Raw genomic sequence first — 115,343 nt, 5'->3', positions numbered from 1 at the left:
GCTTTTTCAAATTTAGATAAAATTGGTGAGTTCAAAGGTGCTGGATTTTCGGCAAAGATGGTAGAGCAAGTTGAAGCTATCGTTGAGAAGGAAACAGAAGAGCAGGTTGTGACTACGCGTAACAAAAAGGTTGAGGAAGAGCTCGATTTCCTTGAGTTCTCTCGTACGCCTGTTGTTTCGCATTACCCAGCGCAAGCTATCGTATCCTCTTCCTTATCTAATGAGACTTCTATAATTCAGGCTTTACTAAATTCTAAATACACATGGAGAACTGTTTCTGGGCTTGCTAATGGAGCAAATATAGGTTCAAAAGAGGTAGTTCATGCGATTGATAGATTGGTGGGTCGTGGCTTGGTTAGAAGCTCTGAGGGGAGGGGTGGACCTATTTATGTGTTAACAGCAAATGGACGTACTCTAGCCAAGTCACAGAAGCAAAAATTCCCATTATAGTTTCAAACTCACAATGGAATGCTTATTCAGCCTTGTTGGAATCATCAGTTTTTCCCTTTCTTTTATAATTGATAGGTGCGCTCAATAGTCCGCTGTAAGTGTAGCAGTCACTCTTTAGAGTGTTGGGCATAAATCCTTGCGACCGCTGGGGGAAAGGAAATCTGTCTAGCGTGGTGTAAGCTTGGCCTGGTAAACCTCCCGCAGGGTTAACCTTACCGAGTTTCAGATACCTAAGTTAGGAGGATGCGATACTTACATGACGCGCTACTACTTTGATGTACTGCTTCGGGAAAAGATGGAGATTTTCCTGCCACCATTCCTGCACCCCAGGTGCTCCCACCAGCTGCTCCAACTGCTTCGAGGCGTAACCCCAAAACGATTCTTCCAAGAAGCCGGTTTCGGTTCGATCATACATATGAAATAACACCCAGAATCTCTGGTTCACTAGTGAATCAAATCTGAGCTTTTCGATTTTACATAACATTCTTCTATTAGCTGACCCTTTAAGCCAGATATCAGCCAGTTCGGAGTTTTCGGCAAGTGCCATTCTCACCAATCCGGATTGTTCCATTGCGAAATCCAGTTCAGACCTTCGAGATTGAATCGTATTTTGACGAATTTGAATCGCTAGATAGAAAAGGGTTATGACTACAGCAACTTGGCTAACAGTTTCTACGATTGTTACAACGGTTTCAATATTCATTAGCTTCTCTAATCTCCTAAGGTCTTAATTAACACCCCTAATCTTATCAATCGAATAACTATAGTCCGAGAGCTGTTGTGCCACTTTTCAAGGTTTACCACCTGTGCGCGCGCATTGAGTGGCTGTTTCTTTAGTATCTGCTTTTTGAATGGATGCGCCTCCCACTGAGTCATGACAACCCTACGAGAGCTTGTTCCCAATGTGAAGGCCCAGCGTATCAATGGGTTTTTTGGGACTTCATGGGCTGTAGGGGAATCGGCTTGAATTTGGGCGTAAAAATTTGCAACACACTCTGGCAGGATACTCGATGGGTATCGAGCCTAGGAAATCACTAGCCAAGCTTGTCAATCGGGTGATGAAGAAAATACTCAAGTGCGATGGCGTCTTTGTGTTGGGTGCGTCAGAGAGGCATCAGTGGATGCAGTGCCGCATCGCTGTTAGTGATGTCTAGGGTATAGGTCGGCGCCGCCGTATCAAAGTAAATATAGAGTAGTCGATTGGGGATCTAAGCGGGACTTTCTGTAGCGGCCAGGAGGAAGAATCCCCAACCAAGAAATCTATTGTACGCGCTACTTTGGTTTAAAGTTCACCGATCTAGCTGCGCTATGGTGCGCCGCCACCTCTATGCCAGCAGGGCCGCGGAGAAGCCTATGGTAAAGTCGATTCATGTTTTCCTGTACATATTACCCCATAAGTCATACTTCTTCAGTCGTAGTACCATTGTGTAGACTCAGTGCGTCACTGATGAAGCGAGGATATTTATGCTATAGGTGAGAGGAACCATTGTTAATTTATACAAGCAAGCTTATAGCTTTGTGAAATCAAATGATGGGCTTATCGTGATTATTTCTCGCGCACGGAAGCAGGCTGATTGGTGAGAACTGCTGGAGCCATGCAACGATAAATCTGATTAATTGAAAGTTCGGGAAGGGGATTCGACTTGGCGGCCACATTGTTGGAGCTAAGAAGCAAGCCTGGGCTTGGCATTATGGGAAGGTTGTTACATTAGTTCCAATTTCTATTTCCCACAATATTTCTCAAAATTATCCGAAGTATTAGGAAATTCGACCTTTTCTGCCAATTCCCATGGGCGTTCGCATGCTTTCGTTTTGGCGCACCAACGGTAGCCAGCCGAAGCTATGCATCCATGTTCATCCTTGTTGGAGCCTACGGAGTCGTCAGGGCTTGTGTCCTCTGAATTTTCTGTGGAGCATCCCGACAGAGACACCATCAAGGTAAGGGTGGCTAGCCTCAAACATTTCATCATAGCAATCTCCATAAGGTTATGCTTGACGCCTCTACTAAGGGCATATTGAAACGTAGCGTAACGAATTGTTTACATTCTCACATTATAGCTTTGTGCTATTTCATCCCGTGCCTGCACAAGAGCATTCCGAGATAGTTGAGTGCGTGATTAAGACTAATCCACTTTTACTGGCGGAGGAACTCATCGTATGGCTTACTGCACGGCAGTAATTTCATGCGCCAAAGGTACACACTTAATCCACTGATTTATATAGTGCAAAAATAAAGAAAAAGTGGGCGATTTTTTAGGCGGATATTACTCTGAATGCTGGCAATTATGAGGCTTAGGGGGGCTATAGAGACACTGCTGTAATATATAGATGTCCTTGAAGATTTCCTGTTGCAGGGCTGAAGCTGCATAAATTGGCCGGTCATCATAAGTAGCTTTCGCTTTTCAAAGAGATCCTTACGTTAATGGTCAGCTTTTCCGGCCGAGTTATGAAAAATTGATTGGAGCTCGTAAACAGTTAGGACTTCTTGCCTCATTCAATTAATAATCCAGTGTTCGCGATAGCTTCTCCGTTGTGCATGAATGGCAGTCGGGGAGGTTTTTAGTGTTTTTATAAAGTTAATTGCTAATTCCTGCGTTAGTCAGACCAGTTGATAAGGCGGAATGTTGATTGGTAAGGTCGTTTAAGAGTCATAATTGCAGTTCCAAATTTCCTGGCTTGATGTTGCTTTAGGTCAAGTTGTGTATAAAAAATTTTTAACTTATGAGGTAGGGAGATTAAATGAAAATTCTGAATAGAACCGCTGGCCTTTCAGCAATATGTATGGCGTTATTGTATTTTATCGCCTTTATTTTCTTTGGTGCTTTTTGGTCATATCCTTCTGATGGTAGCCCCGCTGAAAAAATGGTTTTCCTGGCTGAAAATCAGTTTTCCTTTAATGTTATTTACATCTTGATATATCTGGTTTTTGGCGCTTTTCTCAGTTTTCTGGTTGTTGGTTTGTATCAGAGGTTAAAAGAAGGCAGTGAGGGGATAATCGCCGTAGGCTCTTTGTTTGGGGCAATCTGGGTTGGGCTTGTTATTGCCAGCGGCATGATCGCAAATATTGGTCTTGCCTATGCCATTGGCCTAATGGAGGTCAATCTGGAGAAGGCCTTTGATGCCTGGGGAATTATTTATCTTATGGTTGAAAGCCTGGGAGGGGGCAATGAATTGGTCGGTGGGCTTTGGGTGCTGCTGGTTAGTATTGGGGCCTTGCAGGCGGGAGTCTTTTCAAAATATCTGAACTTGTTTGGCATGCTCGTTGGAATTGCAGGCGTTGCTACTATTTATCCTAATGAAATCTTTAAAGAAATATTTGGGATTAGTCAGATAGGCTGGTTTATCTGGATCGGTATCTCTTTGTTTGGGTGTGAAAATGAGAACAAGGATTGGGGGATGGCAGAGGTAGCCAAGAGATAGGAGATAGAAGAAAGGAGATGGTTAGTTAGACTGGAATATTAGTATTTTGAAAAACACGCCAAAAATGAAAAATACGTCTATTCTTTCATTGGGTCAGGTAGTCTTTTGACGGGACTCTGACTAGTGTCTCCGCTGTCATGGAGCTGAGTGAAGGCCGGTTTGTGTATTGGCTGGTAGCTTGATTCGTCTAGCAATGTCGCACCTAGCCATAAGTTCTTTTGAGTGACCAGCTGGTCTTGTTTCGCTAGCTCCTGGGAAGCGAGCGGATTGCATATTACCTGCAGTCAATTCACGGGGTAATGCCCCTGGAAACCTTGGAGATCTTATTGTGAAAAGCACGCATTACATCCTTCCTTTGGTAATTGCCAGTCTTGCTGCTTCTGCTGCCTTGGCGGATAAACATCCCAAGAAGCCGGCAAAAGACTGGACCTGTGCAGATTTTTTGGCCATTGATGATGAGTTCAAGCCAAAAGCTGTTTACTGGGCTGCGGCTTATTCAAAGCGTGGTCAAGAAGAGGGCGATATGTTGGATATCGATGGCACTGAAAAGGTGACACCGATGATCATTACCGCTTGTACCAAAGCGCCTAAGGAGTCCTTTTGGGCGAAGTTTAAGGATGAGTGGCACAAAATAGGGCGTCATCACGGCAAGGACAAGTCCGACAAAATGATGAATATGCAGGGTGGTAGTGGTACGAATAATGCCGGTGATACTACTAATGGCTCCAATGGCTCCAATGGCTCCAATGGCTCCAATGGCTCCAATGGCTCCAATGGCTCCAATGGCTCCAATGGCTCCAATGGCTCCAATGGCTCCAATGGCTCCAATGGCTCCAATAGTACTAATGACGGAAATGGTACTAATAATATGCAACAGCAAAAACAGAAGCACTAGCCGCCTTGGATTAAACAGAATAGACAGAGCCCGGCTTAGCTCGGGCTTTGTTTGTTTTGGGGCTCAGGTAAATCTCTTTGCGTTGTGTTGATTTTTTATACTGCTGGGAGTGAAACTGCTATTGTTGCCCGATAGCGCGAATTAAAGGGAGTTGAGTTATGGCGAAATTGGCGAGGGATCATGCGAAGCGGGGCAGGAATATTAACCGCTCGGCCAGAATGGTTTGGGGTGGGCTTCTTTTGGCGGGACTTTTTCTAGCGCTATTTATGCACTCGGCAAAAGCGCTTATTTTATGAGCCGGTAGAAACACCTAAGGGCATAGTAGTGGAAGGGGAGTTATCAATGGCGCCCCCGGGTGGACTCGAACCACCAGTCCGGACTTAGGAGGTCCGTGGTTTATCCTGTTAACCGACGGGGGCAGGTTGCAGATAGCTGCGAAGGGCGGCCATTCTATCCGTTACAGCAACAAATGTCATGTCGTGTTTTAGCTTCTGGCAATCTCTAGGGCTTCCCTCTTTTTTTTATAGGTTTCCATAAGCATTGTCTCTTGTCACCTGAAGTAACATGGCACTTACAGAGTTACTGCTTTTCCCGCTATTTCTCTATTCATTCCTTTTCGGCAACTCTTCCTGATTTTTTCCTTGAATACGGTTAGATATATAACTCTGAGCTGGGTAATTCTGGGATGTTTTTGCTTGGCAAAATTTTCTAACAGGCTGCAGTAAATCTGTCACAGTTCCCTTGTAAATTTCTGCTTGACCAGGATTGTTTGGCATCGCTAATCTGCCACTGCACCGTAAAGTGCGATAAGGATATTTCTGCTTTCACGGATCAAGATTATGGAGTTTCGTATGGGCGTTAACGTAAACGAAAAGCACATGGTTTTTGATAATGTGGATATTCCACAAATTGCAACAGAAGTGCTAAAGCAAGCCACCTCCCAGCCACCTCGCGATGCGCGTCGTATGGTAGAGGATAAGTTGGAGGAAAGACGCTTAAGTCGCGAATTAATGGATTACGACTTTGATGCCTAGTTCCAAAATAAATAACCAATAGTCTTAGGATAGTGCGGTGCCCGCCGGGTTGATGCAGATAATTTAAAGGTGTCAGCTGGGGTACACCGCACAGCCAAATCTATAGCTTCTTTTTCCAAATATTCGCAGCGCTCGATATATTTATGTTGGAGTGGGATGAATAGAGCAAAGCCAGTTTTGTCAGTATTTCTTTGACTCTCATACCGTAAATCTGCCAATTACTTATTTGAATGATGGCAGTACCTCAGATGGCATTCTCTATAGAAATTTTAAAAGCTCTGGGTTCCCCAAATTCTCTTATGTATTAACTTTTTGAGAAACCTAAGAATAATAAGTGGTCGATGGGGCAGGAGGAGCTGCACCAGCCAATGGCCGGTGCAATATATGATTTACAAGCGACCTGAATTTTTAGGCCAATATTCAAAGACTAGCAAAATTCACATTTGCGTGATGGTATCTTCCTTATCTTCTTTCTTTTTACCGCCAATCCAGCTCATCAATTGCTTTAGCTTGTAAGAAAACTTTCCTCGTTTAGCCTTGCGTTCCTTGTCGGCAGTGCTTACTAGCCAGGCAACCTGGATAACCAGGCGCTGGCCTTCAAAGGGTAGGTGCCCATGGAAGGAGTTATCCGCACGCTTAAAGGCGGCGAGTGTTCCATAGGAAGGGGGAATTTCTGGAGCGACGGTATCTTCAAAGTCATCAATGCGCTTTAGAAAACGCAGGCAGCCATTGCCATCAAGCGTCCACTCTGGATTGAGGTAGAGCAGGGCAGTGGCTATTTTCGATTTTCCGTCGGTATGAATTCTGCCGTGACGTTTTTTCAAGGAGCGGCTGATGGAGACATAAGTTGGGTATTGGGAGAGTTTTTCTATACCCAGGTTCTTCCCAATGGCATCGGCGAATTCTGGATGGGTAAACTCTTCAATCAGGGTATTGATGGAATCGCCACACTCGTGCTTTTCATAGGGTAGGTAGCCGGCTCCTTTAAGCTGGGGAAAGTCCTTCAGAAATGAGGGCATCATCTCTGTGGTTAAAACGTCGCGGGCAACAAAAAATGGGAAGGGTTGGCGATTGATCAGGGTATCTTCACGGCTCATGGCGCTGGTATCGAGCCAGCGACGGGCGTCCACAGCAAGGCTAGTCATTATTGTGCGTCCTTACAGGCAGGTAAGGTGTTTGCATTCAACACCGAGTTACATCAAAGGTTTCTGTTGATGTCGACTACAGAGTTTCCCCGAATCCATACGGGGTTAGGAACTGGGTACCAACTCACGACCCTCAGGAAAATATCAGAGCTTGGGCATGGGGCCAATACTGGCGTACAAAAACCCGCTGAATTCCCGAAAATTCTTGTTTGAGATCAATTTAGAAGAGATCGGGGGTGTTGAATATCATGCAATTAGCACAAGTGCCGGTATAATGCCGTTCAGATTTTCGTCAGAGTGGTTTTATCCAAGCAATGTCTGTGACTACCAAGTCCCCAGTTGTATTGCAAGTGCGCGACCTCGCCTGTGAGCGAGATGGCCGGCGCTTGTTTGAGGGCCTTGATTTCTCACTGAATGCCGGCGGGGCAATTCAGATAAAAGGAAGCAATGGTGCGGGCAAGACCACACTGCTGCGCACTTTGATTGGCAGTACCAGTGACTTCAGTGGAGAGATCCTCTGGCGCGATAAACCCTTCCCTAGAGGTTTGCGTTCTATGCGCGAATCTCTGTTGTACGTCGGTCATCGCGGCGGGGTACGGGGAGGCCTTACTCCTCTGGAGAACCTTACTTGGTATGGGGCTACAGAGGCCTCTGCGATGGAGGCTCTGGATAGGCTAGATCTTTTCGGATTTGAGGGATCCCTGTGCAACAGCTTATCGGCGGGCCAGAACCGTCGTGTGGCGCTGGCGCGACTATTTCTTCCCCAGTCGCCCTGTTTGTGGATTCTCGATGAGCCCCTGACCGCTTTGGATGTCGCCGGTGTTGCGGCATTGGAAAAACAAATGGCTAACCACCTTGAGAACGGTGGATCCCTCCTTTTGACCTCCCACCAACCTTTGAATCTGCCAGGGCTGAATTTCGTCGACCTGTCTGACTTTCTGGTCGAGGAATCTTTTAGCGATATGGGGGGAGAGCATGTCTTTAACTGATGTCCAAGTACAAGCTGTTGGAGCTCGCGAAACTCCTGGTTTCGCGGCGCTTTTTAAGATTGAAATGCTCCTCGCATTGCGCAAGCGAGCAGATATTGCCAACCCACTATTATTTTTTGTAACGGTCCTCGCTCTTTTGCCTTTAGGTGTGGGACCAGAGCCCGAACTGTTGGCGAAAATGGCGCCAGGTATGATCTGGGTAATGGCGCTACTTGCCACCATGCTATCCCAAGAAAGCTTGTTCCGCGGGGATTTTGAAGATGGCACTTTGGAGCAGTTGGCCCTGTTGCCCCAGCCCCTGTATTTCGCCGTATTGGCAAAATCTCTGGTGCACTGGATTGCAACAGGCTTACCGCTGGCTCTTTTATCTCCGCTACTGGCGTTGATGTTGAATTTGCCCACTGAGGGGTATTTGTGCCTATTTGTGTCGCTGTTTCTGGGGACTGCGAGCCTCAGCCTGATTGGCGCCATAGGCGCGGCGCTCACAGTGGCCCTGCGTCGCCCGGGACTGTTGCTGGCGCTAATTGTTATGCCACTGTATGTGCCCGTGCTAATCTTCGGCACCGGCGCGGTGCAGGCGGCAATTGATGGCTATGCCTATAGCGCGCAGCTGGCGATTCTGGCCGCTCTGTTGGCCGCTGCCGCAGCACTGGCACCACTGGCTGCTGCGGGGGCAATACGTATCAGCCTGGATAATTGATTCGGAGGTCTTCTTGGCTTGGCAATGGTTTCACCGTTTGGGTTCACCGCGTTGGTTCTATCAAAAAACCAGTGGGTGGTTGCCCTGGCTGGCACTGGCCAGTGTTATTTTGCTGGTGACGGGGTCGGTGTGGGGCCTGGGGTTTGCGCCCGAGGATGCCAAGCAAGGCAATAGTTACCGCATTATCTTTATCCATGTACCGGCGGCCTTTTTGGCACTGGCTGGCTACTACATTATGGCGATCAGCGGCGCCATAGGCCTTATCTGGAAGATGAAACTCTCCTTCGCGGTGATGCGTGCTGCGGCTCCAATCGGCGCGGTGCTCACCTTTATATCCCTCTTTACTGGCGCGGTCTGGGGTAAGCCGACCTGGGGTACATACTGGGTTTGGGATGCCAGGATTACCTCAATGCTGATCCTGCTGTTCCTATATATCGGTGTGATGGCCTTGTCCCACGCGGTCAGCCGCGAGCAGGTGGCAGATAAGGCCAGTGCACTCTTAGCCCTGGTGGGCACGGTGAATATTCCGATTATCTACAAGTCGGTAGATTGGTGGTTTACCTTGCATCAGCCGGCCACAATCCGCCTGACAGAGTCCAGTAGTATCGACCCCAGCATGTTTTACCCGCTGCTGGTAATGATTTCCGGTTTCTATTGTACCTATGCCTGGACCCTGCTTACGCATACTCGCGCCCTGATACTACGCCGCGAGATGAAAACGCAATGGGTGCAACAGGAATTGGCTGGGGAGAAGTAAAGTGCAGTTTCAATTTGCCAACTTTGCAGAGTTTTTGGCGATGGATGGCCACGGTATTTATGTGTGGGTTTGCTTCGCTGCCACTTTCGCAGCCCTCGCCGCACTGGCTCTCTACCCGAGTTTGGCACGACGCCGCCTGCAACGGGAACTTCATAACCAGCAGCGTATCGCGCAGCGCCGCCGCAGGGCCAAAACACAACAAACGGATATGGAAGAGCCTGCATAGATTTGGGCCTTGCAGTAAACGATAGGATTTTTCGTCCGGTGGCTATTGCGGCCGGGCAGATAAGATCAAAATTTATGGAGTTCACTAAACAATGCATCCCGTACGCAAGCAACGTCTGATCCTGGTACTTGTTCTGGTCGCCCTGTCCAGTGCCGCAGTGGGTTTTGTCACCTATGCGATGCGAGAAAATATGGATTATTTTTACGCTCCCAGCGCCTTTGCCGCTGGTGAAGTACCGTTTGAGAAACGCATTCGTGCCGGTGGTTGTGTAGTGCCAGGCAGTGTGCAGCGCTCGGAAGACAGTCTCGATGTGCAGTTTGTTATCACCGATGGCGAGGCGGAACTGGCGGTGGTGTTCGATAAGATCCTGCCGGACTTGTTTGCTGAAGGGGAGGCTGCGGTTATTACTGGGCAGTTGATGCACAGTGGCGTTCTGCGTGCCGATCAGGTATTGGCCAAACACGATGAAAGCTATACACCGCCGGAAGTTGCGGACAGTATGGTGTCTCATAAGAGCTGTGCCGATGGAGCAAAAATATGATCCCTGAGTTGGGCTATTTTGCGCTGATTGTCGGCCTGCTGTTGTCCTTTGCGCTTTCGATATTGCCGATGGCGGGCAGTTACAGTGCGCGCTCCTTATGGATGGAAGCTGCCAGGCCTCTCGCCCTGGGGATCTTTGCCTTTGTTTTGATCGCCTTTGCCTGCCTGACGATTGCTTTTGTGCAGAGCGATTTCACCGTTAATTACGTTGCACAAAACTCCAACAGTATCCTGCCGGTTTACTACAAAGTCACTGCGGTATGGGGTGGCCATGAGGGTTCCATCCTATTGTGGCTGCTGATTCAGGCTGGCTGGGCCGCGACAGTGGCGCTGTTTGGTCGCCAGTTGCCCCCGGAATTGTTGGCTCGAGTACTCTCCGTTCTGGGTATGGTGTTGATTGGCTTCTTTCTGTTTATTTTGCTGACTTCCAACCCTTTCGATCGAACTTTGCCATTCCCGCCAATGGAGGGTTCTGATCTGAACCCGCTGCTGCAGGATCCGGGGATGATTTTTCACCCACCGCTGCTGTATATGGGTTATGTGGGGTTTTCTGTCGCCTTTGCCTTTGCCATAGCCGCATTGTTGGGTGGCCAATTGGATGCAGTTTGGGCGCGCTGGGCCAGACCCTGGACCGCCGTCGCTTGGGCATTTCTCACCCTCGGTATCGCCTTGGGTAGCTGGTGGGCGTATTACGAGCTGGGCTGGGGCGGCTGGTGGTTTTGGGACCCGGTGGAAAATGCCTCGCTGATGCCCTGGCTGGTGGGTACTGCGCTGATGCACTCACTGGCGGTTACGGAAAAGCGCGGCTTGTTTAAGAGCTGGACTATTTTGCTGGCGATTTTCGCCTTTAGCCTGAGCCTATTGGGTACTTTCCTGGTGCGCTCTGGAGTGATTACTTCGGTGCATGCCTTTGCTACTGACCCACTGCGCGGCAGTTTTATCTTGGTATTCTTGGCATTGGTAATTGGTTGTTCCTTACTATTGTTCGCCCTGCGTGCGCCAACGGTTAGCGCCCGCAGTGTGTTCTCTTTCCGCTCATTGGAGACCTTCCTGCTTGGCAACAACATCCTGCTGATCCTGATTATGGCGGTGGTGTTGACTGGTACCCTCTACCCGCTGGTAGCGGATGCCTTACACCTTGGTAAAATCAGCGTTGGCGCCCCCTTCTTTAATCTGTTTTTCGTGCCATTCATGGTGCTGCTTTGCCTGTTACTGGGTATGGGGGTGCAGGCTAATTGGAAAGACAGTCGCTGGGACAAGCTCCTCGGGGCTTGGCGTTTGCCATTCTTGGCTGCCTTGGTGGTGGCACTGGTCTGGCCACTGGCATTTGATCACTATCACTGGGGTGCGGTGCTCGGTATCTTTATCGGCGCCTGGGTCTTTTGTGCGAGTCTCGCGGATATTGCCGCAAAGACCCGCAATGCCAATTCCTTTTTCGCCGGTCTTAAACGCCAACGTGCCAGTTATTACGGTATGCACCTCGCCCACATAGGCTTGGCGGTGACGGTGTTGGGAGTGGTATTAACTACCGTGTATAGCGTAGAAAAAGACCTGCGTATGGGCACCGGCGATAGCGTTCAGGTGGCTGGCTATGACTTTGACTTCGGTGGGGTACGCCTGGCACAGGGGCCGAACTATCGTGCTTTCGAGGGGATTCTGCACGTTAGTAAGGATGGTGAGCCGGTCGCCGAGTTACATCCGCAGAAACGCAACTATTTCTCTGGCGGAAATACCATGACCGAGGCGGCTATTGAAACCGGCCTGTTCCGTGATATCTACGTGGCTCTGGGTGAACCTTTAGACCGCAGCAATCCCAGTGGTGATTGGGCAGTGCGCCTGCAGTACAAGGCCTTTGTAGTGTGGATCTGGCTGGGTGCCCTGTTGATGGCCATTGGTGGTGGCATTGCCGTAGCGGATAAACGTTACCGTAAAGCCAAGGCGACGCGCCAGGTGCCACTCAGCGGCAATTTGGCTGCAGCCTAGATTTCGGGAAGAAAAAATGTCGAGATTAAAACTCTTTTTACCCCTGATTATTTTTGTCGCCCTGGCACTGTTGTTCTGGCGCGGCCTATTTCTGAATCCTCAGGAAATGCCCTCGGCCCTGCTAAATAAACCGGTGCCGGAGTTCTCACTGGAGAAGGTTGCCGATAACAAGCAGGTAATACAAAAGGGCGACCTGCCCAAGGGACCTTATTTACTCAATGTTTGGGCCACATGGTGTGTGGCCTGCCGGGTTGAGCATCCCTATCTAAATGCTCTGTCAGAGCAGGGCGTGCCAATTGTTGGCGTGAATCTCAAAGACGATGATTCGGCGGCATTAAAATGGTTGGATAAATTTCACAACCCCTATCTCTTTAGTGTTGCCGACAGGGATGGGCGCTTGGCACTGGATTTGGGTGTATTTGGTGCCCCGGAAACCTTCCTGGTTGATGCTGACGGCACCATACGCTGTAAACATGTCGGTGTGGTGGATGACAAAGTGTGGCAGACCAAGTTGCAGCCCCTGTTTGAAAAATTGAAAAACCAGCATTGGGACGCATTTGCCGGTGACCTATCAGATTCCCTCGTCTCCCGTTGTCAGTGAGACCGAAGAGAAGAAAAGCCGTTTTATTTGTTGGCTTGGGCCGGTAACAGATAAGGCGGCTTTTCAACATCAGCTCGGCCAGATTCGCAAACAATACCCGGATGCCAGCCATTATTGCACTGCGCTGGTCATCGGCAATCCGGCCAACCCCGATATGATGCAAGCCGATGATGATGGCGAACCCGGAGGTAGTGCTGGGCGTCCGATGTTGGAATTACTCCTTAAGCAGGGGGTTGGTAATGTAGGCGCTATAGTGACTCGCTATTTTGGAGGAACAAAATTGGGCGTCGGTGGCCTGATGCGTGCTTACCGGGGCTCCGTGGGTGCCGCTTTACAGGCAGTGAGCCTGGAGACTTTTGTTCCATTGCAGGAAGTGTCCGTACGCTGTGATTTTGCTCAGGAATCGCGTCTTCGCTTTTTAGTGGCTCGTCACCAGGGTAATTGTGGGCAGGCGGATTATGCCAATAAGGTCACGATGTCTATCTCTCTGCCACAGGATCAATGGCAATCCTTAAGTGAGTTGCTATTGGCAGAGGGGTTTGAGCTACAAGGGTAGTTTGCGTATTTTTTCTGTGGGTCTCTGTAATCTCGCAGATAACGAAACCTTTGCTCTTAGAAAACTTCCCGTTGGGTTAGTTGTTCTATTTACGTTGCACAGTAATCCAATTCTTACTGGGTAATCTAATCGTCCGCGCCCTGAAGCGGGCCCGCCTGATTTTTGCCATCTCCTCACTGCAGTATTCTCGGTGCCAAGATTTTGATCCCGCGCCCGCGTTCTCTGGGCATAGAGCGAATCCGCCTGGTATCAGTGGCAAAAGGATTGGTTAAGGCTTGCTCAACAGTAAAATTAGCGCGCTGCAGGCAGTCTCCCGACAATGATCAAGAGTCAATTTTTAGTGATTTTTGAAGAGGTTAATCCAATAGAGTGGGTAAGCACCGAGGTTTTTTATGCAAGCTTTGCAGTCTACAAATTTATGATTTATTCATCGGTTGACATCACTCCCAATAGAAATATCTATCACTTTAATAATTTCTGCACCTGGATTGGTCAGTTGAACTGTGCAAGATGGGCCTGCACGATATGGTTCTACAGTAACTACCCATACATTTACCCTTACATTCTTTAAGCGGTATAAAGTGACGTTTCTATTTTTTTCACCAGTGATAGGTAAAGCTTAAGCTGAATAAATGCAATGTCATTCGAATAAGTGCACTTTAGTTGAGTGCACATTAACCTTTGAAATTTTTTAATGCCTTTGGGGCACTAATAACATCACCAATCCAACACTCTGTTTCATTTAAAGTTGTATCTGGCTGCTACTATGCATGGATACTGGAGTAGTAGGGAAGAAAAGTCCCGTTACGTGAAAATTACTGCCATGCACTTAAAGAAAAGCTTCCTTTGTCGCAGTATTTTATTTGTGCCTGCAACTCGTCCTGATAGGTTCCAAAAAGCTATTGCTAGTGGCGCCGATATGGCTTGTATGGATTTGGAGGATGCCGTAGCACCAGAGCTAAAAGAAACGGCGCGACAGAATATCGTGAATTTTTTTCCACCTTCTGGCGCTCTTTCGGTGTTGCGAGCATTGCGAATTAACCAGCTGACCTCGGAGTTGGGGCTCAGGGATATGTTGTTATTACTGGAACAGGTCTCTAAGCCCGATATTGTTTTGCTTCCCAAGGTGGAATCTGCTGAGGAAATAGCCTGGTTTAACAACTTGACTGCATCAGTTGAACAGTCAATTGGTATATTACCCCTAATTGAAACGGCTAAAGGTCTGCAAAATAGTATGGAAATAGCCAGTTCTAAGAATGTTCTGGCTGTTGCTTTTGGTTCCGCAGACTTCAGTGCTGAAATGGGGGCTGATATGGGTTGGGAATCCTTGCTCTATGCCAGAGGTCGTATTCTACAAGCCGCGGCTAACGCGAATATAGATGCGATTGATGGTCCGCATCTGGATATAGAGGATACTGCGGGATTATTACATGAGGTTCAACGTGTTGCCGCTTTGGGTTTTAGTGGGAAAATTGCTTTACACCCAAGTCAGATTGCCCCGATTCATCGAGGATTTACCCCTACAGAAGAAGCCCTACAGAGAGCTCGAAAAATAGTTCAGGCCTTTAAAGAAAATCCCAGTGGGGTAGTGGTGGTGGACGGACGTATGGTGGATTTGCCAGTGGTGGAGCGAGCCCAAAAGTTAGTCTCCCTGGCTGAAAGGCAGTAGTTTTTGTGTGCCTGATTGTATAAATACCTCAAGAGGATTCTATGGATCGGTTTCGTTTTCCCGCTTACATTCAGCTTGGCAATAATCGCTACCGGGAGCGTTATGGATTGGATTTCGAGGATTTTAAGGTGGGGCAGATTTTTCGTCATCGACCAGGTGTAACAATTAGTCAACAGGATAATGTCGAAGAGTGTATTAATACCTTTAATCAGGCGATGATCCATTTTGATGCTCATTACGCCGAGCAGACAGAATTTAAACGCCCTCTTGTTGATACCACCTTGATTATTCAACGTTTAATGGGATTGACCTGGAAAACGTATTATCGCCGTAAGCGTATAGTGGAGTGGAGCTGTATAGACATGTTGGCGCCGGTGTTTGGCGGAGATACCCTGTATGTTGAGACTGAAGTGCTGTTTGTTGGTGCAAATCTGAAGGATTCAGAATCTGGTTTGATTGAAGTTTCACTTCGCAGCTTCAATCAAAACCAGAAAAAAACCTGTGAGATGCGATGTAGTATGCTGATTTACAAGCGGGATCATCTGCCCTTTTCGGCAAAAAACTATTAACTTCTGTTGCAAGAAGGAGTGGTCTGTGAAGGATTCCTTACATTTCTTAAGGGAAGTTGAGCCAAATACTTATATCGAAACCTGTGGTGTCGATTTTGAAGACTTTGAAGTGGGTCAAGTATTTGAGCACCGTCCGGGCCATACTTTTTCTGAAGCTAGTTGTTTAAACTATGCGCGCCACTCTTTCGATTTGAGCCCAGGATATTCAGACCAGCGTTATGCACGAAGAGTTTATGGTGACCGGGTAAGAGTGCCGGAGACTTTTGTATTGAGCGCAATGGCATTGACAACCCGTACCTTTGGTAAAGTAGTTGCCAATCTGAGTATGACAGATTGTAAAGTTAAAACTGTTTACGCCGGAGATACTCTTTATTTAGAATCAGAAATTCTAGGTAAGCGAAAATCCAAGTCACGCCCGGATCAGGGGCTTTTACATATTAGTTCTCACGCTCTTAATCAAGATGGAGCTTGTGTCTGTTCCTTTGAGAGAAAGCTATTGGTCTATAGAAGAAACCTCGGACCTTATGAGAGAGCTGGATATTGATTTTTTCAGTCAGGAATATTTTCATAATCCTCTAACATTCAAGCAGTGTAATGAACCCTTCTCTGTGAGAGTTGTAGGTTCCAAAAAACTGCTGCCCTTTCCTGGCTTCAGGGCACAGATCACGATTCAGTGTTAATGTCATTATCTGATTTTTACAGTCGATGTTTTGGATTTCTGCATCGAGAAAATCGAAGTGCTGCTTGACTGTGGGATAGAGGGCCTTAAATAAGCTCTCTTTTATGGAGAAAGCAATAGTCAACCATAGCTCAAATGGTAAGTCTGTTTGTATGAGAGACGTTTCCTCTGCTTGATTGATGATAAGGCCTTTTATTTCTCTCGCAGTTTCTGTGGATATTATGGGCTCGTAATCAATACCAATAGCTTTGGGCTTATTATTGAGTGCACAAATAGCAAGATTATGGGTGTGAGTAATAGAGCCTGGTGTATCTGTTGGCCATTGAGGGCTTCGATTGGGGCCTATGGGCACATGTGTCTCAATATGCCCAAATTGCTGGAGAGCTAGCTGTGCACAGTATCTGCCGGCTAGAAACTCGGCCTTACGCTTTTTGTGAGCCTTGGCAATTTCATCTGGTAAATGGATAGCGAGTGTGGTGAACAGACTGTCTTGATATTTATCTTGGCTGAATTCGCATTCTAGTATTAGACCTGAAAAAGTTAAGGCGTTAATAGGTAAGGTGCCAGTAATAAATCCAAGTGTATTGTTTGAAGGTGTTTTTTGCTTGGTTTGCAACTTTCTTGCCTTGGGTGTTCGTAGATGCTGTCTCAGTTTATTTGAGCGGAAATTTTGAAGCGCTATTTTTACTGGAGCTATTCTGCCATAGAGTATTTGCCGGTGCAGCTATACTTTGCTGCACCGGGGTTGTCTCAACGGCGATTGAATTGAGAAGCTAAATGCTGGTGACTTTGTATTAAAACAGAAGGTTTTTAGTGTAGTGGGTGGGTGTAATTTACTATTGGCGTAAATCTGTTAATATCGTACCAAAGTTCCGCGCCTCCTCCTCATGAGCTGCCTCTCTCCATGGTTCTTCGATGGCATCGGCCATCCATTTTTGCATTGAGGGTAGGCTGTGTATCAATTTAATATATTGCTTTGCGCCTTTGCTGAGAGGTAGGTGGTAGTTTTCTGCCCTTATTGTAACTGGAGCAAAAAAGGCGTCGACTGCGGTGAATTCTTTCCCCGCAAGAAAAGGCCCTCCAAATTTCTGAAGTCCTTCAGTCCATAACTCATCAATCCGATTAATATCTTTTTGCAGGGGAGCTGAGATTTCATTCAATTCGACTTTTAGGCCACAATTCATGGAGCAGATATTCCTAAGGGCGGAAAATCCAGAGTGCATCTCTGCCGATGCACTACGAGACCAGGCGCGGGTTATTCGGTCGGTAGCCCAGACTTGCGGGAAATCTTCAGCGATATATTCGGTAATCGCCAAGGAGTCCCAAATCGTGGTTTCTTCCGTTTTCAGGCAGGGTACCTGTCCGCTTGGAGAGAAGCTGTGAAATTTTTCCCAGCTTCCTCCTTCCTCAAAAGTAACCAGCCTTTCATTAAATGGTATTTCCAGGTGGTGCATCAATAACCAGGGCCTGAGAGACCAGGAAGAATAGTTTTTATTTCCAATAAATAATTGATACATAAGCTTCCTCTATGCGTATTTTCCGGTGCTGAAGGCTTAAAAGATCAGCGGGTTTAGATTCGATACCTCTCTGAGAATATCCCTCCAGTTTCACTGCTTGAAGAATAGTTTGCTCGCAATTGTTATCAATAGCGATTGGCTTGAAAGCCAATAAGCGCTAACTTTACGCCATTCACACTATTCTTTGCGTTAGCTCGATAGCGGTATGATTGGATAACAATATGACAGCAAAGCAGGAAGCTATGCGTGTAGCCATATTGGCGCACAGCCAGGTTGCACTGTTTGAATTGGGGTGTGCTACAGAACTGTTCTGTCTGAGCCGTCCTGAGACAGAAGGGCTCTATAGTGGCGAGGTTGTTACCTTTGCAAAGACTGTTCCTGCGGCTAGCGGGGGGCTTTCATTGCAGTGTCGTCAGATAGAGAGACTGATGGGATATGATCTGCTTGTGATTCCTAATTGGCCAACAGAGCGGCTCCCGAGAGATGCCTATGTGGCGCGTGTTCACCAAGCGGTTACGGAGTTTGCCGCGGCTGGGCGCCAAATCCTGACCTTTTGTTCCGGTGCTTTTCTTCCAGCGGAGCTCGGCCTGCTGGCGGGTAGGAAGGCCACAACTCACTGGCGCTTTGCGGAGTCTTTTCGTCAGCGTTTCCCGGATGTGGAGTATGTGGGCGATGTGCTCTACGTTTGGCATGATCAATTGGCTTGTGCCGCCGGCAGTTCCGCGGCTATTGATCTCGGTATCGAGTTTCTACGGCGCACCTATGGGTTTGAACTGGCTAACGCAATAGCCAGGCGGCTGGTGATGGCCCCTCACCGGCAGGGGGGACAGTCTCAATTTATTGAGACTCCAGTTGCCAAGCGACCGGATTATTTCGCCAGTGCGCTAGATTGGGCTCTGGCCAATCTGCAGGGCTCATTTACGGTGGATGACTGGGCCACCCAGGCGCACCTTTCCCGCCGCAGTTTTGATCGAAAGTTTCGCCACTCAATGGGAGCTTCACCAAAGGAGTGGTTGATCCAGCAGCGTTTGCGGCTGGTACAGAAATCACTGGAATCTGGCGAGTTAACGGTCGACGGGGCCGCTCAAATGGCCGGTTTTGAAAGTAGCACTACTCTGCGCCACCACTTTCGCAGAATCTTTGGGATTTCTCCCAGTCAATATCGGAGGCAGTTTTCTGGTGTAGCTGGCTCTTCTGCTGTTAGCAATAGAGCCAGGCGGATCGCAGGAAGGGTAGGCAAAGGCCTGGAAGTGGATGCCCCTGGCTGATACAACCCCAGACGCGAACAGGTTATTATTCTTCCTTTATTGCCTGAACTCAGTACGGAAAACGAAGGATTTATGAGCAAACAGCGCGTATTGACCGGTATCACGACCACCGGTACTCCACACCTGGGTAACTATGTTGGTGCGATCCGCCCGGCTATCGCGGCAAGCCAGGATGAAAACAACCAGTCTTTTTATTTCCTGGCGGATTACCACGCGTTGATCAAGTGCCAGGACCCGGAGCAGGTTCATCAATCCACCCTGGAGATTGCTGCAACCTGGCTGGCCCTGGGCCTCAACACTGACAATGTGGTGTTCTACCGCCAATCCGATATCCATGAGATCCCCGAGTTGACCTGGCTGCTTACCTGTATGACCGGCAAGGGCTTGATGAATCGTGCCCACGCCTACAAGGCCGCTGTGGATGCCAATCGCGCAGATGGTGAGGATTCTGATTTCGGCGTCACCATGGGACTTTATAGCTACCCGATTCTGATGGCTGCCGACATCCTCATGTTCAATGCCAACAAGGTGCCGGTGGGTAAGGATCAGGTCCAGCATATCGAGATGGCCCGCGATATTGCACAGCGCTTTAATCATCACTATGGCGAGCATTTTGCCCTTCCTGAGGCGGTAGTCGATGATCACGTGGCGGTATTGCAGGGGTTGGATGGCCGTAAAATGAGTAAGAGCTATGGCAATACCATCCCCTTATTCCTGCCAGAGAAAAAGCTGAAAAAGCATATTAACAAGATCAAGACCAACCTCTTGGAGCCCGGCGAGCCTAAAGATCCGGACACCTCAACGGTTTTTCAAATCTGGCAGGCTTTTGCTACCCAAGAACAAACTGCGGAAATGCGCAAGGCATTCGAAGAGGGTATTGCCTGGGGTGAGGCCAAGAAACAGCTATTTGAACTCATCAATGGTCAGATTGGTGAGGCGCGTGAACGCTACAACACACTGCTAGAGAATCCCTCTCAAATTGAAGAGGAGTTGGAGAAGGGTGCAGCCAAGGCTCGCGCCTATTCGGCGCCATTTATCGAGAAATTGCGCCACGCGGTAGGGATTCGCAAGATCCGCTAGTAACTATTTTTTACAATGTGGGAAGGTGCTGCTTAGCAGTTCTTCCCACGCATTTACCTCTAATGAAAAATAACAAAAATACGGGGTTTCGATATGGAAAACGTTCAAGCAAGTCCAACCGGGGGCGATGATGCCAATAACAAAAATGGTTGGATCAACCGGGCACTGAATTTTATTGAGGTGGTAGGAAATAAACTGCCCGATCCCGCAGTGCTTTTCCTGGTATTAATGGTGGCTATCTGGGTTTTATCCTGGCTGCTATCTGGTGTGAGTTTCAATACTTTGCATCCAGCCACGGGTGAGGCAATCCAAGTAACCAATCTTCTTTCCAGTAGTGAGCTCGCCCGCTTCCTCTCCAGCATGGTGACAACCTTTACCGGATTTGCACCTCTCGGCGTAGTATTAGTGGCTATGTTGGGTGTGGGTGTCGCGGAACAGAGTGGCTTTATCAACGCGGTGTTGAAAAAGTTATTGGCAGTAACGCCACAGATGCTGCTTACCCCCATGTTGATTCTAGTGGCGGTTGTCAGTCACACCGCCGTGGATGCCGGCTATGTACTTGTGATTCCCTTGGGAGGTGTGATTTTCTATGCAGCCGGTCGTCACCCACTAGCAGGTATTGCCGCCGCCTTTGCCGGTGTATCTGGCGGTTTCTCAGCAAACTTTGTGCCTTCCGCGATTGACCCCTTGCTGCAGGGCTTTACTCAAACTGCAGCACAGATTGTTGATCCGGATATTCAGGTCAATCCGCTTAACAACTGGTTCTTCACTTCGGCCTCTTGTCTGGTGGTGACCTTGTTGGGTTGGTGGCTGACCGACAAGGTGATCGAGCCCCGCCTAAAAAACGTTGCCATTGATGGTGACAAAGAAGAGATGCCGGTAATGCAGGAGCTGGGCGTTCGTGAGAAAAAGGCCATGTACCTGGCGGTTACCGTAATGGTCGCCGGTATCGTCGGCCTTATCGCCTGGATGTTGCCGGAGACTTCCGCACTGCGCGATTCCCAGGGGCAGCTTGCCTCCTTTGCTGCACCGGTGATGAAGTCTATTGTGCCGCTGATCTTCCTGCTGTTTATTATTCCCGGCGTGGTGTTTGGATATGCTGCAGGGACCTTTAAAAAGAGTAAGGACGTAATCGATGCGATGTCCAAGACCATGGGTTCCATGGCGTATTACATCGTAATGGCTTTTTTCTGTGCGCTGTTTATTTCCGAGTTTGCCCGCTCCGGCCTTGGCACTTTGTTGTCAGTAGAGGGGGGTAGCTTGCTGGCGTCTATGGACCTGCCGGGCCCGATCACCCTGATGGGGATTATTGTTCTGGTGGCGTTTATCAACCTGTTTGTTGGATCTGCCTCAGCCAAGTGGGCGCTGCTCTCGCCAATCTTTGTACCCATGTTGATGCAGATCGGCTTTTCCCCGGACCTGACCCAGGCGGCCTATCGGGTTGGAGATTCCTCTACAAATATTATTACTCCATTGATGCCTTACTTCCCGTTGGTGGTTGTCTATTGTCAGCGCTACGTGAAAAGTACGGGTATTGGCACTCTGGTATCTATCATGTTGCCTTACTCGGTGGTATTCCTGATCTGCTGGACCCTGTTCCTTGTTCTTTACTGGAACCTGGGTATGCCTCTGGGGTTGCAGGCTAGCTATACCTATCCGACACCTTAATGAGTGGTTGACCCCAGAGTGAATTTACCCGCTTTGGAGCCAAAATAACCCTCTATAATAGGCGCCCCAATTCAGGGTGCCTCATATCCCCCCTCAGCTGCGGTTGAAAATTAACCGAACACCTTCCAGCTCGCTCTACTAGCTCCCGCCAAAATATAAAAATATTGACTAATTTCTGCTCTTACAAATTGGCTGTATAAATCAGCTCCGTCGTGTTTAAGACTCTCAACTTATCTTTTTTTGGGCGTCAGTTAAGTTTCTACCCGGGATTTGGGGCTGCTTGTTTACATGCCCTTGGCTATTTGCTGAGTTGCATTAGTAAAAAAATGTTCTAATAATGTTGTAAGTGATAACGATTACTATTAAGATCCGCGTCATTAAATGTTGGCAGCGGTTGCTGTGACAACAAAAACTTCCAATGATTGTTGAGGGATCCCCATGGGCACCGCTCGTTTCCAAGGTTTACGTCAAAACTCCTCTCCTGTTATCTCCGGCCTTAGCCGTTCTCTGCTGGCGCTGGCTGTTGCCGCAGGCAGCTCTGCAGCTTTTGCTGCCGAAGATAAAAATGAAGTTCTTGAAGAGGTTAACGTAACTGGCGAGCTCAACCTGGATCGCCAGACCTCTATTGGTAAGTTGGATATCCCGGTAGACGAGACGCCGTTCTCAATCTCTCTGCGCGATAAAGACTTTTTTGATGTTACCGGCTCTAAGTCTGTGCAGGATATTCTTCAGTATTCTGCTGGTGTGAATGGTGGTCGATTTGGAGTGGATTCTCGCGGTGACTGGTCCACCGTTCGTGCAGTTGAACCAATCATGTTTGTGGATGGCTTACAGACAATTTTTGGTAGTTACACCAGCTCTCGAGCAAACCTTTATTCCTTCGAGCGAGTAGAAATTCTTAAGGGGCCCTCTTCGGTCCTTTATGGACAGGGCTCTACTGGTGGTATTGTCAACCTGGTTTCTAAGCGCCCCAAAGAGGAGTTTGGCGGTGAGTTAATGGTGCAGGGCGGTGACTATGATCGTAAGGTAGTCGCGGGCGATGTAACTGGAGCCTTGGATAGTGATGGCGAATGGCTCTATCGTGTAGTGGGTTACGCGCGCGATGCCGATGCTCAGGTTGATCATGTTGATGATAACAGCAACCTGTTTATGCCCTCTATCTCATGGCGTCCAAGTACCGATACAGAAATCACTCTGCTTGCGACTTATCAAAAAGACGATACTGGCTCAACAACAGCTTTCTTACCTGTTGGAGGTACGTTGGTTGATAATGAAAATGGGCAAATTCCTACAGATGTATTTTTGAGTGAGCCAGGTTGGGATAAATACGATACAGAGCAAACATCTTATAGCTTGTGGGTAGATCACCGCTTCAGTGATAGTTGGGGTATTAATGCCGGGATACGCTACTCTAAAGGTGAGGTTGATTACAACTCAATGTATCCCGATTACAGTAGTGTTGAGGGTCTTTTATCCCGAATCGATAAGAATGTTCGCTGGGCACCTAGAACAGCATATATGAAGGATGCTGATAGCGATCTATTAATTATGGATCTTCGCCTTTCTGGTGAGTTTTTAACTGGTCCCTTTGGGCATAACGTTTCAATCGGTTTGGATAGTCAAGATGCTGAAATTGATAATAGTATTTTGAAGGCCCCTGGTTTGGGTGGTTATATAGACATCTATAATCCGACTTATGGAAATGTTCCAGAAGGATTGGCTGATCTCCCAAGAGATATATCTGATACGAATACTGACCAAGTAGGTTTTTACGTTCAAGATCAGATTACTTTTGAGAACTTTATCTTTAATGCGGGTCTGCGTGAAGATAGGACATCTTCTAGAGTTCAGAGCAATGACCCTAAAATAGATAAGTCAAAACACAAAGAGAGAGAAGTCACTACGCGTTTTGGCTTAATGTACGCCTTTGATAATGGGCTTTCTCCTTACTTGAGTTACTCTGAGTCATTTCAACCAATTGTTGCTGATCCAGATGGGCTTGGCCGTGCTTTCAAGCCTGTCTTGGGTGAGCAAGTAGAGGCTGGATTAAAGTTTCAACCTGAGGGCGCTAATCTTCTTCTGACTGCATCTGTATTTGAGATTGAGCAGAAAAACCGCCTCACCAAAAGAATTGGAGGAATCCAAGAGCAAACTGGTGAAACGGTTATTGAAGGCGTTGAACTTGAAGCAACTGGCCAATGGGGCGCACTCACTTTAGTTGCAAACTATTCCACAACAGACAGTGAGGTAACTGAGAGTAGTACCCCATTCGAAGTTGGAACTGAAATTGATGCAGTACCCAGTGAGCAAGCTTCTATTTGGGCTAATTATGATTTCAGTGAGTGGGTGTCTGGTTTAAGTGCTGGTGTAGGGGCAAGATACGTTGGTGCAAGCCAGACAAACTTTAATGTTTCCCGAGAAACATTATTGCTTCATCCAGTAGTGGCAAGTAACCCTCTTTATATGGCTTATGTAGACACTGCTTTGTCAGAATTTCCAAGTGAGAATCCCTCGTATACCCTTTACGATGCGACTATTGGGTATACCTTGGAGAACTGGAAGCTTCAATTGAACGTGAAGAATTTAACAGATGAAGTTCATACAACATCCTGCACAAGCAGAATTGAATGCTTCTACGGCGAGCGTCGCTACGTGACTGCTGAGGCACGTTACACTTTCTAAGTTAGAGTAGACTGGGAGTTTGTCCGCAGGGGGAGTCTGTGGGCAAACTCCCTTTTTTGCGTTTTACCATCGGGCGGGAGCCAAAATCTCCCGATGTGATATTTATGCCAAGTTCCTTCTACATCATTGCCGGACTGGCCACTGTTTTTGCCATTGCCGGTATTTTTGGTCTCTACTCAGCCTGGCTGCGCAGCGGCTCTCAGCCGTTGCGTCGTTGGATGGGTTGGGGTCTGTTGTTGTTATCGGCATTCGCCTGGAGCACAGTGGTGGGGGTGGAATATGGTGTGAGTATTGCCACACTCCTGGCCATGCTGGCCGCCCTGACCTTGCTCGCTTTAAAAGGCGATTGGCCAAGCGGTCCCCCCAGGCAGGAAAAACAGAGGTCGGGTGGAGTGGCACCCAAGGAGGCCTTGCTGCAATTATGGCTGCGAGGCGTTTTACGTTTCTTGGTTATCGCATTATTACCAACAGTCAGTGGTCTATTGGCTGCACTTCTTTATTTTGACTTTACCGGTTTTGGTGAGAGTGCCCGTCTTGTGGGGGCGGCCTTTGTTGCCGTTATTGTTTGGACCCTGGCAATGGTTTGGTGTAGTGCGGATAAGAAACTGCTGCGCCCCAGCGCGGCGCTGCTGGTTTTTTCACTGGCGAGTGGCTTTGCCGTAATGCCAGCGGCGTAAGCTAATAATGATTTTGAGATCAAAGAGACCTCATTAGGAATTCAACGTGAAATTTTCCCTAAAGCCAACTCCCGCCTTTGTGCGCGATATGACAGATGGACATTCAGTTCTCGGTCTGGCCATCTCCACTCTGCTCTATATTGTCTGTGTCAGTGGAACCCTTGCGGTTTTTTACAACGAATTTGAACGCTGGGAGCAGGCTTCAGAGCTGGAAAACCTCGATGTCAGCCCCTCCGTGTACCAACTTGCCACCGAGCAGGCAGTCGCCCTGGCGAAAGAACAAAATGAAGAATTTGATTCGGTAAAATTCACTATCCCCAACTCAGATATGCCCAGGCTGAAAGTTGAAGTAGGGGATTTAGAGCGCTACGTTGCTGAAGATGGTTCTTTGCTGGGTGAGGTTGAGCACAAGTGGACCCACTTCCTCGCCTATTTGCATTTTGCCCTGAGTCTGCCCTTGGGGTTGGGGGTGCCTCTTGTTGGTTTGATCGGTGTGTTGATGACTGCACTGATTGTCTCTGGATTATTGGCACACCCGAAAATCATCAAAGATGCCTTCTCTCTGCGTTTGGCGGGTTCAAAGCGTTTGCAGCAGGTGGACTTGCACAATCGGTTAGGTGTTTGGGCTGCACCATTTCACTTGGCAATCGCTATTACCGGAGCTTTTATCGGCCTTTCGCAGGTTGCGGCCTTTGCAATTGCGGGTGTTTTCTTTGCTGGGGATACCGAGAGGGTAGAGCATATTCTTTATCGCGAGCATCCGGTGATGGAAGAGAACGCTGCGCAGGTGCCTCTCCCGGATTTTGCCGCAATTTTTTCGCAAATGGAGCAAATCGCACAGGGTGAGGAACGCACTAAGTTAGAGGTTGTCTTTCCTGGCCGCGAGGGGCAGGCTGTGGAGATTTGGACACGGGTTCCTGAGAAGCTGGTTTGGGGAGAGCGCTATCACTTTAATCCAGATGGTAGCCTGATTGAAAAAGAGGGCTGGTCTGAAGGGGATGCCGCCAAGCAGGTGTACCTCTCCACATTCCGACTGCACTTCGGGCATTTCTCCGGATTCCCGGTAAAAATTGCCTATTTCTTGCTGGGGATTGGCATGTGCGTGCTGGTAGTGTCGGGCATTAATATCTGGTTGGTGCGTAAGCGTCAGCGGGGTCAGCCGGCAGTGCGTCTCGAGCGTATTTGGATGGCACAGGTCTGGGGAATTCCCTTTGCCATTGCGCTGAGTGCTGTGACTTATCTGGCCTTTGCTATACCTGCTGCTCAGGTATTCTGGCTGACCACAGTCGTTTTGAGTGTGATAGCCGCTTTTGTGGGGACTGTTGCCGGTTGGTCCATGCTACTTCGTGGAGCCACTATAGCTTCCTGCATAATGGCGGTAGTTGTCCATGCCTCCCTCTATGGGGCGGACTCCTTTGTGAGGGCCTCGTTGGTTGCCAATACGGTATGGTTGTTGATTGCCGCGGGCATTGCAGCTTCCTGCCTGTATACCTGGGTGCGGCACCGGGACGGCGCCTTTGCTTCCACCATGGGTGGGGCTGTCGGAAATAATTAAAGTTGGCGATGCCCGGTATCTATTTCGTTACCGGGCGCAACATTTCTATATGGGGTATGCCGTCCTCATCGTAAGGGGCGGATACCTGCTCAAATCCGAACTCTCCATAAAACCTGCGCAGATGTTCCTGAGCAGAAATGCGAATTCCCAAGCCCGGATACTCCGCCTGGGTCTGCTCAACTGCGCGGCGAATTAACTCTTTGCCAAGGCCTGTACCGCGGCTGCACTCCTTTGTAAGTACTCGACCTATTGAGGGTTCGGAATACTTTTTGCCTGGAAATACCACTCGCAGGTAGGCTACCAGGCGAGAGGAATTGTTGTCTTTATCCCAGCAGATCAGGTGCCAAGCGTGTTGGTCTTTGCCGTCGGCATCCTGATAGGGGCAATCCTGCTCTACAGTAAAAACCTCCTGGCGGGCTCGCAAAATTTCATAGAGCTGATCGGTAGAGAGTTGTTGAAAGCTGCACCACTGCCACTGCACTTTTTTTGCCTCTGTTTGTATTGGTGGTTTTGTAAAGGGAAAGGGTAGCTTGGATGTTAAACCGGCTTGTAGGGGAAAAAAGTTGGAATAGAGCGGGCCTTCGATCTTTCGCAAAGGCCCGGTGGTTGTTGTGAGTAACTCAGTTGGCCGGAGCTTTCTGAGCGTCTCTATCAAAGGAGCCGTGTTCAAGGTAGTAGAGAACCTGGGCGATGACTTTTTTGTCTTTCATCATAAAGACGTGAGTAACCGGCATTTCCAGGTGGTCATTCATTCCTTCCAGTTTAGTGCTGGAAACCGAGACTTTTCCGTCATCTGTCTCTGGAATCAGTCGTGACAGTATCAGGTTGATACTACGGGTGCCTGCGATGATACCCACATCAAAATTCGCCTTACCTAATTTATTGGGGATGCTCAGCTCTCCGGTACCCAGTTGCAGGCCGGCATCTCCAAAGGCAAATTCAAACCCTGGGAAATTACCGAGCTTATCCACCACTTCACTGCCTTTATTGGGCGGGCCCAACATAACCACATGGTTGAGGTTCTCAATATCAACTTGGCTCAAGTATTGGCGGACCAATATGCCCCCCATAGAGTGGGTAACGAAATTGATTTTTCCGTGGCCAGCACAGCGGTCCAGTGCGGGTGCTATGGCCCTGCCAGCAAGTTCCTCAATGGGAAAGTGGGTGGAGGGGTAATCCACATTGATGGTTTTGTAACCGGCGGTGCCGATGGCTTGCTCCAACTTGGCCATGGAGCTATCTGACTTGGCGAGACCGTGTAGCAATATCACGCAGTCCGAATGGGCATTCACTGACAGGGCGCCCAGGAATATAGGTCCAAGGCATAGCGACAGGGTGAGAACAAGTTTCTTCATTGATGTTCTTTCAGTAGTGGCTCTAGCGATCGCAGTATGCGGCGCGGCCTGTAAAAAACCAAGGCGTCAGCTCAGGAGGAGGGTGGTCATGATTGAGAGTTTGCCGCCGGTTTCTATCTGATGTATTGGCGCAGCATTTCAGCCATGTACTCTGGTTTATCTGGGGTGATTACCAGGGTTTTGCCGGGGAAATACAAAACCAGTGCCTTTTCTTGATCTGTGACGAAGGCCCGGTAACGGCCTAGTTGTTGGTTTTGAAAGAGGCCGACGTAGCCAAAGAGACCTGAATTGCCAAAAATACGGACCGATCCTTGCATGGCTTTCGGGTCAACTTTGACTTCCCTTAGTCCTTCCAGAGAGATAGAGGTTTTCCAGCCGGGTCTCAGTATTTGCAGGCTGTTGTTTGTCAGGCTGTAGCCACGGATGGCAAATGCGGCGCCCAGCAGCAAAATGATCGGCGGTAGGGCGATGGCAATGCTATAGAGGAGTGAAGGGCTCTGCTGGGACTTTCCAATCAGAATAAAAGGTATCGCCAAAAGCAATACAACGCTCAACAAGCTGATAATTTTTAGTTGGCGGCTCCAGGGGGCTTGAAAAACAACAAGAGGCATAAATTACTCAATAGGCAATGAACATTCTGAATGCCTCAATCATAGTGCTGATGGAATCAGCTTGGCAAAGCCACTGTCCAACTACTCGGGGATTGGCCTAAAGGAAAACTGAGCAAGCCCAACAAAGCGGAGTCTTAAAAAGTAGCCTTTGAACAATATTGATTTTAACAATGGATTAACGATGACAAGTGGGATTGAAGAGCTAAACCGGAAATCTGCCCTCGTTGTAGAAGGCGGCGCTATGCGTGGAATTTTCGCAGCGGGGGTCTTGGATGCCTTTATCGAGAAGGATTTCTGCCCCTTTGACTTCGCTATTGGCGTTTCTGCGGGGTCCACTAATCTAATTGGTTACTTATCGGGTGACTATGGTCGCAGTCGTCAGATTTTGCTAGATCATGCCACACGAGCAGATTTCATTGATTGGCGACGCTATCTGAGAGGAGGGCATTTTTGCGATATCAACTGGCTGTGGCACGCTTCTTATAATGATGTGCCTTTAAGTATCGAGCGCTACACAGAAAATGGCGTCCCCCTCTATGCCGTGACAACCAGTATCACCAGCGGGCAGCCCCACTATGTGTGCGTGACTCCGGAGAATATGCATGAGGTATTTCCTGCTTCCTGCGCGATACCCATGGCCTATCGAGAATTTCCACCAGTGGCCGGAGAACCGATGACCGATGGTGGCCTAGCGGATTCGATTCCGGTTATACGGGCTTATGAACAGGGTGCGCGGGATATCACTGTGATTCTGTCCCGCCCCCGGGGATATAGGAAGCCCGTGGGTTCTGCGCCGAGGTTTATCAAGCAGTTTTTCCATGATCATGCCCGCCTTTTTGAGGCGGTCCTGGAGCGTGGAGAGCGCTATAACCGTGCCTTAGATTTTATCACCACCCCTCCCTCGGACTGTCGGGTATCAGTGATTGCACCTCCCGCAGACTTCCCGGTAAAACGCTTTACCCAGGAAATTGGGTTGCTGGAGAGGGGCTATGAGATTGGGGGTGAGCTGGGGCGGCAGTTTCTGAGAGACCCTGCAGCTGAACCGGCTTCAACAAAGCTCTAGAGTCCCTAGGGGAGCTAGGGGACACTCACTGGTTGGGGGCTAACTGTTGGCGGTTGGCTGAGGTGATCTACTTCACTGGAAGGCGGTGATAAGAGATCGGGTGAATGGTCGATTCATGGCTTTGATGGGGTATCCTGAAATTGGCATTTACTTCCTCCCTGACCTGTAGGAGTCTTGTGTGTGGAGAGGATAATGTTGCTAACCTAAGGAACCCTTGAATATTCCATAATGCTCATCCTGACCGTAAGACTTGCCAGGTGGAGCTATGAGAACTTCCACCCTCCTATTGTGACTTTTTGAGTTGCGGGATCGTGAAGGGGGCTGGTTCCAAATCAATTTCACACAGAATTTTGAATAAGAAGCATAGGGGAAGGAGGACAGAATGAATGGAAAGTGCCTTTGTGGCGCCGTTGAGTTTCAGCTGGATGAGCCACTACCCGGCCTATATCAATGTCACTGTTCGCTCTGCCGTAAGCTGAGTGGCTCTGCATCTGATGCTGCCATGTTTATTGGTCGCGATCAGTTTCGTTGGGTGCGGGGGTTGGACAAAATCTCCTCCTATCGAAAACCTACCGGCTACCGCTCCGATTTCTGCAGCCATTGCGGCAGCTCTGTTCCTCACTTGATGAGTAATACCACACATTTTTGGGTTCCTGCGGGCCTGCTCGATAGTGATTTTCGTGGCAAGGTCATGGCTCACTTGCATGTTGATTCCAAGGCTTATTGGGATGAAATTGGTGGTCAGGCAGAGCACTTTTCAGAGATGCCGGAACTGGAAGAGCTGAGCAGGCTACTGCATGAAGAAATTGAAAAAGAAGAGAATGAGCTTCTGGAAACTTGAATCAGAGCGGACTTCAAAAAATTATTTAACCGCTTCTGGTCAGTTGATTATTGGCACATACAAAGGCGCATACAAAAAAGCCCCGCTCTTTCGAGCAGGGCTTTTTTGTATATGGCGGACCGGACGGGACTCGAACCCGCGACCTCCGGCGTGACAGGCCGGCATTCTAACCAACTGAACTACCGGTCCGCATTCCTGCTTCTCTTTGTTGCTCTTGCCGGGCAAGAGTAGAGAAGTGGTGGGTGGTACAGGGGTCGAACCTGTGACCTACGGCTTGTAAGGCCGTCGCTCTCCCAACTGAGCTAACCACCCCTCGTCAGGAGCTGCGTATCTTAATGATATTTTTCCTGGGGTAAATAGCTTTGGCAAAAAAAATTAAATAAATAATTAATTTAGAATGAAAAACCATCAACTCCCGGGTTTTTTTTCTTTCACTCTTTTACTGAATTTTTTTTTAGAAATTAAAACTGATTTTAGTTTTGCATGTTGATCGGCAATTAAATGCAGTCTATGAAAATTATTTCTAGGTAAGTTGGTTCAATATTTTGTCGAGCAGTTTGGAATCACTTCGTGCTCGGGTGGGGGCTCGGGTAGGGAGGTACTTGCTGAAAATTTCCTAAGTCGAAACTTTGATTGTGAGTTGGTCAACGGCTGAGCGCCATACTATACGCTCACATTGAGTTTCCATTTGAGTCTCCAGGTATAGACTCCGGGGAGTGGGGTAACTTTCTGTATGAAGTTTCTTTAAGCTGCTGGTTTGTACATATACAAAAAAGCCCCGCTCTTGCGAGCAGGGCTTTTTTGTATATGGCGGACCGGACGGGACTCGAACCCGCGACCTCCGGCGTGACAGGCCGGCATTCTAACCAACTGAACTACCGGTCCGCATTCCTGTTTCTCTTGATTGCTCTTGCCGGGCAAGAGTAAGAGAAGTGGTGGGTGGTACAGGGGTCGAACCTGTGACCTACGGCTTGTAAGGCCGTCGCTCTCCCAACTGAGCTAACCACCCCTCGTCAGGAGCTGCGTATCTTAATGATATTTTTGGGGTGGTCAACCGCTGTGACAAAAAAATTCTAAAAATTTGACTTAGGATAAAAATTCATCAATCAAGGAGCGGGTTTATTTTCTGGCGCTAATCGGTGGAATATTATTTTGTAAGAAATGGCCTGCTTGTTGTGTATCGCACCGGTTATTAGAAAGTAGTGTGAGAGGCTTTTGTGGGTTGCGAGCGGGCCTGGAAATTGCCGGGCGCATAACTGGGCAAATAATTTTATGTGCGCTCAGGAGGTTGGTAAATATTTTGGTTGTGCATCATATCTCTTAGTGAATTACGTTGCTGTACATAGGTTCTGGGGTATGGGGCAACTTTCTAATGGGATGTATTTTTGGTGCACTGGAATGAGCATATACAAAAAAGCCCCGCTCTTGCGAGCAGGGCTTTTTTGTATATGGCGGACCGGACGGGACTCGAACCCGCGACCTCCGGCGTGACAGGCCGGCATTCTAACCAACTGAACTACCGGTCCGCATTCCTGTTTCTCTTGATTGCTCTTGCCGGGCAAGAGTAAGAGAAGTGGTGGGTGGTACAGGGGTCGAACCTGTGACCTACGGCTTGTAAGGCCGTCGCTCTCCCAACTGAGCTAACCACCCCTCGTCAGGAGCTGCGTATCTTAATGATATTCTTGTTGGCGTCAACGCCTTTTTTGAGTTTTTTTATGTCTTTCAATGAGTTAAGGCATTTAAGAACGAGTTAGAGGACGTGTCCGGCAAGTGGCGACACTGTTATAATCGCGTAAATTTCCAGGGTGTGAGCGTGGGACAAGCCGTGAAACAGAAGAGCCGGTTAGGGCAATTTCTACTTGCATTGAGTTTGCTGTGCCTATCCGTAGTGGCGCAGGCGGCCGTGGAGACAGAGGAGCTGTCCTCTCCGGAGCTGGAGGCCCGCTACCGGGTGCTGATTGAGGAAATGCGTTGTCCAAAATGCCAGAACCAGAATCTGGCCGATTCGGATGCGTCGATTTCCGCCGATTTGCGGCGGGAAATTCGCCGGCTGCTGGAAGAGGGGTTCACGGATAAAGAAATTGTCGACTACATGGTGTCCCGCTATGGGGACTTTGTTCTCTATCGGCCCCCGGTACAGCGCAATACTCTGGCGCTTTGGTTGGCTCCTGGCATCTTTGCTTTGGTAGGTCTACTGGCTTTGATTGTGATTGTGGTGCGTTCTCGCAGCGGTACCGGTGCTAGCCAGGAAGATGGCTCCGGTGAGTTGACTGTAGAAGAGAGAGTTCGCCTGAAAAAACTGCTAGGTGATGACCTGGACGATTTGACTGACCCTGGGAAGAAGAGCAAATGACTGATGTTTGGTTTGGTTTGGCGATTCTGCTATTGCTATTAGCTTTTGTCTTCCTTTTGCCTGGGCTTCGTGGGGCGGGAGTCCGACGCTCAGGTGGCGATAAGCGTGAGGCTTTGGCGCAGTTGTATCGAGAGCGCACACGGGAGCTTCGTACTGCGGTGGAAAGTGGCGCTATGGATGAGCAGCAATTTACTCAGCTTGAGGCGGAGATGGCCCGCGAGCTGTTGAGCGCCAAAGAAGGTACGAATGCAGTGACCCCCTCACGGCGTGGCTCCGGATTGCTGATTTGTTTGGCGGTTCTGGTGCCTGTTTTTGCTGTGGGGACCTATATCCTATCTGAGCGCCCGCAAGAAGTAGCCCTGTACCGTGAGATGTTGGCCAGCCAGCAGGGGCAAGCGGACTCCTCGACTGAAGAGCGTATTACCAATCAGTTGAAACAGCGGGCAGAGACTCACCCAGAGGACTTAAGCAGTCGCTTCGTCTTGGCGCAGAGGCTTCTGGTCAGTGGTGATATCGACGGTGCGGTGAGTGCTTACCGCTATGTGCTATCGCGGGAACCCGAAGCAGCTTTGGTAAAGGCTGAATTGGCCCAAGCGCTATTTTTTGCCGGCGGCTCTAAGATCACTGATGAAATTCGCACTCTCGTCGGCCAAGTACTGGCGACCCAGCCAAGTAACGGCACGGCGCTGGGGCTGGCAGGAATCGCCGCTTATGAGGATAAAGATTACCGCAAGGCGCGGGATCACTGGCAAGGTGCGCTAGCACAATTGGCCCCTGGGTCTGCTGCGGCAGAGGCGCTGGCGGCGGGCGTGGCCCGTGCTGAAAAGGCCCTGGCTGAAGATGATAAAGATGGTGCAGTTGAGATTGTTCAGGCCGCTGTAGAGGAAAATGCCGCAGAGGAGAGCAAGGCCGCAGCAGAAATTCGTGTGCAGGTGAGTTTGAGCGATAAAGTCAAAGCGGACCCATCGACCCCAGTGTTCATATACGCCCGCAGTACTGATAGTCCGATGCCTCTGGCGATTGTGCGCCTTACCGCAGGCCAGTTGCCGGCCGAGGTGGTGTTGGACGAATCTCAGGCAATGATGCCGGGGCGCTCTATCTCCACTGTGGATACGGTGCAACTGATCGCGCGCTTGGCTTTACGTGGAGATGCCCGCCCTGCAGCGGGCGACTGGCAGGGCTCTATCAAGACTCTGCCTAAATCCAGCTGGGGTGAGTCGCAGTCTATAGTGATCGACCGAGAGCTTTAGGTTTATTCGGTATTTGAACATTGCGTAGGTAGGCCGCGGTGCTCTTTTAAGGCGCGGCCTGCTTGGGTGTCGCGACCTGAGAACTATTTAAGGCCCGAGCGGTCACAGCCGCGCCGGTAGACAATAAGATTTTGTCTTGTCGCCACTGCTGGTTTTGTACTGTTTAAAATGTTGGCGTTGGGTACCAGTTAAAGTCGTTGCGCGATCTTGACTTGACCACTGGCCATTCCGGCCGATAATCCGCGTGAAAAGATACTGTGAAAAGCTGCGCTGAAAGCCCCGGTGGCGCCATGTACAATTGAGTGTTTGGTGATCGGGCCGGCAAAGATAAAAAATACCGAGTTTAAGAATACATGCGTCTGAAGTGCATCAAGCTTGCGGGTTTCAAATCCTTTGTTGACCCCACCACTGTTTATTTCCCAACAAACCTCAACTCGGTGGTTGGCCCCAACGGCTGTGGCAAGTCGAATACGATCGATGCCGTACGTTGGGTAATGGGGGAATCGTCCGCAAAAAACCTGCGCGGCGATTCTATGACAGACGTTATTTTCAATGGCTCCAGTGGCCGCAAGCCTGTCGGTCAAGCCTCTATCGAACTGGTTTTCGATAATTCCGCCGGCAAATTGACCGGAGCCTACGCCGCTTTCTCCGAAGTCTCTGTAAAGCGCAAAGTTACCCGCGATGGACAGAATAACTACTACCTGAACGGGGAGAAGTGCCGCCGCCGCGACGTAACGGATTTGTTCCTGGGTACCGGTCTCGGTCCGCGCAGCTATGCGATTATCGAACAGGGCATGATTTCCAAGTTGATCGAGGCCAAGCCTGAGGAGCTCAGGGTTTATATCGAAGAGGCCGCTGGCATTTCCAAATACAAGGAGCGCCGTCGTGATACAGAAAACCGAATGCGCCGTACTTCGGAAAACCTGGAGCGCCTCACCGATATTCGTGATGAACTGGATCGGCAGTTGTCGCGTTTGGAGCGACAATCCGCCGCAGCAGAAAAATACAGTCGATTTAAAGAGGAAGAGCGCAGCTATAAGGCAAATTTGCAAGCCCTGAAATACCGCGAGCTCAATGATCAGGCCGTGGCCAAACAGCAACAGATTGGCGAACTGGAGCTCACCGTAGAGGAATTGGTAACCCGGCAGGTGAATTGTGATACCGGCATCGAACAAAAGCGCGTTGGCTATCACGAGTTATCCGATGGCTTTAATGAGGTGCAGGGGCGCTTCTATGCCGTGGGTGCGGACATTGCCCGCCTGGAGCAGAGTATCGCCCATACCCGCGAGCGCTCTACTCGCCTGCAATCCGACCTAGCCCAGACCGAACAGGAATTCCGCGAAGCGGAGACCAACCTGGAAGTGGATCGCGAGAAGGCTGCTCAGTTCGAGGAAGAGCTGGAAGTGATCGTTCCAGATCTGGAAATGGTGCTTGCCGCTGAGGAGGATTCCGCAACGGGGTTACTCGAAGCTGAAGAGCAGATGCGCAATTGGCAAAACGAGTGGGACCAGTTCAATCAGGGCGCTTCCGGCTCTCGCCAGAAAGCCGAGGTGCAGCAGTCCCGCATCCAGCATCTGGAGACTTCCGGGCAGAGACTGCTGGAGAGGATTAACAAGCTTATTGCAGAGCAGGCAGGCCTGCAGGTTTCCGAGGATGACGAGGAAACCCTGCAGTTGAATGAACAGCTCGCCGAGCTGGAGATGCAGGTGCAGGAGCGTCGCGAGGAAACTGCCGAGCGCACAGAATCCCTGCAGGAACTGCGCAATCGCGAGCGGGAGCTGGCGACGGAACTGGACCAGTTGCGCCTGCAGTTGCAAACCAGTCGGGGCCGCCAGGCTTCCCTCGAGGCACTGCAACAGGCTGCCTTAGGGCAGGGCAAGGCGGTGGAAAATTGGCTGCAGCAGCAATCCCTGAGTGATCGGCCCCGCCTCGCCGACCAAATCCAGGCGCAAGCGGGTTGGGAAACTGCGGTGGAAACCGTACTCGGGCAGCAGTTACAGGCGGTCTGTGTTGAGCAATTGGAAAGTCTCACCGAGTGTCTGGAGCAGCTGCAAAGTGGTCAGGCTGTCTTTATCGATGGCACTGAGGTGGCAACAGCGGCTGTTGGGCAGTTGCCCACATTGGCAAGTGTTGTACAGGGACCGTCGTCTCTCACCGGTCTGCTCGCCGGAATCTATACCGCGGACAATCTCAATGAGGCGCTGGCACAGCGCACTGGCCTGCAGCCCCATGAATCTATTGTGACTCGCGATGGACTCTGGCTCGGACCGAACTGGTTGCGGGTGAGCCGTGCCAGTGATGCTGAGACCGGGGTACTTGCCCGCAAGCAGGACCTGGAGACACTGTCTGCAGAGATATCCCTGTGTGAAGAGCAGATTGAACAGTGCAGTGAGCAACGCGAGTCCCTGCGCGAGCAGGTTACGGGCGTTGAGCGGGCGATCGAGCAGGCGCGCAACGATTCCGAACAGCTTGGGCGGCGCGAGGCCGAACTGCGCAGCCAACTCTCCGCCCGCCGCGCCCGTGCCGAGCAGATGAGTGAGCGCCGCAATCGTGTCGAGCAGGAAATCGCCGAGGTCCGCGAGCAGCAGGAGATTGAAGGCGAGTCACTTTCCGAGGCGCGCCTGATGCTGCAGGAGGCCGTAGAAGCTATGAGCGATGACACCGATCGTCGCGAAATGCTGATGGAGCGGCGCGAAGCCCTGCGGGAATCTTTGGATGCTGCCAGGCAGCGCGCTCGCGAGGATAAGGATCGTGCCCACGAGCTGGCGATGCGCGAGCAGTCGGTACGCACTCAGATGGTTTCTCTGGAACGTACTCTACAGGTGATGAGCGAGCAGTTGGAGCGCTTGCGCAGCCGCCGTACCCAGTTGCAGGAACAGATGGCTGAAACCCAGGATCCCTCCCAGGATTTCCAGATAGAGCTGGAAGAAAAACTGGGTGAGCGTATCGAGGTGGAAACTGAGCTGGCAGAAGCACGCAAAAAACTCGAAGAAGTGGAGACTGGCCTGCGCGAGCAGGAACAGGAGCGGCACAAAATTGAGGCGGCTTTGCAGGGCGTGCGCGCGCAGCTGGAGCAGGAACGCCTCTCTGCGCAAACCCTCGAAGTGCAGCGCAATGGCCTGGTAGAACAGCTGCGCGAAGACGAACAGGATTTGGATCAGCTGCTCGAGCAGCTGCCCGGGGATTTGACGATTCCCCAGGTGCAGGAAGATCTGGAGTTGGTGGCCGCACGTATCTCACGCCTGGGCCCGATCAACCTTGCCGCTATTGATGAATATAAACAGGAGTCTGAGCGCAAACATTACCTGGATCGCCAGTATGGTGACCTGATGGAGGCGCTGGAGACTCTGGAAAATGCAATTAAGAAAATCGACAAAGAGACGAGAAGCCGTTTCAAGGAGACCTTTGATCAGGTCAACGCGGGTCTGCAGGAACTCTTCCCGAAAGTTTTCGGGGGCGGTAATGCTTATCTGGAGCTGACCGGAGAAGACTTGCTCGATACTGGGATTACGATCATGGCGCGCCCACCGGGCAAGCGCAACAGTACAATTCACCTGCTCTCCGGCGGGGAGAAAGCACTGACGGCAATCGCCCTGGTATTTTCTATTTTCCGCTTGAATCCAGCACCTTTCTGTATGTTGGACGAAGTGGATGCTCCTCTCGATGACGCTAACGTAGGTCGCTACGCACGAATGGTTAAAGAAATGTCAGAACACGTTCAGTTCATCTATATTACCCACAATAAGATTGCGATGGAGATGGCGGATCAGCTGTTGGGTGTGACCATGCATGAGCCGGGTGTATCTCGCCTGGTGTCGGTAAATGTGGAAGAAGCTGCTGAGCTGGCTTCTGCATAAGGCGTAAAAGGAGGAGCGCTTAAATGGATAACTGGCTGGTTACGATCCTCGTTATAGTGCTGCTTGTAGTGGTACTGGACGGTGTACGCCGCGCAATTTTGCGGCAGAAAGCCGCGGTTAAGGTGTCGCGGAATCTGTCCAAAGCAATGCAATCTGAAGTAGGGGGCCATGTGGACCCGCTTGTACAGGAGCAGGCTCGCCCACCCGAAGTGGGTGAGTTTTCCGATGAATCCCAGGAAGAGGCAAGGCCGCGACCCGCAACCAGTGAGTTGCCTGGCCAGGTGCGCGTCGTGCAGAGACGCGCCATGGAAGATGCTCTGCATGTGAACCGCCAGGTTCAAGAGAGCTTTATTTCCTCGCGCAAACCCCTGGCTGGCAGCACGCCTCAGCGCAACACCCATGAGCAGGGTGTGTTGGATCTGGAGGAGCAGGTGCCTACCTTGATGGACTCCGTAGGTGAGGAACCGCGCTTTGAACCAGCGCTGGATGAGTCCGAGAGCTTCAGTGCGATCTCCGACGAGCGAGCAGAATCCAAACCCCCGCGGGTAGATTCCCAGTTCCGTGAAACCGATACGCATGTGTCGTCCAGCAAAGATTCCTCTGCAGAAAAAAGCTCGGCCCGCGATGAAGTGTTGGTTATTAATGTTATGGCCCCTGAAGGGGATTACTTTGAGGGTAACGATCTTCTGCGGGTAATGGTGGCCTCGGGCATGCGTTTTGGTGAGATGAATATCTTCCATTACCACGAGGGTGGCGGTGCCGATGGCGCAGTAATTTTTAGCCTGGCCAATATTGTGGTACCGGGCGTGTTTGACCTGGCGCAAATGGAGGAGTTTGCCACTCCGGGAGTCAGTATGTTCCTGGCGCTGCCGGTTGAAGGCGAGGCGATTAAGGCTTTCAATCAGATGCTTTCGACGGCCTACAAAATTGCCGAGCTACTCGGTGGTGAGCTGAAAGATGAAAATCGCAGTGTTTTCACTGCCCAGACCGCTGAGCACTATCGCCAGCGCGTAGTGGAATACCAGCGCCGCCGCGCCCTGAATAAGGCGCAAGGCTGATAGTCTGCAACACTATTCGATCGCATAACTTTTATACGTATAGTTTTTAAAATTCTTACTTTGTAACAGCGCGGCCCCAGCTCGCGGAAAAGCCCTCGGGCTCAACCGCGGCCTGGGGCCGCTGTTGCATTTGAGTTCAATTTTTTTGATTTATTTTCACTCGAACAGTCGATGACCAATCAATCCATCCCCCAGTCGATGCGCGAGCGGGTGCAGGCCCTGCACGAGCTGCTCCTCAAGGCCAACTATCAATATTATGTGTTGGATAACCCCGAATTGCCGGATGCGGAGTACGACCGCCGCCTGAGAGAGCTGCAGGATATAGAACGGCAATATCCGGAGTTACTGAGCCCGGATTCACCTACCCAGCGGGTTGGCGCCGAGCCACTGTCTTCGTTTACTGAGGTGCGCCACGAAGTACCCATGCTTTCTCTGGACAATGCCTTCAGTGATGAGGAGCTGCTGGAGTTTGATCGCCGGGTGAGAGACCGCCTGAATAGCAAGGGCGCAATCGAATACGCCTGCGAACCCAAGTTGGATGGTATCGCTATCAGTTTGCTCTATCGCGATGGCATTTTAGAGCGTGCGGCGACCCGAGGTGATGGCACCACCGGTGAAGATATTACGAAGAATGTGCGCACCGTGGGCTCGGTGCCACTGCGTTTACGTGTAGGGGAGGGGATCGCAAACTACCCGGCTGTGCTGGAAGTGCGCGGTGAAATTTATATGCCCAAGGCGGGCTTCGCCGAGTTAAACCGCAAGGCTGCGGCCGCAGGCGAGAAGCTGTTCGTCAACCCCCGCAACGCGGCGGCGGGCAGTCTAAGGCAGCTCGATTCCCGCATTACCGCGCAGCGCCCGCTTGAGCTTTGTGTCTATGGCACTGGGTTGGTCGAGGGGGCCTCTCTGCCGGAAGAACATCTGGCAACGCTCGAGTTACTGGGGCAATGGGGGTTTCGGGTGAATAGCGAAATGCGTGTGGCAGCGGATATCCAGGCCTGCATCGAATACCACCGTGAACTCGGCGATAAGCGCGAGGGTTTACCCTACGATATCGATGGCATTGTGTTTAAGGTGAATAGCATTCCCCTGCAGCGCCGTTTGGGTTTTGTCGCCAGGGCGCCGCGCTGGGCCATGGCCTACAAGTTTCCCGCACAGGAAGAAATGACCGAGCTTCTGGATGTGGAGTTTCAGGTTGGTCGCACCGGTGCGGTGACCCCGGTGGCCCGCCTCAAGCCGGTGTTTGTCGGCGGAGTGACTGTCTCCAATGCGACCTTGCACAATCGCGATGAAATCCAGCGCCTCGGTGTGAGGATCGGCGATACCGTGGTGATTCGCCGTGCTGGGGATGTGATTCCACAGGTGGTTTCGGTTGTGGAGAGCAAACGTCCGAAAGATGCCCGTGTCATCGAGTTTCCCACGCACTGCCCGGTGTGTGATTCGCCGGTGGAATCCACTCCCGGAGAGGCGGTTGCCCGTTGCAGTGGTGGTTTGATTTGCAGCGCCCAGCGCAAGCAGGCGATCAAACATTTCGCTTCACGTAAGGCGATGGATATCGATGGCCTGGGGGACAAATTGGTTGAGCAGCTGGTGGATGAGGGGTTGCTGCACTCGGTTTCCGGCCTCTATCACCTGGATCTCGAACAGGTTGCCGGGCTCGAGCGCATGGGGCAGAAGTCCGCACAAAACCTACTCGATGCCCTGGAGCGCAGCAAAGATACCACCCTGCCTAAATTCCTTTACGCCTTAGGTATTCGCGAAGTGGGGGAGGCGACTGCGCGCAACTTGGCGCGTCACTTCGGCTCCCTTGAATCGTTAATGGCGGCCAGTGAAGAGGCGCTGCAGGAAGTGGAAGATGTGGGGCCTGTTGTTGCTCATTTTGTTGCCGAGTTCTTCCAGCAATCCCACGCCCAGGAGGAGATAGAGGCCCTACGCCAGGCCGGTGTGCACTGGGCGGTGGAAGAAACTGGTGCCGAGGAGCAACCCCTGGCGGGCCAGACCTGGGTGCTGACTGGAAAGCTGGAAACCCTTTCACGCAGTGAGGCTAAGGACTACCTGCAGCGTCTTGGCGCCAAGGTGGCCGGTAGTGTCTCTGCAAAAACCCATCATGTCGTGGCGGGCCCTGGTGCTGGTTCGAAATTGAATAAAGCGCGGGAGTTGGATATTCCGGTAATGGATGAAGAGGGCCTGATGGAAATGTTGCGTCAGCGGGGCTTTGAAATTTAACCCTAATTCCGCGGGCACTGTGAAGCAGTGCTCGCACTTGCCGTTAAAGCGCACAAACAATGAGTAAATAAATCGGCGAAACTTAGGGCAACGCTAATGAACGTCTGTGGAGTTATGGCTTTCTGGTCGCTTCGCCGTTAAAGTGCGTCTCTTAGATCTTTTTGCCCTGGGTACCTGATGTCCGGCGGCGCTGTGGTAAGGAATGGAATTAATGCTTCAGGGCGATCAGGAATCCATAGTCTACGGTTGTATCAAGGACAGTAATAGCCTTGCCGGGGGCAGCGAACGCCGTCGAATCAATCGCAATGCAGTGTTGGCGCTACCCAGTGCAGACGAGTGGCCTTTTCTCTGTCGCGACATGTTCTCTATCCCCACCATTAAAATGAAGCAGTCCCAATACCAAACGGATGTCATCCATTTTGGTGCCTCCTATCGAGCGGTGGAGTATGAATGGGATATGTGGATTCAGAAGTTTGAGGAATTGCTGAGGAGCATGTACTGGGTTTCCGCCACGGTACATTTGGAGACCGAACTCTCTGGGGTGCATTCCTTTAGCTGGGAGGCCGCAGGTCTCTACCACGAGCCCGGCAGCGGTGATATGCAGGTGCGTTGCGAATGGACTCAGGAGGGGCGGGTGAGTGTCTAGAGGGGCTCGCTCTTGCGGGTCCCAGCCCCCTGCATACTGTTGATCCCCTCCCACAGTTCTTCCCGCACTCTTTAAGGCTTCTTTATAGTTTTCTCCTCATCGTCTTCTCCTCTGCGCCAGCCTTTTCTCGAGGCACCAGTCACAGATTTCGGGGCTTTGTACCAGTTCGACAACTATATTCCCTGAAACCCCCTTTCAGTGGGACTTTGGTCTGGTAAAGTGCTGTTTGCCACCTCATCGCAGAATCTGGGGTTGGTCGGCTGTTCAGCCAGATGATAAGAGTTGGCGCCGCAGGCGCCTTATCAGGAAGGAAAAATTATGATCAAAGCGAATTCTCTACTTTTCGCCAGCGCTCTGATGTTGTCGCCACTGCTGCACGCAGCGGAGCATGAAGCCAAGACCGAAGCAGCGGAAAAGACTCCGCAACAAGCCAAGCTTTATATTATTTCCCCAAAAGATGGTGAGAAGGTGCCCCAGACTTTCACTGTAAAGTTTGGTCTGTCTGGTATGGGCGTCGCCCCGGCGGGCGTGCAGCGCGATAACACCGGCCATCACCACCTGCTGATCGATGTGGATGATATGCCAGATCTGAGTAAGCCACTGCCTGCGACTAAAAATATTGTTCACTTCGGTGGAGGGCAGACGGAAACTCAGGTGACCTTGCCGCCCGGCAAACATACGCTACAACTGGTGCTGGGCAACTATATGCATGTGCCGCACGAAAATCCGATAGTGTCGAAGAAAATTACTGTAGTAGTCGAATAAATACTGGCAAATTCCACACTTCTGAATGGTGCACAGGAGTGCACCCTGAGAGATATAAATGGGCGACAAATACCGTATTGAAAAGGACAGCCTCGGCGAAATTCAGGTGCCCCAGGAGGCGCTTTATGGTGCTCAGACTCAGCGGGCTGTAGAGAATTTCCCAGTCAGTGGCAAGCCACTACCCACTGAGTTTCTCCGTGCCATAGTGCTAATTAAAAAGTCTGCCGCTGAGGCCAACAGGGACCTGGGTTTACTCGATAAAGCGCGGGCAACCGCGATTATCGCAGCCTGCGACCGCCTTGGCGAAGAGATGTATGCGCAGCATTTTCCTGTGGACATTTACCAAACCGGTTCTGGCACCAGTTCAAATATGAATGTGAACGAGGTGTTGGCGCACCTTGCTACAGAGGGTAATGGCCTGTCCATCAGTCCCAACGACCATGTCAATATGAGCCAGAGCAGTAATGACGTGATTCCCACGGCGATACATGTATCCGCTCTACTTGCAGTGCGCGATAAACTGTTGCCGGCACTGCGCCATCTTCATACAGGAATATGCAATAAGAGCGCGGAGCTGGAAAGCGTCGTCAAGACGGGTCGAACCCACTTGATGGATGCGGTTCCCATCACTATGGGCCAGGAACTCAGTGGTTGGGCTGCACAGGTGGAAGCCTGTCGCGAGCGTATTCGCGGTTGTATGCCTCGTTTGGCTCAGTTGGCCCAAGGCGGAACGGCGGTGGGTACTGGTCTCAATGCCCACGCTGACTTTGCCGAGCTTTTTGCGCAAAAGTTGAGTGCGCACACCTCCCAGCAATTCCGCCCTGCGGATAATTTTTTTGAGGCGATTTCCAGTCAGGATACTTCCGTGGAGCTGTCCGGGCAGCTCAAGGTCTTGGCTGTGGCGACAATGAAGATCGCTAATGACCTGCGCTGGATGAATAGTGGCCCACTGGCTGGTCTCAAGGAAATCGAGCTCAAGGCTCTGCAGCCGGGTAGCAGCATAATGCCAGGCAAGGTGAATCCGGTAATTGCCGAGTCGGCCGCAATGGTGGCAGCTAGGGTGATGGGCAATGATGCAACAATCACTGTGGCTGGGCAGAGTGGCAATTTCCAGCTAAATGTCATGTTGCCGCTAGTCGCCAGCACATTGCTGGAGAGTATTCACTTACTGGCCAATGCCGCACAGCTGCTGGCGGATCGGGCGATCGCGAGTTTCACTGTAAACCGCCCCCATATTGAGGAAACCCTGGGGCGTAACCCCATCCTGGTGACCGCCCTTAACCCGGTCATCGGCTATCTGAAAGCCGCAGAAATTGCCAAGGCGGCCTATAAAAGTGGTCGTCCAGTGATGGACGTGGCGCTGGAAATGACCGATCTGGACCGTAACGCCTTGGAGGAACTGTTGGACCCAGCACACTTGGCCAAGGGAGGGATAGTGGGCGAATAGCCCCTCTTTAGGTCAGGAAAATTAGGCAAAGATGCCGATGCCCAGCAGTATCAGGGTAATGATCAACGTCATGAGCATCATCCAGCGAAAGAGGCGCAGCAGGGTGGCCTGATCTTCAGGTTCCAGCATTCTTCTGGGCATTCGCGCCTCCTGCGGCGTTGACAGATACCTGCCGATCCCTCACGATTCGACGCCGCGTCGGTACCTAGGGAACATTTGATTAACTTTGTAATGTTTCTGTAGGGCTTTCAGAGGCTCGCTGGCACCGACGATATAATGGTAGCGTCACAAGAAGTGGCTATCTCACCTGTTTTGAAATCAATGTATCCAGATCATCATGGCCAATAAAAGTCGCCGCTCCTTTATTACCAGCGTGCTCGCCTGTGTCGCATTTATTGCGGCGGCGATCTATAGCTGGGACCTGCCCGTCAAGGATGTTCTTTATTACCTGGTCCTATTGCTGGTAGCGCTGTTTGTCATTATTGCAGCTGCGATGGGTTTTGGGGCCGTATTGAGCTGGTTACGCAGGCGAAAGTAGACAGATGGCGGCATCAGAAGAGGACATTCGTATACCCATAGCCTACCTGGAGCGGTTGCTGGAGGAGGCGACTCGCCACGGCTGCGACCGTGTGGAATTGCTCGAGTCGGTTGGAATCGATGAGCAGGAACTGGAGGGCGTGGCCGCATTTTCGGCGATCAAATACGGCCGCCTTTACCAGCGGGTTATGTGGCTGGCTCAAAATGAGTGGTTTGGCATGCTCAGTGGGGGACGGGTGCGTTCAGGCTCCTTTCGTTTGCTGTGTATGGCTGTGGTCAATTGCGCAACTTTGCGCCAGGCGATTACGCTCTGTGCCGAATTTATGGAGATTTGCCGAGGTTTTAAGGTAAAGCCGGAATTGCATGGTGGTGAAGCTGGCCGCGTTCGGGTGGAAATTCACGGCATCAGCTCCCTGGAAGCGGGGGAATTCGACAGGCTACTGGCCTCTACAAGCCCGAGCGTAGTGCGTACTACGCTGGCAGTTTGGCACCGTTTTTACTGTTGGCTGGCGGGGCGCGAAATCCCGCTGGCGCGCTTACATTTTTCTTTTCCCTGCCCGGAGGAGTTCCGCAGCCTGGCTCAGAGCGAAGCGGACGAGCTGTCTTTTGAGCAGCCTTTCAATGCGCTTGAATACGACGTGCGCTATCTCGACTATCCGGTGGTGCAGAGCCCCCAGATGGTGGAGGATTTTATCCGCACCGCGCCCTATCACCTGGTGATCAGTGACGGCAGCGCTAACAGTATTAAAACCAAGGTTAAAACCATCCTCAATCGGGATGTCAGTGAATCCATGCCCGCCGCCGAAGCTGTGGCTGATCGGCTCAATATGTCGGTGACAACCTTGCGCCGCCGCCTGCAGCAAGAGGGGACTTCCTACCAGAAGTTGAAAGATGAGTGCCGTATGGAGGCCGCCTTCCATTACCTGAGCTGCCCAGATCTGTCTAATGGCCAGATTGCTGAGATGCTTGGATTTGATGAGTCCAGTGCTTTTTTCCGCGCTTTTAAAAAGTGGACTGGTATTACGCCAGGCGAATATCGCCGTGGCGGCCGCGCCGCCGCTGGCCTGGATATTTGACTTAGCTGGTCACATTTTTTTGAATTCCCGCCTCGATTTGTCACCGCTTTGGACGGATTTCGCCATAGAGGGGGCTGCAGCCTTACTACTATGATGAACCAATCTTAGTAATTAGTCACAAATATGACCAGTCAGTTTCTGACTGGTCTTAACATAACCGAATTGAGGGTATCAGGATGACCGATATCAAAGTGCCACTGCGTGATATGCGTTTCGTAATGCGCGAGATGCTGGACTCAGATAAGCATTACGAGTCTCTGGGTTTCGAGGAGGCAACGCCTGATGTCGTGGATGCCATCCTGGAAGAGGGTGCCAAGTTCTGTGAAAACGTACTGGCTCCGCTGAATCAGATTGGCGACCAGCAGGGCTGCACCTGGAAAGATGGTGAAGTCACCACTCCGGAAGGTTTTAAAGAAGCCTATCAGCAATTTGTGGAGGCCGGTTGGCCGGCGCTGCCCCACGACCCCGAATACGGTGGTCAGGGCCTGCCGCCCTCTCTGGGGACCATCTTGAGTGAAATGGTGGGTATCGCCAACTGGTCATGGGGAATGTACCCGGGCCTGTCCCACGGTGCCATGAACACCTTGGAAGAACACGGAACTGATGAGCAGAAGAGCGTTTACCTGACCAAGCTGGTTGAAGGCAGCTGGACTGGCACCATGTGTCTGACCGAGCCGCACTGTGGTACCGACCTGGGTATCCTGCGTACCAAGGCTGAGCCCAATGCAGATGGTTCCTACGCGATTACCGGTACCAAGATCTTTATCTCCGCCGGTGAGCACGACATGACCGAGAACATCGTTCATATCGTTCTGGCACGCCTCCCGGATGCGCCGGCGGGCACCAAGGGTATTTCCCTGTTTATTGTGCCCAAGTTTGTACCCAATGCCGATGGCTCCCTGGGCGAACGCAATGGTGTGGTATGTGGCTCCCTGGAGCACAAAATGGGTATCCATGGTAACGCCACTGCAGTCCTGAACTTCGACAGCGCTAAAGGTTTTCTGATCGGCGAGCCCAACAAGGGCTTGAACTACATGTTCACCTTTATGAATACCGCGCGCCTGGGTACAGCGCTGCAGGGCGTGGCCCACTCAGAAATCGGTTTCCAGAAGTCTCTGGCCTACGCCAAGGACCGTCTGCAAATGCGCTCTTTGTCTGGTGTTAAGAACCCAGAGGGTCCAGCAGATCCGATCATCGTGCACCCCGATGTGCGCCGTATGCTGATGACCCAGAAGGCTATCGTCGAAGGCAGCCGTATGCTGGTTGCCACTTGTGCGCAACTGGTCGACGTTACCCACAAAGGTGACGATGAGGCGAAAAAAGAGGCGGAGGACCTGCTGGCTTTCCTCACTCCGATCGCCAAAGCGTTTATCACTGAAGCCGGTTTTGAATCCGCCAACCTGGGTCTGCAGTGTTTCGGTGGCCATGGGTACATTGCCGAGTGGGGTATGGAGCAGAATGTGCGCGATGCGCGTATCTCTACCATCTACGAAGGGACTACTGGTATTCAAGCCCTCGACCTGCTGGGTCGTAAGGTACTGATGAGCCAGGGTGAGCTGTTGCGCCGCTTTACCAAGAAAGTGCACAAGTTCTGCCAGGCGGAAATCGATAACGAAGCGCTTGCACCTTTCGTTACCAAGCTGCAAGAGCTGAACAAGCAGTGGGGTGATCTGACTCTGCATGTAGGCGGTAAGGCTATGGAAAATCCGGACGAAGTCGGTGCGGCTTCCGTAGATTATCTGATGTTCTCCGGCTACACCGTGCTGGGTTACCTGTGGGCGCGTGCCGCTAAAGTCGCTAACGACAAGCTGGCTGAAGGCACTGATGAAGCAGATTTCTATCATGCCAAGCTGAAGACCGCCCGCTTCTATTTCGAGCGCATCCTTCCGCGTACCGCTAGCCATGCTGTAACTATGCAGAGTGGCGCGGCCAACCTGATGGATCTGGACGCAGAGCATTTCGCGTTCTAAATCCAATCTCAGCAAAAAACCGCCGGTTTTCACCGGCGGTTTTTTTTACCGGCGCCGAAGTGGCCAATGACGGAGAGATTCCGATGCAATTGCCGGATTTAGTTCAGGAGCGCCTGCGGCGCATAGCTTGTTCGCACCCACTTGCTCGGGTACAGTTCCGCCTGCCGGATGCCTGTGACTTTTATGTTTACGTAAAAGGAGCTCCGAATGATCTCGAAGTGGTTTCCGAGTTCGGGCAAACGGAAGAACCGGCACTAATATTGGTTATGGCTAATCACACTTTGAATGCAATTTTGGATGGCCATTTAAACGCTAGGCACGCCTTTCTGTTGGGAGATGTCCAATACACTGGCGATAGAGAGTTAGCCGCCGCACTGGCAGGTTTGTTTCCTGCGCAGAGTAAAGAGGTGAATGGGCTTTGAGGGGCATGAATGAGCCTCTTTTTTATTGTCTCGCAACATACTACAAACAATAAATAATTTCTCGCTGGCTCCGAAAGATGGCAGGTTTCGTCTATAAGGACGGGAGAAGTGAGCAAGCGATAACAACAATCAGGAATGGGAGAAGAGAGTTGGACATTGACCGCAGCATTCTCGATGTATTTAAAGGCGCTTGCGCCAAATTTAGTGACCGACCGGCTTTCACCTGCCTGGGGCGAACCCTGACCGTTGGTGATATCGATACCCTGAGCGCAAAGTTTGCCTCCTATTTACAAAATCACACCAATTTAAAGCCCGGTGATCGCATCGCTATCCAGCTGCCCAACGTACTGCAGTATCCTGTGGTTGTTTTTGGCGCTTTGCGTGCCGGACTTGTGGTAGTCAACACCAACCCGCTGTATACCCCGCGTGAATTGAAGCACCAGCTGAATGATTCTGGTGCAAAGGCACTGGTAGTACTGGCTAATATCGCCGATACCGCCTCCACTGTTGTGGCTGAAACCAGTGTGGAAAAAGTGATCGTTACCGAGATCGCCGACCTGCACAGCCCCTTAAAGCGGATTCTGATCAACGGTGTTGCCAAGCACATCAAAAAGATGGTGCCGGAATTTTCCTTTGCCCAACAGGTGAATTTCCGCGAGGCTCTCACTCTCGGTGCACAACAGGCCAGCGAAGATATTGAGCGCGCACCAGAAGATGTTGCCGTGTTGCAATATACCGGTGGCACTACAGGTGTTGCCAAGGGCGCGATGCTGACCAATCGCAACCTGGTTGCCAATATGCAGCAGGTACTCGAAGCGTTTGGCAGTGGTATGAAGGAAGGCGAGGAGTTCTATATCGCTCCGCTGCCTCTCTATCATATTTACGCCTTTACCATCCATTGCATGTGTTTGTTCTCTACCGGCAACCACTCCCTGCTGATTCCCAATCCGCGCGATATTCCTGGCTTTGTGAAAACCCTGAAAGGACAGCGCTTCACCGGCTTTGTCGGTCTGAACACCCTGTTTAATGGCCTGATGCTGAATAAAGATTTTGCTGAGTTGGATTTCAGTAAACTGCATTCCACGGCTTCTGGTGGTATGGCACTAACAAGGGATACCGCCAAACGTTGGGAGGAACTGACCGGCTGTGTGGTTATGGAAGGTTACGGTATGACGGAAACCTCTCCCGTTGTGTCTTTTAACCCCACTGACGGCGTGCAGTTGGGTACCGTGGGTATCCCGGTTCCGGGAACCGAGGTCAAGGTCGTGGATGAGAACGGCAATGACTTGCCGAACAATTCTCCCGGTGAACTCTGTGTACGTGGCCCTCAGGTAATGAAGGGCTACTGGCAGCGCCCCGAGGCCACTGCTGATACCCTCGACAGCGAAGGCTGGCTGAATACCGGTGATATGGCAGTGATCCAGGACGATGGTTACATCAAAATTGTGGATCGCAAGAAGGACATGATTATTGTGTCTGGATTCAACGTATATCCCAATGAGATTGAGGATATCGTCAGTGCCCATCCAAAGGTGACCGAAGCTGCGGCAATTGGTATCCCCGATGAAAAGAGCGGCGAGCAGGTTAAGCTTTTTGTGATTAAAGCTGACCCTTCCCTGACCGAGAAAGAGGTTATCGCTTTCTGTCGTGAAAATATGACAGCTTACAAAGTGCCGAGGTCGGTTGAATTCCGCGATGACCTGCCGAAGACCAATGTTGGCAAGATTCTGCGTCGCGAGTTGCGCGAAGAAGAGTTGAAGAAAATGGATGCGGTCGGCGCCTGATCGATAGCTAACCCGCAAATTATTGACGGGTTATTGCGACACATGGATGTGTTGCCGTAAGTCAATCGAGCATTCTCAGTCTATAAAAATCCCCACAAATTTCCCTATCTAAATCAATAACTCCCCGGTGATGATCAAATCTAAATAGATTTATCCTTTTGTTGTGTGGGGTGGGTTATTTTCCTGTGCTTGTATGTATGAAGGTTATCCAAAAGCCCAGCTGGAAACAGTTGGGCTTTTTTGGGTTAGCTTGCAAATTCCGAGATCAAGATATGGGGGGGAAAGATTGCCCTCTATGAGAGCTGGCTATATCGATGAAGGAAAATCAGGTTCTACTGCGGTGATGCTGAGCTTATCACCGCAGTAGAATATTCGAAGAGTATTTATTTGCGGGCTTCGGCACTCGCGTCGCGAATCGCACGGAACTCGTTGCCCTCATACCAGTTGGGCCAGTCGCGGCTGTTGGCTAGCTGCAGACCCAATTTGAGACCAAGCTGCAGATCCATGGCTGATCCCTTCAGGTTCCAGGAGGGATCATATTCATCGCCGGGTTTATGGTAGTGTTGGCTGACATACTCGGCGCCTTTTGCCTGGGCCCACTCGCGGCCATGCTCAAAATCGTCGGTGCCGGAATCGAAATACAGCATGGGTACGCCTTTTTTCGCCAGGCTGAAGTGATCTGAGCGGTAGAAGTAGCCGCGCTCAGGGTGCTCTTCCGCAGCCAGGTAGCGGCCCTGTTTCTTGGCGGATACTTCCAGCAACTGCTCCAGCTCACTACTGCCGTAACCGATTACCGTAATATCACGGGCCGGACCCAGTACGTTCATGGCGTCGAAATTAATGCCGGCGACGGTTTTCTCTAAAAGGGCAACTGGCTTTTCGGCATAGTACTTGGAGCCAAGCAGACCGGATTCTTCAGCGGTTACGGCAACGAACAGCAATGAGCGTTCCGGGCGATCCAGCTTCACCGCCTCTGCCGCCATAGCGAGTAGGCCGGCAGTGCCGGTGGCGTTATCTACGGCACCGTTAAAGATATGATCTTCACCTTCCGCGTTCTTATTAATACCCAAGTGGTCCCAATGCGCGGTGTAGACAACCACCTCCTCGGGGTGCTTTTTGCCTGGCAGTTTGGCGACCACGTTGAGGGAGTTGGATTTCTGCAGGCTGTTTTTCAATTGTACACTGGCAGTAACGCCTAGAGCCTTGGGTTTGAAGCCCTGGATTTTGGCTGCATCCATTTCCTTTTGTAGATCTAGGCCGGCTGAACGGAATAGTGCATTGGCGGCTTGGTTGGTCATCCAGGCCTCAACGGCAACCCGGTCAGCGTTCTGGTTCTCGGCTTCGAGGCTGACTTGTGCCCCCGACCAGGAGCCACTGACCACTTCCCAGGGGTAACCGGCGGCATCGGTTTCGTGAATGATAATTGCACCATCGGCACCCTGGCGGGCGGCTTCCTCGAACTTGTAGCTCCAGCGACCGTAATAGGTCATGGCATTGCCATTGAAGAGCGCCTCGTCCTTGGTCGCATACCCGGGATCATTGACCAAGATGACTGCGGTTTTGCCTTTCATATCCAGGCCGGCGTAGTCATTCCAGTTGTTCTCTGGTGCGACAATACCGTAGCCAACAAATACCAGCTCGCTGTTTTCCAGGGAGGAGCCGGCAGTTTGTCTCTGGGTGAAAGCCACTATATCGTCGATCGGTTGCAACAATTGCTCAAAACCATCTCCCTTAAATTTTAGGGGAGTGGTTTCTATTTCCATTTCTACGATAGGTACCTGCTGGAACCAGCTGGGTTTGCCTTTCGCGTCCAATGCACCCGGCACCAGGCCCAGGGCCTTGAACTGTTCCGCCAGGTAATTAACGGTGAGTTCTTCGCCTTTGGTGGCAGGCGCGCGCCCTTCGAACTTGTCGGAGGCGAGGATTGCAATATGTTTGTGTAGGTCTGCGGCAATCGCATCAACCTGAGCCTGTTCGGCTTCACTGAGAGATAGCTTGGCGTTGCTTGCCTGATGGTGCTCAGCATGGGCCGCGCTGTGGTCAGCGTGCGGTTTGGCTGATTCGGTGGTGTCTTTGCCACAAGCGGTCAGTACGCTGCCAACGGCAATGGTCAAGCCGAGGCGGCGCCAGCGGGTAGGGATTCGCATAATTATGTCCTGTGAGTCTTGCTCAGGCAGGGATTATGCACGATATAAAGCAAACTAACGATAGTGCTCACGGAACCCAGGCAGTATGGAAAGGCTGAGGGTATTTGGCAGGAGAGAAGAGCCCGCGCGACTAACACGGGCCCGCACGGGCCCGAAAAAGCATGTATTAGGGAGTGGTTGGGTCGGGGTTTACTCGCTGCGCAGCCACTGACCTTCAGTCGACTGGTCTTGATAGTTAATCCAGACCTTGTCGTAGCCGGTGGCTTCCTTCGCTGCCTTCAAGGCCTGATTGTCTTTACTGTTGGTAGGTACCTCAAAGGCATACTGGCTGCCGAGGGCTTGGCAATTGGCGCTTCCGTAAGCCCAGGGGCCGATAGAGGCGGTGGCCGCCCAACTGCCATCAGTAATATTCTTGCAGGCGAAGCTGTATTGATTACTGCAGTTGGAATCGTTCCAACGTCCATTGCCCCACTGCATCGCACAATCTTCATTGTTGAGGTTATTGGGTTCGTTTTGATCCCAGGACCAGATGGCGGCGGCGATACGACCGTCACTAGTGTTCATATTGTCGAGGTTGATAATGTTGTGGCCCAGGGCAAAGCCATTGCGCACATCGTTAGCGGTGATCCTTTCGATGCCGCCACTGAAAATCTCGCCGATTGTTCCGATGGTGGTACTGTCCTCCCACACCCGGCCGATTTCTCCGAGTCCGGTAAAGGCCATATTCTGCATGCTGGTGTTTCCAGAGCAGCCTCCATCCTTCCAGAGCACTACCTGTTTACCGGCTGCGAGCACCTGGTTCTTGGTGAGCGTGGTGGGAATACTTTGGCAGCCACCACTGTAATAGATTTTGTCACCGAATCTGCTGGTTAACTGATCGTAGAGATCCTGGTGGTGGCCATCAGAGTGGTCCTCGATGTAGAGAATAATCACCTCATCCTGATTGGCGCTGTCATTCAGCCAGTCCTTCACCTCATTGAAACCTTCGGTAGCGTATTTGTCATTCAAACTGCAGAATCCATGACAGAGCAGCAGGCGTTTGGGGTATGAGAAAAGGCTCTCCATTTTTGCCGTCCAGTGAACGTCCAGCTCAATAAATCTTGCCCCCAACCGCAGCTGATCCTTGATGGAATATTCCTGTTGGGGATCTAGATAGCGACAGCCCACAGAGAAGTTGCAAGCCCGATAGACCTCTGAATTGTAAGAATTGTGTGTGCCGAGAATATTGTTCTCGCTCATAGGGGTGTGGTTGTCGATTTTCCGTTGCAGGTCCAGGGCCCTGCCTGTCCAGCTGTTTTGGAAGTCGGTGACGCTATCCGCCAAAAGTGGTGTACTGACAAAAAACAGGATGAAAAAAGCTGCATGAATCAACTGCTTGATAGAGCGTATCATTATTATTCTCCGGGGAGTTTTTTTGGATTGCAGGCCTTTCAATTCAGAGGTGTGAATTGAAAGTCTTTGTTGATTTTGGTTGGGTTTATTATTTTTCTTATACTGCCGGTAAGCGCTTTTAATTGTTTTTACTATGGATGGCTGTACCTGTCTATAGGTGGCGTTTCACGTTACCGATTTTTGCGGTTAAGGTTGGTTTTATATCGAGGCTAATAGCAGTAAGTCTGAATATCTTGTTTAGAATGTTACTGCTCAATTGACTACTTTTTCTCTTTAAACTCAGTCGAGTTAGGAGGTTTTAGTAGGGGGTTGACTCTTGGTTTATATGGTGGGTGGGCACCAACTAATTGTGCGATTGCCTTTGTTTTATATTGGAGGCTTTTTATGAAGGGAGCTTTTAATTGGAATTTTTTGTTACATTTTTTCCTTATGTTTATTTTTGTAGGTACTGCAGATTAGTGTAAAGTCTCTTTTTTATGAGTTTTTAAAATGGTAGGGCGAATTTTTTGGGATTGAAAAAAGAATCTACAAGTAGCTTTTTTGAGAGCAAAGGGTTGTGCGTGCGGCTACAGGTGGGATTTTAATGGCCACCTCTCGAGTTCACTCCTCTGAGGTGGCGCTTATCGAAGTTATTTAAAAGATTTTAAAACTTCGCGTATCGGGTAAAGGATATCGCGGGCCAATTGCTGGCTGCGTGCTGGGGACCAACCTTCCACTGGGTCTGGCAGGTTGTCGTTATCCTTAAACGGCATTTCCAAGGTCAACGCAAGAGTGCGGAACTGGTGGCCTGCCCATGCGGTGCCAATAGTAAGATTGGCCTCGCCGGGTTTGTCCAGCTCGTAACCGTGCTTGGTTTGGAAGTCGGGGCTGATTGCTTCGTAGGCCTGTTTAAAGGTCTCTTCCAGTTTCGCATGGCGCTCGTCATAGCCGGGAATACCCTCACAAGCGGCGACAAAGTTGTAGGGAAGTGCTTCGTCACCGTGAATATCCAGGAAGATATCCCCGCCGATTTCCAGCATCTTTTCTCGAACCAGGAAGACTTCCGGGCTGCGCTCCATACTTGGATTGAGCCACTCACGGTTCAGGTTGGCCCCAGCGGCATTGGTGCGTAGGTGACCGCGAACGCTGCCGTCGGGGTTCATATTGGGAACCACGTAGAAAACAGTATCCGCGAGGAGTTTCTGGGCCTGGGGGTTGGCATCATCCAACAGTGCTTCGAGGAATCCTTCCACAAACCACTCCGCCATGGTTTCCCCAGGGTGTTGGCGTGCGATCATCCACACTCGGTGTTTGGCACTCTCGGCATCTCCGATCGTGAGCATGGTCATATCGCGTTGATCGAGGGTCTTGCCGAGGGTTTGGATCCTCACCCGCTCATTGCTCTGTGCCCAGGCCAGCAGGTCGAGGTGGCGTTCCCAGGAGTAGGGCGCAAAGTAAGCGAGATAAATGCTGGGTTCATCCAGGGTTACGGTAAAGTCGAGGGATTTGCCATCGTAGTTGGCGCCGATACGGAACCAGTTCTGGCGGTCATAGGAGGCGCATACCCGGTAGTTTTCCCAGCCTTCCGGGTAGGCGGACTTGCCTGCATTGACAATACTTAGCGGATAGCTGGCGCCTACCTCTCCTTCTAACCGAAAGTGAAACCACTGGTAGAAATCGGAGTTGTTATCCTGGCGTATTGCCAGCTCAATCGGGCTGCTTTCAGCGTTGATCACTTCGATATTGCCGCTGTCAAAGGCACTGGTTATGTACATGTAGTGAGCTCCACTCTTGTTGTTGGGCGCAGGATACAGCTCTGGAGGGATTTTTTCAGGGGGAGAATGGTGGATTTCGCCAGTTATGGGTGCAATTTTGTACTTTCAAAAATTAAAAAAGCACGGTACCGCATTCGATACCGTGCTTTAGCCATTCCATGGCGGCACCCGCTACGACTACTGCTCCCTGAAATTTCCGGTGTCGGACCCCTGGCGACTGCTCACTGCCCGGCCTGATCACAAGTGCGTCACTCCACACTGTCAGAAATCGACTACATCTCCTTAACATCCCGCAACAAGTGCTGGTTAAAGTTTAGGCAGTACCATTGAGCAATTGTTGTACGTTGGTGCAGATAGGCGTAAATTTGCTTATCTTTCATCCCGTCAATAATGAGTTGTACGAGGTGTACTGGGGGAAGCTTAAAGGCTTGGCGGAACTCATTTCAGGGGGATATACCCGCCTGGACAATATTTTCAAAGTCAATAATAGAGGTAAGCCATGAATAGAAAACTCAAGAGTGGCATCGTATTCATCGGTTTGTTGACCGTGGTGATCAATATGAGTGCTTGTGGTTATTTTTTATACCCGGAGCGCAAAGGGCAGAGTGGTGGGAGAGTTGACCCCGCCGTATTGATACTGGATGGGGCGGCACTGCTGTTTGGCATTATTCCCGGAGTTGTGGCTTTTGCAGTGGACATCACCAATGGCACCATTTATTTGCCGCCGGGAAGTAGCTCGGTGATAGAACGTCACGTTAGTAGCCTGGATGGAGGCGAAGTGCGCCAGGTGATCGATGAAGAGGGGCAGGCCTGGCTTGAGTTGCCGATAGAAACTTTCACTTCAGAAGAAAGGACCCTACAGAGTCTCGGGCAAACCTTATCCGATGTCACCGAAAGCCAGATCGATACCAGTGATATCGTTTGGCTTGAGGACTCTGCGGCCTTGCGGGCTGCGACGACTACACAAACCGCATCGCGTTAGGTTTTGTGCCGTTCTTTTCTTTTAGTTATGGGGACTCCAAGTTGGCACTTGTCGTCCCTTTTCCCTTCATTGTTTTTTCTCTCAAGTAGCGCTGGCTCAATACAGACCTTCTAATGCCAAAGGAACCACGCTGGCCGCTAGTAGTAGGCCCATGGCGATATTAAACAGCCGTAGGTGATTGGGCTCGGTCAGGAATCGCTTTAGCCCTATCCCAAAGAACAGCCAAATAGCGACACAGGGACCACCAATGGCAATAAAGGCCAAAGCGATCCGCACAATGTCTTTCCATACTTCTCCATTTGGGCTGGTAAATGCTGCGAGTGCGCCTATAGCCATAATCCAGCCCTTGGGGTTGACCCATTGAAAGGCGATAGCTTGAAAAAAAGAAAACGGGTGGCGATCACTGGCGGAGTCTATCTCACGAGTGGAGGCGATAAGCCATGCTAGATAAAGTAGGTAGCTTATGCCAACCCAGCGGATAATTTCATGAAGAATGGGAAACTGGCTGAATAGTGAGCCGAGCCCTAGCCCCACTGCAATGACCATAGCCGGAAATCCGAGCCAGATCCCTAAGAGGTGCGGCAATGAGCGGCTGGCTCCGTGATTAAGCCCCGATGACATAATCATCAGGTTATTGGGGCCGGGAGTGATGCTGGTGGAAAAGACAAAAAGAGCGATGGGTAACAGCGTTTCTATCAAGGGAGCCTCGGGTTCCATTTTGGGCGTCATGCTAAGATGCAGGCAAAACTAGGGAAGCACAAGTGAAATTGATCGACAGCCACTGTCATTTTGATTTTGATATTTTTGAGCCGGACCGGGCCCAGATTTGGCAGCGCTGTACAGATGCTGGGATCAATCAACTAATCATTCCCGGTGTTTGTATATCGCAATGGCAAAGGCTTGCGCATTTGGTCGGCAATCAGCCGCATTGGCATGCAGCTGCGGGGGTCCATCCATGGTGGGTTTCAAAAAATTGTGCGGAAGAACGAGATTACAGGGAAGAGGCCGAACTGGGCAGGTTGCTGGCTGAGCACCTAAAGCAAAACCAGTGTGTTGCTGTCGGGGAGTGCGGCCTGGATGCGGCTATAGCGACTCCCCTGGAAAGGCAGATGGCTGTATTTAAAATCCAGCTGGAAGTTGCCAGTGATTTACATTTACCGCTGATTCTACATGTACATCGAGCGCACAACGAAGTGCTCAAACTATTGAAGCAATACCACCTCCCTCGGGGAGGAGTGGTGCATGCATTTAGTGGTAGTGAGCAGATGGCCATGGAGTACTGGAAGATGGGTTTTTATCTGGGCGTTGGTGGCACTATCACCTACAGCCGTGCTGCAAAAACCCGTCGAACGGTTGCACGGATGCCGCTGGAGAGTTTGATACTAGAATCCGATGCGCCGGATATGCCGTTGTCAGGCCGGCAGGGACAGCGAAATAGCCCGGAAAATCTACCATTAATAGCTGCTGAATTAGCAATTTTGCGCGATGTTTCCCTGCAGGAAGTGGCCACTGCAACCCGAAAAAATACTGAGATGTTATTTTCCCTATGAGTTTTTCCGCAGAACAATTCAAAAAGCAGTTTCCACTTTTTTCCCAGGAGGAAAATGCGGGTCTTGTCTATCTGGATAATGCGGCCACCACACAAAAACCGCTGTCGGTCATTAATACGATGCGGGATTACTATATTCACAGTAGTGCCAATACCCACAGATCTAGTCATCGGCTCGCGCGCAAGTCTACAGAAATGGTTGAGCAGGTGCGTGATAAAGTCAGGCAGTTTGTGAATGCCGCTAGCGCAAAAGAAATTATTTTCTGTCGCGGTGCAACTGAGGCCCTGAATCTTCTCGCCCATTGCCTTTGCAGTGAATTAATGCCCGGTGATGAAATCGTTATTTCCACGGCTGAACACCACGCAAATATCGTACCCTGGCAGATGGCGGCCAAACGCCATAATCTGATCCTGCGTTATGTGCCACATACTGCTGGGATACCCCAGTTTGATCGATTGGGGGAGGTGTTGAATGAGCGTACCCGAGTGGTATCTCTGACAGGTGGCTCCAACTCAATAGGCTTGCGTCCTGATCTCTCGTTAATCCGCCAATTACTGCGGCGTATGCACGTAATGTGGGTCGTGGATGGAGCCCAGTTAGCCGCTCATGAAGAAATTGATGTGCAGAAGATTGGCTGTGATTTCTTTGTTTGTTCCGCGCATAAGTTTTACGGTCCCAGTGGGATAGGTTTTCTCTATGGGCGGGAAACCCTTTTGGAGTCGATGCCGCCCTGGCTCGGTGGGGGTGAAATGATAACGGAGGTGGAGTTCCAGCAGAGCCGCTACGCCGAATTACCGCATAAGTTTGAGGCGGGTACATCACCACTCGCAGCTATTGCCGGATTGGGCGCCGCACTGGATTTTCTCTCCCGACAGGATCGTGTCGCCATGGCCGAACATGAACAACGGCTGACACGTTCGCTGCATCGGGAGCTAAATGCTTCCCCAAATTTTCGCCTAATCAGCCAGGTTCACCACAATTTGGGAATTATTGCGTTTGTACCGGTTCATGGTAGCGCTACAGATTTAATGCATTGGCTGGACGAACGGGATATTGCCGTGCGGGTGGGGCACCATTGCGCGCAAATATTGGGGAAAACCAGTGGCAACCAAGTTACTGTGCGCGCTTCTTTAGCTGCCTACAATACTGACAGTGATATCAGGGCTTTTTTGCTGGCTCTGGAAGATTACTGTGAGGTTCAGCAGTTGGCCACATCAGGTGAGGAAATAGAAACCACTAGCTGGACTAGAGATGATTTCTCCTTGCTACAACTCGAGCGCCTAGCTTCCCATCGAAATTGGCAGGGGCGTTACCGAGAGCTATTACTGTGGAGTAAAGTGGTTTCCCGCAAGCCGGAGATCCGTAATCCCGAGAATCTCGTTCGCGGTTGTGAATCGGAAGCCTGGTTGGTACATCAGGAGATTGATGGGCGTCATTTTTTTGGGCTCGACAGCGATAGTCGGGTGGTAAAAGGGCTAGGAGCACTTCTGCTTTCTCAGATAGATGGCTGCACTGCGGAGGAAATTGAAATGCTGGACCTGCCCCTGCTGTTTAAAGAGCTGGGGCTGAGTAAACATTTGAGTCGGTCTCGCAGCAATGGGTTTTACGCTTTAATGCGTCGAGCCTTCCACCAGATAGAGAGCGATGCAAATCGGTTGTGACAGAGTTATAAGCTTTGGTTAATCGGACTCAGGAGCGGGGGTTTACCAAGTGTTTTGGCTTTTAGTCCGAATAGTAAGCGTAACAAGGACGCTCGCCGAATTATAAATTCGTGAATGGCGATACACCCTATCACCGTTATTAAAAAGACCAGAAGTGGCTCAACAACCGGCCCCAGGGATAACCCTTTGAGCCTAAAGATTGCCATAACAGTAATGGTCTGGTGCAGGATGTACCAGGGGTAAACTGCCTCTGTGGCATAGGGCAACCATGCAAAGGGATGGTTCAGGTAATGGTGTCCCCACGCCAATACTGCCAGTAGCCAAAACCAACGGTTTGCATAAATAACAATCAATTGAATTAATGACTGCCCAGGAAACATATCCCCTTCCAATCCCCGATCGAACAGCAGGAACAGGCAAAAACAGAGCGGTGCCGCAACCAGTAGGAAGATACGCAGTCGCACGAGTAGCTTCCATGGGGCTTTATTACTTACCAGCAGGTAGCCAAGTAAAAAGAAAGTAAAAAACTGCGCATGGGTATACCAATCACCAACAACGGCGTGGTTTATCCCACCAAAAAGCGGGAAGAGGTAGAGGCCGTATAAGGTGAGGGGTAACAGCGGCATGAACAGAAGCTGCCATGCCTTGAGGCCAGATATCCAGTATTCTATTCCTGCCTGATAGGCCCGCAGAAAATAAGCTACTGGGACTATGGCTAGCGTGTAGCAGAGTAGGTAGGGCAAATACCAGAGGTGATTCCAGGTGAGGCCGACATGGCTGCCTGCAAAGCTATCGGCTGGCCAGGGTTGAAACGTAAAGTATTGCCAGAGGAAGGTTAGGTATCCTGGCTCTATAACGCCGTTGGAGAGCGCTTCATAGTAGGCTTGTGGTGGCACTACAACTAAAATGCCGAAGAGAAGCGGGATAAGCAGTTGTCGTAATCGCTGGAGTAGAAATCGAGCGCCCCCCAACCTACCAAACAGGAAGTAAGTCGCGGCCCCAGAAATGAGAAACAGTAGTGGCATTCGCCACTGGTTGACTGCCAGCATCAGGATCTGAAGAGATTCACTCTGATGAGTACTCTTCACATGCCAGCCCCATTCGGCCACATAGGCCATTCCCAGGTGATACAGAATCAGTAGGCCAAAGGCCAACACGCGGAGGGCATCGATGTCATGGCGACGCTGGGTGACTTTTTGCATAGCTTCCTTCATTTGGATTTGAAACGAGTTCCGCTATGCTCCATGGAGAAATGCCCTGTCTACCAGCCAAAAAACGTGAGATGCACTGCTATAGGTGTGAGTGGTGGTTTTCAGGGGTGAGTTGTGGCTATGCTACTGGCGAAATTTCATGGGGATTGGGATCAATGTCGGTACAGCTGTACCTGTCGCGCAGACGGCAATTTGAAATAGCACTCTGGATTCTTTTTTTAATTGCGCTTTGGCTGGTGCAATTTACAGTGGTGTATCTGGAGCATCTCGGAAGGGAGACCAGATTTCAGCCTTGGGAGTTTCTGGTTTGGGAGGGGACCAGCATTCTTGTCGTGGGGCTATTGTTCCCATTGATTTTAATCTGGGATCGTCGCTTTCCCCTGAGTAAAGAGACGCTCGCTCGAAATCTCGTTATACACCTACTACTGACCCTGCCTTGGTCGCTTTTACATGTTGCTGCTATGGTGGCACTGCGTACGGCGATCTACTATCTCGAAGGTGGCTCTTACAATTTTGGTGATTGGGGGAGTGAGTTTTTCTATGAGTATCTGAAAGATTTCCGCACTTATGGAGTTCTCTTGGGCTCTGTCTATTTATACCGCTTTTTCTTACATCATTTGCAGAATGAGTCTCAGAGTGAGTCAGTACAACGCTCGCGTGACGGGCGGCCAGCAGACTCGATTGAGCGTCCCGAGCGCCTTTTAATAAAGAAACTGGGAAAAGAGTTTCTGGTGAATGTCCAGGATATTGAATGGGTGGAAGCTGCCGGGAATTATGTAAATTTACACTTGGGAGACAGGATTTATCCCCTTCGTGACACCATGGCAAAGTTACTGGGGCGCCTAGACCCAGATACTTTTGTTCGAGTGCATCGCTCCTATATTGTGCGTTTGGACTCAATCGCCGAGATAGTGCCCTTAGAAAGCGGGGATGCGCGTATTTGCCTGAAAGGTGGCCAGCAAATCCCTGTGAGTCGACGCTATAGGGATTTGCTCAGGGCTCAGCTGAAGCCGGTTTAACTTGTGCCTTTTGCCTGTAAAAGTCGCTCAATGGCTCGGGAGGCTGCCACAAAGCCAAAAGTGCCGGTAACCATGGTTGCTGCGCCAAAGCCACCGCTGCAGTCTAATTTGACCCCATCTTGCATGGCACTCTTCTGCTGGCAAACTTCACCATCGGGTTTTGGATAAACCATCGCTTCGCGGGAGAAGATGGCATCCACACCAAACTGCCGTTTACTGCTTTTTTGGAAGTTGTGAAAACGGTAGAGGTGCTGGCGCACCTTGGCCAGCATGGGATCGTTGATGGTGCGGCCGAGGTCTGCACACTCAATAGCCTGTGGGGAGCGCTTTCCGCCGGCGGAGCCAACAGTTATCAGGCGCAACTTGCGCGCCTTGCAGTAGGCCACAAGGGCGGCCTTAACCCGTGCATTGTCGATGGCATCGATAACAATATCAATCTGAGCTTTATCTGGGGCTATCAACTCGGCCAGGTTGTCCGTGGCGATAAAGTCATCGATAGAAGAGACATTTATCTCGGGGTTGATCTGCCTGAGTCGGTCGGCCATAACCTCGACCTTCATGTGCCCAACGGTGGAGGATAGGGCATGGCACTGGCGATTGGTGTTGGTGATACAAACATCGTCGAGGTCGATTAGTGTCAGGGCGCCTACGCCACTGCGGGCTAGTGCCTCTGCAATCCAGGTGCCCACTCCGCCGATGCCGATGACTACCATGTGGGCCTGGTTCAATTTCTCCAGGGCGTGATTACCGTACAGGCGGCCGATACCGCCAAAGCGTTGCAGGTATTGTTCAGACAGACTCATTGGGGTTCTTTTCCGATACATCTTCCAGAAAACGGTGTTTTTGTGCCGCAGATGGCAACAGGCAGCTGTCGCGCCGGCCAAACCAACGATAGCGATTGCGCGCTACAAGGTCGTAGAGCCAGTCCCGCACTGGGCGCGGAATGTAGCGCAAAAATGCAAGATAATGCCAGTAGCCATCCAGGTCGGCTGAGATACGCAGGGCCGCCTCACTCTTATGATATTGCAGGAAAGTGTTTCCTTGGCGCTCCAACAGGATCACACTCTCATAGGTTTGCAGAGGTAGTCCCAGCTTCCCCAAGTAATACTGACCGGCCTGAGACTGCACTCGGCAGAGGGTGAAGCGACAATGCGGATCATACTTAAGGAGTAAGCGGCTCCAGCCATTGCAGAAGTTGCACTGGCTATCGAAAAGAACGATTTTCTCTGGTGTAGAAGGGGGCATAGGGGGGAATGGGCGACCCAGAGGGCCGCCGAATAGCTTAGTGCACGTGGCCGTGGTCGATCTCTTCTGCGGTCGCTTCGCGTACGGAGATAACTTCGATCTCAAAGTGCAACTCGACACCGGCAAGTGGATGATTGCCATTAATGGTGACTTCATCGCCATCAATATCGATAATTTCAACTTCGATAGGGTGGCCATCGGTGCTTTGGGCATGGAAAGCCATGCCGACCTCCAGCTCTTCTACGCCGCCAAAGGCACTGCGTGGCATAGTTTGGATCAGTTCAGGGTTTTGTTGGCCGTAGCCCTCTTCAGGAGAGATCACGGCGGTGAACTTGTCTCCAGGTGCCTTTTCCAGCATTTCCCGCTCGAGGCCAGGAATAATGTTGCCCACGCCCTGCAGGTACTTGAGTGGCTCCCCATTGGCGGAGGAGTCGATGACTGTTCCGTCTGCATCTTTCAGGGTGTAGTTGATTTCCACAACTGTGTGGTTGGCAATCTTCATGGATAGTCTCTGATTGAAGAATGAGTGAAGTAGCGCTTACCGCTGCGCTGGAAAACGGTAGGTAAAGGCTATGAGGAAGTAATTGTATTGAGAGGTTACACACGCCGCAACTTGTGCGGCGCAAGGGGTATCAGCAGGCAATGGAGAGGTCTTGTTCGCAGCCACCATATAGGCTGCTCGCTGCTTGTATAAGATTTGTACTAAGCTGCCATGGAAACTCCAGCTCCTCAAAGCGGGCCTCCAGGTATTCGAGCAGGGCATCGAACAGGGCTGGATTCAGGCCGCGGGCTAGAAAACTGGCGCGACTGCTGCGATCGGGCTCGGGTTGTTCGGAGAAGGCGTGGTTTAGGAATTGTGCCTGGCGACTTTGTTGTTTGCGGTGATCACAGGTTTCGTAACTGGAAAGGTGGCGGCCTATGGTTTCGTAAAATTCATTGACTGTATGACAGACAAATTTAGCACCACCGACCTGTTCTAACAGGCTGTTCATATCTCTCCCCCCGGTGAGCAGTTGGTACTGAAATATAAAATTCCGTAGAGCCGAAAAAATATTGTGATAGAAAAAATGCACAGAATGCATTGGCTCTAATACGGTACAACATTAATTGCTGTGCAGCGTAAGTCATATTCTCTTGGACTGCCAACGTACTTTAAGAAAATTGTCATTCTGTTCGACAGGTAGTTACCTGTCTTGCTTTTATCTACGCCAAATAAAAAATCGCTATTTATGTTGGTGTTTTTTATCTCTTTACTCTGTGTTTTTTAATGTAGATGTTAGACTGCACGATTGAACCAAATAAAAAATTGCAACTCTTTGGATTGAATTATGGCAAGCATTTTTACACAAATTTTGAATGGGGACTTACCGGGACATTTTATTTGGAGGGATGAAAAAGCGATTGCAATTTTGACTATTTCTCCCATCAAACCGGGACATTGCCTGGTAATCCCGGTAGAAGAAATTAATCATTGGGACGATGTACCCGCTGAACTTGCGGCGCATCTAATGTTGGTTGCACAAAAAGTCGCCAAAGGGTTGAAGGCAGTGTATTCCCCTAAGCGCGTTGGAGTGATGATTGCAGGTTTGGAAGTACCGCATACACATATCCATCTGATTCCCGTCAATGAATTGACTGACTTCGATTTTTCCTTGCAAAAGAGCGCAGCGCCTGAACAACTGGCCGCCGAAGCAGAGAAAATCCGTAGCACCTTAAAGCATCAGGGGTGTTCGGAGGCTGAGTGCGCTTGATGTTTTTTTTGGGTGGACTCTGACTAGCTGGTCTCCTTTCTGCGCCTCTGGAATTATTTCTGGAGGCACTGCATCCAATTCGTATACTCGGGTAGTCAGTAATAGATGACAGTGATAACTACGAGAATTTTACAATGGCAACCACTAGAAAAGCTTTTTTAGCCCCTTTGTTAGCTCTGCTGGCCTTTTTTGCTGTCAGTAGCGCCCTCGCCGAGGCTGAAAAAAAGGAAAGTAAAAACTTCGATGTCAGTGGGTTTACCCGAGTCTCCCTGCGAGGTAGTTCCCACGTTGAAGTGATTCAGGGGGATCATTTTGCCGTAAATGCTACTGGTCCAGCTGATGTAATGCCCCACGCTAAAGCAGAGGTTAAAGGTAGCACGCTGGAGTTGTCTGTAGATGACAACACTCAGCACTGGTTTGGTGTGATCACCATTACCCGGGACCTGGATCAGAAGGTACAGTTTACGGTTACCATGCCAAAGGTTGAGGGAATCGAGGTGACAGGTTCCGGCCAGGCAGTGGCAGAAAACCTCGAAAGTGAAAAGCTTGACCTTAAAGTCACAGGTTCTGGTACTGTGCGCGTTGCCAAAGCGGCGGCTGAGAATCTCAGTGCTTACGTTACAGGCTCTGGGGACCTGATCCTGGATAAAGCATTATCCGTCAACAGTGAAATTGGCATCAGTGGCTCAGGTGATATCTTCCTTGGTGGAATCACCGGTGAGAAGCTCACAGCAGAAATCAAGGGCTCGGGGGATATGCGAGTTGGAGGTCGTGTAGCCGACGTTAACATTCGAATCATGGGGTCTGGTGACTTTGTCGGCCGCAGTCTGCGTGCGGATAACGCCAGTGGTTCTGTGATGGGGTCCGGGGATATCGTCCTGAAACGCCCGCTGAAAGATTCCTTTTCCGTGATGGGATCGGGCGACGTTGCACTGGTAGACTAACCCCCGCGGTCAAACTTCATAGCTGGCACTGTCTAAAAGACAGTGCCCACCTTTTAGGGCCTCATCTACTTCGGCCTAATTTTCTATTTTGGAAGTGTACTCCCCATGGAATCGCAGGTGACAGGGATTAGGCTGATGAGCCTGGAACACCCTTCAGATCAAAAAGATACACGCAGTCGGCGTCTCAAGGAAAAATTGCGCCAGTGGGGAAGGGGTGCACAGGAGAAATCTCATTGGGTTGCCGAGCGCCTTATGGATCGCCGTATCTGTGTGGGTGTGACGGGACTAAGTGGTGCGGGCAAATCGACCCTGCTCACCAGCCTGATTTACCAGCTGAGCCATCCACAGAAAGCACAGTTGCCCGGCTTTGCCCCCGCATTAAATGGAGACTTACTCGGCGCGGAAATAAAGCCCGCCCTCGATTCCGGCCTGCCAGTCTTTGATTATGAAAGCTGCCTGAATGCCTTGATGTCAAACCCGCCCAGGTGGCCTAAGAGTACCCGCGATGTCTCGGCGATGGAGTTACATATTCATCTTCGACGCCATCGCCGTTTTCGTGGCAATGGGCACAAGACCCTGATTTTGGAGCTGCGGGACTATCCGGGTGAGTGGTTGATGGACCTGCCAATGATGCGAATGGATTTTCGCGATTGGTGTCGGCACCAGGCCCACATTATTGGAGGTGATACGCGAGCCGGGTTGGCGCCGGAGCTTTTGCAACGTTTGGCTGCGCTTTCTCCTCAGGCTGAAGCAAAGGAGTCAGAATTGACCGCACTGTGGCGAGATTATCGCCAGTTTCTCTTGGATTGTCGCGGTGAGCGTAAACTCAGTTACCTGCAGCCTGGACGTGCGCTTTTGGATGATGAAGATTACCGGGTATTACCCCTGCTGGACCTTAGGGGCTTTAGTGCCGATGAGTTGAGGCAGTTGCCAGAGAAGAGTAACTATCAGGTTCTACGCCGCCACTATGAAACTTATGTACATGACAGGGTGGCCCCTTTTTTGGATAGTCACTTTAAGCATCTCGACCGGCAACTGGTTTTGGTGGATATGATCGGTACACTGTTTGCAGGCGAGCAGGCCCTGGAGGATATGCGTCTGGCGTTTACCCATATTGCCGATACCTTTCGCTACGGAGATTCCGGTCTATTGAGCAAATTATGGCGACCAAAGGTGAATCGTCTGTTATTTGCCGCTACCAAGGTTGATCAGGTGCTCGCGGCCGATCACGACGCCCTGCGTCAGCTTCTTGGGCAGCAATTGCAGCAGACCTTTACCGGAGCACGTCACCGAGGCTTACCGATTTTTAGTGAAGCGATTGCCGCCGTGCGGTGTTCTCGCGAGGATCAGCGCAATGGGCGGCGCATGTTGGTGGGGCATGATCTGAATGGGCGTTACCTGGGCTTTGAGAATGCAGAGATATCTTCACATTTGCCTAGTGAAGAGGGCGGTTGGAGTCACTACACTGGCGCAGCTCCGCCCCAGTTGCGCCCTCCGCAGGGTATGGATGCCGGCTCAATCCCACATATCCGTGTCGATGCGCTTTTGAATTTGTTGCTTGGAGATAAGGTTTGATGGGTGATGAGAATAAAGAGGCTCCGCGCCGAGTAACCCGAATAGAGTCCTTACAGGAGCCCGAGAGAGAAACCCCTCACAGGGATACTACACGTGTAGAAAGCTTATTCGAAGAGGAGGGGGACATTCCGCGATCGATTACCACAGGCGAGTCTCTGCCCGACAGGATTGCTTTTTCGGAGCTGCGCTTACCCGTTTTTCGCCTTAAATGGTTAAAGCCTGCGCTAATCTCATCTGTTGCATTAATAGTGGCTGTCCTCGCTTGGGAATTGCGTCAGTTGTATACCTGGGCTGCGGATAAGCACTGGATGCTCGGTGTTCTCGCGGGTGTAGTGATAGCAAGTTTTGCTGCAGCAATTATCAGCTCTTTGTGGGAGTTTTTTCGCGCTGGCCGACCACTGCGCAAGCTGCAAAAAACACAGGCGATGGCGGCTGAGATGCGGGAGTGTCGCAGTCACGAGGAGGCGGAATCTTTCCGCCGACAGTTGCAAGAACACTTTTCGGAGAAGCCTCAAGGAGTGTTGCTCAACCGGGTATTGGATGACGCACCGGATTACTATGACAGCAGTGAGTTGCTGCAGCATCTTGAGGTCACTTTCCTCAATGCCCTCGACCAGGAGGCTCAGCGCCGTGTAGTTCGTCACTCGACGACAACGGGTGCATTGGTGGGCCTCAGCCCTTTTGCCAGTGTTGATATTCTGGTAGCTCTGCGCCAATCGTTACGAATGATCGACGATGTGGCACAAATTTATGGAGTGCAGCCATCAATCGTAGTGCGCTGGCGCCTTTTCAAGAAAGTGCTCGCGCTGGTGGCCTATAGTGGTGCCAGTGAATATGCGATTAGCGAGATGTGGCCGGATTTGGTGGGAGATAGCCTTGTTGGGACAGTTTCTGCGCGCTTGGGGCAGGGCGTGGGAGCAAGCCTGTTTATGGCGCGAATCGGGCTTGCTGCCATGCAAAGCTGTAGGCCTATCCCCTTTGCCGAAAAGCAGCGTCCGCGCTTATCTGCGTTAATAAAGCGTATTGGCATCGGGCTGAAGGAGCGCATGCCGGAAGTTTTCTCTGTGGTTGGGTTTGGTAGTCGGGGTGCGAATACACCCACTAAGTCTGGGGAGAAGTTTTCACGAAAACGATGAACTTATCGAAGGGGGCCCGCAAGGGGCTGCGGGCCGGGAGATTGTGGTGCCCAGCGGCACAACCTTATTGGAACTGCTTTTTCATCAGTAGGCGCGTATGGTGGCGATCAACCAATTCTGCCAGCGTGGCAAAGCGACGCTTGATAAAGGGGGCGGGGTTGTTATTTCCGGCATCGTCCCGATATTCGACACCAGAGCGCACATGTTGCAGTTCTCGGGTTAGCTCATTGATCGCCGAAAAAATACTTTGGGTGTCGTCCTGGCTATAGAAAACGTAGGTGTTATTGGTGTCTACCAGATAGGCATTACATTCATTTAGCCACTCCAGTCGCTGCTCTAGAAAGCGGATGGTATTTCGAATACCGCCTTTATACTCCGGGTTGAAGTGCTCATTCACGTATTTGTCCAAGCTGCGCATGCCTGAACCTACAAATTGCTCCACCACACTGTCGCAGTAATCTTCAGTGAGGTAAGCGGGGTGGGTATTGGCATTGCTCAGGGAACTCGTGATTAGCAAAGACAAAAGCCCCAATGTTCGGAGAATGGCTAAAGAAGGAGAGTTCATTGTCTTGCCCATGGGTTACTCTTTCCAGTGACTGTTATTCTATCCGCCAAACCTACTCAGTTGTTTTAACACTTTGTTTGGCGAAGTATTTTTTGTGATAGTTATCACATGAATATCGAAGCGCCCAAAAGGAGTCAACGGTTATTAAGTGCGGAATGGCAGCTCTGACGCAAAAAGTGTGTTGCGAGGATTGTTTCCCGCAGAATTTAATTAGGATTGGAATTTAAAACTGAGGTTTACTTTGGCTGAATATGAATTTGATCTTTTTGTGATTGGGGCGGGCTCTGGTGGTGTACGAGCCTCGCGCATGGCTGCTGCCCAGGGTATGAAAGTGGCGGTGGCTGAAGATCGCTATATGGGCGGCACCTGTGTAAACGTGGGTTGCGTTCCCAAAAAATTATTTGTTTATGCCAGTGGCTTTAGTGAAGACTTTACCGATGCCAAGGCCTACGGCTGGGAGAGCTCTTCCGCTGAATTCCACTGGCCAACTTTGCGTGACAATAATGCTCGTGAAGTTTCACGACTAAACGATATTTACCGTAATTTACTTGCAAATTCCGATGTAACCGTTATCGATGGTCGTGCCAAAGTGATGGGCGCCAATAAGGTCGTGGTAAATGACCGTGAATATACTGCCAAGAGGATTTTGGTGGCGACAGGTAGTTGGCCTTTTGTCCCAGAAATTCCCGGCAAAGAGTTTATCTTAACCTCCAACGATGTATTCTCAATGGAAACCTTCCCCAAAAGAGTGCTCGTTGTTGGTGGGGGATATATTGCCGTTGAGTTTGCGGGCATCTTTGCGGGACTGGGATCTGAAACACACCTTTCCTACCGCCGTGATTTATTCCTGCGGGGCTTTGATCGCGATATTCGCCACTTTGTTCGCGATGAGATGGTAAAAAAGAACATCGATTTGAAGTTTAACCATCAAGTGAATGCCATTGAAAAATTGCAAGATGGTAGTTTTCTAGTGCATGCCGAGGACGGTTCCAGTTTAAATGTGGACATGGTTCTCTATGCGACGGGCAGGGTTGCCAATACCGAAGGTCTCGGCTTGAAAGAGCAAGGGGTGGTGCTACACAGAGATGGCACCATTTCAGTAGATGATAATTTCCGCACCAATATTCACTCTATTTATGCCCTCGGAGATGTTACTGGCGAACCGCAGTTGACACCAGTGGCGCTTGCAGAAGCGATGGCTCTAGTGAAGCATTGGCGTACCGGAAAAACGGCAGAAATTGATTATAACAATATTCCTACTGCAGTATTTTGCCAGCCAAACATTGGTACTGTGGGGTTGTCCGAAGAAGAGGCGAGGGATTCTGGGCTTTCGGTTACTATCTATAAGTCAGAATTTCGCCCTATGCGCCATACAGTGAGCGGAAATACTGAGCGCACACTAATGAAGCTGGTGGTTGATGCCGATACCGACAAGGTGATTGGCGTGCATATGGTTGGTGATGATGCTGGTGAGATTATCCAGGGCCTGGCTGTGGCTCTGAAGGCGGGTGCGACCAAGAGAGTCTTTGATGAGACAATCGGAATTCACCCAACGGCTGCAGAAGAATTTGTCACTATGCGTACACCAGTAGGCGGTTGATTTTGCTTCCTTATCTTGCGTTTAAAGTAGTTTGGGATGCGGATACATTAGTTTCTTTATCCCCAGGTTGACACAAAAACGGCGCAAATGCGCCGTTTTTGTCTTTGCGGGATTGCTCCCTTACTCTTCACTCTTCCTCAACTACTTCGTAAAGCGCCTGATGGCGCTTCGCTTTTCTGCGCTCGCTGCGCTCTTTTAGACAGCGTTCGGCGGAGGCAAATGTGTCATTCACGGCGCGGTGAATGGACTCATTTTCATTACTGATGGTCACGGGATTGCCACTAATAGCAAGTTCAAGTGAGGCTTTGTATTGCTTGCCTTTGCTTTTGTGTTGGTGGGGAGCTTCCAGAACTACACGACTATGTATGATGTCGCCACAATAACGTTCCAGTTTGTGTAACTTTTTAGATACCGTGTTTGAGAGGGCGGCTGATTTGTCGATATCGCGGAACACAATGTTATCGTTAGGCGCAGATTTCATGGATAAATACCTCCGGTTATAGGAAACCATGCAGGCCGCTTGAGCGGTTTGCTATTCAAAGAAGGTAGGGCGCCCTAGTTGGGAGGGGTCGGGTCCGCAGTTGAATCGCCGAGTCGCCGGTAGCGCAACGAATAATTGCTGTCTGTACAGCACTGGGTGTTTTACGTCCGGGTCGGGTTTTCCGCTGTGTCCAGCGATCGTCTCCCTGTTACCCATAATGCTTCCGCTAAAAAAAAAATCAAGCGCTATCGCTGGAAAATGTCACATAAAATTCGGCGAAGCGTCATTAGGGCGTCTTTAGCCCTTAAATTTGGGGGGTATTGGCCAAATGTGTGCAAGAGCTGAACGAGAGGTCATTGCTCGTGAGCGCCGGCCTGCGTAAAATCGGTTGTGATGCGCCGGGGCTTGAATGTTCTGAACAAAATTTAATCTCCGCGCTTTTATCTTATAAATGTCGAAAAATCGAGAAACGGGTTCTGGACAATGGCGGTAAAGCGGTATTGCTCGCTCTTCCTAGCGGGCTTGGTAATTTTTGGCGGGGGGGCAGCGCAGGCGCAGTCAAACCTCACAGTGGAAAAAAACCGACTGGCACGCCTGGAGCAGTCCCTGGAAAACAGGCAGGTTGAGCTGGAAGATATTGAGAACGAGCTGCTCTCTTACGAGTATAAACTCGAACGGGCACGGGAGTCTCTCACCGAACTTCGCAAGGAGCATGAAGCGAGCCGCGTTGAACTCGAAGAGGCTCGGAGAATCCATGAATCTAATGGAACCACAGACTCAGAGCGCCGTCTAACCAAGGCTAAACATGGATTTGCCATGGCTGAGCGAGGGGTGGATAGCCGCAGCCGCCGGTTGGAATTTATACAAGCCAATCACCAAGAGCTGCTGGTTAAGCTGAACGAAGAAAAAAAGGCAATTTCCGAAACCAAGGCAAAGATTTCTGCTCAGCAGGATAAAATTGGCCAGGTAGTGGATTCCATGCTGGCTAAGGCCGAAGCATCGGAACGACGAGCCTCTCTGGCAAATAGTGTAAAAGCCGAAGAAGTGAAGCCGAAGCCACCAAAAATAAAGACGGCAGCGATTGAAAAGCCCAAAAAGCATCAAGTCCAGCCGGAACCGGCGCCGATCATTAAAAGAGACATCGACCCGGAGCTGTTTGCTTACGTTAAGCGCGAGCAAAAGCGTTTAAATGATTTGCTCTCTGACAAAGATGGAGAAAGTAAGCAAACTTTCCGTAATTTGCTTCTAAAGCCATCGGATGGTGAGTATCAGTCCTTTGAGTTTCTCGGGAAAAATCAATATCGCCTGGTGGCAACTGTTGAGGCGGGGCGGCAGACTTACAAAATCAATACCTGGAAGTTCCGCCGTACAATTCCTGATGAGGATGATGGTGAGCGCTATGTCTTTGTCTTTGATGCGCGACGCCTATCCCGGCCCCGTCTGGTGATGTACCCAGAATATGCCTTAGATGCGCTCAAATAAGACTCCACAAAAAAACCCGCCCAGAGCGGGTTTTTTTGTGGATTGTGGCAGACTATTTAATTTAAAAATCCACTTCAAGTAAGGGGTGGTAGTGACTTTGCCCTGCTTGGGGAGAGCTTTGGTAAAGGATGATATTTTCAACGAGTAAGGGGGAGTCCAGATTAATAGGTGCAAAGTGCTGGAACCCCTCTTTGCACCGCGCCAGAGTGATATGAGGGCGATATGTCAGGAGTTCCGGTTCAACACCTATCTCGCTAATAAGCTTTTGGCACTCCTCGTGGAGCATGGTCAGATAAGGATTTGGAGCTAATTCTACGGCAAGACACCTGGATCGCGGTCTTGGGAATGGGTTAAGAGAGTGGATATGGCCTTGAAAGCCGTCCTTGGAGTGAGCGAGCTCGATAAGTCCTTGCCTTAAATGGGGAACCTTTTCTTTTGGTGTATTGCCGAGAAAAGCCAGGGTTAGGTGCCGGTTTGCGGGGCTGGTCCAGCGAATGCGGCTGGCTTGAATACCTTTAAGCTGCTCACGGCAATGATTAGTTATGCCCTCTAGGAATGCTTGGGAGTCATCGTCAGGCCGTATGCCAATAAATAGCCGGCAAGTTGATTGCTCCGACAAACTTTCTTTTTTTTGCATTTTTCCTCTTAATCGTCTTGAAAAGTAGTTTGTAACCCATATCTCTTGAGTGCGGGCGGTGGCTTTGAGTGAAAGCGCCTCCTAGTGGAATGGCTCGGGCTTATTGGCGAGCTTAATTTAATATTGCTCTGAATTGAGGATATAACAATGCGTAATTTTGATTTTTCTCCTTTATATCGTTCTGCAATCGGCTTTGATCGTATGGCTAGTCTTCTGGATGCAATGAACTCCAGTGAGCAGAAGCAACCCTCCTATCCTCCCTATGATATAGAGCTTACCGGTGAGGATAGCTATAGAATTACCATGGCTGTGGCAGGCTTTGAGCAGTCCGAACTCGATATTCAGGTTGAGCAAAATCGCCTAAGCATAAGTAGTAAAAAACCTGAAGACACCTCGCAGAGAAACTTCCTGCACCGCGGTATCGCGGCTAGAAATTTTGAGCGGCGCTTTCAGCTTGCAGATCACGTTAAGGTGACTGATGCGAAGCTTGCCAATGGCTTGCTCCATATTGAACTGGTGCGAGAAATACCTGAGACGATGAAGCCACGTAAAATACAGATTAGTGAAGGCAATTTGCTAGATCATGATCGGACTGAAAAAGCCGAGGCAGGAAAAAAGCCTGATACGGTAGCTGCTTAAGTTGTCCCTTTATTGCCCTTTGTGCCGCCATAGTGCGGCACACCTCTACCATCGAGATAAATTTCGCAGTTATTACCAATGTAATAGCTGTGAGTTGATTTTTGTCCCTTCAGAGTATCATCTTACTCCAGCTGAAGAGCATGCCTATTACGACCTTCATGAAAATTCTATGGGGGATGAGGGGTATCGCCGTTTTCTTAGCCGTTGCGCCGAGCCCCTATTAAAAGTGCTTCCTCCTGGGAGTGAGGGGATGGATTTTGGCTGTGGGCCCGCTCCATTGTTGGCGAGTATTTTAGAGGAGCATGGCCATAAGGTTGAATTGTTCGATCGTTTTTACTTTCCTAAAAACCGCTTCCCCGAAAAAAACTATGATTTTATAGTGGCGACAGAGGTGGTAGAGCATTTGAGCTCCCCGGGCGATGAGCTGCCAAAATTATGGGCGCAATTACGTGTTGGCGGTCTTATGGCGCTGATGACAAAGTTGGTCATTTCTCCAGAGCGATTTGCCAGTTGGCACTATATCCGCGACCCAACACATATCTCCTTCTTTTGTGCTGAAACCTTCCATTGGCTGGCGCGGAAACTGGATGCTGAATTGAAGTTCGTGGATATTGACGTAATATTCCTGAAAAAATCAGGTGTTCACTCGGAATAGTTTGGCCCTGACGGTGGCTCGGTATTCGCTTGGTGTAGTGGCTAGAAACTTTTTAAACAATGCAGTGAAGTGGCCCATATCTTGGTAGCCCACTTTTTCAGCGATTTCATTCACAGATAGATTGCTGGACTGCAGTAACTCTCGAGCCATGTCTACGCGTACATTCTGTAAATATTGCAGTGGCGTCTGCCCTGTGGCCAATTTAAAGCGTCGGTTGAAGGAGCGTACGCTCATATCGAACATTTGCGCCACTTCACTGAGTCTTACCTCAGTATTGCAGTGTTCTTTCAGCCACGCTTGAGCCTGCACAATATCTTCGTCTGGATGTAGGTGTACAGAGCCTTCGGAATAAGCGATCTCCTCAAATGGCCGGCGGATCTCATGGGAAAAATTACGTTCAACGTGGCTGGCAACGGCGGCCCCATAGAGCTGTCTGATCATGTAGACGGTGACATCAGCCAGGGCGTTCACACTGGCTGCGCAAAAAAGCTTGTCTGCCTGGGTTATAAAATACTGGCGTTTTAATTTGACCTTTGGGTAGTCAGTACTGAATTGATCGAAATAATGCCAGTGTGTAGTGGCCGGTTTGCCATCGAGGAGGCCAGCTTCGGCTAGAAAGCAGACACCTGTGCCCACTGCATTGATGGCGGCTCCGGCTTCAGCTTGGGCTCTTAGCCACTTTAAGAGCTTTTCACTGCGTTTCAAGGCGGGTCGCGGATTGCGCCAAAGTGCCGGGATATAGATTAAATCGCTGTCTGGAGCTTCGTCCAAAGACACATCGGGTTGAAAGGAAAAGCCGCAGCGGGTTTTTACTGCCTGCCCATCGATACTGGCCGTCACCAAGCGCAAGGGCTCGGCTAGTCCTTCCACTCGGGCTCGGCTCTCGGCCCCACGCAACATCTCTAGGGGTAGCACAGTGCCGGTAGCCAGCATTTGATCAATCAGAAGAAAGGTAACCGTTCGCATTACATACTCAGGCGCATATGCGCCATTGGCCAAAACACTCAATTTTGCTGGCCAGTATGCCCATAACTGGGCGGAATCACCACCCCCTACACTCCCGAATATTAAATTTGTAGTGTTTAACTTGGCTGGAGGTCAGGATGCAGCGCCTTCCCGTAATTACCGCGTTTGGTGGTTTCAACCCTGCAGGACGCAGCTCCTTTCACCGGGGCTATGCCCGGATGGTGCTCGATAAGCTTGGGCAGAGGGAGCGGATTGATACGCTCTCTGATCTTGCCGCGCTAATGGGGTTGCGCACAGATGCCAGTGGCCCGCTGGAGCCAGGGCTTGAAGAGAAAGTGCTCAAGGGTACCCTGGTGCGTGAATTGGAAGCACGTATTTATGATTATCGCCGTTGTCATTATCACCAGGCGGCGAATTTGACTAACCCCACTGGTATTTCTTTCGAGATTTCCACTCGTCAATTACCACATCCTTTACCGAATGACTGGCAAGTAGAAAATATTGGCAGCGGCAGAGTTCGTGTGACCACGGCGAGTTTGTCTGTCATGTTGGACAGCTTTCGCGAGATTCCCGTGGGAGCAGCTGGCCAACTTCCCACAGGCTTTGAGCCCGGTGAGCGCTATAACTCCCGCTTTCATCCGCGGGGATTACAGCTGGCGGTGTTGGGTGCTTCTGATGCGGTGCTCTCTATGGGGGTTGGTTGGGACGAAGTTGTTGCTGCGGCCGGCCCTGGCAATATTTCTGTCTATGCCTCTTCGGCCATGAGCCAGCTAGACCCCTATGGGAATGGGGGGTTGATGCAGTCTCGCCTGCGAGGCTCCCGGGTTAGCTCCAAGCAGCTGGCGCTTGGTTTGAATAGCATGCCTGCAGATTTTGTAAATGCCTATGTGCTGGGTAACGTGGGGTCTACCGGAGCGGTGACCGGAGCTTGTGCCAGTTATTTATATAATCTGCGCGCTGGGGTTGAGGATATTCGTAATGGTCGGGCTAGGGTGGCCGTTGTTGGGGCCACTGAGGCGCCGCTTGTGCCTGAGATTGTCGATGGTTATTCCACAATGGGTGCGCTTGCTACGACTGAGAACTTGCGAAAAATCTTTTCGGGTGAGGTAGATTTCCGTCGCACCAGTCGTCCATTTGGGGAAAATTGCGGTTTTACTCTGGGAGAGGGTACCCAATGGGCAATCCTTATGGACGATGCTCTGGCAGTTGAGTTAGGGGCCAATATTCATGGCTCAGTTGCGGGTGTTTATATCAATGCCGATGGATACAAAAAATCGATCTCCGCGCCGGGGCCTGGAAACTATCTGACTATGGCTCGTGCGATGGCAGAGTCGAGAGCTATTGTCGGGGATGAGAGTCTGAAAAGGCGCAGCTTTGTTCAGGCCCACGGTTCAAGCACGCCGCAAAATCGAGTGACCGAGTCTGCAATTCTCGATCGCCTGGCATCTGTTTTTGGCGTGCGGGAATGGCCCGTATGTGCAGTTAAGGCCTATGTCGGTCACACGGTAGCGGTGGCCAGTGGAGACCAATTAATTTCCGCCCTAGGAATTTTTAACAGGGGGATATTGCCAGGGATCGTCACGATTGACAAAGTGGCCGATGATGTCCATCAAGACAATTTGCAGATCTCCTGTGAGCATGTGGAACGAGACCCCGTGTCTCTGGAGCTCGCGTTTCTGAACTCTAAAGGTTTTGGTGGGAATAATGCGACCGCGGCAGTGCTCTCTCCCCATGTGACCCGCTCAATGCTGGAAAAACGCTATGGAACGAAAGCGATGCTTGCTCACCACAGAAAAAATGAATCTGTTGTTGAGCAGGCAGTGGCTTACGATGTGAAGGCGAGCAAAGGGGAGTTGCAAACTATTTATCGTTTTGGCGAGGGGCTCATAGATGAGGCTCAAATAGACCTTTCTGTCGATAAGGTGGCCCTTCCTGGTTTTCCTCCGATAGAGCTTGATGTTAACAATCCGTTTGCCGATATGATTTAAGTGTTCTAAGCACCTGAAACCGTTGCCGTTTATTTTTTTTGATTTAGGGGTGTGATAAAACGCCTATTGACTGTTAACTAAATGGGAAATTCAATGGCAGACATGGATGTTTGTGGTGAAGTCAATGAAACTGGGGATCTCGGTGCCCGACTGAAGCTGGTACGAAAAATTTACGGAATTTCTCAGCGGCAATTAGCACGACAAGCTGGCGTTACCAATGCTACCGTTTCCTTTATTGAGCAGGGCAGGGTGAGCCCTTCTGTGGGGTCGCTTGAAAAAATATTAAATAGCGTGCCCATGTCCTTGGCTGAGTTTTTTTCCCTGAATCTTGCCGAACCGGAACAGATTTTCTTTCGCGCCAGTGAAATGCCTGAAATTGGTGATGGTCAAGTCGTCTGTTATTTGCTTGGGGGTGCACAGCAAGGACGCTCCATGTCAATTATTCGTAAAGTATTTCCCGCCGGGCAAGATTCAGGGTCCGGCCAGCTACTTCTTAATGGAGAAGTGGGAGGCATTGTAATTGCTGGGGAGTTGGAGGTCACTGCGGGATCGGATTTCGCCTTGCTAGAGGTGGGGGACGGTTATTATTTCAGCGCGCGGCGGCCCCACCGATTTCACAACCCCGGCAGTACTGACTGTGTGGTTATCAGTGCCGTGACAGCCTCTCAACCCCATATTGCTCCTGCTCCCTTAACAATGCGAGTTCAGCAGAAGCTTGAAATACAGAGTGAATTGCGCCACGGGGCTGAACAGGCAGATTAATCCGCGTTAGACTGGCCCGGCCTACTCTGACTGGCTGGTGAGATGTTGCTGGTTGTTTTCTGTACTTGGGCACTATTGGTGCCAGTCCTTTTGTAAGAAATAGTATTCAAACAAACGTTTGAATCTGGCTATACTACGGCTGACCGTAATGGGCCCAAGTGTCACCGCAGTTGCGGGCGGTCCATGGTTGCAAAAAAATTCCGACCCCGGGTCCAGGATTGCGGCCCAGAATAAAAGAGGTCAATCAATGTTATTTAGTGGCAAAGCGCTCACGGTTCAGATGCTCGACAACGGCATCGCCGAGCTTAAATTCGACCTGCAAGGCGAATCCGTTAACAAGTTCAACCGCCAGACGGTTTCCGAATTCTCTCAGGCTCTGGATGCTATAGAGGCAGCAGACGGCATCAAAGGTGTGCTGCTGACCAGTGGCAAGAGCGTCTTTATAGTCGGTGCAGATATCACCGAATTTGGCGATGCTTTCTCTGCGGGCGCAGAGGGTGTTGCTGATCTGATGAATCAGAACAATGAAAATATCAACCGCCTGGAAGATCTGTCAGTCCCGACCGTAGTAGCCATCAATGGTTATGCGCTCGGCGGCGGTTTTGAGGTCTGCCTGGGTTGTGACTTCCGCCTGATGGGCGAAGAGGCCAAAGTTGGTCTTCCGGAAGTTAAGTTGGGCCTGATCCCTGGCTGGGGTGGCACGGTTCGCCTGCCGCGCGTTGTAGGCGTTGATGTTGCTGCTGAGTGGATTGCAGCAGGTAAAGAGCAAAAGCCAGCTGCCGCGCTGGAAGCTCATGCTGTTGATGCTGTGGTTCCCACTGATAAGCTCAAAGATGCAGCGATCAAGCTGCTCGAGCGCGCCATTAATGGCGAGCTGGATTACAAGGCTAACCGCGAAATCAAGAAATCCCCGATTCCTTTGAATGACACCGAAGCGCTGATGGCCTTCTTTACCACCAAGGCTTTTGTGGGGCAGCAGGCCGGTAAGAACTACCCCTCTCCGGTAGCTGCGGTTGAGTCTATCGAACAGGGTTACAAGTTGACCCGCGATGAAGCGCTGAAAATTGAGCAGGAGAAGTTTATCTTCTGCGCCCAGACTGGCACCGCCAAGTCCCTGGTGGGTCTGTTCCTCGCAGACCAGGCGATCAGCAAGGTTGCCAAGGGTTGGGAAAAGAAAGCTGACAAACCGATCGAGCGTGCGGCAGTGCTGGGTGCAGGTATTATGGGTGGCGGTATCGCCTACCAGTCCGCCTACAAAGGCACTCCGATCAAGATGAAAGATATCGATCAGAAAGGTATCGATCTTGGTCTGAATGAGGCGAACAAGCTGCTTTCTAAGCTGGTTGATCGTAAGCGCCTGACCCCGGTGAAAATGGGTGAAGTGCTCAATCGCATCGAACCAACCTTAAGCTACGACGGTTTCAAAGATATCGATGTCGTTGTGGAAGCCGTGGTTGAAAACCCCAAGGTGAAGCACGCTGTGCTAAAAGAAGTGGAAACCAAGGTGAGCGAAGATACTGTAATCGCTTCCAATACCTCCACTATTTCTATTAATCACCTGTCTGAGCCGCTGTCCCGTCCGGAAAACTTCCTGGGTATGCACTTCTTCAATCCGGTGCACAAAATGCCACTGGTTGAGGTGATTCGTGGTGAGAAGACTTCCGATGCCGCCGTTGCCCGTGTAGTTGCTTACGCAAACAAGATGGGCAAGAAGGCCATCGTAGTACGTGACTGCCCTGGATTCCTGGTTAATCGCGTCCTCTTCCCATACTTTGCCGGATTCTCCATGCTGGTGCGCGATGGCGCTGACTTCCAGGCTGTTGATAAAGTCATGGAGCGCTGGGGTTGGCCGATGGGTCCCGCCTACCTGATGGACGTTGTTGGTATCGACACTGGTGTCCATGCCGAGACTGTAATGGCTGAGGGTTTCCCCGATCGTATGGGCAAAACCTTCACCGCTGCTTCCGATGTAATGTATGAAGCGGGTCGCTATGGCCAGAAGAACGACAAAGGCTTCTATAACTACGAGCAAGACAAAAAAGGTCGCCCGAAGAAAGTGGCTACCGAAGAGTCTTACGAACTGCTTAAGCCGCACGTTGCAGAGCGTCGTGAGTTCGAGAATGATGAAATTATCGAGCGCATGATGGTACCTATGGCTACCGAGCTGGCTCGCTGCCTGGAAGAGGGAATTGTCGACTCCCCGGCAGAGGCCGATATGGCCCTGATCTACGGTATCGGTTTTCCTCCGTTCCGCGGTGGAATCTTCGCATGGCTGGATAGCATTGGCCTGGATGAGTTTGTGAAGATTGCCGATAAGTACGCCGATCTTGGTGAGCTGTACAAGCCGACCGATCGCATGCGTGAAATGGCCGCAAGTGGCAAAACCTACTACGGCAACAAGTAAGGAGAATAGCGATGAGTTTAAATCCTAGAGATGCCGTAATCGTCGACTACGCACGTACGGCGATGGGCCGCTCGAAGAATGGTGTCTACCGCCACGTTCGTGCCGACGATATGTCTGCTGAGCTGCTGAAAAAATTCTTACAGCGCAATGACAAGCTGGATCCTGCCGAGATCGATGACTTGATCTGGGGCTGTGTAATGCAGCGCGATGAGCAGGGTTTCAACGTGGCGCGCTTTATTCTGCTGCGCGCAGGTCTGCCGCACACCATTCCGGCTCAGACTGTTAACCGTTTGTGTGGTTCCTCCATGTCCTCCCTGCATACCGCTGCAGCCAATATCCAGGCTGGTGTTGGCGACGTATATGTGGTGGGTGGTGTTGAGCACATGGGCCACCTAAATATGATGGAGCACGTCAGTCCCAACCCAATGCTGGGCCGCTATATGGCCAAGGCTGCTGGTTCCATGGGTATGACTGCCGAATATCTGGCAATGATGCACGGCATCCAGCGTCAACAAATGGACGAGTTTGGTGCACGTTCCCACCACCGTGCCGCCGAAGCTACCAAAGCTGGCAAATTCAATCGCGAGATTATCGCCATTGAGGGGCATGATGATGATGGCGTACCTTTCCTGGTTGAAGCGGACCAAACCATCCGTCCGGATACGACTGTGGAAGGTCTGGCTCAACTGAGGCCGGCATTCGATCCGAAGCACGGTCAAGTTACTGCCGGTACTTCTTCCCAGATTACCGATGGCGCCTCTGTTATGCTGGTGATGTCTGCCGAGCGCGCCCAGGCTTTGGGGATGACCCCGATCGCTCGCGTGAAGGAAATGACCCTGGCTGGCGTTGACCCCTCCATCATGGGTTATGGCCCTGTGCCCTCCACCAAGAAGGCGCTTAAGAATGCGGGCCTGACCATCGGTGACATCGATAAGGTTGAGCTGAATGAGGCGTTTGCTGCGCAGGCGCTGCCCGTGCTGAAGGATCTCGACCTGCTCGACAAGATGGACGAGAAGGTTAACCTGTATGGCGGAGCAATTGCTTTAGGGCACCCCTTCGGCTGCTCTGGTGTGCGTATCACTGGCACCTTGCTGAGTGTTATGCAAAACGAGGGTGGAAACCTGGGCGTTTCAACCATGTGTATCGGCCTGGGGCAGGGTATCACTACCATTGTGGAGCGGGTTTAATCCTTTACAGCCACCTGAAAAGGCGCCCTAGTGGCGCCTTTTTTAATTTTTTCAGTAAAGTGTTGCTGCCTTCAAAATGCTGTGGCACAATCTGCACCCCTTGTCGCGATGAGGTCTTTTGAAGGCTGAAACCCTATATTTTTCAAAGGGTTAGCGACAAGAAAATATTGGGGACGTGGTGAAATTGGTAGACACGCCAGATTTAGGTTCTGGTGCCGAAAGGTGTGGGAGTTCGAGTCTCCCCGTCCCCACCAAATTAAAGGTCTGGAAGTCCGTGTGACTTGCCCTGGAGGGGTGGGTGCGGGCTTCTTGTGCATTTGGCGTCAGCGCAAAACTCTCAATGGTTTTGATGGCTGTGCCCATGAGGTTGCTGGCTAAGTCCCGGTGGCCCGGTATTCGTTGGCGCTGCGGCGCGATTAAAGAGATAGTCTGACGAGGATAAACATGCAGGTTTCCATCGAAACTACTTCCGGTCTGGAGCGTCGCTTAACGGTTAATTTGCCGGCGGAAATCGTCGATAAAGAAGTGGATAAGCGTCTGCAGCAGGCAGCCAAAACTGTTCGCGTCAATGGCTTCCGCAAGGGCAAAGTACCTATGAAGGTTGTGCGCCAGCGTTTTGGTGCCGGTGTTCGCCAGGAAGTGCTCGGCGAGGTAATGAGCCGCTCTTTCTACGACGCTGTACAGCAGGAGCAAGTAAAGCCAGCGGGTCAGCCCAGCATTGAGGCCAAACAGACCGCAGCTGGTGAAAACCTGGAATACATTGCTACTTTTGAAGTTTATCCTGAAGTTGAGTTGGCCGATCTGGCTGAACTCAGCGTAGAGCGCCCGGTTGCCAGTGTTACTGATGCCGATGTTGAGAATATGATCGATGTGCTGCGTAAGCAGCAGTCTTCCTGGAAAGACACCAAGCGCAAAGCTCAGAAGGGTGACCGCGTGACCATCAACTTCGTTGGCCGCAAAGATGGCGAAGAGTTCGAGGGTGGAAAAGCGGAAGGTCATCAGTTGGTTCTCGGTTCTGGCCAGATGATCCCCGGCTTTGAAGACGGTATCCTGGGTATGAAGCCAGGTGAAGAAAAAGACCTCGACCTGACATTCCCGGAAGATTACCAAGCCGAAGAACTTCGCGGTGCCGCGGTAACCTTCAATATCAAGGTGACTTCCTCTGAGAAGCCTGAACTTCCCGAGCTGAATGAAGAGTTCTTCGCTGCTTACGGTGTTCAAGAGGGTGGAGAAGAGAAGTTCCGTGAGGAAGTTCGCAGCAACATGGAGCGCGAGCTAAAAAACGCTGCTCTGAATAAGGTAAAAACCCAGGTAATGGACCAGTTGTTTGAAAAACATCCGGTCGAGTTGCCATCTGCTCTCGTTGCTGGTGAAGTTCGCACTCTGCGTGGGCAAATGATTCAGCAGTTTGGTGGGCAGATTAAGCTTGAAGATGCAGAGCGTATGCTGCCAGACACTATGTTCGAAGAGCAGGCTAAGCGCCGTGTTGTTCTCGGTCTTGTTGTCGGTGAGATTGTTAAAAAGAACGAGCTGTCTGTAGACGCGGACCTGGTAAAAGCTAAAGTTGAAGAGCTTGCCTCAACCTATCAGCAGCCGGAAGAAGTAGTTGAATACTACTACAACAACCGTGAGTTGCTCTCCGGGGTTGAATCCGTAGTTCTGGAAGATCAGGTTGTGGATTTTGTTCTCAAGTCTGCAAAAGTCGAAGAAGTTGAAAGTACTTACGACGACGTTATTAAGCCGCAGAAGCAGAGCTAATTGTCCCTGTCTCACAAGAATGCATTGGCGCCCGCTTCAGTCGGGCGTCGTTGCATCTCCTTCCTTTTTACCGGCTGGCTTTATCCTGCTTGACCGGTTAAGCTCTGAAAACCTAATTTTTCAGCACGGGCGCAGAGCGCTTGTATGCTGGCCTGCCGAATACGCCACAAAAGGAAGCAATGGTACCTATGGCACGAATTGATTATCCCCAAGCCTCATTCGACCCCTTAGCGACTGGTTTGGTGCCCATGGTGGTAGAGCAAACCGCCAGGGGCGAGCGCTCTTTTGATATCTACTCTCGCTTACTAAAGGAGAGGGTTATTTTCCTGGTCGGTCCGGTTGAAGACCATATGGCCAACTTAGTGGTGGCCCAGCTGCTGTTTCTGGAAGCTGAAAACCCAGATAAAGATATTCACCTGTACATTAACTCTCCCGGTGGATCTGTGACTGCAGGTATGTCTATTTATGACACCATGCAGTTCATTAAGCCGGATGTAAGCACTATGTGTATTGGTCAGGCTTGTAGCATGGGCGCCTTTCTGCTGACTGCGGGAGCGCCAGGGAAGCGATTTGCCACTCCCAACTCGCGGGTAATGATCCACCAGCCCAGTGGCGGCGCCCAGGGGCAGGCCAGCGATATTCATATCCATGCGCAGGAGATCCTCAAGATCCGTCATCGACTGAATGAGTTGATGGCCCATCATTCCGGCCGCCCCGTCAGTGATATTGAAAGAGACACTGAGCGCGATCATTTCTTGAGTGCCGATGAGGCGAAGGAATATGGTCTAGTGGATGATGTGCTTTCCAGACGTCAGGCCCTGGAAAAGTTATAGTTTCAACGAAAATATTTTGCTAATGGCGTGGAAATAGAACCACGGTTCTTTGCTGGTTTTTTCTCAGTTGGAAGGACTTGAAAATTACGCCAAAAGACAGCATCTTGCTGTAATAGCTGAATTAAAGGGCCTGGTAGGCCAGTGACCACGGAGTATTTTGATGACCGACAAAAGCAGCGGAGAAGACAGCGGCAAATTGCTGTACTGCTCTTTCTGTGGCAAAAGCCAACAGGAGGTGCGGAAGCTGATCGCTGGGCCGTCAGTCTTTATCTGCGACGAATGTGTCGAGCTGTGTACCGATATCATTCGCGAAGAGGTCCAGGAGACTGCGGAGGGCCCAGAAGGGCGCCTACCCACGCCGCGTGAAATTACTGAGATCCTTGATCAATATGTGATTGGCCAGGAGAGAGCCAAGCGCGTACTGGCGGTTGCAGTTTATAACCACTACAAGCGCCTGCGCAGCAAGACTGGTGTTAAAGGAAAAGATGATGTTGAGCTGAGCAAGTCCAACATTCTTCTGGTAGGGCCTACCGGTAGCGGTAAAACCTTGCTGGCAGAAACTCTTGCGCGATTGCTTAATGTTCCGTTTACCATTGCCGATGCTACCACTCTTACAGAGGCTGGGTATGTCGGTGAAGATGTAGAGAATATCATCCAAAAGTTGCTGCAAAAATGTGACTATGATGTCGAGAAAGCCCAGCAGGGAATTGTCTACATCGATGAAATTGACAAGATTTCTCGTAAGTCTGACAACCCGTCCATTACCCGGGATGTTTCCGGAGAGGGTGTGCAGCAGGCACTGCTTAAGCTGATTGAAGGTACGGTAGCTTCTGTTCCTCCCCAGGGTGGCCGCAAGCACCCTCAGCAGGAATTCCTGCAGGTGGATACTTCGAACATCCTGTTTATCTGTGGTGGTGCCTTCGCGGGTTTGGATAAGGTAATACGCGATCGCTCAGAGAAGGGTGGAATTGGCTTCAGTGCCGAGGTGAAATCTAAGGATGGGAGCAGCAACTTTGGTGAGGTTCTGCGTGACCTTGAGCCAGAAGATCTTGTCCGCTATGGGCTTATCCCTGAGTTCGTGGGGCGGCTGCCTGTTACTGCGACACTCGAGGAGCTCGATCGCGAAGCTCTGGTTCAGATTCTCACTGAGCCGCGAAATGCTCTGACCAAGCAGTATGCAAAGCTTTTCGAAATGGAAGATGTAGAACTGGATTTTCGCCCAGATGCGCTGGATGCGGTGGCAACCAAAGCGATGGAGCGTAAAACTGGTGCCCGTGGTCTCCGTTCTATTATGGAATCCGTGCTACTGGAAACCATGTATGACATCCCCTCTTCTGATGATGTTGCCAAAGTCGTTATCGACGAGGCGGTTATCAAGGGAGAGTCAGCTCCTCTGCTGGTTTACGAGAGCGAAAGCCAGCCACAAAAGGCTGCGCCGGAGGAATAAACCTCCTTATCTAAAAGCCCCACTTGTGGGGCTTTTTTTATAGCTGATTGCTATCAAAAAGTTTCTTTTTCGCCTGTATGCCATGTTTAAGCGTCAGCGGCCTGCCAGTATTCAGTTGTAGTCGGCACAAATTGGTCGCGAGATTAGACTTGTATTCCGGGCTCTCCCCCCCCATCTCTAGCAACTGAAGGGCGGTGGCCCAAATTAAGCTGTCAATATTCAACAGCAGCATGATGCCGCGCCAAATACCCAGTGATAGGGCCGAGAGGAGTTCTATGGATCAGTCATCCGACACCAAACTTGAATATCCGTTGTTGCCATTGCGCGATGTTGTTGTTTACCCCCATATGGTGATTCCGCTGTTTGTCGGCAGGGAAAAATCCATTGAGGCTTTAGAAGAGGCCATGCGCAGGGATAAGCAAGTGCTACTCGTAGCCCAGAGAAGAGCATCGGAAGATGATCCTGGCGCCGAGGATATCTATCGTGTTGGCACCGTTGCTAGTGTTCTGCAACTTCTCAAACTTCCAGACGGCACTGTAAAAGTGCTTGTGGAAGGGGGGGAGAGAGTCAATATTCTTGATGTTGCCGAGCACGATAACCACTTCGAGGCCACGGTCGAGCCCATAGAGACTACTGAGTTGTCAGAGGGCGAGGCTGAAGCCTTGGTTCGCTCGGTAATGTCACAGTTTGAGCAGTATGTCTCCATCAGCAAAAAGGTACCCAATGAGGTTATTACCTCTCTGTCTGGTATCGATGAGCCGGGTCGCCTGGCGGACACCATCTCTGCACACATGTCCCTGGAGCTGGCTCAGAAGCAGGAGCTACTGGAAACTTCCAATGTCAAAGAGCGATTAGAACATTTGCTTGGCCTGATGGATTCCGAGATCGACCTGATACAGGTGGAGAAGCGTATTCGCGGCCGCGTGAAAAAGCAGATGGAGAAAAGCCAGCGCGAGTACTACCTCAATGAGCAGATGAAGGCGATTCAGAAGGAGTTGGGCGAAATTACCGAAGAGCCCAATGAAATTGAAGAGCTGGAAAACAAGATTGCCGACTCGGGAATGTCCGCTGAAGCGGAGAAGAAAACCCGAGCTGAACTGGCTAAGTTGAAGATGATGTCGCCAATGTCTGCGGAAGCCTCGGTGTTGCGCAGCTATATCGATTGGATGTTGAGTCTCCCCTGGAAAAAGGCGAGCCGCGTGCGACATGACCTGGCGAAAGCCGAGGAGATCCTCGAAAAGGAGCACTATGGCCTGGAAGAGGTGAAAGAGCGCATCCTCGAATATCTCGCTGTGCAAAAGCGTGTGAAGAAGGTCAAGGGGCCGATCCTGTGTTTGGTTGGGCCTCCTGGGGTTGGTAAGACCTCACTAGGGCAATCCATCGCTCGCGCCACCAATCGTCAGTATGTGCGTATGGCTCTTGGTGGGGTGCGAGATGAAGCGGAAATCCGCGGCCACCGTCGTACCTATATTGGTTCTCTGCCAGGTAAGCTTGTGCAGAAGATTTCCAAAGTTGGTGTTAAAAATCCCTTATTCTTGCTCGATGAAGTCGACAAAATGGGGATGGATCAGCGCGGCGATCCCGCATCGGCCCTGCTTGAGGTGTTGGATCCGGAGCAAAACAAAACCTTTAATGATCACTACCTCGAAGTAGATTACGACCTTTCCGATGTGATGTTCGTTTGTACTTCAAACTCTATGAACATTCCAGGTCCATTACTGGATCGTATGGAGGTTATCCGCATCCCCGGTTATACCGAGGATGAAAAGCTCAATATCGCCCAGCGCTACTTGGTGCCAAAGCAGCGTAAAGCGAATGGCTTGAAAGAGGATGAGTTGGAGCTTTCCGACCAGTCGATTCGCGACATCGTGCGTTACTACACTCGTGAAGCCGGTGTGCGGGGGCTCGATCGCGAAATTGCCAAAGTTTGTCGTAAGATCGTCACCGAACATGTGCGCAACCCGTCTGAGAAAAAGGCTGTCGTTCAGCCTGAGCAGCTGGAAGAGTTGCTGGGTGTACGCAAATTCGATTTCGGTCGCGCTGAGGAAGAGAACAAAATCGGGATTGTTACCGGTCTCGCCTGGACGGAAGTTGGCGGTGAGCTGCTCAATATCGAAGCCTCTGCGGTACCTGGCAAGGGTCGTATGATCAAAACTGGCTCGCTGGGTGATGTGATGCAGGAATCGATCCAGGCCGCTTTGACAGTAGTGCGCTCGCGCTCCCAAGCACTCGGCATCGGGCCTGATTTTCACGAAACCCGTGATATCCATATTCATGTTCCCGAAGGGGCGACCCCCAAAGATGGACCCTCTGCAGGTATAGCTATGTGCACAGCACTGGTTTCCGTGTTGACCAATATTCCGGTTCGTTCGGATGTAGCTATGACCGGAGAAATTACCTTGCGGGGAGAAGTTTTACGAATTGGAGGTCTCAAAGAGAAGTTGTTGGCAGCACATCGAGGCGGTATAAAAACCGTGTTGATTCCTGCAGACAACGAGCGGGACCTGAAAGATATTCCTGACAACATTCTTCAGGATCTCATAGTGAAACCGGTTAAATGGATCGATCAAGTACTTGAGTTGGCGCTTGAGCACAAACCTGAGTCTCTTTCTGATGAAGAATATTCTGCCTTGCAAAAGCAGGCGGAAGAGCGCTCACAAAGATCTATCCAGACCCATTGATCTCATTCGGGGTGACACTTGTCGCCCCGTAACAATTTACAAGACCAAAACCTAACCACAAAGTTGATTTTTGCTGCCTGAGTTTTGTCCTGTCGGCCGGAAACCCGCATGGTTCCTTGACCCGCTACCGGGCAGTTGGTATAAAACGGGCCTTATTGGCCGGCGCTAAAATTGTCGGTGGTTAGAAAATTACGAATAGGGATACCTTGCCTGAGGGTACGCCCTAAACATATTTAAAAGAACAGAGGGATTAAGCGTGAATAAGTCCGAACTGATTGAAGCAATTGCCGCGTCTGCAGATATTCCTAAAGCAGCAGCTGGCCGTGCTTTGGACGCAATGGTAGACAGCATTACTGATGCGCTTAAAAAAGGCGACCAGGTTGCCTTGGTGGGCTTTGGTACATTTGCCGTAAAAGAGCGTGCAGCCCGCACTGGCCGCAATCCGCGCACTGGCGATCCAATTGAAATTGCTGCGGCAAAAATTCCGAACTTCAAGGCCGGTAAAGCCCTGAAAGACGCCGTAAACTAAGTTTCGGTGAACTTCGAGACCTTGTAAAAAGTCGAAGTGCAAAGAGGCGTGTCATCTTGGATACGCCTTTTTTGTATCTACTAATAGTTGAACAATTAGAGTGAAATTTCGGAGCTGAGCATGCTTCAGTCCATGCGCGATAACCTGAAGGGAACGGCGGCAGTTATTGTTGCGGCCTTCTTTGGGTTCATTATGGTCATTGGGGGAATCGATTTTTTTACCGGAGCCAGTGGTGGTGCCGCCGATGCGGTTGCCGAGGTCAATGGTGAAAAAATCACTAATATGGATTTGCAGCGGGCCATACAAAACCGCCGCAGTATGATCATGAGCCAATACGGAGAGAATGTTCCGGCGGATTTGATCAGCGATGAGCAGCTGCGCGAGCCGGTTTTGCGCCAACTCATTTCCACTTCAGTCATGCGCCAGGCAGCTCAAGAGAGCGGTATGGTGATGAGTACAGCTGCGGTTAATAAGGCGATCACCGACATTCCGGCTTTCCAGGTCGATGGTACCTTTAATGCTCAGTTATATCGCGATGCCTTACGTCGTATGGGGTACAGCACAGCCAGCTTCCCGCAAATTGTAGAGGGAGATATGTCCCTGCAGCAATTTGCGGATAGTGTTACTGCCAGCGCCTTTACCACCAAAGTGGATGCAGAGCAGGTGGTCGCGGCGTCTATGGAAGAGCGAGATTTCTCCTACGTCGTGCTACCGGTGCAGGAGTTAATGGCTTCCACCGAAGTTAGTGAGGCTGAAATTGAGCAGTACTATCAGGAAAACCAGAGTCAATACCAGCGACCTGAACAGGTAGCGGTTGAGTATATTGAACTGACCCCTAAGGTTTTTTCTTCCAATATTGATGTCTCCGAAGAGGATGTTCGCGCTCAGTATGATCTGGAGCTTGCCAACTTTGGTTCTGATCTGCGCCGCCGAGCAGCACACATTCTGTTAGAAGAGGCGGATCAGGCAAAGCTGGATGAAATCCAAGCGAAACTCGATGCTGGTGAAGACTTTGCAGACCTGGCCAAGAGTTACTCTGAGGATCTCGGTTCTCGTGAGGAGGGTGGAGATCTCGGCTTTACTACTGGCGATGTATTCCCGCAAGCTTTCGAAGAGGCGCTTGCTTCTTTGGAAGTGGGGCAAGTTTCGGCACCGGTTACAACCGATAGTGGCACTCACTTTATTAAGCTCCTAGAGGTGGAGGAGAGTGAGCCGCCGACTTTTGAAGAGCGTAAGACTGCCATCGAAAATCAATTGCGCACTGCGGCAGCGGAAAGAGAGTTTCTTGAAGCCCTGAGTCGCTTGGCAGACCTGGCCTACAACGCCGAAAGTCTGGCTGTCCCTGCCGAAGAGCTGGGCGTGCCACTGCAAACGAGTGGTCTTTTCTCTCGCTCCAACGGTAGTGGTGTACTGGCAAACGCTCAGGTGGTAGAGGCCGCTTTTTCTCCTGAGGTGATGGAGGATGGCAATACTTCCGATGTGCTAAATCTCAATAACGAGCATGCCGTAGTGCTGCGAGTGACCGAGTCTAAGCCCGCAGGTATTTACCCTCTGGCTGAAGTGCGTGAACAGATTGTCGAAGTGCTGAAGCGTGACAAGGCCAGTGAACAGCTTGCCAAAAAGGCGGAGAGCCTGAAAGAAAACCTGGCCTCAGGCAGTGATTTCGCTGAGCTAGCAAAAGAGCAGGGTTTGACCCTGGAGACCAGCGAAAAGACCCGCCGGGGAGGGTTTGGAGAGCGCGCTGAGATCAATAGCAAGGCCTTCTCTTTACCTGCGCCTGCTTCGGGGGCTAAGGAGCTGGCGGTCTTTGCTGTGAGTAATGGTAACCAGGTCGTGCTGGCGCTGCAGGATGTGCGCCCAGGTGATCTTTCCCAGCAAAGTAAGGAACAGCGTCAGGCTTTGATGCAGCAATTGGCATCGGTGAATGGTGGTGCAGAGTTGGCCGCAATTCGCCGCTACCTGTCTGACCAAGCCAAAGTGGAGCTTAATTCTACAAACGAGTAGAGCGTACTCTTGCTCCAATAAAAAAACCCGGCAACAGCCGGGTTTTTTTATTATTGCTAATACCCTTTAGGGAGGGGATTCAGCTGTTGTGAGCGCTATCGACAAATAGGGTCAAGCGTTGGCCGGGCTGAAGATATTTCGACTTGGGAATTTTGTTCCAGCGTAAAATATCATCGATTTTGATACTGAATTTATTAGCAATCCGGTAAAGGGAGTCCCCACTTCTCACTCTATATGAGAGTTTGCGGGTGGTACGATTACTCTCATTTGAACCCCCGTTATAGGCAACCAGTGTTCGGCCTGGACGTAAAGTGTCCCCTGGTGCCATGCTGTTCCAATGAGCGAGCTCCTTCACGCTCACTTTCAACTTGCGCGAAATTGCCCAGAGGCTATCACCGGGCTGAACCGTGTAGTTTGATTTTTGTCCACGGTCAGAGGATTGGCGTTGCTTCACTCTCTGGTCCACGGTGTAAGCATATTGCCCTGAAGGACCAGAGGCACTGGGGATCAATAGGGTTTTACCGGCACGAATATTGTTGCTCCGCAGCTTATTGGCTTCGCGGATGGCTGTAATGGTGGTTTGGTAGCGTCGTGCAATGGTAGAGAGCGTATCTCCCCGAGCAATGGTGTATCGCTCCCAGGTTACGCGCTGTTCTACCGGCAAGTCTTTCAGCGCTGCCTCAAAGCGCTCCAGACTTTCAATGGGGATGAGTAAGTGGTGATCCCCATTGGGATCTGTCGCCCAGCGGTTAAAGCCAGGGTTGAGCAGGTAAAGCTCATCCACCTCGATCTGAGCAAGCTCTGCGGCCTGGGCAAGATCTATCTGGCTGCCAACATTGACACGGGCATAGTATGGCTCGTTGGCGACATTGTGCAGAGGAATTTTGTAGTGATCCGGGCGAGATACTACCTCAGCAAGTGCTAAAAGTTGTGGCACATAGCGTTTTGTTTCACGCGGTAGCTTGATCTCCCAAAAAGAAGTCCCACGCCCTTTGCGGCGGTTGCGCTCGATTGCGCGGCGTACAGTACCTTCCCCAGCATTGTAGGCAGCCAGAGTAAGCTCCCAGTCGCCATCAAAACGCTCGGATAAATATTTGAAGTACTTTACGGCTGCACGAGTAGATTCGTGCACATCCCGGCGGCCGTCATACCACCAGTTTTGTTTAAGGCCGAAAGAGCGTCCGGTTGAGGGAATAAACTGCCACATGCCAGAAGCTTGGGCATGGGAATAAGCAAAAGGATCGTAGGCACTCTCCACGATAGGCAACAAGGCGAATTCGAGTGGCATATTTGCCTGCTCTAATTCCTCTGCGACATGAAAGATATAGCGGCGTGATCTCTCTGTAACCCGCGACATATAGCCTTCATTGCGGGAGAAATAAGCGATGTAATCCTGTACCTTGGGATCCTCAGCACGGTGATTGAGGCTGAATCCTCGGCGCAGGCGCTCCCAGATATCCGTAGGGGGGAGGGCTGCCTCTGCTGAGTTTTGAGCGGGGATCGCAAGGCTATTCGCAGGGCTGGCTTCTTGTTCTTGGTGGTTTTCGCTATCGGGAGATGGACCTGTCTCTGGCATTTGCGAGCAAGCCCCAACCGTAGCGGCCAGCAATGCCGCGGCAAAATTCTTGTGAAGCATGTTTGGTATCCGCGAGTAATTCTTGTAATTCCCACTCAGCACGCGCGGGGGCGCTTATTTTTTGCTTGCACTGAGCACTGGATCATAGCCTTCTGATTCTAATTAGCGGAAATAGTTTCGGTCAACGCAGATGGATAAAAAACAGACAGTTTTTTGGGGTTGCTAAGTATTTTGCCCTTATATACGGCGTTACCTTCTCTCTTTATTAAAAGTGGTCTTTCCAATCGCGTAAGCTAGCAAATATTTCTACCTCATCGAGATGCTCATAAGTATCACGGCCCAGGTGGTGGGCGCCGCTCTGGGCAACTTCTGCAATCTGGCAGCGAAGGAAAGGATTTGTTGCCAGCTCTTTAGCGATGGTGGATGGCAGAGTTGCTCTACCTGCCTGCCGAAGGGTTTGGCTTTGGACCAGGCGTTCACTGATGGCACTATTGCCTGGCTCTACTGTATGAGCAAAGTGGAGGTTGCCGAGGGTGTATTCATGCGCACAATATACGAGGGTATGTTTTGGGAGGGTGGTTAACTCTTGTAGTGAATGGAGCATTTGCTTTGGAGTCCCTTCAAATATACGGCCACAGCCGGCGGCAAAAAGCGTGTCGCCGCAAAAGAGGTGTGGTTGCACATTACCGTCGGGGGACTCTTCTTTAAGAATTAATGCTAAATGGTCCAGGGTGTGGCCGGGAATATCCCAGACCTCAATCGGTAGACCCAACAACAAAAAAGTATCCCCGCCGGCAATTGGATTGGTTACCCCTTTGATGGACTCGGGCCCTAATACCGGGCATCCATAGTGGTTATGTAGTGCTTTGATCCCACCGGTATGATCAAAATGGTGGTGAGTGATTAATATGCCATTAAGGGCTTTATCCTGTAGGGCATCGTAAACGGGTTCAGCTTCGCCGGGATCAACAACCCAGTGCTCTCCATCTTTCTCAAGGTGCCAGATATAGTTGTCACTCAATGCGGGAATCGGGGTTACTGAGAGCATGTTAGTCCTACCTGCTAACTCGATCTTGGAACGATATCATGGATATTAAGGGAAAATGTGAAGTAGTGGGTCTACCAGATCGCAAGCTTTCCCTGGTGACTTGCAAATGAATGTTCGGCGTAATGTTAAACTCTTTTACACCTAGAGATCACAGATAAAGGGTGGCTATAAGAACCCAGGGTTATAGGTTTAATTTGCTTGGTCCATAAGGAGACTGAATGACTGATAAGTCCGGATCTCGAGTATCGATAGAGGCATCGCTTTTGAGCAAAGCCAGTCCGGCCTTGTCACATTGGTTTTTAAGCAGCCTGGGGCAGGAGATTCTTTCGCAGCAACTGGCTCTGACTCAACCTTTGATTGAGGGTTTCTTTGGCTACCATCTGTTGCAAGCGGGGGTTACCGATGCGGTGGATTTTGCTGCTTCCAGTCGGATCAATCACCGCTTCCGTTTGGCGGTTTGTCCTGAACAGAAGGGGGCGGCCATAGTTGAGTTGGAGCAGTTGCCCCTTCCCTCTGAGTCGATTGATGTGGTCGTTTTGCATCATTTGCTGGACTTCTCTACTCAGCCCCACCAGGTATTGCGTGAGGCGGCACGGGTTTTAATACCTGGTGGCCATATGCTGTTGATGGGGTTCAACCCCTTTTCCTTGCTGGGCTTGTCGCGCTTGTTGTTTTCTCGAGGGGCTTACCAAAAAGGCAATCAGCTGCGTGCGGCCAGAATCGCCGACTGGATGAATCTGCTGGATCTCCAGGCTGAACAGCTGCATCGAGGTTTTTTTCGTCTGCCATTACAGCAGCGTGAACTCCTTGCCAAGAGTGCCTGGATGGAGCGGCTGGCCACCCGCCTACGCTTGCCTTGGGGTGGGTTTTACATCATAGTCGCGCGCAAAGAAGTGGCACGAGTGCGGGCAATCAAGATAGATTGGCGCACAGAGCGAAAGCCTGCCCTGGTGGCGACACCTACAAGCCCTCGTGTTGCTGCACGGGAAAAGCATCAGAAGCGATAACCGTGGAATCTTCCAGAAGTCGCTCTATCCCAATATTTGGCACCGATTTTGAAGCAAATTACCATCTACACCGACGGCGCCTGCCGTGGCAATCCTGGACCAGGAGGTTGGGGAGCTTTACTGGTTTACGGCGAGCATGAAAAAGAATTATGTGGAGGGGAATCCCATACCACCAATAATCGTATGGAGCTGATGGCCGCGATCAAGGCGCTCGAAGCCCTGAAGCAACCCTGTCAGGTCGATTTGCATACCGACTCGCAATACCTGAGACAGGGAATCACCGGTTGGATCAACAATTGGAAAAAAAATGGTTGGAAGACAGCGAGTAAAAAACCGGTTAAGAATGCGGATCTCTGGCAGCAGCTAGATGAAGGTGTTGCCAGGCATCAGGTGGAGTGGCATTGGGTGAAGGGGCATGCGGGCCATCCCGGTAATGAGAGGGCTGACCAGCTGGCCAACCGCGGTATAGATGAGCTGTAATTCCCAGGGGAGTGAACTATGCGCCAGGTTGTACTGGATACTGAAACCACCGGCCTAGACCCCAAAAGCGGTCACCGGATTATTGAGATTGGCTGTGTAGAGCTTGAAAATCGTAAGCTCACTGGACGCCACTATCATCAATATATTAATCCTCAGCGTCAGGTGGAGGATGGTGCCATTGAAGTCCACGGCATCACCAATGAGTTTCTTGCTGATAAGCCGATCTTTGCCCAGATTGCCGATGACTTTATGGCTTTTTGTGAGGGTGCTGAGCTCGTTATTCACAACGCGCCGTTTGATGTTGGCTTTATCAATGCCGAGTTAAAGTTGTTGGGCAGTCCGCGTTGGCAGAATGTGAACGCCCATTGCAGTGTGCTCGATACCCTGGCCTTGGCGCGAGAAAAGCATCCCGGCCAAAAGAATAATCTGGATGCGCTGTGTAAGCGTTATTTTGTCGATAACTCTCAGCGTGACCTTCATGGCGCCCTTTTGGATGCCGAGATACTCGCCGACGTCTATTTGCTGATGACCGGTGGGCAAACCGATCTGGGTTTGGCGCAGGGAGGGGAAGGACAGAACTCTGAGAAAAGCAAGCAGGTGCAGGGGGAGGCCGCTTCAGCGGTAATTCGTAGGCTCTCTCCGAATCGGCACCCTCTCAAAATAATCCAGGCCTCAGAACAAGAGTTAGACGCGCATCAATCCATGCTTGAGCTGTTACAGAAATCCGCAGGTAAGCACTTCTGGTAATCAATAAAAAGCCCGCTTTGCGGGCTTTTTTAATCTATTCGCTATCTTCTATCATTGGTCCTCATCCTAAGACCGCCAACTAACACGGTGTATTCGCCGGCCAGTTTTGTCTAGAGAGCATAAATCACACAAAGCAGCGCAACAGTACTGAGTATTAATGTGTAAGGTAAGGCCATAAGAACCATGCGGCCATAAGAAAGGCGAATTAGCGGAGCAAGGGCTGAGGTTAGAAGGAATAGAAAGGCTGCTTGGCCATTGGGTGTGGCAACACTCGGCAGATTGGTGCCAGCGTTAATGGCGACGGCAAGTTTATCGAAGTGTTCACGAGTAATATCGCCATCTAGGAAGGCGGACTTAACTTCATTGATATAAACCGTGGCCACAAACACGTTGTCGCTAATCATGGATAGAAGACCATTAGCGACAAATAACAAACCTGGCTGCTGTTCTGGCTTTTGAGATAGTACAAAGTGTGTCACTGGCTCAAATAGATGTTGTTGGTGGATTACTGCAACTATCGCGAAAAATACTACTAAAAGCGCAGTAAAAGGGAGGGCCTCTTCAAAAGCATGACCAATGCGGGCTTCTTGAACGATGCCATTGAAAGCGGTCAGTAATACAATGATCATCAGGCCAATAATGCCAACCTCTGCAATATGGAAGGCCAAAGCGAAAACCAGCATTACGGCGACGATACCCTGTACCCAGAGTTCAGCAACTTGGGTATTGGTACGCTTACTTTCCTCTTCCCGTGCAAAATTCGACAGGACTTCACGTACCGCCTGGGGAAGCTGAGCCCCGTAACCGAAAAGTTTACTTTTTTCTAAAAGTACGCAGGTCACAAGGCCTGCAACTAGGGTGGGAATGGTTACTGGAGCCATCTGCAAAAAGAATTGCACAAACTCCCAGCCGGCTTTCTCGGCGATCAGAAGATTTTGTGGCTCGCCCACGAGGGTGCAAACTCCGCCGAGTGCAGTACCCACAGCGCCATGCATGATCAGGCTGCGCAAGTATGCTCGAAACTGATCCAGGTCCTCACGGTGATACTCCACTACATGCTCATCGTTGGAATGGTCGTGAGCCAGGTGATGATGGGGTTGTTGAGATGCAACTCGGTGGTATACCGAGTAAAAACCCACAGCAACAGCAATCAGCACAGCGGTTACGGTGAGTGCATCTAGGAAGGCAGAGAGTACCGCGGCTACTGCGCAGAATAATAGAGATAGCAGGCTTTTAGAGTTTACATGGATCAGGATCTTGGTGAAGACAAACAGCAGCAGGCTCTTCATAAAGTAGATGCCAGCCACCATAAACATTAGCAGCAAAATAACTTCGATGTTCTCTACCACTTCGTGGTAAACCGCATCAGCGCTTGTCATTCCCATGAGTACCGCTTCAATAGCGAGTAGTCCGCCGGGTTGTAACGGGTAACATTTTAAAGCCATGGCGAGGGTAAATATAAATTCACCGATTAGCACCCAGCCGGTGGTGGTGGGGCCGCTGACATAGAGTATGAGTGGGTTGAGTAGTAGGAAGGCGGCGATGGTTAGCTTGTACCAGTCAGGGGCCTCGCCGAGAAAATTATCAGCAAAGGCGCGGCCAAAACCGTTTCCGGAAGCCGTTATTGCATTGTTGTAGGTATTCATCATTTACTTCCATGGTTTACCCGGTTTTGGGTGAAGTGGAGTCTTGGGAGAGAATAGTGGGCGGCAATGATCTGCTCGGCTACCATGGCTCTTCCTCTTGCGGCGATGTTTCTAGTGTTGGTTGTTTTTTGTGCGCAAGAACAAAATGCGTACAGACGCAAATATCAAAATAGCAAACGCTACTGGGTTTTCTGGAAAATTCAAGTAATTTAGGACTCGTTGCTTTATTGCCAGGGTTTTTGTCGAATATTCGGTGGAAATTGTCTGCGGAAAGGTGGACTCTTTTCGCTATTGGTATAAATTGCCGTTTATTAGGCCTACTCCTCTTGAGTTGGTTGTTTTTTGTTCGGTTACAGGAAGAATGCAGTGGTGCAGGCAAAAAGTGAATTGCGCAAGATCAACATCACTTCTGTCAATGTAGTCAAGGACGAGCTGGTTGTTGCGATAGACAATGCTGCCGCTCACCTGGATAAATTTGCAGCAGATACCACCCAGAAACAGCCGCTGGAGCAGTGTGTCGCTGCCCTTAGGCAAGTGAGCGGGGTCCTGCAGATGGTGCAACTCCACGCGGGTGAATTGCTGACACAGGAAAAGATCGCCGCTTTAATCGAGGTTTTAGAGGGGCGTCAACAGCCCACGGAAGAACTGATGGAGGCCCTCGGTACGGGTTTCTATGTGCTCGGCCGCTACCTAGACTTCGTACAAAGCCGGGCGATTGCCCGCCCAGAGTTACTGATACCTTTTATTAATAATTTACGTGCTGCGCGCTCCCAGCCCCCTGTGCCTGAGAGCCATTTTTTTCGCTGTAACCTCAGTGCTTCTCTGCCTGGCTTAGGGGCTTCGGCAGTAATGTCCGAGGACTTACGCAGTTTTGTGCGCAGGTTTCGGCATATGTACCAAGTGGGTTTGCTGGCACTATTGCGTGGCAAGCCCAGGGGACCGGCATTTACCATGATGGCGCGGGCACTGGAGCGTATCGCCAGTATTACCACGGGTCGTCCTAATGGGCGTTTGTGGTTGGTGGCCGGTGCGGCGCTCGGCGGTATGGCCGCCGCTGAAATGCGCATCAGTCGCTCACGGGTGATGGTCTTCAGTATGTTCGATCGCTGGTTGCGCGCCTTGCAAAAAGAGTGTGATACAGCCTTAGATCAACCGGCACCGCCGATCTTGTTAAAAGAGTGTATCTATTGGCTGGCTCTTTCTCGGCCTAGTGAAAGTGGAGCTAAGTTGCTCAAGGCCTTCTCTGCAGAAGAGCTTGAATACACCGAGGATGAGCTGGAAAGAGAGCGTGCAAGCCTTGGCGGCCCCGGTGCTACCGCTATTTCAGCTGTTGCTGGTGCTCTCGATGAGGAATTGTCCAGCGTGCGACGAATGCTCGATGATATCGAGATGATTGGTATATCAGGCATCGATGAGGATGACGGTCTCACCAGTACCTTGCAGAGAGTCGCCGGAACTTTACAAATGCTTAATTTCAGGCGAATTGGGGAGAGTCTTCGCAACGCTGTAGCTGAATACCAGAGCGCAGCCGGTGCTGGCGGTTCTGTTGCAGACGCTGCCCTGCAGAAGCTTACAGGCCAAGTGTTGATGGTGGACAGCACTGTGCGAGCCTTGAAACATAGCACCAGTATTGACCTCGATGAATACGGTCATGCTGATATTGCTTTTGAGCATAGCCAACTGGCCGAGGCTGAAGTCGCGGTACTCAAGGAGGCCGAAGCGGGTCTTGCTCTAATTAAGCGGGCGCTGGCTGCTTATGCGGACTCTGGCTTTGATCATGGCCATATTCGCAATGTCTCAACCACTCTGAATTCCGTTCGGGGAGGCTTGATCGTACTCAATCTTCGTCGTGCTGCAGCGGTGGTTGAAGGTTTGCTGAATTTTGTAGAAACCGTAGTGGATCGACATGATGCTGCCCCTGAAGTTGAGCCGCTGCTGGATATTTTTGCTGATGCGATCATCAGTCTGGAATACTATCTCGGTGAAGTAAAATTGCATCGCCAAGCAGATGTTCAATCATTGAACCTCGCGGTGGAAAGCTTGGCGGCACTGGGTTGCCCTGTAGAAGCGGCCTAGCTGGAGAAAGGAGTTACTTTTTGGTAGATCGCTTTGAGCCTGCTGCAAATGTTTGGGAGGCCCCGGAGTTCTCCCAGCAAATTATCGTAGCCGAGGGCTTGCTTCTTTGTAATAAAGATCAGTTTATTCACGAGGCGGGTCTGCTGCCAACTGAGGCTGGTATCTCAAGTCACTACCTCGGTGAGCTGGGCGGGCGCAGTTGTGGCGTTCGAGTTCTATCTGCTCAGATCGAGATCCAGGGGCATGACTGGCGCAATCTGCGTAGTTTGCTCACTTCGACCGAAGAGCATTTGTTTGCTCTGGCCGGGCGAGCATTACAGGTTGCCTACTGGGATCGAGATCACCGTTTTTGTGGGCGCTGCGGTACGCAAACCCACTATCACTCCATTGATCGTGCCAGGATCTGCCCAAACTGCCAGTTGACGGTGTACCCGAGAATTTCCCCCTGCGTCATTATGTTGGTGACCCGCGGGGAGGAGTGCCTGCTGGCCCGTCATGCCAATCGTAGAAATATCACTTATACCGCACTGGCTGGATTTATCGAGCCGGGGGAAAGTGCTGAACAAGCTCTGAAGCGGGAAGTTAGGGAAGAGGTTGGGCTTGAGGTTGGAAACCTTAGGTATGTCGGCAGTCAGCCCTGGCCTTTTCCAGGTCAGTTAATGTTGGGATATTTGGCTGAATGGCGGGGGGGAGAGCTGTGTCCTGATCCAAACGAGATCGAGGAGGCGCAGTGGTTCCACTATCGATCACTACCCGCCATTCCACCGGTGCAAACTTTATCTGGGCAGTTGATCCACACATTTTCCAATTTAATGACAACCAGAAAGAAGTCGTAAATCTTCTGTTCCTACAGAATTAGCAGAGAGAGGTTAAATATCGACATGTATATCGTGATTACCTTCCTAATAGCTATAGTGGCGCTGTTCCTCGTTTTTTGGGGGGCGAGGGTACTGTTGGGAGGCACTTGGTTGATGGGATTTTTGCGGGGTTCGGTAGGGTTAGTGTTTTTTGGTTTGGCCCTTTGGATTATTTTGGTTGCAGCAGATGTATATAGCTATCGAAATCTCGCCAATGAGCATAGTGTTGGTATTGTGTCATTTAGAAAAATTGCGGAACAGCATTTTGAAGTAAAGTTTTCTGATGCGGATGGTATTTCGCAAAAATTTGAATTATATGGTGACCAGTGGCAGCTGGATGCCCGTATGCTGAAGTGGCAAGGACCTTTAGCGCGCTGGGGAATTGAGCCCGCATACCGCTTGGATCGTTTGAGTGGTCGCTACCTTACCTTGCAAGACGAGCGACTTCGTGAACGCTCTGTGCATCAAATTGATGGCACCAATTATGGAGTCGATATTTGGCAATTTGTGCGAGGCTTTGATAAAAACCTTCCTTTCGTTGACGCGGTTTATGGAAGCGCAACCTTTTTGCCTATGGAAGATGGTGCAGTTTACGAGGTGCGTATCAGTCACAGTGGCTTATTAGCGCGTCCATTGAATCAGCAGGCGACCTCTGCCTTGGATGGTTGGCAGTAGGCAGCTTAATAATTATCAAAATTGCATGGCAGCAATCTGGAGTATAAGTGGAATTTTTAATTGAATATGGCCTGTTCTTGGCAAAAATTGTTACTGTTATCGTTGCTCTGATGGTACTGGTAGGGTTTATTTTTGCTAATCGCGAGCAACTGAGGGAAAGGGTGCAAGGGCACATCAGTGTTACTCGCTTAAATGACCGCTATGAGCAGTTTAAAGAGACTCTACTCGAAGCTTTGATGGAAAAGCACGAATTTAATCAGCGTAAAAAGCAGCTTGCTAAAGAGAAAAAAGCTGAAGAGAAGGCGCTGGTTAAGCGGCATAAAGCAGCTGCGAAAGGGAAGGTATCTAAGGAAGCTAGCTCTGAAGCTGATACAAAAGAGCTGCAGAGGGATGCAGCCTCTGAACAGTCCGAAAAAGCTGCCGGCACGGCGGATGAGCGCAAACGCATTTTCGTAACCCAATTCAATGGTGACATCAAAGCCAGTGGACTCTCACATTTGCGTGAGGAAATTACCGCAATTCTGCAAGTGGCTGAAGCGGGGGATGAAGTGTTGCTCTGTCTGGAAAGCCCTGGGGGAATGGTGGCCAATTACGGATTGGCGGCGAGTCAGCTGGCACGGGTGCGAAGCGCAGGTATTCAACTTACCATTGCGGTTGACAAAGTTGCGGCTAGTGGGGGCTATATGATGGCCTGTGTGGCAGATAGAATCCTTGCTGCGCCTTTTGCAATGCTCGGGTCAATCGGTGTATTGGCGCAGCTGCCTAACTTCAATCGCTTGCTCAAGCGTCACGATGTGGATTATGAACTTTTTACGGCAGGTGAATTCAAGCGCACGGTAACTATGTTCGGGGAAAATACAGAAGAGGGGCGTGAGAAATTTCAGAGTGATCTGGAAGAAATACACGTACTTTTCCAGCACTTTATCAGTGAATATCGCCCAAAACTCGACGTTGCCAAGGTAGCGACGGGAGAAGTTTGGTTCGGGCAAAAAGCCCTCGCAATGGGGCTTGTGGATGAACTGAAAACCTCTGATGAATACCTGACAGAATGCGCAAAGCATGCAGACCTGTTCCAGGTGGAATATAAAGAGAAGAAAAATATCGCCAAGAAAATGGGGTTGGCAGCTGAGGCCGGTGTAGAGTCGGCCTTGACACGTCTATTCTCAAAATTGACCGCTTGGCGCCATCACGCCCAATAATGCAGTGCTGGTAGGGGCAACCTAACGGAAAATCTGTCACTAGGATAATGCAGGCATGAAAAACTTTCTGGACAGGGAGTTTCGAGCGATTCGGGTGGAGGAGGTTGCCGCCGGGAAATTCGACCAGCTTCTGGTGAATCGACACATCCGTGATTTACCGAGCAATCCTTTGTTACTTAGTGTTTCCTATTCTTCCTTAAATTATAAGGATGCCATGTCTGCATTTGGCAACCGCAGTATTACCAGGGAGTTTCCACACACACCTGGGATTGATGCGGTGGGCTCAGTGATTGAGGACCATAGTGGTACCTTTCCCTCTGGTGCCGAACTATTGGTCACAGGTTATGATTTGGGCATGAACACGCCCGGAGGCCTGTCAGAGGTCGTTGCTATCCCTTGTGAGTGGGCGCTGCCTCTTCCAAAAGGCCTCAGCGCGAGGGAGTCTATGGCGCTGGGCACTGCTGGCCTTACTGCTGCCTTGTGTGTTGATCGACTATTGGAGGCTGGCGCAACGCCAGGAGATGGTGAAGTGTTGGTCACGGGTGCAACTGGCGGGGTGGGCTCAATTGCGGTCGCTCTCCTCGCTAAGCTGGGTTTTCGGGTGGCTGCGGTCACAGGAAAACTTGAAGCCGCAGACTTCCTAACCGAATTGGGCGCCTGGAAGGTGCTTGATCGAGATACTCTTGCCCCATTTGCCAACAAGGCTATGGCCAAGCCTTTATGGGCCTGGGCAATAGATACGGTTGGTGGAGAAACACTTTTCAATGTGGTGAAATCCCTGGCATACGGCGGAGGCGTGGCGGCCTGTGGTATGGCCTCTGGTGCTCAATTTCACGCGAATGTGTTCCCATTTATTTTGCGTGGTATCAGCCTGTTGGGGGTCGATAGTGTGGAGTTGCCAATAGAGAAGAAAGCCGCTGTCTGGCAAAAGTTGGCTGGCCCTTGGTATATCGGCGACAAGTTAAAACTTATCGCTGAAGATATCTCTCTGGAACAGTCTCCGGAATTTCTTGCTCGGCTTCACAGAGGGCATGGTATTGGCCGTTATGTTGTTAATATGGCTCTTTAACGATATTAGGGATTCCAGGCTTATTTGGAGTGTTAGATAACTGCAACTGGACTGGTGATTGATTGTCCTGTGTCACTGTATATAAGTAATGGTATTTGTCTGTGCTTGTGCTTTTCAATAGCCTTAAAGCCAATAGCATGATTTATAGCCTGTTTCTGTTGGAAGATTGCAGTGTCTAATGGTAGCGAAAAGTCTCTGGTTCCTGTGCAGAACAGCGCGCTAGTACTCTCGGGTGGTGGCGCCCGTGCTGCTTATCAGGCAGGTGTTCTAAAAGCCTTGGCTGAAGTGGTACCTGAAGATAACCCAAGACCTTTTAAAATCATTTGCGGTACATCTGCCGGCGCTATGAATGCCATGATGTTGGCAGCCCATCCTGGCACATTTAAAGAAGCGATTGAAAGCATGTGCTCTGTATGGATGAGCCTGAGTGTGGAGCGGGTGTACCGCACCAGCTGGTTTAGCCTTTTTAGTAATTTATTGTCGATCAGTCGGTCATTGTTCAATCAGGGGGTGGGTCGACAAAAACCTCTCGCACTACTCGATAATTCTCCTTTGCGCAAGCTTTTAGGGGATGTAATCAATTTTGATAATATCCAAAAAAATATAGATGCGGGCCACTTGCACGCAACTTGTATTAATGCACTTTCCTATAGTGAAGGTGAGTCGGTAAGCTTTTATCAGGCTGTCGATGGGGTGAGAAGTTGGCAGCGCTTTCGCCGTTTCGGCATTTCTACGCGGTTGACCGTAGACCACTTGTTGGCCTCTGCAGCAATTCCTGCAATATTTCCTGCTGTAAAGATCGATGATATTTATTACTGCGATGGCGCAATCCGTCAGATGGCTCCCATTAGTCCTGCCCTCCATCTCGGTGCCAAACGCGTTTTTATTGTTGGTGTTTCCGATAATCGCTCGCCAATTCACTGGGGGAGTCGGCGTAGCGATAACCAAATTCACTCTCCCTCAATGGCCCAGATTGCTGCTCAATGGTTCAATGCTGCTTTTATTGACAGTTTGGAAGGTGACCTGGAGCACATGGATAGGGTCAATACTTTGCTGGATTCTGTAGATGAGGAAAAATTTGCGGATCTGTCTCCCCTGAGACCAGTAGAATCGGTCGTTATTGAACCCTCGCAGAGTTTAGCCAGGCTGGGGGGAAGAAAATTAAAGTATCTGCCGCCGGCATTACGCTGGTTGTTTCGCTCCACCGGGGCAACCCGTTCCGGTGGTGGGGTCTCTGCGGCGAGTTATTTACTTTTTGAGAGGCCATATATCGAAGAATTGATAGAACTCGGCTACCAGGATGCGATGTGGGAGAAAGATAAGTTGCGTTATTTTTTAAGGCCCCATCCCAGGCTTGAGATCGAACGTAAGGGCCTTTTTGGTGTGCGAAGGAAGGGAGCTGAGGATCAGATTGGGCAGGGAGATATTTCCTAGCTGCCTTTAGTGTCATAAGTAAAGCTAAAGTACTCTCATTTTCCTAAATGTAAGATTTATTATAAATATTTTTGTCGGCCTTTTTTAAAGTTAAACACTGCTGTTCCAGTGGTTTAAAGTATTCGTCCAGCCCAGTATATCCAGCAGCTTCTTATATTCCCCACGGGGTTTAGCTCGTAATGCTAGTAATTTGCCGCTAACGGGATGCTTTATTTCTAATCCTACAGCGTGTAATAGTAGCCTCCTGCAATCAAATTGCTGGGAGAAAAATCGATTGTGGGAAGACTTTCCGTATTTGGGGCAACCAATCAGCGGATGTTGGATATGCTTAAAATGTCTACGGATCTGATGGCGACGGCCGGTCTTTAATTGAATTTCTACCAGTGAATAACGGCTGGTGGGATAGCGGTCTACTGCATAAGGTAATTCCACGGTAGCAAGTCTGCGAAAGAGGGTAATAGCCTCTTGTCGGGGAAGCTCTGATTTAGCACGTTTTCTCTGGTGCTTAAAATCTGCTACTGGTGGGAGTGGGTAATCTATCGTTTCTTGCTCTGGACAATATCCACGGCACACGGCAAGATAATTTTTAAGGGAATATTCACTTTCCAGCTGTTGTTGCAACCGGGAGGCGACTTCACTACTTTTGCCAAAGATGATGATCCCGGATGTAGGTTTGTCTAGCCTATGTACCGGATATAAATGAGAACCACTTAGGTCGCGTAAGTATTGTAGGAGAATTCGCGTCTCATGGCGGTCAATCTCCGAGCGATGAACAAGCCAGCCTTCGGGCTTATAGGCAGTAAGCAAATGCTCGTCCTCAAAAATAATTTCTGGTTCGCAACTCATTGTTCGATCTATTACAAGTTCTTTTTCTGGGAGCCTAGTGTATTGCTGCGGGACGCTGATTGCATTTAAAAACCCTGGTCAGCAATGGAGTTTTGTGCGCAGCTGGCATCTATGAGGAAAAAACACCAAAAAGAAGCTTAATTTTAGGTTGACATCCTGGGGTTAGGCAATAAACTTCACAGTAGATTTCATCGCTAGCTAGAAAGTATTTGATGCTAGCATTTTCCATTAGATTTTCTTTTTCAAATGCGGAACGCAGCCGCGAAGGGGTCATGAAATGCGAAATGTAGATATTAACAACCTATTTTTTTGATCGCTTTTCATGTGCTTCAGCTTGAAAAGTGATTGAGCTTTTCAAGCCAGAATTCTCTAGAGCCCTGGCATTTGCCGGGGCTTTTTCGTTTAGGGCTTTGGAGAGCTACTATTAATTTATTGGATCAATCCAAGGACTCTATATGCCCGTAAAAATTGTGCTCAATAAAAATGCATCGCAAGGTAGTGTGCCGGTAAAAATATATACTGATGAAATCGAGCCGCAGGCCTTGCAGCAGCTAAAAAATATAGCTCAGTTACCCATCATTCACTCGCACGTGGCAGCAATGCCGGATGTGCATTTGGGTAAGGGAGCAACCGTTGGCTCGGTAATTCCAACAGTGAGCGCGGTAATCCCATCTGCGGTAGGAGTGGATATTGGCTGCGGAATGAATGCCGTGCGAACTTCGTTGCATGCCCATCAGTTGCCAGACAATCTGAAAGCATTGCGGGAGACCATTGAGGTGAAAGTACCCATTGGACAGGGTCGTCACAAGATGATCAGTGCCAGGGAATCTGCCTGCAAACTTTTAGCTCCCGGTGCGAATAGATTGTTTGAAAAACATCCTGGGCTTTTAAAAAAGCTGCATCAACCACAGAAAACCTGGGTCACCCAAATGGGTACCCTGGGTGGCGGCAATCATTTTATTGAAATTTGTCTGGACGAAAACAATGCAGTTTGGGTGATGCTGCATTCAGGCAGTCGAGGTATTGGCAATGCCATTGGGCAGCACTTTATTCAGTTGGCTCGAAAGGATATGACGGGACATATGCATAATTTGCCAGATAAAGACTTAGCTTACTTTACCGTAGGTAACCTTCACTTTGATGATTACCTTGAGGCGGTAAACTGGGCCCAGGAGTACGCTCGAGTCAATCGGCAAGAGATGATGAAGCTGGTTTTGAATTGCCTGAAGAATCACTTGCCAAAATTTACCCTTGCCAGTGAAGCCATCAATTGTCATCACAATTATGTGGTACGCGAACGCCATTTTGAGCGAGATGTCTTTATTACCCGAAAAGGGGCGATCAGCGCGAGAAAAGATCAATTGGGAATTATTCCGGGTTCAATGGGAGCCAAGTCCTATATTGTGCGTGGGCGTGGCAATGCCGAATCATTCCACTCATGCGCTCATGGAGCAGGCCGTAAAATGAGCCGTACCGCGGCGCGCCAGAGATTTACCCGGCAAGATCTTGAAGAGCAGACTAGAGACGTTCAATGCCGTAAAGACAAGGGAGTGATCGATGAAATCCCAGCGGCTTATAAAGATATAGACCAAGTAATGGATAATCAGTCAGATCTTGTTGAAGTGGAAAATACCCTCCGTCAGGTGATATGTATTAAGGGGTAGGTTTCTAGTTTTTAGTAACTATAAGAAGGAGTTATTTGATGTGGCACAAGTTGGTTACTTGGCCGAAATTACCAAGAAAATATCTTAGCTTTTGGCGCATGATTGCCAAAATATTCGATAAAGGGAAATGTTTATGAAAAAAATTCCACCTAAGACGACTGGAAAAATCCGTAATTATGTCGCGCGTAACCCTCTAATGGGTAAGGGCGGTGCTCATGTGAAAGCAAAGTCAGGAGAGCGTTTTGTCGATAAGCAAAAAATGAAGAGGGAAGCGCGGGAGTGGAAGGACTCCCGCGATACGTCCCCATTTGTAGCTGTGGCTTGCTTTATTTTTCCGCAGATTCTTGCCGGTTGTTAATTCCTGCTTTCTTCTGGCCAGCCGGGGAGTGCCTCCAGGTAAACCCATCTCTTTTTGTAAAGCTTGAACAGGGATACTTCATGAATTACATGTTCCTGATCATTCTCTGAATACCAAGCCTTAAATTCCACCACCGACTTTTTCAGGCCAGGTTTACTCTTGATAACTTCCAAGCGGGTCCACTGGGTTTCCAGGTCCTCCTGGGAGAGATCGGGATAAGTGTCTGGGTGCCAGGTTTTGCGCAGATAGGCCAGGTTTCCCATCGTATAAGCGCTGTAGCGGCTGCGCATTAGAGCCTCGGCAGTATTGGGATAGGTTTGCCCCGAGAGGTAGAGGTTGCAGCAACCTTGAAATTTCTCACCTGAGCCACAGGGGCAGGTATGATCCGTCATAAATAACTCCATAGCAGGACCGATTATTTCCGTTCATCTGGTCGTCGCAGTTTCGTAAACACTTTTTAACCTTTCTGGACGGTGACAGAGGGTAGCATAGCTTGACCTTTTACAGGGGATCGCTAAGATACCGACCAGCCGGTTGGTTTGTTGGGTGTGTCCGGGAGGTCATGTGTCGAGAGTCGATAAATCTGCCATTGTCCGTGCTGCCGAAGAGGTGGTTCGAGAGAAGGGGGCGCGTAAGCTCACTCTGGATGCAGTGGCTGCCCAGTGCGGGTTGAGTAAGGGCGGTCTAATTCACCACTTTAGGACTAAGCAGTCTCTTCTTAAGGCGATGTTGGAGTCGGCGATTGCCAGGGAGGATGCCAGTGCTGAGGCTTGTGCTAAGGCGGGCGGTGACTTGCTGACCTCTCGATTGAGTTCAATTTTCGAACTAATGGAAGATGATGAGGGTTTGCCACGCTCGCTAATCGCGGCAGTAGCCGAAGACCCTGCGCTTCTTGAGCCTGTGAAAATAAAGGAAGTGGAACTTCGGAGTGAAATTTCCCGAACTTACAAGGACCCCGAACTGGCGCAACTGTTAATTCTCGCTGCTCAAGGTTTGTTCTTTGGGCGGGTGTTGGGTGTTGTGGAACCTGAAGACCCAATGCTCGACCGTTTACGTGAACGATTGTTGATGCTTTCTACAGATCTCGCCTGATTTTTTTCTTAAACACGCTTTTGGATGACGAATATGAAATTGTCGGTAAGTTCTCGTGCCCCCCTGGCCCTTTTGATGGCGGCGGTGGTCATTTTTGCGGGCTGCTCCGGCTCGGAAAAAGAGGAGCAACAGGCTGAACGGCTATGGCCCGTGAAAATCGCCACTGTCCAGAGCACAAATAAAGTTGCCGATCGCCAATTTGCCGGCAGGGTGAAAGCTGTACAGAGCGTGGACCTCTCCTTTCAGGTTGGCGGTAAGCTCGATAAGTTAAATCTTCGCGAAGGGGAGATCATCCCTAAAGGTACCCTTATCGCGGAGCTTGATGATCGAGATTATCGGCGCCGGGTTAAGGAAGCTCGCGTGAATGTTGAGCTTTTGGAAAAGACACTGAATAGACAGCGCTCCCTGGCAAATTCGAAAGTGATTTCCCAGCAGCAGCTGGATGAAACCGAGAGTAATTTTGATCTTGCCAAAGTGACATTGGAAAGAGCGGAACAGGATTTGGCATATACCAAATTAACAGTCCCCTTTGATGCCTTGGCAACAAGGCAACTCGTAGAAAATTACACCAACGTTCAACCTGGTCAGCCGATTGTGCGTTTGCAGAACATTTCTGAAGTGCGTATTCAGATTTCTGTACCGGAAAAACTACTGGCCACAGTTAACGAAGAGCAGATTAGCTCAGTTTTTGCCGAGTTCGAATTCCTGCCGGGTAAGCAGTTCGCATTGAAATACCGTGAACATCAAGCGGAAGCCGATAGTGTGACACAGACTTACGCTGTGGAGCTGGGTATGCCGCGACCGCAGAATGTTCAGATTCTTCCCGGCATGACGGCCAGGGTTACCGTCAAAATGAAGGAAGGTAGTGGAGATTTTTGGATTCCTCTGGCGGCGGTTCAGAGCAGTAGTGGGGGGGAACCCTATGTTTGGCAAATTAATGAAGACCAGTCTGTTTCCAGGGTTCAGGTAGCTCTCGGTCGTACTAATGGTGAGGCCGTACAAATTATTCAGGGCTTGTCGCCGGCAATGAAGCTGGTGGCTGCGGGCGGTCAGCACCTCTATGACGGTGCAAAAGTTCGCAACTATGTGCAGCACTAATTTGCCTGTGAGCTTTGGCCCTGTGAACAGGGGGGGAATATTGTGAAGATTTCTGACATATTTATCGAAAAGCCGGTTTACAGCTGGCTGCTGATGTTGATTTGCTTATTTGGCGGGCTCTGGGGGTTGTCAGATATTGGCCGCCTGGAAGATCCGGCCTTTACTATCAAAGAAGCCCGTGTCTATACCTTTTATCCCGGCGCTAGTGCTCAGCGAGTGGAAGAGGAAGTAACTGAAAAGCTCGAAGTCGCTATCCAGCAAATGGGACAGCTGGATCTGGTCACCTCTACATCCAGTCCGGGAATGTCAGAGATTCGTGTAGAGATCAAGGACCAATATGCTTCTGAGGAATTGGCTCAGGTATGGGACGAGTTGCGACGAAAGGTAAATGATGCCCAAAGAGATCTGCCCAGTGGGGCTTATCCTTCCGTGGTCAATGATGATTTCGGTGAGGTCTATGGTATTTATTACGCAATTACCGGTGAGGGTTTTTCCCTGACGGAAATGCGGGAAATTACCAAAGCGATTCGCCGTGAATTACTCGGTGTAGAGGGGGTAGCGAAAGTATCCCGCTCCGGAATCATTGATGAGGTTGCCTATTTAGATATTGATGAATCCCGACTCGCTCAGTTTGGTTTTTCTCTGGATGATTTGGCAAAGGTCCTGCAATCGGAAAGCTCCACGCAAAAAGTTGGCGAAATTGGTGGCCAGGATTTACGTACCCGCATCGTAGTCGATAATCCTGCAAGCGACTTGGAAGCTATCCGCAATATTCTTGTGGGAGTGCCCGGTTCTACGGCAATGCTGGCTATCAGGGATATCGCAGATATCTCTATGGGATACGATGAAAGCCCGAGCTTTATCGCCCGTTATGATGGCAAGCAGGCCGTATTGCTCGGTGTGGCAGGTGCAGAAAATACCAACATTGTTAATGTTGGTAAGGCCGTAGAGGCAAAACTTGAGGAGATAAAGCTGGCTCTGCCACTGGGGGTGGAAATTCACCCGGTTTATGCGCAGCATCAGGTGGTGGAAGAAAGTGTCGATGGCTTTTTGTTTAACCTCGTCTCTTCAGTTGTCATCGTCACCTTAGTACTCTGTGTTTTTATGGGCTGGCGCTCCGGCGTAGTGGTGGGTACCGTACTTGGCCTAACGGTTCTGGGAACCGTATTGATCATGAATCTGTTTGGTTTGAATCTACAGAGGATTTCCCTCGGTGCCCTTATCATTGCCATGGGCATGCTGGTAGATAATGCTATCGTAGTGGCTGAAGGCATGTTGATGGGGGTTCAGAGAAATGAAGAGCCCAAGGGTGCTGCCAGCCGGGTAGTGCGCCAGACATTCTGGCCACTTCTGGGCGCCACGGTTATTGGCATTATGGCATTTTCTGGCATCGGGCTATCTGACGATGCCACCGGTGAATTCCTCTTCTCCCTGTTTGCTGTGATTGGTATATCACTGCTGCTCAGCTGGATTCTCGCTGTAACCGTAACCCCCTATTTGGGTTATCACCTGTTCAAGCCTGGCAAGGACTCGGATTCAGAAGATCCTTATAACGGTCGCTTTTACAATATGTATTCCGGAGCCTTGTCCGGTGCTTTGAAACATCGCGGCCTGACGATCGGCTTGCTGGTTGTGGTTACTTTGGTGAGCTACTTCGCCTTTGGCTTTGTGAAGCAGGGATTCTTCCCGAACTCCAATGCTCCTTTATTCTATGTGAATTACTACATGCCTCAGGGTAGTGATATCAATCGCACCGATAAGGCCCTTCAGCAGGCAACAGAGTATTTTAAGGAACAGGAAGAAGTGGTTTCTGTAACTGCCGTTGCAGGCCGTGGAGCTGATCGATTTATGCTGACCTATGCTCCCGAACCGCCCAACGCGTCCTATGGCCAGTTGATTGTTCGCGCCCAGAAGCGTGAGCAAATCCCCCAGCTTATAGAAAGCGCTAAAGCACGACTACGTGAAGAGCAGCCTGAAGCGCTGATTACCTTCAAGCGTTTGGTATTTGGCCCCGGTGGCGGTGCCGATGTGGAGGTGCGGATTTCAGGGCAGGACTTTCAAACCTTGCGAGCGCTTGCTCAGGATGTTGAACAGCAATTCCGTGAAAAGGGGCTCGAAGATATCCGCCACGATTGGCGCAGTCGTGAATCTACAATTCATGCGCACCTTGATGATGAGCGAGCCCGCGTAGCGGGTGTCACGAATACCGATATTAGTCGGATGATTCAATTTGCCACTGCCGGTTATACCGTCGGTGATTTCGAGAGCGGTGATCGCATTATTCCCATTATTGCGCGTATGCCAGCGGGGGATAGGAACCAGGTAGGTTCTCTGGAAGATCGCCTGGTGTGGAGTCCCAATGAGCAGGGATATATACCGGCTGGACAATTGATTACCGATTTTGAGGTTGCTGCGGATGAGGGTCTGATCCAAAGGCGCGATCGGGTACCTACTATCACAATCAGTGCCGATGCCCCGGAAGGTGTTACTGCTATGTCTGCTTTTGGGCGAATCCGCCCTTGGGTGGAAAAAATGCAGTTACCTCCTGGCTTTAAAGTGGAATTTGGTGGTGAATATGAAAGCTCTACCGATGCACAGAAGTCTCTGGGTAAAGGCTTGCCACTCGGTTTCCTGATCATGATTTTGGTATCGATCTTACTGTTCGGTACTGTGCGTGAACCCGTGATTATCTGGTTAGTGGTTCCTATGTGTTTGGTGGGCGTGGTTGTAGGCTTGCTGGCGACTGGACTGCCATTTGGGTTTATGTCACTTCTTGGTGTACTGAGTTTATCCGGAATGCTGATTAAAAATGCTGTGGTTTTGGTGGATGAGATTGAGGTGCAAACTCATGCTGGTTTGCCCAGGCTCACTGCAATAAAGCATGCGAGTGTCAGTCGTTTACGCCCGGTATTCCTTGCAGCGGTCACTACTATTCTGGGGATGTCGCCACTGCTATTTGATGCATTCTTCGCGGATATGGCTGTGACCATAATGGGTGGGCTGGGTTTTGCGACAGTGCTAACCCTGATTGCAATCCCGGTTTTCTACGCGGTCTTCCACAAAGTGAAACCCGATGAGGTAGAGGGTAGTCAGGCAGAAGAAATAGCTAGGCCAAAGAAAGCCTCTTCAGGAGAACCGGTTTCTGCATAACAGCTGAGGCCTACTCTAATAAAGTTTGATCTCTAGATATTCCACACAACGCCATCAGGTTGTTGTGTGGAATTATTTCTCTCCTCATTTTCCCCCATTCTCCTTGTGGATACCTTTTTCACCAGGATTCTTCCTGAATCCAAGTTACATTTTGTTGGCTAGTTATTCTTGTTGTTAGAGTGGAAAGTCTATTGATACCTGTAATGAAAGCTTATTAAGCCTGTCACTAAGAGCTACTACGCTGTTGCGTCTTCATCACTACCTGCCTTCCTCTGATGAGGTCTATGCAGGAGCAACATGAAAAACAATCAAGAGTTCCTAGGTTTCCATATTTCGACCTTTTCAATTTTTCCGGAAGAAGTATTTACTTGTAAGAAGAATCCTATCGGCACGGTAGAGGGGGCAGATAACCTGTAGCCTTTAAATTTGAAATTAAAAATAGAAATAAAACAAAGGTTTGTGAATGCGTTTTTTATCGCACTATGTGTTGCGGTTGCACTGGCCAGTTGCTCTAAAACACCCGAAGAATTAGCTTAGGAAGCTTGCATTTACTCCCGTTACGCAATTCAAGTAAGTCAGAAATTTGTTAAACGATACGCTCCACTTCCACATATAGCTAAGCTCATCGCAGTCTCTGGACCAAAAGGCTCTAAATCTAAGTATCGAGGCGACTGCATTCATAATGTCGAAGGCTGGGTCGAATTTGATGATGGTTTCGGGGATATCAAGAGAAGGACTTTTACTATTAAAGTTGAATACATAATGAAGATCACAGGACGATGCACGAAATAATCCTTTGATTTCTTTTTGATTCTACCCACCTACAATGGAAACCTGAAAGCTATTATTGATTTTTCAGCTGCCAATTTGAACCGGCTCATACCCTTCTAATTATTTTTCTTGTAATCTAGCCACTGATTTGATTGGTAGTTGTTGTATGAGTGTTCGATCATTTTCAAGCTTTTTATTACCTGCTTTACTAGCATCCTTGAGTCTTCCCGTATTCGCGATCAGTTATGATAGGGCAGAGTGGTTGCCTCAGTGGTCCGACGCAGATCAGGACTGCCAAGATACCCGGCATGAGTTACTGATCCGTTATTCTCTTTCGCCTGTAACCTATACTCGCGCCAACCAATGTAAGGTTGCCACGGGGTTGTGGTTGGATCCTTACACGGGCAACTTCTACAGCAAGGCTTCTGATCTTGATGTAGAGCATATAGTACCTCTGAAGTGGGCCTATGATCATGGCGGAGCCAGTTGGAGTCGTGAGCAAAAAAGGCAATTCGCTGAAGATATCGATAACCTGTGGCTAGTGGATGATGGCCGCAACCAAAGTAAGGGGGACAAGGGGCCCGATGAGTGGATGCCGCCTTATGCACCCGTCGGAAAAATTTATGTGCAGCGATTTATATCTATTGTTGATAAGTATGGCTTAAGTCTGAGTTCAGGCGAATCCCAGAGGCTGCGCACTATGGCCAGTGAAGGCTAGCCAGAGCTCAAGTTATCACCTCCATCAAGAGGAGTACCTGTCGCAATTTGATAATTTCGGGTAGCATTTTACCTCGAATTGGAAGTGCGGGCGGATATGCGGGACTCCTCAAGGATATTGATCGAATATTTCAGGTGTTGCTATCAAGCGGATAGTCACGATTTATCACTGAGTAATATTGCCCGGCTTGCGGATGACCGCCGAGTATTTTTCAGTGAGCGGGACTTTTTGTCCGGTGGTGAGCTGCCCAGAATCCCTTTGGTGAGTGCCTCAGCGGCACAGCTTGCAGAGCAGGTGGATACTTATCGAAAAGAGCGCAGCTTGATTTATTCGCTCTTTTATATCTCCGGTGAACTCCCAGCTCAGTTAGGTATTAATTCCAAGCGTAAACTTTGTGCCCCTCTTCTCTATTATCCCGCGCGCATATATTGCGATGAAGAGTATTTCATCGAAATAAACGCGGATGATATCCGTATCAATTTTCCCCTGTTGCGTTTGATCCTTAAGCCGGATACAGATACCAGTGTGACTGATAGCTTTCCGGTACCCAGTTTTCCGCTGGATAGTGCTCAGGTTGCGGCTATCGGGCGTTGGTTAGCGGAAAACAGCCGCTTGAGTGGCATTGAGGAGATCAGTCGCTGGCCAAACTTGCAGGCGGCCGAACGCTATGCTTTGAGCAACAGTTCCACTCTGGCAGTCAGTAGTGCTTGTGCACTCATTTTAGCTGACAGGTCTCGGGGATCGCGAGGAGTTCTGCATGAGTTACGACTTCTGAATAAGATTCGAAGCCTCTCCACCCCCTTAAAAGCTACTCTAGTGGTCCATGCGGAAAATAAGGTTACGTAATTTGAGTTCGCGTATACTTGCCCCATGGATACTCCTGACGTTTTCACAATTACCGCTCATGATGCAGCGACCCTGGAAAGCTG

Annotated in this window: 101 protein-coding genes and 8 tRNA genes (1 of these 109 running past the window's edge); 76 read left to right on the top strand and 33 right to left on the bottom strand. The window is 50.4% G+C overall.

Annotated features, from left to right (window positions below):
• Nucleotides 1-450: the 3' portion of a hypothetical protein gene (locus LC073_RS12860; protein WP_226647654.1), read on the top strand. The gene continues 144 nt to the left of window position 1, outside the view; the window shows 450 of its 594 coding nt (coding positions 145-594); its start codon lies beyond the left edge, outside the window; it ends in the stop codon at nt 448-450.
• Nucleotides 451-685: 235 nt separating this feature from the next.
• Here LC073_RS12860 and LC073_RS12855 read toward each other — a convergent pair whose 3' ends face one another.
• Nucleotides 686-1,153 carry a hypothetical protein gene (locus LC073_RS12855; protein ID WP_226647653.1) on the bottom strand — a complete coding sequence of 156 codons (468 nt, stop codon included), beginning with the start codon at nt 1,151-1,153 and terminating at the stop codon, nt 686-688.
• 307 nt (nt 1,154-1,460) lie between these two features.
• Here LC073_RS12855 and LC073_RS12850 point away from each other — a divergent pair, with 307 nt between their 5' ends.
• From LC073_RS12850 to hdeA, 3 genes are all read left to right on the top strand, one after another.
• Nucleotides 1,461-1,604 carry a hypothetical protein gene (locus LC073_RS12850; RefSeq protein ID WP_226647652.1) on the top strand — a complete coding sequence of 48 codons (144 nt, stop codon included), beginning with the start codon at nt 1,461-1,463 and terminating at the stop codon, nt 1,602-1,604.
• Nucleotides 1,605-3,189: 1,585 nt separating this feature from the next.
• Nucleotides 3,190-3,870, top strand: a complete 681-nt coding sequence (locus LC073_RS12845) for a hypothetical protein (protein WP_226647651.1) — start codon at nt 3,190-3,192, stop codon at nt 3,868-3,870.
• A gap of 328 nt (nt 3,871-4,198) precedes the next feature.
• Nucleotides 4,199-4,765, top strand: coding sequence for an acid-activated periplasmic chaperone HdeA (gene hdeA, locus LC073_RS12840; protein WP_226647650.1), 567 nt, complete (start codon nt 4,199-4,201; stop codon nt 4,763-4,765).
• Between the two features lie 343 nt (nt 4,766-5,108).
• On the opposite strand, the gene LC073_RS12835 is transcribed toward hdeA, so the two are convergent.
• Nucleotides 5,109-5,184: transfer RNA gene (locus LC073_RS12835), tRNA-Arg, on the bottom strand.
• Between the two features lie 432 nt (nt 5,185-5,616).
• On the opposite strand from LC073_RS12835, the gene LC073_RS12830 reads away from it, so the two are divergent.
• The gene (locus LC073_RS12830; protein ID WP_226647649.1) at nt 5,617-5,799 is read left to right on the top strand and encodes a PA3496 family putative envelope integrity protein; all 183 of its coding nucleotides are present in this window, start codon (nt 5,617-5,619) and stop codon (nt 5,797-5,799) included.
• 437 nt (nt 5,800-6,236) lie between these two features.
• Here the strand turns inward: LC073_RS12830 and LC073_RS12825 are convergent, their stop codons facing one another.
• Nucleotides 6,237-6,944, bottom strand: coding sequence for a 2OG-Fe(II) oxygenase (locus tag LC073_RS12825; protein ID WP_226647648.1), 708 nt, complete (start codon nt 6,942-6,944; stop codon nt 6,237-6,239).
• Nucleotides 6,945-7,264: 320 nt separating this feature from the next.
• Here LC073_RS12825 and ccmA point away from each other — a divergent pair, with 320 nt between their 5' ends.
• The 11 genes from ccmA (at nt 7,265) to LC073_RS12770 (ending at nt 16,078) form a co-directional block, all read left to right on the top strand.
• A complete protein-coding gene (gene ccmA / locus LC073_RS12820; RefSeq protein WP_226647647.1) occupies nt 7,265-7,933 on the top strand; it encodes a cytochrome c biogenesis heme-transporting ATPase CcmA in 669 nt (222 codons plus the stop codon).
• Nucleotides 7,920-8,633 carry a heme exporter protein CcmB gene (gene ccmB, locus LC073_RS12815; RefSeq protein ID WP_226647646.1) on the top strand — a complete coding sequence of 238 codons (714 nt, stop codon included), beginning with the start codon at nt 7,920-7,922 and terminating at the stop codon, nt 8,631-8,633. Before ccmA ends, ccmB begins: the two co-directional genes overlap by 14 nt.
• 13 nt (nt 8,634-8,646) lie before the next feature.
• On the top strand, nt 8,647-9,390 hold the full coding sequence (locus LC073_RS12810; RefSeq protein ID WP_226647645.1) for a heme ABC transporter permease: 744 nt from the start codon (nt 8,647-8,649) through the stop codon (nt 9,388-9,390).
• Nucleotide 9,391: 1 nt separating this feature from the next.
• Nucleotides 9,392-9,616: a heme exporter protein CcmD gene (gene ccmD / locus LC073_RS12805; protein ID WP_226647644.1), complete on the top strand. Its 225-nt coding sequence runs from the start codon at nt 9,392-9,394 to the stop codon at nt 9,614-9,616.
• A 91-nt stretch (nt 9,617-9,707) separates the two neighbouring features.
• Nucleotides 9,708-10,157: a cytochrome c maturation protein CcmE gene (ccmE, locus tag LC073_RS12800; RefSeq protein WP_226647643.1), complete on the top strand. Its 450-nt coding sequence runs from the start codon at nt 9,708-9,710 to the stop codon at nt 10,155-10,157.
• Complete coding sequence (locus LC073_RS12795; protein WP_226647642.1) at nt 10,154-12,139, top strand: heme lyase CcmF/NrfE family subunit; 1,986 nt, start codon at nt 10,154-10,156, stop codon at nt 12,137-12,139. Before ccmE ends, LC073_RS12795 begins: the two co-directional genes overlap by 4 nt.
• A 16-nt stretch (nt 12,140-12,155) precedes the next feature.
• A complete protein-coding gene (locus LC073_RS12790) occupies nt 12,156-12,740 on the top strand; it encodes a DsbE family thiol:disulfide interchange protein (RefSeq protein WP_226647641.1) in 585 nt (194 codons plus the stop codon).
• Nucleotides 12,703-13,296, top strand: coding sequence for a YigZ family protein (locus LC073_RS12785; RefSeq protein ID WP_226647640.1), 594 nt, complete (start codon nt 12,703-12,705; stop codon nt 13,294-13,296). Before LC073_RS12790 ends, LC073_RS12785 begins: the two co-directional genes overlap by 38 nt.
• A gap of 766 nt (nt 13,297-14,062) precedes the next feature.
• Nucleotides 14,063-14,965, top strand: coding sequence for an HpcH/HpaI aldolase/citrate lyase family protein (locus LC073_RS12780; RefSeq protein WP_226647639.1), 903 nt, complete (start codon nt 14,063-14,065; stop codon nt 14,963-14,965).
• 41 nt (nt 14,966-15,006) lie between these two features.
• Nucleotides 15,007-15,534 carry a MaoC family dehydratase gene (locus LC073_RS12775; protein WP_226647638.1) on the top strand — a complete coding sequence of 176 codons (528 nt, stop codon included), beginning with the start codon at nt 15,007-15,009 and terminating at the stop codon, nt 15,532-15,534.
• 25 nt (nt 15,535-15,559) lie between these two features.
• A complete protein-coding gene (locus LC073_RS12770) occupies nt 15,560-16,078 on the top strand; it encodes a MaoC family dehydratase (protein ID WP_226647637.1) in 519 nt (172 codons plus the stop codon).
• A gap of 31 nt (nt 16,079-16,109) precedes the next feature.
• Here the strand turns inward: LC073_RS12770 and LC073_RS12765 are convergent, their stop codons facing one another.
• Together LC073_RS12765 and LC073_RS12760 are read right to left on the bottom strand one after the other, a co-directional pair.
• A complete protein-coding gene (locus tag LC073_RS12765; RefSeq protein ID WP_226647636.1) occupies nt 16,110-16,829 on the bottom strand; it encodes a 4'-phosphopantetheinyl transferase family protein in 720 nt (239 codons plus the stop codon).
• A gap of 220 nt (nt 16,830-17,049) precedes the next feature.
• Nucleotides 17,050-17,730, bottom strand: a complete 681-nt coding sequence (locus LC073_RS12760; protein ID WP_226647634.1) for a glutathione S-transferase family protein — start codon at nt 17,728-17,730, stop codon at nt 17,050-17,052.
• A 221-nt stretch (nt 17,731-17,951) separates the two neighbouring features.
• Between LC073_RS12760 and LC073_RS12755 the strand changes: the two genes are divergently transcribed.
• From LC073_RS12755 to LC073_RS12730, 6 genes are all read left to right on the top strand, one after another.
• Nucleotides 17,952-18,998 carry a helix-turn-helix domain-containing protein gene (locus tag LC073_RS12755; protein ID WP_226647632.1) on the top strand — a complete coding sequence of 349 codons (1,047 nt, stop codon included), beginning with the start codon at nt 17,952-17,954 and terminating at the stop codon, nt 18,996-18,998.
• 72 nt (nt 18,999-19,070) lie between these two features.
• Entirely contained in the window at nt 19,071-20,078 is a 1,008-nt protein-coding gene (locus tag LC073_RS12750) for a tryptophan--tRNA ligase (RefSeq protein ID WP_226647630.1), read from the top strand.
• A 93-nt stretch (nt 20,079-20,171) separates the two neighbouring features.
• Nucleotides 20,172-21,746 carry an AbgT family transporter gene (locus LC073_RS12745; protein ID WP_226647629.1) on the top strand — a complete coding sequence of 525 codons (1,575 nt, stop codon included), beginning with the start codon at nt 20,172-20,174 and terminating at the stop codon, nt 21,744-21,746.
• Between the two features lie 438 nt (nt 21,747-22,184).
• Nucleotides 22,185-24,428 (top strand): TonB-dependent siderophore receptor, encoded by a 2,244-nt coding sequence (locus tag LC073_RS12740; protein ID WP_226647627.1) that lies wholly within the window; start codon nt 22,185-22,187, stop codon nt 24,426-24,428.
• A 38-nt stretch (nt 24,429-24,466) separates the two neighbouring features.
• Nucleotides 24,467-25,105, top strand: a complete 639-nt coding sequence (locus tag LC073_RS12735) for a hypothetical protein (protein WP_226647625.1) — start codon at nt 24,467-24,469, stop codon at nt 25,103-25,105.
• 46 nt (nt 25,106-25,151) lie between these two features.
• Complete coding sequence (locus LC073_RS12730) at nt 25,152-26,660, top strand: PepSY-associated TM helix domain-containing protein (RefSeq protein ID WP_226647622.1); 1,509 nt, start codon at nt 25,152-25,154, stop codon at nt 26,658-26,660.
• 19 nt (nt 26,661-26,679) lie between these two features.
• On the opposite strand, the gene LC073_RS12725 is transcribed toward LC073_RS12730, so the two are convergent.
• The 3 genes from LC073_RS12725 to LC073_RS12715 form a co-directional block, all read right to left on the bottom strand.
• Nucleotides 26,680-27,141, bottom strand: a complete 462-nt coding sequence (locus tag LC073_RS12725) for a GNAT family N-acetyltransferase (RefSeq protein WP_226647620.1) — start codon at nt 27,139-27,141, stop codon at nt 26,680-26,682.
• Between the two features lie 139 nt (nt 27,142-27,280).
• The gene (locus tag LC073_RS12720; protein ID WP_226647619.1) at nt 27,281-28,015 is read right to left on the bottom strand and encodes an esterase/lipase family protein; all 735 of its coding nucleotides are present in this window, start codon (nt 28,013-28,015) and stop codon (nt 27,281-27,283) included.
• Nucleotides 28,016-28,128: 113 nt separating this feature from the next.
• Entirely contained in the window at nt 28,129-28,626 is a 498-nt protein-coding gene (locus LC073_RS12715; RefSeq protein ID WP_226647617.1) for a PH domain-containing protein, read from the bottom strand.
• A 181-nt stretch (nt 28,627-28,807) separates the two neighbouring features.
• On the opposite strand from LC073_RS12715, the gene LC073_RS12710 reads away from it, so the two are divergent.
• The gene (locus LC073_RS12710) at nt 28,808-29,689 is read left to right on the top strand and encodes a patatin family protein (RefSeq protein ID WP_226647615.1); all 882 of its coding nucleotides are present in this window, start codon (nt 28,808-28,810) and stop codon (nt 29,687-29,689) included.
• A 382-nt stretch (nt 29,690-30,071) separates the two neighbouring features.
• The gene (locus LC073_RS12705; protein ID WP_226647613.1) at nt 30,072-30,530 is read left to right on the top strand and encodes a GFA family protein; all 459 of its coding nucleotides are present in this window, start codon (nt 30,072-30,074) and stop codon (nt 30,528-30,530) included.
• Between the two features lie 112 nt (nt 30,531-30,642).
• On the opposite strand, the gene LC073_RS12700 is transcribed toward LC073_RS12705, so the two are convergent.
• The 6 genes from LC073_RS12700 to LC073_RS12675 all read right to left on the bottom strand — a co-directional run bounded on the left by LC073_RS12700 (nt 30,643) and on the right by LC073_RS12675 (nt 32,180).
• A tRNA-Asp gene (locus LC073_RS12700) sits at nt 30,643-30,719 on the bottom strand.
• Between the two features lie 47 nt (nt 30,720-30,766).
• Nucleotides 30,767-30,842, bottom strand: a tRNA-Val gene (locus tag LC073_RS12695).
• 496 nt (nt 30,843-31,338) lie between these two features.
• Nucleotides 31,339-31,415: transfer RNA gene (locus tag LC073_RS12690), tRNA-Asp, on the bottom strand.
• Between the two features lie 48 nt (nt 31,416-31,463).
• Nucleotides 31,464-31,539 (bottom strand) — tRNA-Val (locus LC073_RS12685).
• Nucleotides 31,540-31,979: 440 nt separating this feature from the next.
• A tRNA-Asp gene (locus LC073_RS12680) sits at nt 31,980-32,056 on the bottom strand.
• Nucleotides 32,057-32,104: 48 nt separating this feature from the next.
• Nucleotides 32,105-32,180 (bottom strand) — tRNA-Val (locus tag LC073_RS12675).
• A gap of 175 nt (nt 32,181-32,355) precedes the next feature.
• On the opposite strand from LC073_RS12675, the gene LC073_RS12670 reads away from it, so the two are divergent.
• The 13 genes from LC073_RS12670 to LC073_RS12610 all read left to right on the top strand — a co-directional run bounded on the left by LC073_RS12670 (nt 32,356) and on the right by LC073_RS12610 (nt 49,918).
• Nucleotides 32,356-32,883 (top strand): cytochrome c-type biogenesis protein, encoded by a 528-nt coding sequence (locus LC073_RS12670; RefSeq protein ID WP_226647611.1) that lies wholly within the window; start codon nt 32,356-32,358, stop codon nt 32,881-32,883.
• A complete protein-coding gene (ccmI, locus tag LC073_RS12665; RefSeq protein WP_226647609.1) occupies nt 32,880-34,133 on the top strand; it encodes a c-type cytochrome biogenesis protein CcmI in 1,254 nt (417 codons plus the stop codon). Before LC073_RS12670 ends, ccmI begins: the two co-directional genes overlap by 4 nt.
• A 353-nt stretch (nt 34,134-34,486) precedes the next feature.
• Nucleotides 34,487-37,990, top strand: a complete 3,504-nt coding sequence (gene smc, locus LC073_RS12660; RefSeq protein WP_226647607.1) for a chromosome segregation protein SMC — start codon at nt 34,487-34,489, stop codon at nt 37,988-37,990.
• A 23-nt stretch (nt 37,991-38,013) separates the two neighbouring features.
• Nucleotides 38,014-39,048: a cell division protein ZipA gene (gene zipA, locus LC073_RS12655; RefSeq protein ID WP_226647604.1), complete on the top strand. Its 1,035-nt coding sequence runs from the start codon at nt 38,014-38,016 to the stop codon at nt 39,046-39,048.
• A gap of 171 nt (nt 39,049-39,219) precedes the next feature.
• A complete protein-coding gene (gene ligA / locus LC073_RS12650) occupies nt 39,220-41,271 on the top strand; it encodes an NAD-dependent DNA ligase LigA (RefSeq protein ID WP_226647601.1) in 2,052 nt (683 codons plus the stop codon).
• Nucleotides 41,272-41,482: 211 nt separating this feature from the next.
• Nucleotides 41,483-41,917, top strand: coding sequence for a hypothetical protein (locus tag LC073_RS12645; protein ID WP_152456343.1), 435 nt, complete (start codon nt 41,483-41,485; stop codon nt 41,915-41,917).
• 318 nt (nt 41,918-42,235) lie between these two features.
• Nucleotides 42,236-42,682 carry a DUF4399 domain-containing protein gene (locus tag LC073_RS12640; protein WP_226647599.1) on the top strand — a complete coding sequence of 149 codons (447 nt, stop codon included), beginning with the start codon at nt 42,236-42,238 and terminating at the stop codon, nt 42,680-42,682.
• Between the two features lie 58 nt (nt 42,683-42,740).
• Entirely contained in the window at nt 42,741-44,129 is a 1,389-nt protein-coding gene (locus tag LC073_RS12635) for a class II fumarate hydratase (RefSeq protein ID WP_226647597.1), read from the top strand.
• 337 nt (nt 44,130-44,466) lie between these two features.
• Entirely contained in the window at nt 44,467-44,667 is a 201-nt protein-coding gene (locus LC073_RS12630) for a hypothetical protein (protein WP_226647595.1), read from the top strand.
• Nucleotides 44,668-44,671: 4 nt separating this feature from the next.
• The gene (locus LC073_RS12625; RefSeq protein WP_226647593.1) at nt 44,672-45,742 is read left to right on the top strand and encodes an AraC family transcriptional regulator; all 1,071 of its coding nucleotides are present in this window, start codon (nt 44,672-44,674) and stop codon (nt 45,740-45,742) included.
• A gap of 176 nt (nt 45,743-45,918) precedes the next feature.
• Entirely contained in the window at nt 45,919-47,712 is a 1,794-nt protein-coding gene (locus tag LC073_RS12620; protein ID WP_226647590.1) for an acyl-CoA dehydrogenase C-terminal domain-containing protein, read from the top strand.
• An 83-nt stretch (nt 47,713-47,795) separates the two neighbouring features.
• Nucleotides 47,796-48,134: an SCP2 sterol-binding domain-containing protein gene (locus LC073_RS12615; protein ID WP_226647588.1), complete on the top strand. Its 339-nt coding sequence runs from the start codon at nt 47,796-47,798 to the stop codon at nt 48,132-48,134.
• Nucleotides 48,135-48,283: 149 nt separating this feature from the next.
• A complete protein-coding gene (locus tag LC073_RS12610; protein WP_264190549.1) occupies nt 48,284-49,918 on the top strand; it encodes an AMP-binding protein in 1,635 nt (544 codons plus the stop codon).
• A 383-nt stretch (nt 49,919-50,301) separates the two neighbouring features.
• Here LC073_RS12610 and LC073_RS12605 read toward each other — a convergent pair whose 3' ends face one another.
• The 3 genes from LC073_RS12605 to LC073_RS12595 form a co-directional block, all read right to left on the bottom strand.
• A complete protein-coding gene (locus tag LC073_RS12605; RefSeq protein WP_226647586.1) occupies nt 50,302-52,065 on the bottom strand; it encodes a M28 family metallopeptidase in 1,764 nt (587 codons plus the stop codon).
• 189 nt (nt 52,066-52,254) lie between these two features.
• Nucleotides 52,255-53,457: a phosphatidylinositol-specific phospholipase C domain-containing protein gene (locus LC073_RS12600; RefSeq protein WP_226647584.1), complete on the bottom strand. Its 1,203-nt coding sequence runs from the start codon at nt 53,455-53,457 to the stop codon at nt 52,255-52,257.
• A 629-nt stretch (nt 53,458-54,086) separates the two neighbouring features.
• The gene (locus tag LC073_RS12595; protein ID WP_226647582.1) at nt 54,087-55,211 is read right to left on the bottom strand and encodes a M14-type cytosolic carboxypeptidase; all 1,125 of its coding nucleotides are present in this window, start codon (nt 55,209-55,211) and stop codon (nt 54,087-54,089) included.
• 499 nt (nt 55,212-55,710) lie between these two features.
• Between LC073_RS12595 and LC073_RS12590 the strand changes: the two genes are divergently transcribed.
• Entirely contained in the window at nt 55,711-56,193 is a 483-nt protein-coding gene (locus tag LC073_RS12590; RefSeq protein ID WP_226647580.1) for a hypothetical protein, read from the top strand.
• A gap of 96 nt (nt 56,194-56,289) precedes the next feature.
• Here the strand turns inward: LC073_RS12590 and LC073_RS12585 are convergent, their stop codons facing one another.
• The gene (locus LC073_RS12585; protein ID WP_226647578.1) at nt 56,290-56,922 is read right to left on the bottom strand and encodes a LysE family translocator; all 633 of its coding nucleotides are present in this window, start codon (nt 56,920-56,922) and stop codon (nt 56,290-56,292) included.
• Between the two features lie 32 nt (nt 56,923-56,954).
• On the opposite strand from LC073_RS12585, the gene LC073_RS12580 reads away from it, so the two are divergent.
• The gene (locus LC073_RS12580) at nt 56,955-57,743 is read left to right on the top strand and encodes a TatD family hydrolase (protein WP_226647576.1); all 789 of its coding nucleotides are present in this window, start codon (nt 56,955-56,957) and stop codon (nt 57,741-57,743) included.
• Complete coding sequence (locus tag LC073_RS12575; RefSeq protein ID WP_226647575.1) at nt 57,740-59,404, top strand: aminotransferase class V-fold PLP-dependent enzyme; 1,665 nt, start codon at nt 57,740-57,742, stop codon at nt 59,402-59,404. Before LC073_RS12580 ends, LC073_RS12575 begins: the two co-directional genes overlap by 4 nt.
• Nucleotides 59,405-59,409: 5 nt before the next feature.
• Here LC073_RS12575 and LC073_RS12570 read toward each other — a convergent pair whose 3' ends face one another.
• The gene (locus LC073_RS12570; protein WP_226647573.1) at nt 59,410-60,606 is read right to left on the bottom strand and encodes an acyltransferase family protein; all 1,197 of its coding nucleotides are present in this window, start codon (nt 60,604-60,606) and stop codon (nt 59,410-59,412) included.
• A gap of 164 nt (nt 60,607-60,770) precedes the next feature.
• On the opposite strand from LC073_RS12570, the gene LC073_RS12565 reads away from it, so the two are divergent.
• Complete coding sequence (locus LC073_RS12565; protein WP_226647572.1) at nt 60,771-61,634, top strand: LytR/AlgR family response regulator transcription factor; 864 nt, start codon at nt 60,771-60,773, stop codon at nt 61,632-61,634.
• Here the strand turns inward: LC073_RS12565 and tcdA are convergent.
• The 4 genes from tcdA to LC073_RS12545 form a co-directional block, all read right to left on the bottom strand.
• Nucleotides 61,631-62,437: a tRNA cyclic N6-threonylcarbamoyladenosine(37) synthase TcdA gene (gene tcdA, locus LC073_RS12560; protein WP_226647570.1), complete on the bottom strand. Its 807-nt coding sequence runs from the start codon at nt 62,435-62,437 to the stop codon at nt 61,631-61,633. The two genes, LC073_RS12565 and tcdA, sit on opposite strands and share 4 nt — an antisense overlap.
• Nucleotides 62,424-62,879, bottom strand: a complete 456-nt coding sequence (locus tag LC073_RS12555; RefSeq protein ID WP_226647568.1) for a thiol-disulfide oxidoreductase DCC family protein — start codon at nt 62,877-62,879, stop codon at nt 62,424-62,426. Before LC073_RS12555 ends, tcdA begins: the two co-directional genes overlap by 14 nt.
• Before the next feature lie 37 nt (nt 62,880-62,916).
• The gene (locus LC073_RS12550; RefSeq protein WP_152454109.1) at nt 62,917-63,381 is read right to left on the bottom strand and encodes an FKBP-type peptidyl-prolyl cis-trans isomerase; all 465 of its coding nucleotides are present in this window, start codon (nt 63,379-63,381) and stop codon (nt 62,917-62,919) included.
• 130 nt (nt 63,382-63,511) lie between these two features.
• On the bottom strand, nt 63,512-63,871 hold the full coding sequence (locus LC073_RS12545) for a hypothetical protein (protein ID WP_226647567.1): 360 nt from the start codon (nt 63,869-63,871) through the stop codon (nt 63,512-63,514).
• Between the two features lie 336 nt (nt 63,872-64,207).
• Between LC073_RS12545 and LC073_RS12540 the strand changes: the two genes are divergently transcribed.
• The 4 genes from LC073_RS12540 (at nt 64,208) to LC073_RS12525 (ending at nt 68,285) form a co-directional block, all read left to right on the top strand.
• Nucleotides 64,208-64,630 carry an HIT family protein gene (locus LC073_RS12540; RefSeq protein ID WP_226647565.1) on the top strand — a complete coding sequence of 141 codons (423 nt, stop codon included), beginning with the start codon at nt 64,208-64,210 and terminating at the stop codon, nt 64,628-64,630.
• 134 nt (nt 64,631-64,764) lie between these two features.
• Entirely contained in the window at nt 64,765-65,574 is an 810-nt protein-coding gene (locus LC073_RS12535; RefSeq protein WP_226647563.1) for a GIN domain-containing protein, read from the top strand.
• A gap of 135 nt (nt 65,575-65,709) precedes the next feature.
• Nucleotides 65,710-67,149 (top strand): YcjX family protein, encoded by a 1,440-nt coding sequence (locus LC073_RS12530; protein ID WP_226647561.1) that lies wholly within the window; start codon nt 65,710-65,712, stop codon nt 67,147-67,149.
• Nucleotides 67,149-68,285: a TIGR01620 family protein gene (locus LC073_RS12525; protein WP_226647559.1), complete on the top strand. Its 1,137-nt coding sequence runs from the start codon at nt 67,149-67,151 to the stop codon at nt 68,283-68,285. Before LC073_RS12530 ends, LC073_RS12525 begins: the two co-directional genes overlap by 1 nt.
• Before the next feature lie 64 nt (nt 68,286-68,349).
• Here LC073_RS12525 and LC073_RS12520 read toward each other — a convergent pair whose 3' ends face one another.
• Entirely contained in the window at nt 68,350-68,862 is a 513-nt protein-coding gene (locus tag LC073_RS12520) for a hypothetical protein (protein ID WP_226647557.1), read from the bottom strand.
• A gap of 229 nt (nt 68,863-69,091) precedes the next feature.
• On the opposite strand from LC073_RS12520, the gene gorA reads away from it, so the two are divergent.
• The gene (gene gorA / locus LC073_RS12515; protein WP_226647555.1) at nt 69,092-70,450 is read left to right on the top strand and encodes a glutathione-disulfide reductase; all 1,359 of its coding nucleotides are present in this window, start codon (nt 69,092-69,094) and stop codon (nt 70,448-70,450) included.
• 127 nt (nt 70,451-70,577) lie between these two features.
• Here gorA and LC073_RS12510 read toward each other — a convergent pair whose 3' ends face one another.
• The gene (locus LC073_RS12510) at nt 70,578-70,931 is read right to left on the bottom strand and encodes an HPF/RaiA family ribosome-associated protein (RefSeq protein WP_226647553.1); all 354 of its coding nucleotides are present in this window, start codon (nt 70,929-70,931) and stop codon (nt 70,578-70,580) included.
• Nucleotides 70,932-71,414: 483 nt separating this feature from the next.
• Between LC073_RS12510 and LC073_RS12505 the strand changes: the two genes are divergently transcribed.
• Nucleotides 71,415-72,413, top strand: a complete 999-nt coding sequence (locus LC073_RS12505; protein ID WP_226647551.1) for a coiled-coil domain-containing protein — start codon at nt 71,415-71,417, stop codon at nt 72,411-72,413.
• Between the two features lie 61 nt (nt 72,414-72,474).
• Here the strand turns inward: LC073_RS12505 and thpR are convergent, their stop codons facing one another.
• Entirely contained in the window at nt 72,475-73,050 is a 576-nt protein-coding gene (gene thpR, locus LC073_RS12500) for an RNA 2',3'-cyclic phosphodiesterase (protein WP_226647549.1), read from the bottom strand.
• A gap of 147 nt (nt 73,051-73,197) precedes the next feature.
• Here thpR and LC073_RS12495 point away from each other — a divergent pair, with 147 nt between their 5' ends.
• Both LC073_RS12495 and LC073_RS12490 read left to right on the top strand, forming a co-directional pair.
• Nucleotides 73,198-73,689: an Hsp20 family protein gene (locus LC073_RS12495; protein ID WP_226647547.1), complete on the top strand. Its 492-nt coding sequence runs from the start codon at nt 73,198-73,200 to the stop codon at nt 73,687-73,689.
• A 169-nt stretch (nt 73,690-73,858) separates the two neighbouring features.
• Nucleotides 73,859-74,344: a class I SAM-dependent methyltransferase gene (locus LC073_RS12490; protein WP_319004729.1), complete on the top strand. Its 486-nt coding sequence runs from the start codon at nt 73,859-73,861 to the stop codon at nt 74,342-74,344.
• Here the strand turns inward: LC073_RS12490 and LC073_RS12485 are convergent.
• Nucleotides 74,324-75,310, bottom strand: a complete 987-nt coding sequence (locus LC073_RS12485; protein ID WP_226647543.1) for a GlxA family transcriptional regulator — start codon at nt 75,308-75,310, stop codon at nt 74,324-74,326. The genes LC073_RS12490 and LC073_RS12485 overlap by 21 nt on opposite strands.
• Nucleotides 75,311-75,447: 137 nt before the next feature.
• On the opposite strand from LC073_RS12485, the gene LC073_RS12480 reads away from it, so the two are divergent.
• The 8 genes from LC073_RS12480 to clpX all read left to right on the top strand — a co-directional run bounded on the left by LC073_RS12480 (nt 75,448) and on the right by clpX (nt 85,689).
• On the top strand, nt 75,448-77,298 hold the full coding sequence (locus LC073_RS12480; RefSeq protein ID WP_226647541.1) for a beta-ketoacyl synthase: 1,851 nt from the start codon (nt 75,448-75,450) through the stop codon (nt 77,296-77,298).
• 93 nt (nt 77,299-77,391) lie between these two features.
• Nucleotides 77,392-78,060: a helix-turn-helix domain-containing protein gene (locus tag LC073_RS12475; RefSeq protein ID WP_226647539.1), complete on the top strand. Its 669-nt coding sequence runs from the start codon at nt 77,392-77,394 to the stop codon at nt 78,058-78,060.
• A 247-nt stretch (nt 78,061-78,307) separates the two neighbouring features.
• Complete coding sequence (fadB, locus tag LC073_RS12470; protein ID WP_226647537.1) at nt 78,308-80,464, top strand: fatty acid oxidation complex subunit alpha FadB; 2,157 nt, start codon at nt 78,308-78,310, stop codon at nt 80,462-80,464.
• Between the two features lie 11 nt (nt 80,465-80,475).
• The gene (gene fadA / locus LC073_RS12465; protein ID WP_226647535.1) at nt 80,476-81,651 is read left to right on the top strand and encodes an acetyl-CoA C-acyltransferase FadA; all 1,176 of its coding nucleotides are present in this window, start codon (nt 80,476-80,478) and stop codon (nt 81,649-81,651) included.
• 169 nt (nt 81,652-81,820) lie between these two features.
• A tRNA-Leu gene (locus LC073_RS12460) sits at nt 81,821-81,905 on the top strand.
• A 190-nt stretch (nt 81,906-82,095) separates the two neighbouring features.
• Nucleotides 82,096-83,409 carry a trigger factor gene (gene tig / locus LC073_RS12455; protein WP_226647533.1) on the top strand — a complete coding sequence of 438 codons (1,314 nt, stop codon included), beginning with the start codon at nt 82,096-82,098 and terminating at the stop codon, nt 83,407-83,409.
• A gap of 188 nt (nt 83,410-83,597) precedes the next feature.
• Nucleotides 83,598-84,242 (top strand): ATP-dependent Clp endopeptidase proteolytic subunit ClpP, encoded by a 645-nt coding sequence (gene clpP / locus LC073_RS12450; RefSeq protein WP_226647531.1) that lies wholly within the window; start codon nt 83,598-83,600, stop codon nt 84,240-84,242.
• A gap of 160 nt (nt 84,243-84,402) precedes the next feature.
• Complete coding sequence (gene clpX, locus LC073_RS12445) at nt 84,403-85,689, top strand: ATP-dependent Clp protease ATP-binding subunit ClpX (RefSeq protein ID WP_226647529.1); 1,287 nt, start codon at nt 84,403-84,405, stop codon at nt 85,687-85,689.
• Between the two features lie 37 nt (nt 85,690-85,726).
• Here the strand turns inward: clpX and LC073_RS12440 are convergent, their stop codons facing one another.
• The gene (locus LC073_RS12440; protein WP_226647527.1) at nt 85,727-85,921 is read right to left on the bottom strand and encodes a hypothetical protein; all 195 of its coding nucleotides are present in this window, start codon (nt 85,919-85,921) and stop codon (nt 85,727-85,729) included.
• Nucleotides 85,922-85,964: 43 nt separating this feature from the next.
• Here LC073_RS12440 and lon point away from each other — a divergent pair, with 43 nt between their 5' ends.
• From lon to LC073_RS12425, 3 genes are all read left to right on the top strand, one after another.
• The gene (gene lon, locus LC073_RS12435) at nt 85,965-88,370 is read left to right on the top strand and encodes an endopeptidase La (RefSeq protein WP_226647525.1); all 2,406 of its coding nucleotides are present in this window, start codon (nt 85,965-85,967) and stop codon (nt 88,368-88,370) included.
• Nucleotides 88,371-88,626: 256 nt separating this feature from the next.
• The gene (locus tag LC073_RS12430) at nt 88,627-88,899 is read left to right on the top strand and encodes an HU family DNA-binding protein (protein ID WP_010132873.1); all 273 of its coding nucleotides are present in this window, start codon (nt 88,627-88,629) and stop codon (nt 88,897-88,899) included.
• Between the two features lie 120 nt (nt 88,900-89,019).
• A complete protein-coding gene (locus LC073_RS12425) occupies nt 89,020-90,903 on the top strand; it encodes a SurA N-terminal domain-containing protein (RefSeq protein WP_226647523.1) in 1,884 nt (627 codons plus the stop codon).
• A 79-nt stretch (nt 90,904-90,982) separates the two neighbouring features.
• Here LC073_RS12425 and LC073_RS12420 read toward each other — a convergent pair whose 3' ends face one another.
• Complete coding sequence (locus LC073_RS12420) at nt 90,983-92,539, bottom strand: LysM peptidoglycan-binding domain-containing protein (RefSeq protein ID WP_226647521.1); 1,557 nt, start codon at nt 92,537-92,539, stop codon at nt 90,983-90,985.
• Nucleotides 92,540-92,744: 205 nt separating this feature from the next.
• The gene (gloB, locus tag LC073_RS12415) at nt 92,745-93,527 is read right to left on the bottom strand and encodes a hydroxyacylglutathione hydrolase (protein WP_226647519.1); all 783 of its coding nucleotides are present in this window, start codon (nt 93,525-93,527) and stop codon (nt 92,745-92,747) included.
• 218 nt (nt 93,528-93,745) lie between these two features.
• Between gloB and LC073_RS12410 the strand changes: the two genes are divergently transcribed.
• Genes LC073_RS12410 through dnaQ form a run of 3 tightly spaced genes read left to right on the top strand, consistent with a single transcriptional unit; the run spans nt 93,746 to nt 95,761 of the window.
• Nucleotides 93,746-94,534: a class I SAM-dependent methyltransferase gene (locus LC073_RS12410; protein WP_226647517.1), complete on the top strand. Its 789-nt coding sequence runs from the start codon at nt 93,746-93,748 to the stop codon at nt 94,532-94,534.
• Nucleotides 94,535-94,582: 48 nt separating this feature from the next.
• Nucleotides 94,583-95,014: a ribonuclease HI gene (rnhA, locus tag LC073_RS12405; RefSeq protein WP_226647515.1), complete on the top strand. Its 432-nt coding sequence runs from the start codon at nt 94,583-94,585 to the stop codon at nt 95,012-95,014.
• 18 nt (nt 95,015-95,032) lie between these two features.
• Complete coding sequence (gene dnaQ, locus LC073_RS12400; protein ID WP_226647513.1) at nt 95,033-95,761, top strand: DNA polymerase III subunit epsilon; 729 nt, start codon at nt 95,033-95,035, stop codon at nt 95,759-95,761.
• A 110-nt stretch (nt 95,762-95,871) separates the two neighbouring features.
• Here dnaQ and nhaB read toward each other — a convergent pair whose 3' ends face one another.
• Complete coding sequence (gene nhaB / locus LC073_RS12395; protein ID WP_226647511.1) at nt 95,872-97,407, bottom strand: sodium/proton antiporter NhaB; 1,536 nt, start codon at nt 97,405-97,407, stop codon at nt 95,872-95,874.
• A gap of 366 nt (nt 97,408-97,773) precedes the next feature.
• Here nhaB and LC073_RS12390 point away from each other — a divergent pair, with 366 nt between their 5' ends.
• The 6 genes from LC073_RS12390 (at nt 97,774) to LC073_RS12365 (ending at nt 104,717) form a co-directional block, all read left to right on the top strand.
• A complete protein-coding gene (locus LC073_RS12390) occupies nt 97,774-99,483 on the top strand; it encodes a hypothetical protein (protein WP_226647509.1) in 1,710 nt (569 codons plus the stop codon).
• A 20-nt stretch (nt 99,484-99,503) separates the two neighbouring features.
• Nucleotides 99,504-100,319: an NAD(+) diphosphatase gene (nudC, locus tag LC073_RS12385; protein ID WP_226647508.1), complete on the top strand. Its 816-nt coding sequence runs from the start codon at nt 99,504-99,506 to the stop codon at nt 100,317-100,319.
• 135 nt (nt 100,320-100,454) lie between these two features.
• Complete coding sequence (locus LC073_RS12380) at nt 100,455-101,015, top strand: cation/multidrug efflux pump (RefSeq protein WP_226647700.1); 561 nt, start codon at nt 100,455-100,457, stop codon at nt 101,013-101,015.
• A gap of 47 nt (nt 101,016-101,062) precedes the next feature.
• The gene (sohB, locus tag LC073_RS12375; RefSeq protein ID WP_226647505.1) at nt 101,063-102,214 is read left to right on the top strand and encodes a protease SohB; all 1,152 of its coding nucleotides are present in this window, start codon (nt 101,063-101,065) and stop codon (nt 102,212-102,214) included.
• 55 nt (nt 102,215-102,269) lie between these two features.
• Nucleotides 102,270-103,283 carry a YhdH/YhfP family quinone oxidoreductase gene (locus LC073_RS12370; protein ID WP_226647503.1) on the top strand — a complete coding sequence of 338 codons (1,014 nt, stop codon included), beginning with the start codon at nt 102,270-102,272 and terminating at the stop codon, nt 103,281-103,283.
• Nucleotides 103,284-103,487: 204 nt separating this feature from the next.
• On the top strand, nt 103,488-104,717 hold the full coding sequence (locus LC073_RS12365; RefSeq protein ID WP_413231448.1) for a patatin-like phospholipase family protein: 1,230 nt from the start codon (nt 103,488-103,490) through the stop codon (nt 104,715-104,717).
• Nucleotides 104,718-104,807: 90 nt separating this feature from the next.
• On the opposite strand, the gene LC073_RS12360 is transcribed toward LC073_RS12365, so the two are convergent.
• Entirely contained in the window at nt 104,808-105,563 is a 756-nt protein-coding gene (locus LC073_RS12360) for a pseudouridine synthase (protein ID WP_226647499.1), read from the bottom strand.
• Between the two features lie 455 nt (nt 105,564-106,018).
• On the opposite strand from LC073_RS12360, the gene LC073_RS12355 reads away from it, so the two are divergent.
• Both LC073_RS12355 and LC073_RS12350 read left to right on the top strand, forming a co-directional pair.
• A complete protein-coding gene (locus tag LC073_RS12355) occupies nt 106,019-107,227 on the top strand; it encodes an RtcB family protein (protein WP_226647497.1) in 1,209 nt (402 codons plus the stop codon).
• A 133-nt stretch (nt 107,228-107,360) separates the two neighbouring features.
• Nucleotides 107,361-107,585, top strand: a complete 225-nt coding sequence (locus LC073_RS12350) for a hypothetical protein (RefSeq protein ID WP_226647494.1) — start codon at nt 107,361-107,363, stop codon at nt 107,583-107,585.
• Here LC073_RS12350 and LC073_RS12345 read toward each other — a convergent pair.
• Nucleotides 107,582-107,977 (bottom strand): YchJ family protein, encoded by a 396-nt coding sequence (locus LC073_RS12345; RefSeq protein ID WP_226647492.1) that lies wholly within the window; start codon nt 107,975-107,977, stop codon nt 107,582-107,584. The genes LC073_RS12350 and LC073_RS12345 overlap by 4 nt on opposite strands.
• 172 nt (nt 107,978-108,149) lie before the next feature.
• On the opposite strand from LC073_RS12345, the gene LC073_RS12340 reads away from it, so the two are divergent.
• From LC073_RS12340 to LC073_RS12320, 5 genes are all read left to right on the top strand, one after another.
• A complete protein-coding gene (locus tag LC073_RS12340; RefSeq protein WP_226647490.1) occupies nt 108,150-108,677 on the top strand; it encodes a TetR/AcrR family transcriptional regulator in 528 nt (175 codons plus the stop codon).
• A 33-nt stretch (nt 108,678-108,710) separates the two neighbouring features.
• A complete protein-coding gene (locus LC073_RS12335) occupies nt 108,711-109,775 on the top strand; it encodes an efflux RND transporter periplasmic adaptor subunit (protein ID WP_226647488.1) in 1,065 nt (354 codons plus the stop codon).
• Nucleotides 109,776-109,817: 42 nt separating this feature from the next.
• On the top strand, nt 109,818-112,925 hold the full coding sequence (locus LC073_RS12330; protein WP_226647486.1) for an efflux RND transporter permease subunit: 3,108 nt from the start codon (nt 109,818-109,820) through the stop codon (nt 112,923-112,925).
• A gap of 1,033 nt (nt 112,926-113,958) precedes the next feature.
• Complete coding sequence (locus LC073_RS12325; protein WP_226647484.1) at nt 113,959-114,414, top strand: HNH endonuclease family protein; 456 nt, start codon at nt 113,959-113,961, stop codon at nt 114,412-114,414.
• A gap of 96 nt (nt 114,415-114,510) precedes the next feature.
• A complete protein-coding gene (locus LC073_RS12320; RefSeq protein ID WP_226647482.1) occupies nt 114,511-115,260 on the top strand; it encodes a hypothetical protein in 750 nt (249 codons plus the stop codon).
• Nucleotides 115,261-115,343: the final 83 nt, after the last annotated feature.

This window comes from Microbulbifer variabilis (assembly GCF_020524905.1).
GTDB lineage: Bacteria > Pseudomonadota > Gammaproteobacteria > Pseudomonadales > Cellvibrionaceae > Microbulbifer > Microbulbifer variabilis_A.
This window is presented reverse-complemented; position numbering and strand designations above follow the sequence as displayed.

What these genes read in the sequence shown, in the direction of transcription:
- ccmE (WP_226647643.1), top strand. Translation starts at nt 9,708, where the DNA reads ATGCATCCCGTACGCAAGCAACGTCTGATCCTGGTACTTGTTCTGGTC.
- LC073_RS12615 (WP_226647588.1), top strand. Translation starts at nt 47,796, where the DNA reads ATGCAATTGCCGGATTTAGTTCAGGAGCGCCTGCGGCGCATAGCTTGT.
- LC073_RS12555 (WP_226647568.1), bottom strand. Translation starts at nt 62,879, where the DNA reads ATGCCCCCTTCTACACCAGAGAAAATCGTTCTTTTCGATAGCCAGTGC.
- LC073_RS12710 (WP_226647615.1), top strand. Translation starts at nt 28,808, where the DNA reads ATGACAAGTGGGATTGAAGAGCTAAACCGGAAATCTGCCCTCGTTGTA.
- LC073_RS12480 (WP_226647541.1), top strand. Translation starts at nt 75,448, where the DNA reads ATGCAGCGCCTTCCCGTAATTACCGCGTTTGGTGGTTTCAACCCTGCA.
- LC073_RS12475 (WP_226647539.1), top strand. Translation starts at nt 77,392, where the DNA reads ATGGCAGACATGGATGTTTGTGGTGAAGTCAATGAAACTGGGGATCTC.
- gloB (WP_226647519.1), bottom strand. Translation starts at nt 93,527, where the DNA reads ATGCTCTCAGTAACCCCGATTCCCGCATTGAGTGACAACTATATCTGG.
- LC073_RS12780 (WP_226647639.1), top strand. Translation starts at nt 14,063, where the DNA reads ATGCATGGATACTGGAGTAGTAGGGAAGAAAAGTCCCGTTACGTGAAA.
- LC073_RS12620 (WP_226647590.1), top strand. Translation starts at nt 45,919, where the DNA reads ATGACCGATATCAAAGTGCCACTGCGTGATATGCGTTTCGTAATGCGC.
- LC073_RS12585 (WP_226647578.1), bottom strand. Translation starts at nt 56,922, where the DNA reads ATGACGCCCAAAATGGAACCCGAGGCTCCCTTGATAGAAACGCTGTTA.
- LC073_RS12595 (WP_226647582.1), bottom strand. Translation starts at nt 55,211, where the DNA reads ATGTACATAACCAGTGCCTTTGACAGCGGCAATATCGAAGTGATCAAC.
- lon (WP_226647525.1), top strand. Translation starts at nt 85,965, where the DNA reads ATGGATCAGTCATCCGACACCAAACTTGAATATCCGTTGTTGCCATTG.
- LC073_RS12590 (WP_226647580.1), top strand. Translation starts at nt 55,711, where the DNA reads ATGAATAGAAAACTCAAGAGTGGCATCGTATTCATCGGTTTGTTGACC.
- fadB (WP_226647537.1), top strand. Translation starts at nt 78,308, where the DNA reads ATGTTATTTAGTGGCAAAGCGCTCACGGTTCAGATGCTCGACAACGGC.
- LC073_RS12795 (WP_226647642.1), top strand. Translation starts at nt 10,154, where the DNA reads ATGATCCCTGAGTTGGGCTATTTTGCGCTGATTGTCGGCCTGCTGTTG.
- LC073_RS12520 (WP_226647557.1), bottom strand. Translation starts at nt 68,862, where the DNA reads ATGGGCAAGACAATGAACTCTCCTTCTTTAGCCATTCTCCGAACATTG.
- LC073_RS12485 (WP_226647543.1), bottom strand. Translation starts at nt 75,310, where the DNA reads ATGCGAACGGTTACCTTTCTTCTGATTGATCAAATGCTGGCTACCGGC.
- LC073_RS12370 (WP_226647503.1), top strand. Translation starts at nt 102,270, where the DNA reads ATGAAAAACTTTCTGGACAGGGAGTTTCGAGCGATTCGGGTGGAGGAG.
- LC073_RS12545 (WP_226647567.1), bottom strand. Translation starts at nt 63,871, where the DNA reads ATGAACAGCCTGTTAGAACAGGTCGGTGGTGCTAAATTTGTCTGTCAT.
- LC073_RS12525 (WP_226647559.1), top strand. Translation starts at nt 67,149, where the DNA reads ATGGGTGATGAGAATAAAGAGGCTCCGCGCCGAGTAACCCGAATAGAG.
- LC073_RS12565 (WP_226647572.1), top strand. Translation starts at nt 60,771, where the DNA reads ATGTCGGTACAGCTGTACCTGTCGCGCAGACGGCAATTTGAAATAGCA.
- LC073_RS12850 (WP_226647652.1), top strand. Translation starts at nt 1,461, where the DNA reads ATGGGTATCGAGCCTAGGAAATCACTAGCCAAGCTTGTCAATCGGGTG.
- LC073_RS12355 (WP_226647497.1), top strand. Translation starts at nt 106,019, where the DNA reads ATGCCCGTAAAAATTGTGCTCAATAAAAATGCATCGCAAGGTAGTGTG.
- ccmI (WP_226647609.1), top strand. Translation starts at nt 32,880, where the DNA reads ATGACTGATGTTTGGTTTGGTTTGGCGATTCTGCTATTGCTATTAGCT.
- LC073_RS12740 (WP_226647627.1), top strand. Translation starts at nt 22,185, where the DNA reads ATGGGCACCGCTCGTTTCCAAGGTTTACGTCAAAACTCCTCTCCTGTT.
- LC073_RS12345 (WP_226647492.1), bottom strand. Translation starts at nt 107,977, where the DNA reads ATGACGGATCATACCTGCCCCTGTGGCTCAGGTGAGAAATTTCAAGGT.
- LC073_RS12535 (WP_226647563.1), top strand. Translation starts at nt 64,765, where the DNA reads ATGGCAACCACTAGAAAAGCTTTTTTAGCCCCTTTGTTAGCTCTGCTG.
- LC073_RS12855 (WP_226647653.1), bottom strand. Translation starts at nt 1,153, where the DNA reads ATGAATATTGAAACCGTTGTAACAATCGTAGAAACTGTTAGCCAAGTT.
- LC073_RS12640 (WP_226647599.1), top strand. Translation starts at nt 42,236, where the DNA reads ATGATCAAAGCGAATTCTCTACTTTTCGCCAGCGCTCTGATGTTGTCG.
- LC073_RS12540 (WP_226647565.1), top strand. Translation starts at nt 64,208, where the DNA reads ATGGCAAGCATTTTTACACAAATTTTGAATGGGGACTTACCGGGACAT.
- LC073_RS12425 (WP_226647523.1), top strand. Translation starts at nt 89,020, where the DNA reads ATGCTTCAGTCCATGCGCGATAACCTGAAGGGAACGGCGGCAGTTATT.
- LC073_RS12755 (WP_226647632.1), top strand. Translation starts at nt 17,952, where the DNA reads ATGACAGCAAAGCAGGAAGCTATGCGTGTAGCCATATTGGCGCACAGC.
- LC073_RS12495 (WP_226647547.1), top strand. Translation starts at nt 73,198, where the DNA reads ATGCGTAATTTTGATTTTTCTCCTTTATATCGTTCTGCAATCGGCTTT.
- LC073_RS12825 (WP_226647648.1), bottom strand. Translation starts at nt 6,944, where the DNA reads ATGACTAGCCTTGCTGTGGACGCCCGTCGCTGGCTCGATACCAGCGCC.
- clpP (WP_226647531.1), top strand. Translation starts at nt 83,598, where the DNA reads ATGGCACGAATTGATTATCCCCAAGCCTCATTCGACCCCTTAGCGACT.
- dnaQ (WP_226647513.1), top strand. Translation starts at nt 95,033, where the DNA reads ATGCGCCAGGTTGTACTGGATACTGAAACCACCGGCCTAGACCCCAAA.
- LC073_RS12335 (WP_226647488.1), top strand. Translation starts at nt 108,711, where the DNA reads ATGAAATTGTCGGTAAGTTCTCGTGCCCCCCTGGCCCTTTTGATGGCG.
- tig (WP_226647533.1), top strand. Translation starts at nt 82,096, where the DNA reads ATGCAGGTTTCCATCGAAACTACTTCCGGTCTGGAGCGTCGCTTAACG.
- ligA (WP_226647601.1), top strand. Translation starts at nt 39,220, where the DNA reads ATGACCAATCAATCCATCCCCCAGTCGATGCGCGAGCGGGTGCAGGCC.
- LC073_RS12505 (WP_226647551.1), top strand. Translation starts at nt 71,415, where the DNA reads ATGGCGGTAAAGCGGTATTGCTCGCTCTTCCTAGCGGGCTTGGTAATT.
- LC073_RS12320 (WP_226647482.1), top strand. Translation starts at nt 114,511, where the DNA reads ATGCGGGACTCCTCAAGGATATTGATCGAATATTTCAGGTGTTGCTAT.
- LC073_RS12530 (WP_226647561.1), top strand. Translation starts at nt 65,710, where the DNA reads ATGAGCCTGGAACACCCTTCAGATCAAAAAGATACACGCAGTCGGCGT.
- LC073_RS12715 (WP_226647617.1), bottom strand. Translation starts at nt 28,626, where the DNA reads ATGCCTCTTGTTGTTTTTCAAGCCCCCTGGAGCCGCCAACTAAAAATT.
- LC073_RS12750 (WP_226647630.1), top strand. Translation starts at nt 19,071, where the DNA reads ATGAGCAAACAGCGCGTATTGACCGGTATCACGACCACCGGTACTCCA.
- LC073_RS12490 (WP_319004729.1), top strand. Translation starts at nt 73,859, where the DNA reads ATGGGGGATGAGGGGTATCGCCGTTTTCTTAGCCGTTGCGCCGAGCCC.
- smc (WP_226647607.1), top strand. Translation starts at nt 34,487, where the DNA reads ATGCGTCTGAAGTGCATCAAGCTTGCGGGTTTCAAATCCTTTGTTGAC.
- LC073_RS12605 (WP_226647586.1), bottom strand. Translation starts at nt 52,065, where the DNA reads ATGCGAATCCCTACCCGCTGGCGCCGCCTCGGCTTGACCATTGCCGTT.
- LC073_RS12360 (WP_226647499.1), bottom strand. Translation starts at nt 105,563, where the DNA reads ATGAGTTGCGAACCAGAAATTATTTTTGAGGACGAGCATTTGCTTACT.
- LC073_RS12830 (WP_226647649.1), top strand. Translation starts at nt 5,617, where the DNA reads ATGGGCGTTAACGTAAACGAAAAGCACATGGTTTTTGATAATGTGGAT.
- LC073_RS12550 (WP_152454109.1), bottom strand. Translation starts at nt 63,381, where the DNA reads ATGAAGATTGCCAACCACACAGTTGTGGAAATCAACTACACCCTGAAA.
- LC073_RS12380 (WP_226647700.1), top strand. Translation starts at nt 100,455, where the DNA reads ATGGGATTTTTGCGGGGTTCGGTAGGGTTAGTGTTTTTTGGTTTGGCC.
- LC073_RS12720 (WP_226647619.1), bottom strand. Translation starts at nt 28,015, where the DNA reads ATGAAGAAACTTGTTCTCACCCTGTCGCTATGCCTTGGACCTATATTC.
- LC073_RS12705 (WP_226647613.1), top strand. Translation starts at nt 30,072, where the DNA reads ATGAATGGAAAGTGCCTTTGTGGCGCCGTTGAGTTTCAGCTGGATGAG.
- ccmB (WP_226647646.1), top strand. Translation starts at nt 7,920, where the DNA reads ATGTCTTTAACTGATGTCCAAGTACAAGCTGTTGGAGCTCGCGAAACT.
- LC073_RS12630 (WP_226647595.1), top strand. Translation starts at nt 44,467, where the DNA reads ATGGCCAATAAAAGTCGCCGCTCCTTTATTACCAGCGTGCTCGCCTGT.
- thpR (WP_226647549.1), bottom strand. Translation starts at nt 73,050, where the DNA reads ATGCAAAAAAAAGAAAGTTTGTCGGAGCAATCAACTTGCCGGCTATTT.
- tcdA (WP_226647570.1), bottom strand. Translation starts at nt 62,437, where the DNA reads ATGAGTCTGTCTGAACAATACCTGCAACGCTTTGGCGGTATCGGCCGC.
- nhaB (WP_226647511.1), bottom strand. Translation starts at nt 97,407, where the DNA reads ATGAATACCTACAACAATGCAATAACGGCTTCCGGAAACGGTTTTGGC.
- LC073_RS12645 (WP_152456343.1), top strand. Translation starts at nt 41,483, where the DNA reads ATGCTTCAGGGCGATCAGGAATCCATAGTCTACGGTTGTATCAAGGAC.
- LC073_RS12625 (WP_226647593.1), top strand. Translation starts at nt 44,672, where the DNA reads ATGGCGGCATCAGAAGAGGACATTCGTATACCCATAGCCTACCTGGAG.
- LC073_RS12420 (WP_226647521.1), bottom strand. Translation starts at nt 92,539, where the DNA reads ATGCTTCACAAGAATTTTGCCGCGGCATTGCTGGCCGCTACGGTTGGG.
- LC073_RS12350 (WP_226647494.1), top strand. Translation starts at nt 107,361, where the DNA reads ATGAAAAAAATTCCACCTAAGACGACTGGAAAAATCCGTAATTATGTC.
- LC073_RS12410 (WP_226647517.1), top strand. Translation starts at nt 93,746, where the DNA reads ATGACTGATAAGTCCGGATCTCGAGTATCGATAGAGGCATCGCTTTTG.
- clpX (WP_226647529.1), top strand. Translation starts at nt 84,403, where the DNA reads ATGACCGACAAAAGCAGCGGAGAAGACAGCGGCAAATTGCTGTACTGC.
- LC073_RS12600 (WP_226647584.1), bottom strand. Translation starts at nt 53,457, where the DNA reads ATGATACGCTCTATCAAGCAGTTGATTCATGCAGCTTTTTTCATCCTG.
- LC073_RS12845 (WP_226647651.1), top strand. Translation starts at nt 3,190, where the DNA reads ATGAAAATTCTGAATAGAACCGCTGGCCTTTCAGCAATATGTATGGCG.
- fadA (WP_226647535.1), top strand. Translation starts at nt 80,476, where the DNA reads ATGAGTTTAAATCCTAGAGATGCCGTAATCGTCGACTACGCACGTACG.
- LC073_RS12510 (WP_226647553.1), bottom strand. Translation starts at nt 70,931, where the DNA reads ATGAAATCTGCGCCTAACGATAACATTGTGTTCCGCGATATCGACAAA.
- LC073_RS12760 (WP_226647634.1), bottom strand. Translation starts at nt 17,730, where the DNA reads ATGTATCAATTATTTATTGGAAATAAAAACTATTCTTCCTGGTCTCTC.
- LC073_RS12635 (WP_226647597.1), top strand. Translation starts at nt 42,741, where the DNA reads ATGGGCGACAAATACCGTATTGAAAAGGACAGCCTCGGCGAAATTCAG.
- LC073_RS12745 (WP_226647629.1), top strand. Translation starts at nt 20,172, where the DNA reads ATGGAAAACGTTCAAGCAAGTCCAACCGGGGGCGATGATGCCAATAAC.
- LC073_RS12570 (WP_226647573.1), bottom strand. Translation starts at nt 60,606, where the DNA reads ATGCAAAAAGTCACCCAGCGTCGCCATGACATCGATGCCCTCCGCGTG.
- LC073_RS12790 (WP_226647641.1), top strand. Translation starts at nt 12,156, where the DNA reads ATGTCGAGATTAAAACTCTTTTTACCCCTGATTATTTTTGTCGCCCTG.
- LC073_RS12775 (WP_226647638.1), top strand. Translation starts at nt 15,007, where the DNA reads ATGGATCGGTTTCGTTTTCCCGCTTACATTCAGCTTGGCAATAATCGC.
- LC073_RS12440 (WP_226647527.1), bottom strand. Translation starts at nt 85,921, where the DNA reads ATGCTGCTGTTGAATATTGACAGCTTAATTTGGGCCACCGCCCTTCAG.
- zipA (WP_226647604.1), top strand. Translation starts at nt 38,014, where the DNA reads ATGGATAACTGGCTGGTTACGATCCTCGTTATAGTGCTGCTTGTAGTG.
- LC073_RS12575 (WP_226647575.1), top strand. Translation starts at nt 57,740, where the DNA reads ATGAGTTTTTCCGCAGAACAATTCAAAAAGCAGTTTCCACTTTTTTCC.